Origin of the sequence: Lampropedia hyalina DSM 16112, from assembly GCF_900129055.1 — a bacterium.
In the GTDB taxonomy this organism is placed as follows: Bacteria; Pseudomonadota; Gammaproteobacteria; order Burkholderiales; family Burkholderiaceae_C; genus Lampropedia; species Lampropedia hyalina.
Map to the genome: position 1 here is coordinate 1 of NZ_FQUZ01000010.1, position 90,450 is coordinate 90,450.

The following is a 90,450-nucleotide window of genomic DNA, read 5'->3' on the forward strand; positions in this document are numbered from 1 at the left end:
GCTCCTGCTTAACTTGCCTGAGCTCGCGCCGTAATGCGGTCAATTCTTGGCGCTCAGCGGTGCTCAACGGTGCATCTGAAGACGTATCGCCGGTTTCATCAATTTGACTCTGGCGAACCCAGGTGCCAATGCTGGTGGCGTGGCATCCAAACTCTCGGGCAAGTTCAGCATGTGTGCGACCTGCTTTGGCCAGCTCAACAATTTGACTGCGAAACTCAGGTGGATACTGCGGGCGTTTTGAAGACATGATGGACTCCTTCTTTGAGAAATATAAGGTGTCCGGTCAATGGGGGGAACTTCACACTGCAATTCTCCTTCCCTTCGCCGGCATGACCCGGATCAGGTTCAAAGGGTTACGGTAACCACGGCAGTCACCGAATCTCAGCCTCGACAGGCTCCCCCAGGAACAGGGGAGATTCTACCGACAGCCGCGCCTGCGCTGGCTATCCCAGGCTGGCAGTGAGTTCTTGCGCCCAGTGTTGGGCCAGCGCGGCATCCTGCGCCTCGACCATGACACGCAGCACGGGCTCGGTGCCGCTGGGGCGCACCAGTACCCGACCCTGCTGGCCCAGCGCGGCCTCGGCCTGGCGGATTTTTTGCTGGAAAACAGTGTTCGATCGCCAATCGGGTTTGCCTTGCAGGCGCACATTAATCATCGTCTGGGGATACAGCTCCAAACCCGACAGGGCCTTGCCAAGGCTGGTGTTCTCGCGCACCACCATTTGCAGCACTTGCAAGGCACTGATGATGCCATCACCCGTGGTATGGCGGTCCAATGCCAGCAAGTGCCCGGAGCTTTCGCCTCCGAGTTGCCAGCCGCGCTGCTCCAGTGCTTCGAGCACATGGCGATCCCCCACTTTGGCACGCACCAATTCCACCCCCAGATCGGCAAAGGCACGCTCCACGGCGAAATTGGTCATCAGCGTTCCGACGACACCGGGAACCGGCAAACCGCTGTTGAGGCGTTCCCTGGCCATGAGGTACAGCAGTTCGTCGCCATTGAACAGCCTGCCGCTGCCATCGACCATTTGCAGGCGATCGGCATCGCCATCCAAGGCAATGCCATAGTCGGCATGCTGCGCGATCACTGCGTCGATCAGGGCCTGAGGATGGGTGGCTCCACAATCTCGATTGATGTTCAGCCCATCGGGCTCGCATCCGATGGAGATAACTTCCGCACCCAGTTCATGGAACACGCGGGGAGCAACCTGGTAGGCGGCACCATGGGCCGCATCGATCACCAGTTTGATGCCCTTGAGGCTGAGCGCGTGTGGGAACGTGCTCTTGCAGAACTCAATGTAACGGCCTGCTGCATCATTGAGGCGTTGGGCCTTGCCCAGTTGGTCGGATGCCACCCAGACACAGTCCTGTGCCAATCGCTGCTCGACTTGGGCTTCCCAGCCATCGGACAATTTGCTGCCGTTGGCACTGAAGAATTTGATGCCGTTGTCGTCGAACGGATTGTGGCTGGCACTGATGACCACCCCCAGACTGGCACGCAATGCCCGTGTCAGGTATGCCACAGCAGGCGTGGGCACCGGCCCCAGCAGCACCACGTTCACTCCCGCTGAGTTGAAGCCAGACTCCAGTGCACTCTCCAGCATATAACCCGAAATGCGGGTGTCCTTGCCAATCAGCACGGTAGGGCTGGCATCCTGCTCTTTCAACAACCGCCCGACGGCATGGCCCAGACGCAATACAAAGTCGGGGGTGATGGGAGGGATGCCAACGGTGCCGCGAATGCCGTCTGTGCCGAAATACTGGTTTGCCATGGGGTTTCAAAATATCGAAAGTCATAGAAGGCAGGCAGCCATGCAGGGGCTGTTGCCGTTTGGAGGGCATGATGGTAACGGATTGTTCCGTACAACCACCACACCCAAAAATGCTAGCAAGAATCTGGTGCCTGCACGGCCTGCCAGACCCTGAGCGCATCGCGTGTCGCCGCCACATCATGCACGCGCACAATCGTGGCCCCTTTCTGCACGGCCAGCAATGCGGCCGTAATGCTGGCCGGCATTCTGGCATTCACCTCCCGCCCGGTCACGGCTCCCAGGGATGATTTGCGCGACCAGCCTGCCAATACGGCATGGCCCAATTCCAGCAGATCGTCCTGCTGGGCCAATAATTGAAAGTTCTGGGCCACGGTCTTGCCAAAGCCAATGCCAGGGTCGAGCACGATGCGGTCGCTGGCAATCCGGGCCTGCTGCAAGCGCGAGGCCTGCGCATGCAGGAACTGCTTCACAGCCTGCGGCACATCACCCTGCATGGGGGCTATCTGCATGGTTTGGGGATCGTTGTGCATGTGCATCAGGCACACACCACAGGAGGCATGACGGGCCACACTCTCCAGCGCGCCCGGCTGGCGCAAGGCCCAGATGTCGTTGATGATGTCAGCCCCTGCATCCAGCACCTGCCGCATCACTTCGGGCTTGTAGGTATCCACCGACAGCGGGACATTCAGCTTCACAGCCTCCTTCACCAGAGGCAACACACGGCGCAATTCTTCTTCCAGTGTCACCGCTGGGCTGCCTGGACGGGTGGACTCCCCGCCGATGTCGAGAATGTCTGCACCCTCCTGGAGCAGTTTCTCGCAATGCTGCATGGCCAGCGGCAAGGTGGCATGGTGCGAGCCATCCGAGAAAGAGTCTGGAGTGACATTGACAATGCCCATGATGCGCGGATGTGACAGATCAATCCGAAAGCGGCTGGTTTGCCAGAAGGATGAGAGAGATGCGGTCATGTGTGGGATCGAATGGAAAACGACATAAAAAAACGGGACATATGCCCCGTTTTTTTATCTTCAGAGAAAAAGACCTTCAGACACTTTCTCAGGCTGCGCTGGGCGAAGGGCTGGAAGCCACACTGTTCGCTCCGCCTCCGGCACTGCCGCCGCTGCCACCATCGGCTGGCGGATTGCGTGGTGCCCATCCCTTGGGAGGTTTGGGTTCACGACCTGCCATGATGTCATCGAGTTGCTCAATCTCGATGGTTTCCCACTCCAGCAAAGCCTTGGCCATGGCGTGCATCTTGTCCTTGTTTTCCTCGATGAGGCGGCGTGCCAAGGCGTATTGCTCATCAATGATGCGGCGCACCTCCACATCGACTTTCTGCATGGTGGCTTCGCTGACGTTGGTGGTCTTGGTGACGGAACGTCCCAGGAACACCTCACCTTCGTTTTCGGCATAGACCATCGGCCCCAGCTCCTGCGACATGCCGTAGCGCGTGACCATGTCACGAGCCAATTGGGTGGCCTTGTTGAAATCGTCCGATGCGCCCGTAGTCATCTGGTTCATGAACACTTCTTCGGCAATGCGTCCGCCAAACAGCATGGCAATGCGGTTCAATGCCCATTCCTTGTCGTAACCATAGCGGTCTTTTTCCGGCAGGGTGAAGGTGACACCCAAGGCACGTCCACGCGGCACGATGGTGACCTTGTGCACCGGGTCGGACTTGGGCAACAGGCGACCAATGAGGGCATGACCTGCCTCGTGGTAGGCGGTGTTCTTGAGTTCTTCCGGGTCCATGACTGCGGAGCGGCGTTCCGGGCCCATGAAAATCTTGTCCTTGGCGGCCTCGAAATCGCGCATTTCCACTACGCGGGCATTGCGCCGTGCCGCCATCAGCGCGGCTTCGTTGCACAAGTTGGCCAGATCGGCCCCCGACATGCCGGGAGTGCCACGGGCAATCACATTGGCATTCACGTCCGGGCCTACGGGAATCTTGCGCATGTGCACGTTCAGAATCTGCTCACGCCCCTTCACATCCGGCAGCGATACATAAACCTGACGGTCAAAGCGACCAGGGCGCAACAACGCGGCATCCAGAATATCGGGACGGTTGGTGGCCGCGACCACGATCACGCCCAGGTTGGTCTCGAAGCCATCCATCTCGACCAGCATCTGGTTGAGGGTCTGCTCGCGCTCATCGTTGCCGCCACCCAGGCCTGCACCACGCTGGCGACCCACGGCATCGATTTCGTCGATGAAGATGATACAGGGCGCATTTTTCTTGGCGTTCTCGAACATGTCACGCACGCGTGCAGCACCCACACCCACAAACATTTCCACGAAGTCAGAGCCGGAAATGCTGAAGAATGGCACCTTGGCCTCGCCAGCAATTGACTTGGCCAGCAAGGTCTTGCCGGTTCCGGGCGGGCCGACCAACAGCAGGCCACGCGGAATGCGTCCACCCAGACGCTGGAATCTCTGTGGGTCTTTCAGAAATTCCACGACTTCCTTGACTTCTTCCTTGGCCTCATCGGCTCCAGCCACATCGGCAAAGGTCACAGAGTTGTTGCTTTCATCCAGCATCCGCGCCTTGCTCTTGCCAAAGCTGAACGCGCCGCCTTTGCCGCCGCCCTGCATCTGGCGCATGAAGTACACCCAGACGGCCACGATCAGCAGAATCGGGGCCATGCTGATGAGCAACTGGCGCAGCAGCGAAGCTTCCTTGATCGGCTCGACGCTGAATTCCACGTTGTTGTTCAGCATGTCATTGACCAGATCGCGGTCATAGAAGGTCGCAGTGGTGCGCAGCCGCTGGTTGTCTGCCGTCACAGCCTGGATTTCACCCCCTGTCACGCTTTCGGCCAGAACCGCACTTTTAATATTGCCGGCCTGGACGGCACGAACGAATTCGGTATAGGAAACTTCCTTGGCACCAGCGTTGCGTCCAGTATCGAACTGGTTGAACACGGTGTACAAGACAGCGACGAAGACCAGCCACATCGCGACTTTGGAAATCCATTGATTATTCAAGCGAACGCTCCCAATTTAGAAGAATGTCTCCAACGCCAGCCAACCCCATGTGGCATTTCTGAAAAACATTTGAGGCATATTTTATTCTTTTCAAGGGCAAATGGTGATTTTCGGGGTCATTGCCAAGGGATTGGGCCATATGCCCCGAGCCGGGTTCAGGCGCGAAACATTCAGGGATGGCGCAGCTTCTGCCCGATCAGGAAGACTTCTGCCGAACGGTCGCGGGATGCTTTGGGCTTGTAGGGCTTGCTGTGGACAAACGTATCGCGGAATTTTCGCACCAGATTATCGTAGCCTGCCCCATGGAACACCTTGGCCACCATGCTGCCGTCCGGACGCAGGTGGTGCTGGGCAAAGTCCAGTGCCAGCTCAATCAGGTTTTCCACCCGCGCGGCATCTGCCGAGGCAATGCCACTGAGGTTGGGGGCCATGTCGGAGACGACCACATCCACGGCACGGCCCGCCAAAGTGGCCTGCAATGCCTGCAAGATGGCTTCATCCTGAAAGTCGCCCTGGATGAAATGCACGCCATCGATGGGAGCCATTTCGAGCAGATCCACGCCGACAATCAGGCCTTTAGCCTCACCGCTGCCCTGCCCGCTTTTTTGCTTGCGCCGCAGGTACTGACTCCATGCACCGGGGGCGCAACCCAGATCCACCACCACATCGTGCGGCCCGATGAGGCGCAGGGTTTCGTCGATTTCCTTGAGCTTGTACACGGCACGCGCACGGTAGCCTTCCTTTTGTGCCAGTTGCACCCAGGGATCGTTCACATGGTCATTGAGCCAAGCCTTATTGACCTTCTTGCTTTTGGTGTTGATTTTCATGAAAAAATGAATAATGACATCTTCACGGACTGAGAAAACAACCAAGTGCCAGCTTGGCCTCCCTCAAGCCATGGGAAAACAGGATAATACGCGCCTATGGCACAAATCCCACTCACTCCCGCGCAACGGCGCGAACTGCGCGCGCAGGCGCACCATCTCCACCCTGTCGTCATGATTGGCGCGGGTGGCTTGACATCGGCCATCGAACGCGAGGTCGATCATGCACTCTCGGCACATGGACTCATCAAGATCCGCGTCTTCAGCGATGATCGCGGCCAGCGTGAGGACATTCTGCAACGTCTGACCGACACACTCCACGCCGCCGCTGTACAGCACATCGGCAAACTGCTGGTGGTGTGGCGCAAACCTGCCGTCAAGGCCGCTGGCGAAAAGGCCGAAGGAGCCGGTCGCGGCCCGGCAGAATTCAAGGTCGTGAAAAACAGCAAGGTCGCGGGCCAGAAACCCGAAGTGAAGTTTCTGCGCGTGCTGGGCAACCAGCGGCTGACAGCCGGTGGCATAGTCAAAAAAGCCAAACCCCGTCAGGCATCACTGAAAAAACGTTCGCTCGACTGAAGCTCGCTAAAACCAACCGCACATTCGTTCCCGCCCCTGTGAGAAAGCAACCACTGTGACCGACGCTTCGCAACGTTTTGTACTGTGCATGAAGTGGGGAACCAAGTACGGCCCCGAATATGTGAACCGCCTCTACGCCATGAGCAGGCGGCATTTGCAAGGAGCCTTCCGGTTCATCTGCCTGACCGATGACACCCAGGGCGTGCGTCCCGAAGTCGAATGTTTCCCTATTCCCGAACTGGATTGGCAACGTTACCCGGACCAACCCGACCGGGCTTGGAAGAAGCTAGCGACATTCTCCCCTGACCTGTCGGAAAAATACGGCCTGCACGGCACGGCCCTGTTTCTGGACCTGGATGTGGTGGTGGTCGGCTCCCTGGATGACTTCTTCACCCAGCCGGGGGCGTTCCGCATCATCCACGATTACGCCCGCCCCTGGAAGAAACGCCGCATCACTGGCAATTCTTCGGTGTACCGCTACGAAATCGGGGCGCACACCGATGTGATTGCCTATTTTCAGCAGAACGTGGCGCAGGTGCAAAAACAGTTTCGCAACGAACAGGCCTACCTTTCCGACTTCCTGCACCGGCAAGGCAAACTGGCTTACTGGCCGCAAGCATGGTGCCCCAGTTTCAAATACCACGGCATTCCGACATGGCCGCGCAATTACTGGGAACCGCCTTTTGTGCCCACTAATGCCAGAGTGGTGATTTTCCATGGCGAATGCAACCCGCCCGATGCACTGGCAGGCAAGCGCAACCGGCGATTCCGCTACATTCGCCCGGCCCAGTGGATTGCCCAGCACTGGCACGAGTGAGTCGCCGCTGAGCAGGTTCAAGGTTTGGTGCGAAACACCAGATAGCGCGCCAATGCGTAATTCACCACCAGGCCCAGAATGCTGCCGGCAGCCACCCCCCACAAAGGCACCCATGTGCCCTGCCAGGAGGCAATCACCATCGAATAGGCTGCGTAGTTCACCAGTCCTCCCGCCATCATGGAAAACAGGTACTGCATGTATTCCTGCCATATGGATGGCCTGCGTAGCCTGCATCCGTTCGCAGTCGCAAAAGTGAATCTGCGGTTGAGGGCCCAGGTAAAGCTGGCAGCAGCCAGAAACGACAACACGCGTGCGCCATACCAGCCGACTGCCCCGGAGAACGCATAGAGCACCGCCGCATCCACGACAAACCCCAGTGCCCCCACCAGCCCAAAACGCAGCAGGGTTGAACGCCGTATTTTCTCTCCCAGCGTCAAGACCCTGCCATGCTGATTCTTGCTGGCAGACTCAGGGCACATTGCTGCCGTCCTTGCCCAGCTCGAAGGCAGGTGTGGCAAGGTAAGCCAGATGTTTGGCCTCCTGCCGCCCTATCGTTACCGTGTGCAATACCGTGCCGCACACCAAGGACAGCATGGCAGACAGCATCAAGCCCAGCGAAAGAATGGCCGTCGGAAACCTGGGCACCAGCCCAGTCTCGATAAATGTCAGCAGCAGTGGAATGCTAAATGCCACGGAACACAAGGCGAGCAACAGGCTGATGATGCTGAAAAACGCGAGGGGTCGCTCGCTGATGAACAGCTTGGAAATGGTCTTGAGAATACGCCACCCATCCCGATAGGTGGAGAGTTTGCTGACCGATCCTTCTGGCCGTGCCCGGTAGTGGATATCGACTTCAGCCGTCGGCATGCGCAGCTCCAGCGCGTGAACCGTCAATTCGGTTTCAATTTCAAACTCGCGCGCCATGGCAGGAAACGACTTCACATACCGCCGCGAGAACACCCGATAGCCGGAGAGCATATCGTTGAAACGTCCCGTGAAAAGCCAGCTCACGAAGCCGGTCAAAGCCGCATTGCCCCAGCGATGGCCGCGCCGGTATGTGGCATCGTGGCCATCGTCCTGTCGGCACCCCACCACCATGTCCAGCCGCTGGGCCAGCAGCAGGTTGATGTGCTGGCGAATGTTGGAGACATCATAGGTTGCATCGCCATCGACCATGACATACACGTCTGCCTCAATGTCTGCAAACATGCGCCGCACCACATTGCCCTTGCCCTTGCGGGCCACATGCACCACGCAAGCCCCTGCGGCGCGCGCCACCGCAGCGGTTCCATCGGTGGAATTGTTGTCGAAAACATACACACGGGCTTCAGGCAGTGCCTGGGCGAACTCTTCCAGAACAGCACCAATGGCCGCCGCTTCGTTGAAGCACGGCAAGACCACCGCCACCGTGGCCTGGACGGAATTATTCTGAATATTCATTTTTGTCGTCTCTCCATAAACGATATGCTGTGTCGCCATTATCTTCGGCCACTTTTTCAAAATACTTCCAGAAATCAGGACTCGTCTCCATCTCTTCAACCTTGGCCTTGCTCAGGGCCAGAATATCGAAATCGTACTGCATCAACTTTCGATGCAACTCCTGCATCGGCAAATAGATAAAATCCCGATAACGCCATGGACCAAAATGATCACCATATACAGGCTTTGGCCCATAGAAAATTCCACCCTCTAGGCCCACCTGATAAACCTTCTCCCCAGGAAAATCCAACTTCAACTTCAGCAACAGCCCAAATCCCATCGCGCGCTGATAAATATAGACATGCCGCTCTTGCACCGTGACAGGCACAGCGGCAAATGTCCTGTATGTAATCGGCCAAGCATGCACCATGAATCCCAATGCAGTCACCGCCAACAATGGCGCAGCCATACGATGGGATTCATGCCATATTGAATACACTGCATTTTTCCACTTCGACGACAAGACAAAAGAGCCGGCATAATACAGAGCAAGTGCCGCAAGAACAGCCAGTACCGGATACTGCGGCAACAGATAACGATCATAGTGTGAAGTCACCAGCCATACCAGCACGGCATAGATGCTCAAAAGCATCAACCAGCGCACCGCCTTGTCGCGCCATGCAGCGGGAAAAAACAGCAACAACAATCCAGCCCACAACACCTTGGGTGGCCAGTTCCTGGCATTTTTCAAATCAAACAACTGATAGTCATAATCGCCCTGATTCCAGTCAAAGTAACCAAAAACTCCACCTGCCAAGGGATTCACAGGATTGCCCGTGAGCAATCCATTGCGAAGATACCAAAAAATACAGGGTAGCAGAAAGACCAATACAATCTTCATCCATACCACAATCCGACGCTCATACCACAGCACGGTCACCATGAAGAATGGCAGATAAGTGAATGCCTGGTACTTGGTTCCTGCCGCCAGCCCCATGAAAAATGCGGCAACCCCTAGCCAAGGAGATTGAACTTTCTTGTCCTCTTCTCGAATCCATATCATCAAGGAAATCGAGCTGGCAAATATGAATAGTGCGGCGCCTAAATCGATATAGGAAGTCTGGAAAAGCCATTGACTGACTGACACCCAAATGGCAGTTGCCAGCACAGCTGGCAATATGCCAAATTTTTTTTCAACCAATCTAAAAATAAATATCGCAATCAGCCAGCCAGCCAAGGCATGCAGCATATTGGCATTCAGCTCACTGCCTACCGCCATTCCTGCCACATAAAGCAGGTTGAAATTATATGGAAAATATGGATAGCGCAACCATTCATTGATCGTTATTTTCTCTGCCTGCACCCACTCCCGAACATGCGGCAGATGGTACATCAAATCATCCCAATGAACAGGTGGGTAAAGAGGCAATGCCAGTGTAGGAGCCACCAAAGCAAGGAACAACACACCAACCAACAGACAATACCATATATTTCTTGATTTTTTTTGCTTGATCTGGCTTACTGTTTTTTCATAAAAATCAATTGATGCAATAACCAATCCTATTATTAACACAATCTGAACTGCACTTCGATTCAAAAATCCAGACAGTCCGAGAACCTGCAAGGCGATAATCACCACCCCCATTCCAAGCACGATGCGCAACACAGCCTGCAATACGGCATCTGATAAAACTGGAACCCTGAGTCCAGCATTCGCAACTTTTCCATATCCATAAAATGAAGCAACAAAAACAAAAAGCGTAAAGTACTGCTCAAAAATAAAACTGATTTTGGCAAACATAGATTGACTTTGCAAACAGACACACTGTTTTTACGGATTTTTCCCCATGCTGTTTTCTTCCGGGCCACCCATCGGCCCCATGGCTTTCACCCAACAGAATTCATGCTGCAAAAAGCACTGACTTTACCATTTGTATCTTCATCTGGATGACAAGCAGCCGAAATTTTGCATCCAAAAAAAATGTCCACCGAAGTGGACATGAAAACACCTTGCTCAAAAAATGTACAGGAAGCGACCTCTGCGGGCCTTTTCGATTGGCTGGTTTACTTGGCCGCCCAGACCGTGCCGCTGGGGTTGGCAACCGGAACACCGACAGCGTTGCCGTATTCCGTCCAGGAACCATCGTAGTTGATGACCTCATAGCCCAGAATTTTGTTCAATGCAAACCAGGTGTGGCTGGAGCGTTCGCCAATGCGGCAGTAGGTGATGATGGGTTTGGAGCCATCCAGCCCCACGGCACCATAGACTTTCTTCAGGTCTTCAGCCGACTTGAAGGTACCATCGGGATTGACGGCCTGCCCCCAGGGCACGTTCACGGCTCCGGGAATGTGCCCGGCCCGCACCGCCAGTTCAATCACCCCGGAAGGCGCGAAAATCTTGCCGGAAAACTCATCGGGAGAGCGAATATCCAGCAGCTTGGCCTCGCTCTTGCCTTCGGCTACGGCGAGTGCATCGCCCAGACGGGCACGCAGATTCTCATTGACCTTGGAGACCGTGTATTGGGTCTTGCCGTATTCCGGTACGCGGTTGTTCAGTGGCCGGTTTTCGGCTTCCCATTTGACACGGCCCCCATCGAGCAGCTTCACATTCTGGACGTTGTAGATGTCGAATACCCAGGCTCCCCAGGCCGCAAACCAGTTGTTGGTGTCGCCATAAAGCACCACGGTGGTGTTGTCATCCACGCCCGCCGTGGAAAGCAGTTTCTCGAAATTTTCCTTGCTGACGATGTCCCGGCGCACCGTATCGTTCAGGTCGGTGTGCCAGGAAAAATTGACGGCTCCCGGAATATGCCCACGCTCATAGACACCCGGATTGACACTGACCTCAATCACGCGGATGTTCTTCTGGTTCAGGTTGTCGGCCAGCCATTCGGTGGACACCAGTGCTCCATCTGGAACAGCGGTCGCGGCCATGGCCACTGTGGCCCACACGGTGCCCACGCCCACCACGCTCGTGCGTACCAGTGCGCGAATGGTTGCTGGAGAAAAAATAGGTTTTTTTGTCGCTGTGGTCATGAGACTGCCCCGTACCGATAAGAAGGTGTTCCAGAACGGCTGTTTTCTCGAAAGAACTGCCATGCTTGTGCTCTTGCATTGCGGGCATCGCTGCTGTGCAGTGCATGGTTGGGGACTATAAGCACAATTCATTAATATTTTAAATAATATATTTTTATTTTTTCATATCAAATTAAGTATTACCACCCACCATAGGGCATGGATGGGTGGTTGGGTAGCCGCAGAAGGGTCAATGCGTCAGAGTTTGACGCGCACCGTATAGTCCAGTTGGGTGCTTCCATTGGCAGGAACGCGGATTTCCCACTGCGCCAGGTTGGCGGTGGGCTTGGTGGAAGGATGGCTTTCCTTGAGGATGCTCCAGCTTCCCGGCACCGGCTCGACGACGTTCACGCTCACTGGCTGATCCTTGGCGTTGCGCAGGTCAATGGTGAAGGAAGCCTCGTATTCATTCTTGCTGATGCGCCGGGTATTGGTGTGCTTCCAGTTGCCATTGACATCGAAGGCATTGCCCAGCCGCAGGCGCACGTCATCGTTGCGGGCAGTGTGGTCGATGCGGTCTTCTCCCACAAACAGGCTGCGTTGGCTGGAATCGTCCTTGTACACCCGCACCACACCCTTGGGCAGCGGCACGCCCAGCTCGCCACCGCTGTTCTTGAATTGCAGGAAGACGCTGACCTTGCGCTCATCCCCTTTTTCGGGCAGGCTCAGATTGTCGTTGTGCAGCAGGCTCTGGTACCAGTGCTGCGCCCCTTGCAGGCGGTACTCCTTGTCCACCGGTACCTTGCTGGCATGGAGCAAGGCTACCTGTTTGGTCTGGTTGTTGCGCAAATCGGTGGGGCGACCCAGGGTGTAGAGGTGGTACTCGAACAGTTCTTCCTGCGCCATCGGGGCTGGAGCGGCCGCCATGGCAACCGACTCCATGGCCCTGAAGCGTTGGCGATTGTCCATTTCCGCCACGCGATTCACATCGCCGGCCACCAGTTGCAGGCGGGCATTGTCGTAGCTTGCACCACTTTGGTTGGTGAGTGTCACCCATCCCGCCAAGTCCAGGGTTTTCTCATCGGGCGCGAGAGTGGCCACATAATCGGCCTTCCATGACAGGCCGCCCGTCAGATAGGAAAGGTCTGCCAGACGCTTGCCTGCCTGTGGGGCATGCACATCCACCACGAGCGTGGGGCGATCGCGCAGATTGCGCGGCAGCGCACCATAGACGATGCGGGCATGCTCCGGCAGACCGGCTTCGACCCGGTCGGCATACTGCAATACCGGCTCCTGGTTGTTGGCCAGCACGGTGGCGGTTTCGCGGGTTTCCGCGCCAGTCTGGGGGTTGCGCGTCAGGATGGTCACGCTCTGGCCCACATGTTTGTCCAGCAGTGCCTGTGGGGAAAGCAGATCAAAATCGAAATTCTGTTCCAGCAGGCTCAGGGCACCACCGGAAAGACTGCGCAAGCTGGCGGTTTCGGGGCGAATCTGCGCCGAGACTTCCCGCAGGGCCACCCGGTTCAACCCCTGTTGCAGCTCCAGTTCGCGCTCTTCGCGCACCAGTGCCAGCGATTCGTTGTAGATGGTCACGGATACCGCGCGACGCTGTTCGGCGGTGCTGGTGGTTTCCGCTGGTGCCGCTGTGGCCGCCACACTGGCGGTCAGGGCCGCTGCGGCCCACGCCAGGGCCGAGGCATGGTGGCGTGCAGGAGAAGAATCAGAGGAAGGTGCGGACATTCAAAACTCCTTGTAGTGGTCAATCAACCCTGGTCATAGAGGCTGGCGCACCGATTTGGTTCAACACCCGACGGACATCGGCTTGCCCATTGCGGCAAACCGATGCCATCCTGAAGATCAGTCCACCAGAATCCGCAGCATCCGGCGCAATGGCTCGGCAGCTCCCCACAGCAGTTGGTCGCCGATGGTGAATGCACCCAGATATTCCGGCCCCATCGCCAGCTTTCGGATGCGCCCAACCGGGATATTCATGGTGCCGGTCACGGCCACCGGGGTGAGCTGCTCAATGGTGGCTTCCTTGGTGTTGGGAACGACCTTGGCCCATTCGTTGTCGGCGGCGATCATGCCTTCGATCTCATCCAGCGGCACATCCTTCTTGAGCTTGAAGGTCAGTGCCTGGCTGTGGCAGCGCATGGCTCCGACGCGCACACAGAAACCATCGACCGGGATGGCAGTGGTGCCGAAGCCTTCGCCCTGCCCCAGAATCTTGTTGGTTTCGGCCATGCCTTTCCATTCCTCGCGGCTGACACCATTGCCCAGATCGGAATCGATCCAGGGAATCAGCGAGCCACCCAGCGGCACGAGGAAGTTGGCGGTTTCCTGGGCGGACAAGCTGCGTTGCCTGGCGATGACCTGGCGATCGATTTCCAGAATCGCGCTTTTCGGGTCGTCCAGCAGGGCCTTGACCTCGGCGTAGAGCGTGCCGTACTGGGTCAGCAGTTCGCGCATGTGCTGCGCACCACCACCAGACGCTGCCTGATAGGTCTGGGTGCTCATCCATTCGACCAGCCCGGCCTTGTAGAGTGCGCCCACGCCCATCAGCATACAACTGACCGTACAGTTGCCGCCCACCCAGGTGTTGCCACCGTGGGCCAAGGCGTTCTGAATGACTGGCAGATTGACGGGGTCGAGCACGATCACGGCATCTTTTTCCATGCGCAGCGACGAAGCGGCATCGATCCAGTGCCCCTTCCAGCCTGCGGCGCGCAGTTGCGGATAGACCTGCTTGGTGTAGTCGCCACCCTGTGCGGTGATGATGATCTCGCACTGGCGCAGTGCCTCGATATCGTAGGCATCCTTCAGGACGGTTTCATTCTTCGCATAGGCAGGAGCCTGGCCGCCCGCATTGGAGGTGGAGAAGAATACGGGTTCGATGACGTCGAAGTCGCCTTCGGCGGCCATGCGGTCGAGCAGCACGGAACCAACCATGCCGCGCCAGCCTACGAGTCCTGTGAGTTTTGTCATTTGGGATATGCCCTTTTGAAGTGGAGAAAGTTGCGGAATCTGCGAAACTTTTCCTGCCCCGGCTCGTCTGGCCGGTTTTTCAGGGCACGACGATCCGAGAGCAGGTCAGCTCTTAATCGTCTTGGTGGTGTTGATGGACGCACCCGAGGACCTCCGGCGGCCATCATCGGCCACAGAGCAGGCGGGAAGGAAGGGGGCGTGGATCAACATAACGGTTGGCAAGTATAGCGATTTTGCGCCCTGCTGCACAGGGGGCAGGCGAATTTTCGGGATAACCCGGCATGGCCGTGGCTCTCGCCCTCCCAGATGCCCTGCCCCCCGGATAGCAGGGTAAAATCGGCATCGTATCCGGCCAGCGTGGAGACACCTTTTCACCTCTGGCCTCGCCTGTCTGTCAATCCCCCCTGCACTACCTTGGCAGGGTGTGAAAGTACCCCACCGATGGCCGCTACCCCATCCAATCAAGAAGTCTTCATTCTGGGCAAAACCCAGGAAGGCAAAACATTTCGCCCCAGCGACTGGTCCGAACGTCTGGCGGGTGTCATGAGCAGCTTTCGGCCTGGCGGCAGCGGGGGCCACCGATTGGGAGCGCATCTGTCCTATTCGCCCTGGTGCGTGCCCACGGTGATCGATGGAGTGAAATGCGTGGTGGTCAATACAGCCCTGCGCGAACACGAGCCAATGGCCTGGGCCTTCGTGATGGACTTCGCCAGAGACAACCACCTGCAAACCGTGGAAGCCTGCCTGATTCCCGACCCCCCCCCCGCAAGGGCTTGACATGTTCCCCGTGCCCTGCGCTGAAACCCTCACACTCCCTGCATCAGCGCGCCCGCATGGCCTGTGGGTGATCGTGCTGTGCGCCCAGTGGTGCGGGGTGTGCCGGGACTATGAGCCAATGTTCTGGCAACTGTCGGCGCAGTTTCCCGGCGTGCATTTCGCCTGGCTGGATGTGGAAGACGATGCCGTTTCTGCCGCACTGGGCGATCAGGAGGTGGAAACTTTCCCGACTGTGGCGGCCGGTTTCGCCGGTTCTCCAGAGCCAGACTCTGTCTTGTTCCAGGGCGCGGTGATGCCGCAAATCGGCATTCTGAAACGCATGATTCAGGACTGGCTGGAGATGCCAGCCCCTGCGCCCCACTCGCCTGCATGTTCCCACGCTGCCGCCGTGTGGCCAGATTTGCTGGCTCTGGCGCAACAGGCCGACGACTCGCCATTCTGACGCACGGTTGCGCGCTTGCGGCAGTGCCTTGAGGGTATTTCTTTTTGCAAGGAGTGCAATCGCCATGATGTCCGGCTGGGTGGTGCTGATTTCTTTGCTGTATGCGGCTATGCTGTTTGCCGTGGCCTGGGTGGGTGATCGCACGTCCATTTATCGCAAGACTCCCTGGCTGCGCACTGTGCTGTACAGCCTTGCCCTGGCCGTGTATTGCACCTCGTGGACGTTTTACGGCGCGGTGGGCACGGCGGCGCGGTATGGCCTGGGCTACCTGCCGATTTACCTGGGGCCGCTGCTGCTGATGCTGCTGATGCTGCTGGGCTGGCGCATGTTGCAGCGGCTGGCAGTGGTGGCGCGGGCGCAGAGCACAGTGTCGATTGCCGACTTCATCGGCTCGCGCTTTGGCCGCTCGCAACGGCTGGCGGCCTGGGTGTCGCTGATCGCATTGGTCGCCGCCGTGCCCTATCTGGCATTGCAGTACAAGGCGGTGGCCATCAGCCTGGAGATTCTGACCGGCACGGCCACCAGCGCGCATGCCATTCACGACCCGGCCCTGTATGTGGCCGCCATCATGGCCCTGTTTGCCATTCTGTTCGGCACGCGCCAGGTGGATGCCACCGAGCACCGCCCCGGTCTGATGCTGGCCGTGGCGTTTGAATCGGTCATCAAGCTGCTGGCCCTGGTGGCGGTGGGGCTGTTTGCCATGCACTGGCTGGGCCAGCAGGGAGTGAACTGGGTGCAGGCATCGGCCACCCTCATCCAGCAGGCCCCACCGGTGGGGTTTGCCGGGCAGACCGTGCTGGCCTTTGTGGCGATGGTCTGCCTGCCACGGCAGTTCCATGTGGCGATTGTGGAATGCGTCGATGTGGCTGACATCCCGCGCTCACGCTGGTGGTTCGGCGGTTATCTGGTGGTCGTCAGTGCCATGGTCTTGCCGATTGCCGCTGCCGGGCTGGCCCTGTTCGGCCTGCAAGGCCAGTTCGTTCCCGACAGCTTTGTGCTGGCCTTGCCGCTCTCGCAGAACCAGCAGTGGCTGGCTTTGCTGGCCTATATTGGCGGGTTCTCGGCGGCCACCGGCATGGTGATCGTGGTGAGCGTGGCTTTGTCCAACATGGTCAGCAACGACCTGGTCATGCCCCTGCTGTTGCGCCGCACGGCACTGCGCCACGACGCGCCCGGACACAGCATGGGCAGCCGCATCGACAGCCTGGGCAATATGGCCTCCACGGTGCTCTGGGTGCGGCGTGTGGCGATTGTGCTGCTGGCCCTGCTGGCCTACAGCTATTCACGCAACATGGAGTCGAGCACGGAACTGGCCGCGCTGGGGCTGATGTCTTTTGTTGCGGTGGCGCAGTTCGCCCCCGCGCTGCTGGCCGGACTGTACTGGCGCGGCGTCAGCCGCAAGGGCGTGGAGGCCGGGCTGCTGGCAGGCTTTGCCATCTGGGCCTACACCCTGCTGCTGCCCGAGCTGGCTGCGGCGGGCATCATCGGTGGCGACTGGGTACAGCGTGGGCTGTTCGGGCAGGCATGGCTGCATCCGCACGCGCTGCTGGGGTTGCAAGGCATGGACCGCCTCAGCCACGGCACGTTCTGGTCGCTGCTGGTGAACGTCATGACCGTGCTGCTGGTGTCCATCGTGCGTCCCCCCGGCCTGTCCGAACAGTTGCAGGCCGATGCGTTCCTCAACCCTTCGGCACAACGCCATGCCACGCCCCATGCACCGCCACTGCCCAGCCACCTGCGCGTGGGCGATCTGGAGGCACTGGCTGGCCGCATCATTGGCGAGCGCACCGCCCGCAAGGCCTTTGTGGCCCAGGCGCAGAGCGAGCAGCAGCCATTCCGGCCCGATGCGCGCGCCAACGGCTCCTGGATGCACTTCACCGAACTGCTGCTGGCAGGAGCCGTGGGGGCGGCATCGGCGCGGCTGGTGCTCACCCGCGCCCTGCAAGGCTCCGGCATGGAACTCTCGGCAGTGATGGAGGTGCTGGACAAGGCCGGCCCCGAGCTGCGCTTCAACCGCGAAATCCTGCTGGCCACCCTGGAAAACATGGATCAGGCCGTCAGCGTGGTCGATGCCGACATGCGGCTGGTGGCCTGGAATCCGCGCTACCAGCAACTGTTCCAGTATCCAGCGGGCATGCTGTATGTGGGTCGGGCCGTGGAAGAGTTGATTCGCTACAACCTCGAAAGCGGCCATATCAGCCCGCACATGGCCCCCACCGGCACCGATACGGATGCCAACCCAGCCAACGCCAACCCGCCCCAGCCCGCCGATGTACAGCAGGAAGTCACCAAGCGCATCGCTTTCATGAAGGCCGGCTCCGCCTATGTGTACGAGCGCAGCCTGCCCGATGGCCAGGTCATCCAGTTGCGTGGCCACCCCCTGCCCGGTGGCGGTTACGTCACCAGCTACAGCGACATCACCGCCTTTCGCCGCGCCGAACAGGAACTGCGCGACATCAACGAAACCCTGGAGCAGCGCGTGGCCGAACGCACCGCCGAGGCCGAACTGGCGCACGAATCGCGCACACGCTTTCTCACCGCCATCAGCCACGACGTATTGCAACCCGTCCATGCCGCGCGGCTTTTTGCCTCTGCCCTGTGCGAAAGCCAGCACCCTGCCGAAATGCAGCATCTGGCCGCACGGGTCGATGCCGCACTGCGCTCTGCCGAAGAACTGCTGGATGGCATTCTGGACATCTCGCGCCTCAATACCGGCGTGCTCAAGCCCCAGATCAGCACATTCGACATTGCCCCGCTGCTCGCCCAACTCCACCAGCAATACACGCCGATGGCCGAGAAACGCGGTCTGGTCATCCGCCTGCACAACCACAGTGTCGGCGTGCGCAGCGATCCCACGCTGTTGCGCCGCGTGCTGCAAAACTTTCTGGCCAATGCCCTGCGCTACACCCGCAGAGGCCGCATCGTGCTGGCCGCACGGCCACGCGGCAACCAGTTGCTGCTGCAAGTCTGGGACACCGGCTCTGGCATTCCCCCCGACCACCTGCGCCAGATATACGACGAATTCCACCGCTACGAGCAGGACTTCGACTGGGACGGGCGCGGCCTGGGGCTGGGCCTGTCCATCTGCCAGCGCATTGCCCTGCTGCTCGAACACCCCCTCGTCGCCCACTCGCGCGTCGGCCACGGCAGCGTCTTTGCCATCAGCGTGCCCATTGCCGCACTCGCCTGCGCCACAACGCCCGACAGCCCGGAACTGCCTGTGGCCATGCCGACAGCCCCCAGTTCCGGCCCCTCCGTGCTGCAAGGGCTGCGGGTGCTCTGCCTCGACAACGACCCCGACATCCTTGCAGGCATGCAGGCCCTGTTGCCGCGCTGGGGCGTGGAACTGCTGTGCGCCAGCACCGTCGATGGCGCATTGCAGAGCATGGCACGCCAGCCCACCGTGGTGCTGACCGACTACCACCTGCACGACCGCCTCAGCGGCTTGCAGGCCCTGCAACTGCTGCGCCAACAGCACCCGCACATTGCCACCGCCCTGCTCACCGCCGATGGCAGCGACAGCCTGCGCGAAGAAGCCCAGGCGCAAGGCTGCAAAGTGCTCACCAAACCCCTCAAGCCCGCCTCGCTGCGCGCCTTCCTGACCTCGGTGGCCACGGCGCAAACGCGGATAATGCCACCATGACAGCAAAACACCGAATCATTGTGGGATTGAGCGGCGGCGTGGATTCCGCCGTCACCGCCTGGCTGCTGAAACAGGCCGGGCACGAAGTCGTCGGCATCTTCATGAAAAACTGGGAAGACGACGATGAAAGCGAATACTGCTCCAGCCGCCAGGACTTTCTGGATGCCGCCGCCGTGGCCGATGTCATCGGCATCGACATGGAACACGTCAATTTTGCGGCGGAATACAAAGACCGCGTCTTCGCCGACTTCCTGCGCGAATACCAGGCCGGGCGCACCCCCAACCCCGACGTGCTGTGCAATGCCGAAATCAAGTTCAAATCCTTCCTCGACCACGCCATGCGGCTGGGCGCGGAACGCATCGCCACCGGCCACTACGCCCGCGTGCGCCACGATGCCGCCAGCGGCCTGCACCAGCTCCTCAAAGGCATCGACCCCGCCAAGGACCAGAGCTACTTCCTGCACCGCCTGACCCAGGTGCAACTGGCCAGAACCTGCTTCCCCGTGGGCGAACTGCACAAAACCGAAGTGCGGCGCATTGCCGCCGACATCGGCCTGCCCAACGCCCGCAAGAAAGACTCCACCGGCATCTGCTTCATCGGCGAACGCCCGTTCCGCGAATTCCTCCACCAGTACATCGCCCACCGCCCCGGAGCCATCGTGGACGAGCGCGGACGCACCATCGGGCAGCACATTGGCCTGTCGTTCTACACCCTTGGGCAACGCCAGGGGCTGGGCATTGGCGGCATCAAGGAAAAAGGCGCGCAGCGCGGCGGTGGCGAGCACCAGCCCTGGTTCGTTGCCCGCAAAGACCTGGAGCACAACACCCTGCACGTCGTGCAAGGCCACGACCACGCCGCACTGCTCTCGCGTCAGGTCATCGCCGGCCAGGCAAGCTGGATTGCCGGACAGCCCCCGGCCCCCGGCGCACATGCCGCCAAGACCCGCTACCGCCAGGCCGATGCCCCCTGCCAGTTGCTCCCAGGCACCGCAGCACCAGCCACCCCATCCGCCCCCTTCCGGCTGGATTTCAGCGCGCAGGCACAATGGGCCGTCACCCCCGGTCAGTCCGCCGTACTCTACGACGGCGACGTGTGCCTGGGTGGTGGCATCATTGAGGCGGCGTTGCCCTGAAAACACGCTGCCCCCTGCGCTTGCCCGCCTCCCACAGCATAGGATAGGTATCTACACATCTTTGGACGACCAGCAAACACCCCGTTTCCTTGCTCGATCCACTGCTGTCCGGAATGTTTGGGCAGGCGTGTGGATGCTGCTATTTCAACTGTCTTTTCATCCCAAACTGCCGTCATTCCGGCGTAGGCCGGAATCCAGTGACGACATTGAAACAAACACTGATATTGCCCAATGGCACAAGGGGTTACTGGATTCCGGCCTACGCCGGAATGACGGTGTGGGGTAAGTGGATGAAGTGCAGAAATTGGAGTCGGTTTTCATAGGAAATACCGAAAATCCAGATGTTGCAACGGTTTGCAGGGAGTACTCCCATTTATTCCGGACAGCAGTGGGCCTGCGCCGGAATGACGGGAATGACCGACTTGCGTAGATACCCATGCTCCCGCAGAAGACCATGAACCAGCCACATAGCCGCATGGGCTTAAAATTGATACCCTCGCAATCCCTGACTTGGACGCCAGCATGCTCGCTCAAAGAACCATCAAGACCCTGACCCGTGCCGTCGGCGTGGGGCTGCACAGCGGCCAGCGTGTGGAACTGACCCTGCGCCCGGCGGCGGAGAACACTGGCATCGTGTTCCGCCGCATCGACCTGCCCGAGCCGGTCGATATTCCCGTGGCCGCAGAAACCGTGGTCGATACCCGCATGGCCTCCACCCTGGGACGCGACGGAGCCAAGGTCTCCACCATCGAGCACATCATGTCCGCCTGTGCCGGGCTGGGCATCGACAACCTCCACATCGACATCACCGCCGAGGAAATCCCCATTCTCGACGGCTCTGCCGCCTCCTTCGTCTATCTGCTGCAAAACGCTGGCATTGCCGTGCAGGCCGCACCCAAGCAATTCGTGCGCGTCAAGAAGCCCGTGGAAGTGCGCGAAAACGACGGCAAGCAGGAGAAATGGGCACGGCTCGTGCCCTACCACGGCTTCAAGCTGCAATTCCAGATCGACTTTCGCCACCCCGCCGTCGATTCCACCGGCCAGACCGTGGAATTCGACATGGGCACCGACAACTACAGCCGCGACATCGCCCGCGCCCGCACCTTCGGCTTCACCAAGGACGTGGAAATGATGCGCTCCCTGGGCCTGGCACGCGGCGGCGGCTTCGACAACGCCATCGTGCTGGACGACTACAAAGTGCTCAACGCCGACGGCCTGCGCTACGAAGACGAATTCGCCAAACACAAAATCCTTGATGCCATTGGCGACCTCTACATCCTCGGCAAACCCCTGCTGGCCGCCTACAGTGCCTACCGCTCCGGCCACGGCATGAACAACCTGCTACTGCGCGAATTGCTCCGGCATCCCGAAGCCTGGGAAGTCGTCTCCTTCGACGACGAAAAAGCCGCCCCGCAAGGCTTTGGCCGCCTGGCCACCATCTGGTAATCGCCGCCATGACGGCCTCGGCCCTGCCCCCCTTCGCCCTGCTCCAGCCGGGCGAAGCCTTCCCCGCCTACGCAAGCGTCAGCGAGGAATTCGGCCCGCTGGCCATCGGCGGCGACCTGAGCACCCGCACCCTGCAAGCCGCCTACCGGCAGGGCATCTTCCCGTGGTATTCCACCCCGCCGATCCTCTGGTGGTCGCCCGATCCGCGCATGATCCTGCCGGTGGACGCATTTCGCCTGCACCGCAGCCTGCGCAAGACCGTGGCACGGTTCCGGCTCCAGGCGCGCTGTGAAATCCGCATCGACACCGCCTTTGCGCAAGTGCTGCACCACTGCGCCCATGTGCCCCGCGCCGGACAGGACGGCACCTGGATTCGCCCCGAAATGCAGGCCGCCTACCGCCGCTTCCACGAAGCCGGGCACGCGCACAGCGTGGAAACCTGGGTCGATGGTGAACTCACCGGCGGCCTCTACTTCATCCACATCGGCCAGGCCGTTTTCGGCGAATCCATGTTCGCGCTGCGCCCCGATGCCTCCAAGATCGCCCTCGCCGCGCTGGTGGCCTTGTGCCGCAAGCACGGCATAGAATGGATAGACTGCCAGCAGAACACTGCACATCTGGCCTCGCTGGGCGGGCGGGAAATTCCCCGTGCGCAATTCCTCGAAAGACTGCAACAGACCCGCGACCTGCCCAGCCCCGCGTGGACATTCCACCCTGCCGACTGGCAATATCTGCTGGATACCCAATGAGGCCCGACATGAAACACCGCATGGTTGCCATCATTCTGGCGTGTACGTCCCTCGGTGCGGTGGCGCAGGTTCACAAGTGCATCAATGCGCAGGGAAAAATCACCTACAGCAACCAGGACTGCCCGGCAAGCACCAAGGAAATCGTGCAAGTGCAGCAAGCCCAAGCCCAGACGAATGCGCAACGTAGGCAAACCGAACAGGCCAATGTGCGCAGACAACAGCAGCAGATAGCCGAAAACCAGCGCAAGACTGCCGAGCGCAGCCAGATGGCCCAGCAGGCCACCCGCCGCACCTCCTACGGCCACAGCACCAAGGACATCAACCAGTGCGAAAAATGGCAACGGGAAGAAAAAATTGTGCGCAACCTCGTCAAACCCGAACCCGGACGGCTGCAACGCGCCATCCAGATGGTGGATCGGTACTGCTAGGGCGTCGTATCAATGCCAAAGGCAGTCTGCACGGCCCCCCCCTCACCTTCACAGTTCACACCGAACCAAAACAAAAAAAGCCACCAATCGGTGGCTTTTTTGAGTCATTTTATTGCAATGTTCGACTTGGCGGAGCGGACGGGACTCGAACCCGCGACCCCCGGCGTGACAGGCCGGTATTCTAACCAACTGAACTACCGCTCCTGGTAGCGACTGAATTTGCCTTGGACAAACCCAGCGTTTTTGGCGACCCTACGGGGATTCGAACCCCGGTACCCACCGTGAAAGGGTGGTGTCCTAGGCCTCTAGACGATAGGGTCAAAACCTTGGACTTTTTCGATACTGGGCTGGCTTTTTGTTTTCAAAATCAGCCCTGTGCGTCGAGAAGGCGAGATTCTAGCATCAGGAAAATACGGCTTTCAGAAAAATTTCAAAAAATTCTGAAATTTTTTATCCCCCTTTGTTGCGCATCCAGTCGGCGGTCTGCATGAAGCTGCGGGTCAGGCGTTCGCGCAGGGCATCGGGCACGTTGATCTCCTGCATGGCCTGGTTCATGCAGATGACCCATTCATCGCGTTCGCGGATGCCGATGGCAAATGGCAGGTGGCGCATGCGCAGGCGTGGGTGGCCGTAGCGTTGCACATAGTAGTCCGGCCCGCCCAGCCAGCCGCACAGGAACAGGAACAGCTTTTCGCGGGCCTCGTCCAGCGAAGGGCCGTGGGTGGCACGCAAGGCGGCGTAGGTCGGCTCCAGTTCCATGAGGTCGTAGAAGCGTTCCACCAGTTCGCGCACCCGCGCCTCGCCTCCCAGCCATTCGAAGGGGGTATCGAATGGCGGTTTTTCCTCGATTTGCATGGATGGCAGTCGCTGGTTCAGCGGGCGTTTTGCAGTGCGGCCACAACGGCATCGCCCATCTGGGCAGTGCCGACGCGGGTGGTGCCTTCGCTGTAGATGTCGCCGGTGCGCAGGCCCTGTGCCAGCACGGTCTGCACGGCCTGTTCGATGCGGTCGGCGGCTTCGGCCTGGTTGAGGGAGTAGCGCAGCATCATGGCGGCAGAGAGGATGGTGGCCAGCGGGTTGGCAATGCCTTGGCCTGCAATGTCCGGGGCACTGCCGTGGCTGGGTTCGTACAGGCCCTGGCTCCTGGCGTTCAGGCTGGCCGATGGCAGCATGCCGATGGAGCCGGTGAGCATGGCGGCTTCGTCGCTGAGGATGTCGCCGAACATGTTGCCGGTGACGACCACGTCGAGGTTCTTGGGGGCCTTGACGAGCTGCATGGCGGCGTTGTCCACATACATGTGTTCCAGCGTGACATCCTGGTATTGCTGGTGGACTTCGGTGACCACGTCGCGCCAGAACTGGAAGGTTTCCAGCACGTTGGCTTTATCGACGCTGGTGACTTTGTTCTTGCGCTTGCGGGCGGCCTGGAAGGCAGTGTGGGCAATGCGTTCGATTTCGGGGCGGGAGTAGCGCATGGTGTCGAAGGCTTCTTCCGCGCCGGGGAAGTGGCCATCGGTGGCGGTGCGGCGGCCACGCGGTTGGCCAAAGTAGATGTCGCCGGTGAGTTCGCGGATGATGAGCAGGTCGAGACCGGCCACGAGTTCAGGCTTGAGGCTGGAGGCGTGGGTCAGTTGCTCGTAGCAGATGGCCGGGCGCAGGTTGGCGAACAGTCCGAGTTCCTTGCGCAGGCCGAGGATGGCCTGTTCGGGGCGCAGGTGGCGTTCCAGGTTGTCGTACTGGAAGTCGCCGACTGCGCCGAACAGGATGGCATCGGCCTCCTTGGCCAGCTTGAGGGTGGATTCGGGCAGCGGATGGCCCTGTTCCTTGTAGGCGGTTCCGCCCACGGAGGCGGTTTCCAGTTCCAGCGACAGGTCGAGCACGTTCAGTACCTTGACGGCTTCGGCAATGATTTCGTGACCGATACCGTCACCGGGAAGAACTGCGATTTTCATGTTGTAACTTTCAGAGCAAGGGAAATGGGAGGAAACCGGTTGGGTGGAGGCAGGCCATCCAGACCGGTCAGAGGATGAAGGTATTGGCGATGAACAGGCCGGTGACAATGGAAATGGGGATGGTGGCATGCCCTACCCAGGCCTCACGGCGCAGGACGCGCCATGGTTTTCGGGTTCTCCACATCCACAGCAGCATCAGCACCGCATGGCTGCACAAACAGGTCAAAAAGATGACGATGCCTTCACGCATGGGAGAGTGGGGCTTTCAGTTGGCGACCTTGTCCACGCGCAGGGTGTGTGCGAGCCAGGGCTTGGTGGCCAGGCGTTCGGCTTCGTAGGCCTTGATCTTGTCGGCATGGCGCAGGGTCAGGCCGATGTCATCGAAGCCGTTGAGCAGGCAGTATTTGCGAAATGGCACGACATCGAATGGCAGTTCTTCGCCTTGCGGGCGGATGATGACCTGGCGTTCGAGGTCGATGGTGAGTTCGTAGCCGGGGAAGGCATAGACATCATCGAACAACTGGCTGACCACGGATTCGGGCTGGACGATGGGCAGCAGGCCGTTCTTGAAGCTGTTGTTGAAGAAGATGTCGGCATAGCTGGGCGCGATGATGGCGCGAAAGCCGTACTGGTCGAGTGCCCAGGGGGCGTGTTCGCGGCTGGAGCCACAGCCGAAGTTCTGGCGCGTGAGCAGGATGGACGCGCCTTTGTAGCGCGGCTGGTTCAGCACGAAGTCCGGGTTGGGCTTGCGTTCGGATTCGGGCACACCCGGCTGGCCGGGCTGGTCGAGGTAACGCCATTCATCGAACAGGTTGGGACCGAAGCCGGTCTTGCGGATGGACTTGAGGAACTGCTTGGGGATGATGGCATCGGTATCGACGTTCTCGCGGTCCAGCGGTGCGACGAGTCCCTGGTGGATGGTGAATTTCTGCATGGTGTTAGGTATTCCGGGGCTTTCACTTGGCGGCGCGCTCGATGGCTCCACCCGCTTTCTGTACGTCCTTGCCGACACCCTGCACGGTGTTGCAGCCACTGACGGCCAGGGCAGCCAGCGCGAGTGCGACGGCAGAAACGACGGAGGTGAGGTGTTTTTTCATGGCGGTTCTCCAGAAATGAAATCGTGGGGGAAGTCGTGAATGGGAATGGGGTTCAGGCGAAGCGGCGAATGTCCACAAAGTGGCCGTGGACGGCAGCCGCAGCGGCCATTGCGGGGCTGACCAGGTGGGTGCGTCCACCCGCGCCCTGGCGGCCTTCAAAGTTGCGGTTGCTGGTGGAGGCGCAACGCTCGCCCGGCTCCAGCCGGTCGGCGTTCATGGCCAGGCACATGGAGCAGCCGGGTTCGCGCCATTCAAAGCCCGCGGCCTTGAAAATCTGGTCCAGCCCTTCGCGCTCGGCCTGTTCCTTGACGATGCCGGAGCCGGGCACGACCATCGCCAGCTTGATGTTGCGGGCCACTTTCTGGCCCAGCTTCTGCACCACGGCAGCGGCTTCGCGCATGTCTTCGATGCGGCTGTTGGTGCAGGAGCCGATGAAGACCTTGTCCACATAGATGTCGTCCAGGGGCTTGCCCGGCTCCAGGTTCATGTAGGTCAGGGCACGCTCGATGGCACTGCGCTTGACGGCATCCTTTTCCTTGTCGGGATCGGGCACGCGGGCATCCACGCCCAGCACCATTTCAGGGGAGGTGCCCCAGGTGACCTGCGGCACGATTTGCGAGCCATCGAGTTCCACGACCTTGTCGAAATGCGCATCCGGGTCGGAATGCAGCGTGCGCCAGTACGCCACCGCCTGCTCCCACTCCAATCCTTTCGGGGCGAGGGGACGGCCCTTGACGTATTCGATGGTTTTTTCGTCCACGGCCACCAGCCCGGCGCGCGCACCCGCTTCGATGGCCATGTTGCACACGGTCATGCGGCCTTCGATGGACATGTCCCGGAACACCGAACCCGCAAATTCGATGGTGTAGCCCGTGCCACCTGCGGTGCCGATCTTGCCGATGATGGCCAGCACCACATCCTTGGGTGTCACGCCCGGAGCCACCTTGCCATCCACCTTGATAAGCATGTTCTTGGCTTTTTTGGCCAGCAGGGTCTGGGTGGTCATGACGTGCTCGACTTCGCTGGTGCCGATGCCATGCGCCAGTGCGCCAAACGCGCCGTGGGTGGAGGTGTGCGAATCGCCACAGACCACGGTCATGCCCGGCAGCGTCGCGCCGTTTTCCGGCCCCATGACGTGGACGATGCCCTGCCCCTTGGACATGAATGGAAAGAAGGCCGCCGCGCCGAATTCGTTGATGTTCTTGTTCAGCGTGGTGATCTGTTCCTTGCTGATGGGGTCGGCAATGCCGTCGTAGCCCAGTTCCCAGCCGGTGGTGGGGGTGTTGTGGTCGGCGGTGGCCACGATGGAGCTGACGCGCCAGACCTTGCGCCCGGACTGGCGGATGCCCTCGAACGCCTGCGGGCTGGTGACTTCATGCACCAGATGGCGATCAATGTAGAGGATGGACGTGCCGTCTTCCTCGGTGTGGATGACGTGTTCGTCGAAAATTTTATCGTAGAGGGTTTTTGCCATGGGGAGACTCGCTGTTGTTATATCAATCGAAAAGGCCAATGCGCCTGGCGGTTGCGGGGTGGGTCATGGCCACCACTGGGAAATGATGGGAAAGGCAGGGCTGGCCGTCATGTGCCGCAATCCTGCCGGAATTTCAAGCGTTTCCACCGTTTTTCTCGCACTGTGATGGGGTGAATTTTACTGCTGTACCGCCGGATTGGCACATTCCTTCAGGTGGGCGACCAGTAGCCGGGTGGTGGGTGGCAGGGCATCGAAATCGCGGGCAATGATGCGCGACTGCCGCAGTGCCCATGTGTCTTGCAGCGGCACGGCATGCAGTCGGCCCAGTGGCTGCATGAGGCCGAAGGCTCGGTGGGGCATGAGGCCGATGCCCAGGCCGTTGTCGATCATGCGGCACATGGTGTCCAGACCACTGACCTGCATGCGCTGGCGCAGCACGGCCCCGGCACTGGCGGCGGCCTGCCGCATCAGAAAACCGATGCTGCTGGCACTGTGCAAGCCCACGAAATCGAAGGCCAGAGCCTGTGCGAATGCAATGCTGGACAAACCGGCCAGCCCGTGCCCGCGCGGCACGACCAGCACCAGTTGGTCGCGGTGGTAGGCGTGGCTTTGCAAAGTGGGGGGAATGTGCGCCCCGCTGTAGCAAATGCCCAGGTCCACCGCGCCTTCCTGCACGGCCCCGAGCACTTCGGAGCTGAGATGCTCCTGCACATCGAGCTTGATGTTGGGATGCAGCCGCGCAAAGCTGCCCAGGTCTTCGGGCAGGAACTGCACGATGGCCGAGAGATTGGCGCAGATGCGCACATGGCCACGCACCCCGCTGTCGTACTCCAGGATGTCGGTTTGCAGCCGCTCCACTTCCAGCAGGATGCGCCGTGCATGGTGCAGCAGCCCTTCCCCGGCCGCAGTGGGAGCCACGCCCCGGCTGTGCCGGTGCAGCAGGGGCGTGCCCATTTCGCGCTCCAGATCGGCCAGCCGCTTGCTCACCGCCGAGGCCGCAATGTGCTCACGCTCTGCGGCACGGCCAATGCTGCCCGCCTCGCACACAGCCACGAAAAGCTGCAAGGAAGCCAGGCTGAGGTTGCGGGCCGAAATGCGGTGGGCGGTGTCGGTCATGGTGGCAGGGGCAGAAATGAAGGCGGTGGCAATGGGGTCTGGAAAAGCGGTGGAAGACTTCTTCAAAAAGAAACTGTGGCTGATTTTCTCGCAAATTCTGCCTCCAGCCATCGTATTTCACGATGGCTACCACAGGAATTGGCGGATGCTGCCACCCTGCCCTGACGGTCTGGATCGGCTTTGGCAGATACTCTCAAGCCATTGATATTCAAAATAAATATCACCATATCCGATGGGATTTTCGGCAAATTCACCACAGAAAAACCGTATTTGTAACAGCGTCAATTCTGTAAATATAAAAATAATACTGACTTTCATTAAAATTGCGCCTTTCATTTTTCAACCATCCACCATGGAGTTGCCTGACATGGCCGCCATACACCCTTCCCAGCCATTCCATCGCCACCTGCTGGCCTTTGCAGCGGTTTCTGCCCTTGGCGGCATGGCCATGCCCGCGCTGGCACAGAACGCCGACAGCAGCGAAGATTCCGCCCAGCAACTGGAAGAAGTCACCGTCACGGCCACTGCCGAAGAACAACTGCGCCAGGCCGTGGGTGTATCCACCATCACCCAGGAAGACATCGAACGCCGCCCGCCTGCCAATGACCTGTCGGAGCTGATCCGCACCATGCCGGGCGTGAACCTCTCCGGTGCCAGCTCCACCGGCGCATTCGGCAACCAACGGCAGATCGACCTGCGCGGCATGGGGCCGGAAAACACCCTGATCCTGATCGACGGCAAGCCCGTGCAATCGCGCAACGGCTCCATGATGCGCCGCACCGGCGAGCGCAACACCCGTGGCGACAGCAACTGGGTGCCTGCCAGCGCAGTGGAGCGCATCGAAGTGCTGCGCGGCCCGGCAGCGGCCCGCTATGGCTCGGGCGCGGCAGGCGGCGTGGTCAATATCATCACCAAGCGGCCCACCGATACCCTCAGTGGTGAAGTCACCGCCTACTACCGCACGCCGCAGTCGGACAACGAAGGCGACAGCCGCCGTCTGGGCTTCAATCTGGCTGGGCCGCTGGCCGACAATCTGTCGTTCCGCCTCTACGGCAACGTGGCCAAGACCGAACGCGACGACCCCACCATCAACGAAGGCCAGGGAACCCAGGCCGCACCGGCTGCTGGCCGCGAAGGCGTACGCAACCGCGACCTGAACGCCCTGCTGCGCTGGGACCTCACCCCCGCACAGGTGCTGGAACTGGAAGCGGGCATCAGCCGCCAGGGCAACCTCTACACCGGCGAACGCTTCGTGGGCGGCAGCCTCACGGCCATCCAGCAGGAAATGGTCGATTCCGCTGCCGAAACCAACCGCACGCTGCGCCGTACCGCATCGGTGACGCACCGGGGCAACTGGGGCAGTCTGGGCAGTTCCCGCCTGATCTTCCAGTACGAAGACAACAACCGCCGCTACCTGAACGAAGGCGCGGCCGGCAGTGGCGAAGGTAACTTCACGAACCCGCTGACCTGGCGCGAGTCGGAACTGAAGAATTACTTTGTCAATGGCGAGCTGTACACCCCGTTGCGCCTGGGCGGACTCGATCACATGCTGACCACCGGCGTGGAGTTCCGTCAGGAAAAGATCAATGACCCTGGCTCACAGAACGTCAATCCACCCGCAGGCTTCACCACCGGCGGCACCGGCAAGGCCGAAGGCGACACCTGGGCACTGTACCTGGAAGACAATATTGCCGTGACCGACGCACTGATGCTGACCCCCGGTGTACGGCTGGATCATCACGACAACTTCGGCAGCAACTGGAGCCCCAGCCTGAACGCCACCTACCAGCTCAGCAATGAATGGTCGGTCAATGCTGGGGCAGCGCGTGCCTTCAAGGCACCGAACATCTACCAGTCCAACCCCGAATACTGGTACACGACGATGGGCAATGGCTACCCGATCGGCATCAGCGGCCCCTGCTATATTCAGGGCAACCCCGACCTGAAGCCCGAAACCAGCATCAACAAGGAAATCGGCGTAGCCTGGAACAATCATCAGGGCTGGGATGCCAGCCTGGCGTTCTTCGACAACGATTACAAGAACAAGATCGTGGCCGACATGCCCAATGGCATGCCAGTGGACTACAACACATTCCGCTACTTCCAGTGGTTCAACGCGGGCAAGGCCAAGGTGCGTGGTCTGGAAGGCAGCCTGAATGTGCCGATTCTGGGGCCATCAGGCAATACGCTCAAACTGTTCAACAACCTGACGGTGATGGATCAGAACAAGAACAAGGATACCGGACAGCCCCTGTCCATCATCCCCAAGTTCACGCTCAACAGCACCCTGGACTGGCGCATCAACGAGCAATTCAGCACCCAGCTCACCGCCACCCTGTACGGCAAGCAGGACCCACGCACGCTGGGTTCGCGAGGTCAGGACCTGACCGCCGAAGGGCGCGGCTCCTACGCGCTGTTTGGCCTGCGCGCCAACTGGAACATCACCAAGAACCTGCGGGCAGGCTTCGGTGTGGAAAACCTGGGCGACAAACGCCTGTACCGCACAGCCAATGCCGAAGGAGCCGGTGCCGCCACCTACAATGAACCGGGCCGTGCCTACTACCTGACGCTTACCGGTTCGTTCTAAGAACCTGTTTACGATTTCATGGCGATGCCGTACCAGCAGCACCGTCATTCCGGGCTTGACCCGGAATCCAGTGACGACGTATCCAAAGAACACCTGGCTTCTCAATGGGATGCCTTGCTACTGGATTCCCGCTTTCGCGGGAATGACGGGTACTTTTCTTGACTGAACAGCATCGGGAAGAAATCGTAAACACGTTCTAAGAAGGTTTGCCCCCACAAGCCACCGACGGAAGCTATCCCCTGCCGTCGGTGGCTTTTTGCCATTTCAACAGCCCACGCCAGCCTTTTTTCGCCCGCTTTTGCCCCATGACCGACCGCCACGATGCCCATGGCTACATCACCGATGTGGCCTACCCCGCCCACTTCCACCGCGAGATCATGCCCGTCTGGCTGGTCTGCACCTTGCAGGCTCTGGGGCGGCACATGCCCGATCTGCGCCAGCCCTTCACCTGGCTGGAACTGGGTTGTGGAATGGGCCTGAGCACGCTGGTTGCGGCGGCCTGTCATCCGCAAGGCCGTTTCATCGGCGTGGACTTCAGTGCGCGCGAAATCGACACCGCCCGGCAACTGGCCCAACAGGCCGGGCTGCACAACGTGGAGTTTGTCTGCGAGAGCCTGAGCGAAACTGCGGCCCACGCGCTGGGCACAGGCACCCCGGATTGCGATTTCATCGTCACCCACGGCGTGTACTCGTGGATCAGCGAAGCCGACCGGCAGGCCATTGACCGCTGCATCGAACAACGCCTGCGCCCGGGTGGCATTGCCTATGTGGCCTATATGAGCCACCCCGGCTCGGCCTCGTTTGCGGCCGCACAGAAACTCATGCGCATGGCCAGCCAGCACCTGCCGGGCGACAGTGCCAGCCGGGCACGCTCCAGCATGAACCTGTTGCAGCATCTGGCCCGCAACGGCGCGGGCTACTTCATCGAACACCCGGCCATCCAACGGGAGATGGAACGCGCCGACCAGATGGACGATGCCTACATGGCCCACGAATTCCTCAACGCAGAGTGGCACTCACTGCACGTCTCCGACGTGATGGCGCGTTTCGCGGCGGCAGGTTGCGAGTACGCGGGCAGTGCCACGCTGCTGGACAACATCGATGCCATCTCCATCCCCGCCCAGATGCAACCCGTGCTGGCGCAGATGCAGCGGCAGGGAGCCGATGCAGCGGCCCTGGAAACCACCCGCGACATTGCCCGCAACCAGAACCAGCGGCGCGACCTGTACCAGAAAACCGCCCCGCACGGCAACCGGCTCGGCCCCGATGCGCACCGCTGTGCCCTGCTGGCACAGCAGGTTATGCGCTTGCCCGCCGCATCCGCTGCCGACGCGCTTTCGGCACCCAGCGAACTGGTGCTGCAAACGCGCATCGGCCCCGTTGCCGTGCCGATGCCCCAACTCACGCCACTGTTGCAGGCCCTGCGGCAAGGCCCGTGCCACTACGCCGATCTGGCCCGCCTGCCCGCCTACGCCCGCAATCCTGGCTTCATCAGCCAGTTGCTGCAAGTGTTGGTCTGGAATGGCTGGCTGCACTTCATGCCGCCTCCCTTTCCCGTGGCTTCGGCCAGTGCGCAGACCTTGCAAGCCGTCCTGGCGCAAGCCGGATTTGGGCAATGGCAGCTTCTGCCCGAAGCAGGCACCGCCATCGAAAAAATGAAAAAAATGCCCGGCCAGAACACCTGACCGGGCATGTGTGGAGAGTGCGAACCGGCTCAGCCCGCGCGACGCTGGCCTGCCAGACGGCGCACCACCGTGGTCAGGCTGTCGATCTCGTCAAACGTGTTGTAGAACGCCAGCGACGGGCGCACGGCCGTTTCCACGCCGAAGCGGCGCAGAATTGGCTGGGCGCAATGGTGGCCGGTGCGCACGGCAATGCCCTCGGCATTGAGTGCCTTGCCCACTTCATCGGTGCTGTAGCCCGCGAGGGTGAACGAGAGCACACTGGCCTTGCCGGGCACGGTGCCGATCAGGCGCAGACCGGGAATCGCTCCCAGTTGCTCCATGCCGTAATCCACCAGTGCGTGCTCGTAGCGGCTGATGTTCTCGATACCCAGCCGCTCGACGTATTCCAGCGCAGCCCCCAGACCCACGGCATCGGCAATATTGCCCGTGCCCGCCTCGAAGGTGTTGGGCAGGGGCTGGAACACGGTTTTCTCGAAGGTGACATCGGCAATCATGTTGCCACCACCCTGCCAGGGCGGTGTGTCTTCCAGCACGGCCCGCTTGCCCCAGAGTACGCCAATGCCCGTGGGGCCGAAAATCTTGTGCCCGGAGAACACGAAGAAATCGGCACCCAGTTCCTGTACGTCCACGGGGGTGTGGGCAATCGACTGCGCACCATCGACCACGGTGGTAATGCCGTGGCGTTTGGCGATCTCGACGATTTCCTTGACCGGAACCACCGTGCCCAGCACGTTGGAGACGTGCGCCACCGACACAATTTTCGTGCGGTCGTTGATGAGCTTGCGGTACTCGTCCAGCCGCACCTGCCCCTGGTCGTCCACTGGAATGACCCGCAGCTTCGCGCCCTTGGCCTGCGCCAGTTGCTGCCACGGCACGATGTTGGCATGGTGCTCCAGGTGCGAGACGATGATCTCGTCGCCCTCGCCCACATGCTGGCCACCCCAGGCCTTGGCAATCAGGTTGATGGCCTCGGTGGTGCCACGCAGGAAGATGACTTCGCTCACGTCCGGCGCGTTGATGAAGCGGCGCACCACTTCGCGGGCGTGTTCGTAGGCATCGGTGGCGCGAGCGGCCAGTTCGTGGGCAGCGCGGTGGATGTTCGAGTTCTCATGCTCGTAGAAATACGAGATGCGCTCGATCACCTGGCGCGGCTTGTGCGTGGTGGCAGCGTTGTCCAGCCAGATCAGCGGCTTGCCATTGACGCGCTCTTGCAGGATCGGGAAGTCGCGCCGCACGGCATTCACGTCGAAGGCCGGATGGCGGCCCCGGTCGGCCTGCGGCACGGCGTGGGTACCATGCGGATGCGGCTTGGCCGGTGTGACATAGCCACTGGGCAACGTCACCGAATCGACGAAGTAGTACTGCGGCGTGGCCACTGCTGCGGGAGCATGTGCCGTCGCCGCACTGCCCGGCAGGTTGGGTGCCACCGTGGGCACAGGCTGTCCACCCGCGAGGGCGGCAATCGCTTGGCGGCTCAGGGCATCCAGTCCACTGGCATCGGCAGCATGGGCATCCGTGGCAGCACCGCCTGGTGACGGGTTGCCGTGCTGGTCGCCGCCGAAGTAGAACGGCGAGGCACCGGCAGCCGGATGCTGCGCACCAGCCGCTGCTGTGGCGGCATGGGCTTGTGGCACGCCATCGGTCAGCCCGGCCAGCCGTGGCTCATAGGCAGGCAATGTGGAGAATGCCTTGTCGGGCACGCCATTGCCGGCCTGTGCGTGGGGCACAGCCACCCCGGCACGGTTGCCCAGCGACAGCACCTGCGCATGCGAGGTCGGCGTGAAATTGCCGCCTGGTATCTGCCCCTGCGGAATCGGGGTGCCCGGCAGGTTCGGCGATGTACCAGCGGGGCTGGCCAGGGGCGATCCGGCAGGAGCCAGTTGGGTCTGGGGCTGCTGGCCAAACGGCAGCGCGTGGCTGGCCGTGGTCGCACTGGCGGGTGCGGAAAGCGGGGTTGCGCTGGCACCCCCACTGGCCGATTGCAGCCCTGCCGGTGCAGCAGCCTCTCCCGGCAAGGCACGGAAGAACGCCGTTGCCAACTGTGCGAGCACAGCCGGATCGAACGGTGTCTCCGGTGCCTGCGGGAGCGCGGCGGCATCGGCAGGGCCTGCCGCGCCTGCTCCGGCGGGTTGGGAGGTGATGATCGAAGTCAAGACACTTCCTCCCGATTACTTGTAGGTGTCCAGCGCGGAATAGTCGTGGTACTTGTTGATTTCCACATCGTCGAGCACGGCCAGTGCATCGGGGGTGAGCACGGCCAGCGAGCAGTACAGGGAGATCAGGTAGGACGCAATCGCGTGGTTGTTGATGCCCATGAAACGCACCGACAGGCCGGGGCTTTGCTCACCGGGCAGGCCGGGCTGGAACAGGCCCACCACGCCCTGGCGGCGGTCGCCCACGCGCAGCAGCAGAATCTTGGACTTGCCATCGGCCACTGGCACCTTGTTGGAAGGAATCAGTGGAATGCCGCGCCAGGTGATGAACTGCGAGCCGAACAGGCTGACGGTGGGCGGCGGCGTGCCACGGCGGGTGGCTTCACGGCCAAAGGCCGCAATGGCCAGCGGGTGTGCCAGGAAGAATGCGGGCTCCTTCCAGACCTTGGTGAGCAGTTCGTCCAGATCGTCGGGCGTGGGCGCGCCGGTGAGCGGAAAGATGCGCTGCTCTTCCGACACCTGGGCCAGCAGGCCGTAGTCGGGGTTGTTGATGAGTTCGCTTTCCTGGTTTTCCTTGATGGTCTCGATGGTCAGGCGCAACTGTTCCTTGATCTGGTCGTGCGGGCTGCTGTAGAGATCGGAAATGCGGGTGTGCACGTCCAGCACGGTGGAGACGGCATTCAGGAAATACTCGCGGGGCTTCTCGTCGTAATCGACGAAGGTGCGCGGGAGCTGGAACTCGTCTTCCTTGGCGGTGCAGGTGACCTTGATGTTCTCTGGGTTCTTGACCTGATTGACGCGGTAGATACCGGCTTCCACAGGCACCCATTGCAGCAGATGGGTCAGCCAGCGGGGGCTGATGGTGGCCAGCTGCGGGGCAGTCTTGGTGGCATTGGCTAGTTGTCTTGCGGCATTGTCGCCAAGGGCGGTGGTTCCACCAACGGTTGCGGTCATAACGAAAACTCCCTATTCTGAAGATTGAGGATCAGATGAAAAAACCGTGCGCATTGCCCAATCAATGCAGGCTGCGCACACTGCAAAAACAGCCGACAGTTTCCAGTCACAGGGGCTTTCCCTCAACCGGCTATCACCATCAATATATGCCGCAAAGAAATATGTTTATTCAATATCGTTATATATAAACACCATAAAGCTCACATACCGCATGAAGACGATTCGGCAAATGGACTTCGGCGGCGTTTCTCAATCGCTTCGCAATGAGCGAAAACCTCGGTGACGCTGGCATTGAAGGCCAGTGCCAGTTTCTCCACCGTGACCACGGAAGGCACGACCCGGCCGCGTTCAATCTCCCCGATGTACGAGCGATTCAGGCCCGAATGTCCGGCCAGCTCCTCCTGCGACCAGCCCTGGCGTTCGCGCAACTGGCGCACGGTGATGCCGAAGTTCTCGACCAGTGTGCTGGAAAAGACCACTCCTGTATTCATGGCTTGTCCCTTTGCAGGCTGGCCTGCGACACGCTGGCCCCTGGCGGAATGCTTTCGGTGACCCAGACATTGCCACCAATCTGCGCGCCCTTGCCCAGCGTGACCCGCCCCAGAATCGTCGCCCCAGCGTAGATCACCACATCGTCCTCCACCACTGGATGGCGCGGCTGCCCTTTGAGCAGATTGCCTGCCTCGTCCCTGGCAAAGCGGCGCGCGCCCAGCGTCACCGCCTGGTAGATGCGCACGTTGTGGCCGATTTCGGCGGTTTCGCCAATCACCACCCCCGTGCCGTGGTCGATGAAGAAACCCGAGCCGATCTGTGCCCCCGGATGAATGTCGATACCGGTCTGACTGTGCGCCAGTTCGGAGATCATGCGTGCCAGCAGACGCAAGCCCTGCCGGTACAGCACATGGGCAATGCGGTGGTGAATCATGGCCAGAATGCCAGGATAGGAAAGCAGGATTTCGTCCACACCCAGCGCGGCCGGATCGCCCCGATAGGCTGCCAGCACATCGCTGTCGAGCAGGCGGCGAATGGTGGGCAATTCGCGCACCAGGGTCTGCACCGCCGCTTCAGCCTGCGAGCGAAGCTGTGCCCCATCGCGCTGACCATGCAGGCGGGCATTGAAGTTCAACTCCAGCGTGGCCTGCTGCACCAGAGCCTGCAATGCAGCGTTGAGCGTATAGCCCACATAGTAGTCTTCGTTCTCGTGGCGCAGGTCTGTCGGCCCCAGGCGCATCGGAAACAACGCACCCTTGAGCTGTTCCACGATATGCTGTACCGCATCGATGGACGGCAATTCGCGTGCAGCCGGATCCTTGACCCGCTGCTGCGACTCACGCCATTCATCCCGCACCTGGTGCAGTGCCTGCACCACCTCACTCACATCAAACTGGGCCAATTGATTTCTCCGCAGGGCAATCGTTATTTTTCTGGACAGAAGGAAGGCTCAGGGGGCGAATCAGTCCTGCACCCAGGGCAGACCACGGAAACGCCAGCCATCGGCATGACCGCGCTGCCCCGTGGCATCGATCTCGCCCTCGAATCCTTCCAGCACATTGAAGACGTGGGTGAAGCCTGCCTGGGTAGCGGCCTGGGCAGCCGAGACCGACCGCTTGCCCGAGCGGCACAACAGCAGGGCCACGGCTTCCTTGCCACCGCGCGAGGCCAGCTTGGCTTCCAGCTCGCGCACGAAACGGGGGTTGCGCGTCAGTGCCGTGCCAGTGGCCCATGGCACATGGACATTGCCGGGCACCTGCCCGACAAACTTGAGTTCTTCCGCAGAACGCACATCCACCAGAGCCGCCTCGCCGCTCTGGAGCAAGTCCCACGCCTGCTGGGGCGTGACACTGCCTGCATAGCCCAGTTGGGCGGCGATGGATTTTTCCAGTTCTTCCCGCAGAATTTCTGGAATGCTGATTTCTGCAATGTCGTCGGCCATCTCGATTTCCTTTCTTGTTGGTCTTGCATGGTGTCTAAAGCCGACAATTTAGTTTTTTTTCAGTCAAACCACAAAGAATAAAAAGATTTTTCAATATACAGAAAAGTAATTTTTGTGTAGGACAGGTCATCCACCAGATTCGCCATCGCGCAAACCTTCCTTAATGCAAGCAAACCCTTGCGAAGCAGTCCACAAAGCCCCCGCAATGGCTGGTTCAAGACGAGCGTCATACAATGGAACCTGCACCGACCGCCCACAAGGAGACAAGGTTGGTGCAATGGACTTTTTACCTATTTTCCCCAGGGCCACAGCCCGACACCAGTCGCATTCAATACCATGCCTGACAACAGCACCCCGATTCAAAAAAGCGTTTTGCTGCGCGAAGCAGCCCTGGAATACCACGAGAAACCCAAGCCGGGCAAGATAGGGGTAATGGCAACCAAGCAGCTCATCAACCAGCATGATCTGTCGCTGGCCTACTCGCCCGGCGTGGCCGCGCCCTGCGAGGAAATCCAGAAAGATCCCGCCAACGCGGCCCGTTACACCAGCCGCGCCAATCTGGTGGGTGTCATCAGCAACGGCACTGCCGTGCTGGGTCTGGGCAACATCGGCGCACTGGCCAGCAAGCCTGTCATGGAAGGCAAGGCGGTGCTGTTCAAGAAGTTCTCCGGCATCGATGTATTCGACATCGAAATCGACGAGCTGGACCCCGACAAGCTGATCGACATCATCGCCTCGCTGGAGCCGACCTTCGGCGGTATCAACCTCGAAGACATCAAGGCCCCCGAGTGCTTCTACATTGAGCGCGAGCTGCGCAAGCGCATGAAGATTCCGGTCTTCCACGACGACCAGCACGGCACGGCCATCGTGGTCGGTGCGGCGGTGCTGGGCGGCCTGAAAGTGGTGGGCAAGGACATCCGCGAAGTGAAGCTGGTGACATCCGGCGCGGGTGCGGCCGCGCTGGCCTGCCTGGGCCTGTTGCTCAAGCTGGGCCTGCCACGCGAGAACATCTGGGTCACGGACATCCACGGGCTGGTCTATGAAGGCCGCACCGAGCTGATGGACGAAACCAAGGCGGCCTTCGTCCAGAAAACCGAGCAACGCACCCTGGCCGAAGCCATCGACGGTGCAGACGTGTTCCTGGGACTGTCGGCAGGCGGCGTGCTCAAGCAGGACATGGTGGCCCGCATGGCCGCCAAGCCGCTGATTCTGGCACTGGCCAACCCCAGCCCGGAAATCAACCCCGACGATGTCAAGGCCGTGCGCGACGATGCCGTCATTGCCACCGGCCGCACCGACTACCCCAACCAGGTGAACAACGTCCTGTGCTTCCCCTACATCTTCCGGGGGGCACTGGACTGTGGCGCGACCGCCATCACCGACGAGATGGAAATCGCCGCCGTCAATGCCATCGTTGATCTGGCGCAGGCCGAGCAGAGCGAGGAAGTGGCACGCGCCTATGTGGGTGAAAAACTCAGCTTCGGGCCGGAATACGTCATTCCCAAGCCATTCGATCCGCGCCTGATGACCAATATCGCACCTGCGGTGGCACAGGCCGCACACGACAGCGGTGTGGCTCTGCGTCCCATCACCGACATGGATGCCTATCGCCAGAGCCTGCAAAACTTCGTCTATGCCTCCGGCACGATGATGAAGCCCATCATCCGCGCTGCCAAAAACTCCAGCAACAAGCGCATCGCCTATGCCGAAGGCGAGGAAGAGCGCATTCTGCGCGCCGCCCAGATCGTGGTGGACGACAAGATTGCACGCCCCACGCTGATTGGCCGCCCCTCCGTCATTGCCCAGCGCATCGAAAAATTCGGGCTGCGCCTCAAAGAGGACCGCGACTACGATGTCATCAACGTAGAGAAGGACGACCGCTATAACGACTTCTGGAAAACCTATTACCAGATGACGGCACGCAAGGGCGTGACCCAGCCGATTGCCAAGATCGAAATGCGCCGCCGCCTGGCCCTGATCGGCAGCATGCTGCTGCACAAAGGCTACGTCGATGGCCTGATTACCGGCACCTGGGGCCACAGCAACATGCACCTGCACTACATTGACCAGGTGATCGGCAAGAAACCCGGTGCCAAGACCTACGCGGCCATGAACGCGCTGATTCTGCCCGACCGGCAAATCTTCCTGGTCGATACCCACGTCAATTACGACCCCAGCGCAGAGCAACTGGCAGAAATCACCATCGCTGCCGCCGAAGAAGTGCAACGCTTCGGCATCCACCCGCGTGTGGCCCTGCTCTCGCATTCCAGCTTCGGCAGCAGCAACCAGCCCAGTGCCGTGAAAATGCGCGAAACACTGGAATTGCTGAAGATTCAAGCCCCTTGGCTGGACGTGGACGGCGAGATGCACGGCGATCTGGCCCTCGATGGCAATGCCCGCGCCACCTACCTGCCCGACTCTCCGCTGCAAGGCAATGCCAACCTGCTGGTACTGCCGAACATCGATGCGGCCAACATCGCCTACAACCTGCTGAAGGTGGCGGCAGGCAACAACATTGCCATCGGCCCCATCCTGCTCAATGCCGCCAAGCCCGTGCATGTGCTCACCCCCAGCACCACGGTGCGCCGCATCGTCAATATGACGGCCCTGGCGGTGGTGGATGCCAGCTCGCCGCGCTGAGAGCGACGACACGCGTATGCCTGCCTTCCAGCAGCCACCCGCTGCCCGCCCGCCGCGCCGCAACCAGCCCGTGACGCTGGAGCAGGCAGCGCATGAAGCCCCGATGCTGGCGCACCTGCTGCGGCAGGCCCAGCAATCACAGGCCATGCTGGCCCTGGTGCAGGCACTGGTTCCCCCCGGCCTGTTCCGCAGTCTGCGTGCCGGAGCAGTGGAAAATCAGCAATGGTGCCTGTTCGTGGCCAATGCCCCGGCGGCAGCCAAGCTGCGCCAGCTCACCCCGGCCCTGACAGCGCATCTGCGCACCAAGGGCTACGCCATTCAGGGCATTCGGGTGCTGGTGTCACCGGTACGGTAACGATGGCCGCCGCTTAGAACGTGTTTACGATCTCGGCGCGAGTGCTGTTGTGCCTCAAGAGGCGTAGCTGCAAGGCGAAAACCGCAGTCGGGCTGGTGGCCCGGCGAGGATTTTCAACGCCGCAGATGCGCCTCTTGAGGGGCAACCCACAGGGTATGGCGTAGCCATACAGCTGCGCGACGAGATCGTAAACACGTTCTTATGGAAGGTTGAACCACGCCCGCGCATCGGCGGTGTCGCGGGCAATGCCTTCGGTCAGGGCTTGCAGGCTGGGGTATTTCAGCTCATCGTGCAGTTTGTGCAGCAATTCCACGCGGATGACCTTGCCATAGCCGCCTTCGCGCCCCAGGTGGGCAGGCCAGTCCAGGCAGTGGGTCTCCAGCAGAACACGCCCGCCATTGACATCGTTCGGATCGAGTGATGGGCGGATGCCCAGATTCGCCACCCCCGGCAAGGGCTTGTCGTCCAGCCCATGCACCTGCACAACGAAGATGCCACTGGCAGCGGGCTTCCAGTGCTTGAAGTGCAGGTTCAGCGTGCGAAAGCCATCGCTGGCAGCCGTGCTGCTGGCCCCCAGTTGCCGCCCCAGCTTGCGCCCATGCAGCACATGGCCGCTGATGGCATAGGGCCTGCCCAGCAGTTCGGCGGCATCGGCCATGCGCCCTTCGCGCAGCGCGTGGCGCACCTCCGAACTGGACACACGCACCCCGTGAACCTCGTAGCTGTTCATGCGGGCCACGTCGAAGCCATGCTGGCGACCGAGCCGGTCCAGCAAGGCGTAATCGCCGCGCCGATCCTTGCCGAACAGAAAATCGTCGCCCACCAGCACATACCTGGCCTGCAAGGCCTGCACCAGCACACGCTCCACGAACGCCTCTGGCTCCAGTTGTGACAGTGCGCGGTTGAACGCCAGCATGACGGTCTGGTCGATCTGCGTCGTGCCCAGATCGGCCAGCTTGTCGCGCAGTGTGCCGATGCGTGCAGGGGCGATCTCGGGCCGGTTCAGCACCTTGGCGAAATAGTCGCGCGGGTGTGGCTCGAAGGTCAGGGCGCAACTGGTGATGCCACGGATGGCCGCCTCGTTGCGCAACAGGGCCAACATGGCCTGATGGCCCCGGTGCAGGCCGTCGAAGTTGCCGATGGTGACGGCACAGCCCTTGGCAATGCCGCTTTGGTGAATGCCGCGAAAAACTCTCATGGTGCTTCTTCGATCCGTTGGTTCAGGCAGGCTTGCGGGCTGTGATTACCACGCCCACTACCGGCTGGCCCCGTTCGGTTCGCAAGGGCTGCTCCAGCAGTTCAATCTGCACAAAACCTGCTGCTTCCAGCCAGGCTTGCAATGCGGTTTGGTGGTGCGCATAGCGGCCATTGGCTTGCAGCACATAGCCACGCTCTGCGCCAGCTTGCGCATCGGCCTTTTCGGTGGAGCCGATGAAAACCCCGCCAGCGGTCAGAATGCGCCCGGCATGGACAATGGCTTGGGCCAGATCACCCACATACGGAAATACATCCAGCGCGGTGATGATCTGGTACTGGTCGGACGGGGTATCGCGCAGTGCATCGAGCACATTCACCTGGTGCAGTTTGTCGTACACCCCGTGGCGCGCCGCCCTGTCCAGCATGGGGCGTGAAATATCCACCCCGACCACTGCGCCCTGCCAAGGCCCCAGGTACAGGCCCAGCAGACCCGTGCCACAACCCAGGTCAAGTAGATGCCCGTCCCTGGCAGGGAACAGGCTCCGCAGTTCTTCAGCCACCTGCTGGGGCAACTGGTAGCCCAGCACCCGCACCATGTGGATGTCGTAGCCTTCGGCCATGCCATCGAAGCGCAAGCGCAGCAGTTCGACGGGCTGCACCGGCGGAGTCTGCCCCTGGGTCCATTGCTCGTAATAGCGGTACACGGGATCGTCGGGCTGCTGTTGCAGCAGCACCTGCACATCGGCAGCGGCCTCTGTCGGGCGTTGGGCCTCGACCAGGGCCTCCAGGCGTGCCAGACGCGCCGGGGCATTCTGCGGCTCGCGTTCCAGCACCTGTGCCCACAGCACCAGAGCCTCATCCAGCCGCCCCACGGCAGCCAGATCGCGTGCCAGATAGTCCTGCAACAGCGTGTCGTTCGAGCGCAGTTGCAGGCCCTGCTGCAACCAGCGGATGGCACGCCCCAGATCGCCACTGCGGTGGGCAATATCCACCAGATTGAGCAGCACCGGCAATTGCGTCGGTGCCAACCGGAACACCTGATCGGCCTGCTCCAGGGCACGCGTGAAACGATTGCTGCGCGCCAGCAGCAAGGCCAGCTCCAGTTGCGCAGGCCACCATTGCGGTGCCAGCCGCGCTGCGTGCTCCAGTGCCTCGATGGCCTGATCGGTCTTGCCCGATTTCTCGGCCAGCACACCGCCCAGCATGAAGATGCGCGGATCGTTCGGATGGCTGCGCTGCGCCTGATTCAGCAACTGCGCCACTTCAGGCAGGGCATTGCGGCCCAGGGCCTGCTGGGCACGCGCCAGCAGCGCGGCCAGGGGATCGGTAGGGGTCTGGTTTGGGGTAGGCTTCATGAAAACTCGAACAAGGGCCACGGCACGCATTGGCAGGCAACGCACTGGCATTCGCGCCGTGGTGAAAAACAAGCCAGCCATTATGAAGGATGGCAGGCATGGGTGGCATCAGGCAAACAGGTAGCTGCAAATGGCCACAGCGGCCACCACTGCCACCACATCGGCCGTCAGTGCCGCCAGCAGCGTGTGGCGGATGCGCCGAATCTGCACGGCCCCGAAATACACGGCCAACACATAAAACGTGGTTTCGGTGGAGCCTTGAATGGTGGAGACCAGATAGCCCACATAGCTGTCGGGGCCAATCGTCGGGTCGTGGATGATGGCACTCATCACCCCATATGCCCCCGAGCCGGACAGAGGCCGCAGCAACGCCATCGGCAACGCCTCGGCAGGCAGTCCCAGCGGTGCGGTAAAAACCGCCAGAGCCTGCACGATGACATCCAGCGCGCCACTGGCACGCAACATGCCCACCGCCACCAGAATCGCCACCAGATACGGCATGATGCGCAGGGCCACCTGAAACCCGTCCTTGGCACCTTCCACGAACGCCTCGTACACGCGCACGCCCCGCGCCCAGCCGAACAGCAGAAACGACACCATCAGTCCCGGCACAATCCAGGGGGCAATGGCCCGCCCCCAGACAATGGTGGCAGGAATCGCCAGCAACAGGCCCAGCATGGCCAGCCAGCACACCCAGGCCGGATAGGCACGGTCATCTTCCAGCAGGGCCGCCGTCGGGCCAGCATCATCGGTTGCTGTGCCTGCCGCCGTGTCGCTCACCCACGGGCGTGCCATCGCCAACTCGTGCGCTGTGGCCTGCCCCACCGGGAAATACCGCTGCACCCACCACGCAGCCGCAATCGCGGCCAGCGTGGACACCACGGTGGCAAACAGCGTGGTCGGCAGAATGCCCGCAGGGTCTGCCGAACCAGCAGCCGCGCGGATGGCAATCACCTTCGCTGGCAACAGCGTCACGCCTGAGGTATTGATGGCCAGAAACATGGCCATCGCATTCGTGGCCGTACCGGGGCGCGGATTGAGCTTGTCCAGCTCCTGCATGGCACGAATGCCAAAGGGCGTGGCCGCATTGCCCAGCCCCAGCCCATTGGCCGACATGTTCAGAATCATCGCCCCCATGGCTGGGTGATTGGCAGGCACCTGCGGAAACAGCCGCACCATCAGCGGGCGAATCAGCCGGGCAATGATGACCAGCATCCCGCCTTCCTCGGCCACCTTCATCAACCCCAGGAACAGGGCAAGAACCCCCACCAGCCCGATGGCCAGCTCAATCGCACCGGTGGCCGATGCCACCATGCCGCTGGAGAGCAGCTCCATCGGGCCACTGCCCTGCGCCTCGGAAGGCACAAAATGCCACTGCTTCCAAGCCGCAGTGGCGAATGCGATCAGCACAATCGCCAGAAAAATGATGTTCATTGAACCCTCGATTCCACTCCAGGCACCGCCTGGGCTTGGTGTATCCGGCACCCTCTTTGCACGGGCTTAACAGGCCCTCTGCGAGGCTTTGACATGTTTTTGTCATGCGGGGCCATTATGCTGGCCGCGCCCTGGGTTTACCCAGGGCATTCACAGAAAAAGCCTTGCCAACCCTGGCGGCGTGCCACTGCGCTCACGCATGACGGGCACCCTCCCGGTTGGTGGAATTTTCACCCAGTATCTCCCAAGCAGAATTCACATGGACAAAGATTTCGCCCCCGCGATCAACGATGAACCGGACCTGGGTTCGCAAATCCGGCAACTCCAAGCAGACATCATGGATGATCTGGACGAGGAGCTGGAACTGGAGATGGACGATGCCAGGCTTGATGCCCTGGTCGGCAACGAAAACGCCTCGGCCACCGACATCTCGCGCCGTCGCTACTTCAGCGAACTGCTGCGCCTGCAAGGCGAGCTGGTGCGCCTGCAAGACTGGGTGGTTCACAAGAAGCTGAAAGTCGTGGTGCTGTTCGAGGGCCGCGATTCCGCCGGCAAGGGCGGAGCCATCAAGCGCATCACCCAACGGCTGAACCCGCGCGTCTGCCGCGTTGCCGCCCTGCCCGCGCCCAGCGAGCGCGAGCGCACCCAGTGGTACTTCCAGCGTTACACCGCCCACCTGCCAGCGGGCGGGGAGATGGTGCTGTTCGACCGCAGCTGGTACAACCGCGCCGGGGTCGAAAGGGTCATGGGTTTTTGCTCCGATGCCGAATACGAAGAGTTCTTTCGCAGCGTGGTGGAATTCGAGCGCATGCTGATCCGCTCGGGCATCGTGCTCATCAAATACTGGTTCTCCATCACCGACGAGGAGCAGAACAAGCGTTTCCTGATGCGCATCCACGATCCGCTCAAGCAATGGAAACTCTCGCCTATGGACCTGGAATCGCGCCGCCGCTGGGAAGACTACACCAAGGCCAAGGAAACCATGTTCGAGCGCACCCACCATGCCGACTCACCTTGGTGGGTCATCGAAGGCGACGACAAGAAAAGCGCGCGCCTGAACTGCATCGCCCACCTGCTCGACCAGATTCCGTATGGTGACGTGCCGCACGATCCTGTGCAACTGCCCCCGCGCGTGCACAATCCCGACTACATCCGCCACCCCGTGCCGGACACCATGAAAGTGCCACGCATTTATTGAGCGGTCACATCCGAAAGGGGCAGTGGCATTCAGAGGTGAGGGCCTGCCCCGTTCATGCAGGCCCATGTTGGCAGCGGCAACCGGTAAGCAGCCGGGTAAAATAGTCCGCTTTGTCCTCTTTACCGACACACTCGGCCACGCGCATGTCTGACAACGCCCCCAACACCTCCCCAGCCGTGCAGGATGCACCGGCCACCGACGAAAACCAGTTGATCGCCGAACGCCGCGACAAGCTGCGCGAGCTGCGCGAGCAGTCCGCCGCACGGCAGCAACCCGCCTTCCCCAACGACTTCAAGCCCCAGCACCGTGCCCAGAACCTGCACGACCGCCACGGTGCCGAAGACGGCGCGGCACTGGAGGCCCAGTCCCTAACCGTCTCGGTCGCCGGACGCATGATGCTCAAGCGCGTCATGGGCAAGGCCAGTTTTGCCACTGTGCAGGATGCCACAGGCCGCATCCAGCTCTACATTGGCCGCGATGCCGTGGGCGAAGACGTGTACTCCAGCTTCAAACGCTGGGACCTGGGCGACATCGTTGCCGCCGAAGGCAGCCTGTTCAAGACCAAGACCGGCGAACTCTCCATCAAGGTCGAAACCCTGCGGCTGCTCACCAAGAGCCTGCGCCCGTTGCCCGACAAATTCCACGGCATTGCCGACCAAGAACTCAAGTACCGCCAGCGTTACGTCGATCTCATCACCGACAGCGACACACGCGAACGCTTTGCCGCCCGCAGCAAGGCCATTTCCAGCGTGCGCCAGTTCATGGTCGAACACGAATTCCTTGAAGTCGAAACGCCCATGCTGCACCCCATTCCGGGCGGTGCCAACGCCAAGCCCTTCGTCACCCACCACAATGCCCTCGATCAGGACATGTACCTGCGTATTGCGCCGGAGCTGTACCTGAAGCGGCTGATCGTGGGCGGCTTCGAGCGCGTGTTCGAGATCAACCGCAGCTTCCGCAACGAAGGCATCTCGGTGCGCCACAACCCCGAATTCACCATGATGGAGTTCTACGCGGCCTACTGGAACTACCGCGACCTGATGGACTTCACCGAAGAGCTGCTGCGCCACGTCGCCAAGCAGGCCGTCGGCAACCTGCAACTGACCTACCAGGGGCAGGCAGTGGACCTGGCCCAGCCCTTTGCGCGCCTGACCATCCGCGAAGCCATCGTCGCCCACACCGATGCCGGGGAACACGTCGATGACCGCGACTGGCTCATCACATCCCTGCGCAAGCTGGGCCTGTCGGAAGCCAAGGATCGCCTGAGCACCCGCAGCCTGGCCTCGCTGCAAGTCCTGTACTTTGAGGAAGCCGTGGAAGAAAAGCTCTGGCAACCCACCTTCATCATGGAGCACCCCACCGAAATCTCGCCACTGGCGCGCGCCAACGATGAACGCCCCGAAGTCACCGAACGCTTCGAGCTGTACATCACCGGCCGCGAAATGGCCAATGGCTTCTCGGAACTCAACGATGCCGAAGACCAGGCCGAACGCTTCAACGCCCAGGTGGCCGCCAAGGACGGCGGCGACGACGAAGCCATGTTCTACGACCACGACTTCGTGCGCGCGCTGGAATACGGCATGCCGCCCACCGGCGGCTGTGGCGTGGGGCTGGACCGGCTGATGATGCTGCTCACCGACAGCCCCAGCATCCGCGATGTCATCCTGTTCCCGGCCCTGCGACGCGAAGCCGGCAAGAACGCCTGACCCCATTGCCACCATTCTTCCACGCACCAGAACCGCGCATGTTTCAAGCCCACCTGCCCGTCTGGGCACACGAATGGGTCACACCCTTGGTACTGACCTTGCAGATTGCCCTGATTATGGGCATCGCCTGGTTCATCAAACGCATGCTGGGCAAGCTGATCCAGCGGCTGGCCATGCAATACAGCCTGCCGGCCGACATGGTGGTTCCCATGCGCACCCTGGGCGGCTGGCTCATCATCGCGGTGGCGGCACTGATGGTGCTGCAACGCCTGGGTGTATCGGCTCCGGTGCTGTGGACGGCCCTGTCGGGCTTTGCCGCAATGGCGGCAGTGGCATTTTTTGCCGCCTGGAGCGTACTCTCCAACCTGTTTTGCTCGTTCCTGATATTCACGGCCACGCCCTTTCGCATCGGGGACACCCTGGAGATTCTGGATGCTGCCGACAAACCCGGCGTCAAGGGACGAGTGCTGGTCATTCACCTGCTCTACACCACGCTGGAAGACCTCAACGGCGAAGCCACCGAAGGCGCGCTGCTGCAAATTCCCAACAGCGCGTTCTTCCAGAAAACCATCCGCCGCTGGCAACCCGACGAAAACGACCGCAAGCACTACCACTGGCAGCGCAGGATTTAGCGCGGCCACATCCCCAGCAGAAAACCCACGCACCCGCTTCTTGACAGAAATGTGACCTTCTGACAACACCGGCGGGCACTCGTGGAAAATGGCGTGAAATTTGCTTATAACAATTTCGTGAATCCTTTAGACTGGTGTCCGCTACCTGCCCTGATCTTTGTGTGCCCGATGCCCTGACACTGGTTTCATGCCATGTTCCGGTTGCAGCCACGGCACATTCCTCCTGTCGGGATGGCGACTTTTTTTGACCTTCATCTTTACTGACCACCATGAAAAAAACAGCAATTCACCTGACCGCACTGGCCGCCCTGTTCACGGGCGTGGCCGCCCATGCCCAAAGCAGCGTGACCCTGTATGGCCGCGTGAACACCACGGTCGAATACGAGGATGTGGACGGCACCAGCGGCTCCACCACCGGCCTGAAAAGCTCCGGCTCCTTCATTGGCTTCAAGGGCACGGAAGACCTGGGCAACGGCCTGACCGCCAGCTTCGTGCTGGAGCGCGAAGTCGATGCCACCACCGGTGCCTCCACCGGTTTCGAGCGCGAAACCCATGTCGCCCTCAGCGGTGGCTTCGGTACCGTGAAGCTGGGCAACTACAACTCCACGGCCTACACCTACACCGCCGACTGGATCAGCCTGCACAACCACGATGTCGGCTCGTCTGCCGACAAACTGTTCGCCTACCCAGTCACCAACACCTCCAAGATCGGCTACCGCACCCCCTCGCTGGGCGGTCTGGTACTGGAAGTGGGCTATGGCTTCGAGGACAACCACGGCAATGACTCCCCCTATGATCTGAGTGCCACCTATCAGGCCGGCGCACTGGATCTGGGCTTTGGCTTTGCCAAGTGGAACGACTGGGAAGCCTACACGCTGCGCGCACTCTACACCACCGGCCCGTTCACCCTGGGCGGCTATGTGCAGTACGACGATGACAGCGAGATCAGCACCCGTTATGGCGACCGCTTCTCTGCCCGTCTGGCAGGTGCCTACACCGTGGGCAATTCCGAATTCCACCTGAACGTGGGCTGGGCCGACGACTACGAAAACCTCAGCGACAGTGCTGCCGTGCAATACACGCTGGCATACAACTACAACCTGAGCAAGCGCACCAAGCTGTACGGCTTCTACACCGGACTGGAAAGCGACAACGGTGCCGTATATGGCAATAACCCCGGCAAGGATAGCAGCACCATCGCTGTGGGTATCCGCCACCTGTTCTGATACCCGTCTCCTGCCAGCCCTGCAAGCCAGCGGCTGGCCATCAAAAAAACGCTGGCCCGTTACACGGTGCCAGCGTTTTTTTGTACTTCAACCACCGTCAGAGCCTGCCAGGGCGGCGGTTCGGTCGTGCCGTCGTTACTGCGGCCGGGGCCAGCAGTCCGCGCTTGCGATAGACGATTTCCAGCGGCAGCGTCACCAGGGGCGGAATGGCAGCCAGAATCGCCAGTACGGTGTGCCACAGCGACCAGCGCAACTGCGAAGCCGTCCAAACCGCCACCGCCACATAGACCAGAAAAGCCACTCCATGCAGGCGGCCAAACCACCACACCAGCACTTCAGTGGTACCGGTGCCGTATTTCAGGAACATGCCCAGCAGCAAGCCGGCCCAGGTCAAGGCCTCCACCAGAGCCACCACACTGAACAGCCGACCGATAGGAGATACGGGAGCCGGAGAAGAAAAAGGATTGGCCATGGCTTAGAACCTGTTCATGATCTTTTCATGGGGTACGCACGATGCCAAAACTGTTCCAATCAAGGCGCGCGGCGCAGCACAGACTGGGTGTCTGTGCAAGCCGTGCAACGCCGAGTGGGGCAGTTTTGGCATCGTGCCCTTTGGGTTGCCCCGTCAGGCAGGCCACTGCGGCGTTGCAAATCCTCGCCGGGCCACCAGCCCGACTGCGGTTTGCGCCTTGCATTGACCTGCCTGACGGGGCAACGTACCCCATGAAAAGATCATGAACAGGTTCTTACTGCTTTCCGGTGGAACCGTAACCACCTGCGCCGCGTTCGGAGGCCACAAACTCCTGCACGATGTTCAGGCTGGCCTGCACCACCGGCACGATGACAAGCTGGGCGATCCGATCCAGCGGTGCAATCTGCACGGTCTGGCTGCTGCGGTTCCAGGCACTGACCATCAGTTGTCCCTGATAGTCGCTGTCGATCAGCCCGACCAGATTGCCCAGCACCAGCCCCTGTTTGTGCCCCAGGCCCGAGCGCGGCAGAATCAGCGCAGCATAGCCGGGGTCTTCGAGGTGAATCGCCAGCCCGGTGGGAATCAGCTCGACCTGCCCCGGCTCCAGGGCCAGCGGCTGCTCCAGCATGGCCCGCAAGTCCAGGCCGGCACTGCCTGCCGTGGCGTATTGGGGGAGTTGCCCGTGCAGACGGGCATCGAGAATCTTGACATCGAGTTTCATGGTCTATCGGAAGGTTCGGCCCCGGTAGCCGGGGCGATGGCAGGGGAAGCACTGGCAGTGCCCCGGTTTTCAATCAGGCGGATGCGCATCTGGCTTTCGACCAACAGGGCTTCATTGCCGCTGCGCTGGGCGTATTGTGCCTGCAAGGCCAGCCACGCCAGCAAAGGCCGTCGCCACCCCTGTGCCGAAGCGGTGTCAATGGCGGTTTGCAGCAGGGTCTGCATGGCCGGGCCATCGGCGTTTTCCGGCATATTCTCGGCAGCACCGTAGCGGCGCAATGCCACGGCAGCAGCCAACAGGCGCGAAAGCGGCTCTTCCACCTTGGCCACTGCTGCCACGGCCTGTGGGAAGGCTGCCGGTGCGTCCGCCTCCAGCACCCGTGCCACACCTTGCTGGGCGGCAGGCAACAGCGGGGTTTGCAGCGTGGCCGATGGTGCGTACAGATAATCCGCATACGCCTGCTCGACCTGCCCTGCGACCGGGCGCAACACCTCGAAGCCGGTGCAATCCTGCCAGTCCAGACTGGCCACCTGCACGGCACACCGGCGCAACTCCAGTCGCGCCAGCCGGGCAGGATCGCCAGTGAGCGATACTTGCTCGCGTGCCTTGTTCCATTCGTGCTGCGCTTCAGAGGTGCGACCTGCCAGCCAGGCATTCTCAGCGGCTTGCAGCGCGGCATGGCTGTTGATCTGCCAGGCGGGCGTGGGCGGCTTGTGGCCACAGGCCAGCAACAGCAGCCCCGCCAGCAGGGGCAGTGCCATGCGGATGGCCGCAGTGCAAACAGTCATCGGCACTCCTTCAAGGCAGGGTGATTTCAGGGGTCTGGCCAAACGGCCAGCGGCTGTTGATTTGCCCCAGCAGGCCATCGACCTTGCGCAGGCTGCTCTGCACTTCCATGCGCAGCGCGTTCAGGTCGGTAGAGGTTTCGCTGAGGTTGCCACTGATGGTCTTGGCATCGTCGAGCACCCGGTTGATTTTCTCCAGGCTCTGGCGCGTGTCGCTGAGCAGGGCTTGCAGTTCCTGGGTGCTGGCCTGTGCATCGCGCACCAGCCCGCTGGCTCCGAACACCTGTTCATCGGCATGGCCTGCCATGCGGTTGAGCCGCCCCACCAAATGGTTGATGCCAGTCAGGGTCTGCCGCACTTGTGCGGCCTCCTCGCCATTGCCCAGCAGTGTGCGCAACAGGCCATCGCGGGCAGTGGTCTGCCCCAGTGTCGCGCCCAACTGGTTCAGGTGTGCGAGGCTTTGCGCCAGATCGGACTGGCCGGAGGTCAGTTGTCCCAGGTTGTCCAACACCACGCGGGTGGATGCCAGCAACTGGGGAATCTCTGCCGAAGCGTCGCCGTAGAGCACCGTGCGTTCGGCATTGTCGGGCAGCGGGGGATCGTCCCAGTCGCTGGTGTAGGCACGCAGGCTGGTGGCTCCCAGAATATTGCGCACCAGTGTGAACAGGCTGGATTCGCGCAGCCGGTGGGCGTTGCTCTCCGGAATGGCAATGTGGATGCGCACCGTACCATCGTCGGCCAGTTGAATCTGCTGCACCGAGCCAATCGGGAAGCCGGAAAACGTCAGGTCCATGCCAATGGAGATGCCGTCGGAATTGTCGGCGGTGAGGATCAGGCTCTGCTTGTCCTCGAATGCCCCGCGTGCGTACAGCAGGTAGAACCCCCCCCCCAGTGCCAGCACCAGCGTCAGTGCCATCAGCACCAGCGACTGCCAGTGCAGGCGGCGGTTGGGCTGGAGCAGCGGCAAGCCCAGCGACGACAGCGGGGCTGGGTCGGCATCAGGGGAAAGCGGGGGAGACTGCGGCGTGCTCATGCGGGAGGGCAGAGGGTTTCAGAAGTAGTGCAAGGCCAAGCATAACACCTCGATCAGCAACAGGATCGCCAGCATCCGCGCCAGCGTGGCCAGCTCGGTGTCGGAACGCAGGCCATAGCGGGTGTTGTAAATGCCCGAGGTCAGCGGAATCAGCCCCACCACAAAACCAAAGGAAAGCACCTTCAGGAAATAAATGATGCTGAAAGGCGCGGTCATGATGCGCCCGAATTCGTGCGTGAACAGCGACAGCCCGGCTGCCGTATAGCCATACACGCCCACATAAAGCGTGCCCATCGCCAGCACGCTGCCAAAGGCAGTGAACATGGTGCTGGCGTACAGGCTCATGAGCAGGCGCGGCAATAATTCGCTGCGCAACGGGTCGCCCCCGGCCTGGCGCACCCGCTGCAAATGCCGTGCGCGCCGCAGGCCGGCCAGCTCGGCCCCCATCGGAATGCCCATCTTGATGGCCACCACCAGGGCCGCTGCCAGCGGCAACAGTTCCAGCACCAGCACACGCTGCACCAGCGGCATGGTCAAACCCGCCAGCCCATAACCGGCCAGCGATTGCGCCACGATGCGCGTGAGCACCGACGAGGCCAGAGCCACCAGCAGCAAAAACAGCACCAGCGGCCATTTCAGCCGCACATAGACCCGCTGCGCCACGGTATTCCACAGACGCAGGCTGTAACTGGCCGGTGATGCCATCAGCAGCAGCGCGGCAGAGCCCACATACAGATTGTTCCACCACAGCAGCCACCACTCATGCAGGTGCTGCCAAAGCTTCTGCGGAGGCGGTGCAGCAGCGGCCATCCGCTGGCCCGGCTCTGGCTGGCGTTCAGACATGGCGGGGTCGCGCCGAAGGCACGGCGGTGTGGGCTGTGTCCATCTGGTCGGCCTGCTGGTGCAGGGTCTCGATCAGATGGCAGTGCGTGCCCTGGCCGTCGCACACTTGCAGCAGCCCCGCGAGCTTGTGCTCCAGCCCCTGCAACTCCAGCAGACGTTCGCGCACATGGTGCAGATGCCCGGCAATCGCATCGATGGCCAGCGCGCAGTCCTGCGGGCGGGATTCATCGAGTTGCAGGATGTGCGCGGTCTCCTCCAGCGACATATCCAGTGAGCGGCAAAGGCGAATCAGCCGCAAGGTATGAATATCCTGTGCCGTATAGTAACGATATTGGTTGTCGGCGCGCAGACTGGCCTGCAACAGCCCCTGGCTCTCGTAGTGGCGGATATTGGCCGCCGACACGCCCGACAGCCGTGCCGCCTCGCCAATGCGGTAGTGCCTGCCGCTATCAGGCGACACGCTCGAAGGGCGTACAGAAGTGCTCAATTTGCCGCGTCCATTCCAAAATGCAGAAGGGCCATAGCGTACCAAAATCCCGCATGGGTGAGGCCCATGCAAGACCATGCCACAGCCAAATTGTAAAAAATGTAAATCCACCCCCTACCCTGTCAACGCACAGGCACCTGACCACGTTGTGGATGGCATGTTTCATTCCAACGAAAGTGAATCCTCCATGACACACACCGCCATTCTGAGCATCTGGCCCGACGACGAACGCGATCGCAAGCGTTGAGCCATCGCTCCCTGATCCACCCTTGTATTGCATACCAGCCGACAACTGAAGCGGTTGGTATTTTTTTGCCTGCCGCAATCGCCCCCTCACTTGCGTACCGCCACATGCCGCCCATGCACACCAGCCTGATACGGCAACAGGCCCGCACCGGGAAAATGCCCTAGAATTTTTCCCTTTTTCACAGGGGATGGGCATGGGCCTGAAATTTTCCAAAGACCACACATGGGTGGACGACAGCAATGTGCAGGCGGCCACGGTGGGCATTACCGTCCATGCGCAAGAGACGCTGGGGGACGTGGTGTTCGTCGATCTGCCAGCGATTGGCCAGCGTTTCCAGCAAGGCGACGTGGTGGGCGTGGTGGAATCGGTCAAGGCCGCAGCCGATGTGCTGCTGCCGGTGGCCGGTGAAATTGTCGCCGTGAACGAAGCCCTGCGCGACGATCCCTCGCTGGCCAATACCGATCCGCTGGGAGCGGGCTGGTTCGTGCGCATTGCCATCAGCGCGCCCGAACAGCTCGATGGCTTGCTGCAAGCGCAGGCCTACAGCGACTTTTCGGCCAACGCCTGAACTTTCGCCTGTTCGGGCACGGATGCGCAATGCGCCTGCACCGTCTGGCGCAGAAAATCCCACACCAGTTTCATGCGGTCGAGGTGGCGGATTTCCGAAGGAATCGACATCCAGAAGGTACGCTGGAAAAATGCCTCGTCGGGCAATAGCACTTGCAGTTCCGGCAGGCCATCGGCCAGGAAGGCGGGCAGGATGCCCAGCCCATGTCCGGCGCGTACCGCCTGCACCTGGGCCTGGATGCTGGTGCTGCGCAAGGCAAAGCGTTCGGGCCGATAAAAGGATTCGAGAAACAGCAACTGCCGCGTGAACAGCATGTCGTCCACATAGCTGACGAAACCATGCCGCGCCAGATCGCTCTTGCACCGAATCGGCGGATGGCGGGACAGGTACGCGGTCGCGCCATACAGGCGCAAGCCGTAGTCGCACAGCTTGGTGACCACCACACTGCCGCGCGAAGGACGTTCCAGCGAGATGACGATATCCGCCTCGCGGCGCGACAGATGCACCAGCCGGGACAAGGCCAGCAAATCCACGGTCAGGCCCGGATGCTGTTGGGCAAGCTGTGCCAGCGGGGCCGCCAGCACATGCACGCCCAGCCCTTCGGGTGCCCCCACGCGCACCAGACCGGCAATGCCGCTGTGGCCAGCCAGTGACTGGTGCTCGATGGCACTGAAGGCCACTTCCATCGCCTGCGCCTGCGTCCACAGCAGCCGTCCGGCTTCGGTCAGTTGCTGGCCATGCCGGTCGCGGCTGAACAAGGCCGCTCCCATCTGCTTTTCCAGAGCCTGAATGCGGCGGCTGACGGTGGTGTGATCCACCTGGAGCTGGCGGGCCGCATTGACGAGCGTGCCTGCCCGTGCCAGCACCAGAAAAAACCGCAGATGATCCCAATCCATTCATCACTCCTTTGATTGCCCAACTTGCATTGCGCGGTATGGCACGCGCCAGGTTGTGCAATTTTGCACATCTATGCTGCACCTATACCTATTGTCATGGTGATTTTGCACAGATACGATGAACGCCGAATATCTGCTGTGTACACCCAAGTCATAAAAAGGAGACCCATCATGAATGCCACCACCGGACAGAACGCCATCCCCACCGTCAAGCTCTTGATCGGGGGCGAGTTCGTCGAATCCCAGACCACCGAATGGCGCGAGGTCATCAACCCCGCCACCCAGCAAGTGCTGGCGCGCGTGCCATTGGCCACGCAGGCGGAAATCGATGCCGCCGTGGCCAGTGCCAAGACGGCATTCAAGACCTGGAAGAAAACGCCCATCGGCACGCGCGCGCGCATCTTCCTGAAGCTGCAACAGCTCATCCGCGAAAACATGGCCGAACTGGCCGCACTGCTCACCGCCGAACAGGGCAAGACCCTGCCCGATGCCGAAGGCGATGTGTTCCGGGGGCTGGAAGTCGTGGAGCACGCCGCCAGTGTCGGCAACCTGCAACTGGGCGAGCTGGCCAACAACGTCGCCAACGGGGTGGATACCTATACGCTGCTGCAACCGCTGGGCGTGTGTGCGGGCATCACGCCCTTCAACTTCCCAGCCATGATTCCGCTGTGGATGTTCCCGATGGCCATTGCCACCGGCAACACCTTCGTACTCAAGCCATCCGAGCAAGACCCGCTGGTGACGATGCGCCTGGTGGAACTGGCCCTGGAGGCGGGCATCCCCCCCGGCGTGCTGAACGTGGTGCATGGCGGTGAAGCCACCGTGAACGCCATCTGCGACCATGCCGACATCAAGGCCATCTCCTTCGTTGGCTCCACCAAGGTGGGCACACATGTCTATAACCGCGCCTCGCTGGCGGGCAAGCGCGTGCAGTGCATGATGGGTGCGAAAAACCACGCCATCGTGCTGCCCGATGCCCACAAGGAGCAAACGCTCAACGCGATTGCCGGGGCAGCCTTCGGCGCGGCAGGCCAACGCTGCATGGCCCTGCCGGTGGTGGTGCTGGTGGGTGAGGCGCAACGCTGGATTCCCGAGTTGGTGGCAAAAGCCAAGACCCTGAAAATCAATGCAGGCACGGAACCGGGCACCGACGTGGGGCCGCTGATTTCGTGTGCCGCCCGCGAGCGGGTGGAAAGCCTGATCGAACGCGGCATTGCCGATGGCGCGACACTGGAACTTGATGGCCGCCAGCCCACCGTGCCAGGTTACGAGAGCGGCAACTTCGTCGGCCCCACCATCTTCTCCAACGTGAAGCCGGGCATGTCGATCTACGACATCGAGATTTTCGGGCCAGTGCTCAGCCTGGTGAATGCCGACTCCCTGGACGAGGCCATCGAATTCATCAACGCCAACCCCAACGGCAACGGCACGGCCATCTTCACGCAGTCGGGTGCGGCGGCACACCGCTTCCAGGAAGACATCGACATCGGTCAGGTCGGCATCAACGTACCGATTCCCGTGCCGGTGCCGCTGTTCTCGTTCAGTGGTTCGCGCGCCTCCAAGCTGGGCGATCTCGGCCCCTATGGCAAGCAAGTCATCCTGTTCTATACACAGACCAAGACCGTGACAGCGCGCTGGTTCGACGACCAGACCGCCGCCACCGGGCTGAATACCACGATCAGCCTGAAATAAGCGGCAACCAGCCACTGCCGCCAGAACGCGGGCAGGCCAACCACACCGCGCCTGCCTGCTTCTGTTGCCATCGGCGCACCACTGTCCACGCCAAGAGACAGCTGCCACAAAAACAGGAGACACACACCATGCACTTCGAGCCAAGCGAAGAACAGCTTGCCTTTGCAGACACGGCCCGCGCATTCGCACGCGAGGAATTCGCTCCCTTTGCCGCGCAGTGGGATGCAGAGGCCCATTTCCCGCGAGAGACCCTTGCCAAGGCCGGGGAGTTGGGTTTTTGCGGCCTGTACGCTCCCGAACGCATCGGCGGGCTGGCCCTGCCCCGCCTGGATGCCACCTTCGTATTCGAGGAGCTGGCCGCCATCGACCCCTCGACCACCGCATTCCTGACCATTCACAACATGGCCACCTGGATGCTGGGCACCTGGGGCACAGACGCTGTGCGGGCCGAATGGGGCCAGGCCCTGAGCAGCGGCCAGAAGCTGGCCTCCTACTGCCTGACCGAGCCGGGTGCAGGCTCCGATGCCGCCTCGCTCAAGACCCGCGCCGAGCGCGTGGGCGACGAGTACATCATCCACGGCAACAAGGCTTTCATCTCCGGTGCGGGAAGCACCGATGTGCTGGTGCTGATGGCCCGCACCGGTGCCGCCGGGGCAGACGGAATTTCTGCCTTCGTCGTCCCGGCCCATGCCCAGGGCATCAGCTATGGCAAGAAAGAACAGAAAATGGGCTGGAACAGCCAGCCCACCCGCACCATCAACTTCGATCAGGTGCGCATTCCCGCCCACAACCTGCTGGGCAGCGAGGGCGAAGGATTCAGGATCGCCATGAAGGGGCTGGATGGCGGACGCATCAACATTGCCACCTGCTCCGTGGGCGCGGCACAGGGCGCGCTGGCACAGGCGCAACGCCATATGCAGGAACGCGAGCAATTCGGCAGGCCCATTGCCGGTTTTCAGGCGTTGCAGTTCAAGCTGGCCGACATGGCCACCGAACTGGTGGCGGCACGGCAGATGGTGCGTCTGGCCGCCAGCAAGCTGGACCGGCAGGACCCCACGGCCACCACCTATTGCGCCATGGCCAAGCGGTTTGCCACCGATGCGGGCTTTGCCGTGTGCAACGAAGCCCTGCAACTGCATGGCGGCTATGGCTACATCCGCGACTACCCGCTCGAGCGGCTGCTGCGCGATGCGCGCGTACACCAGATTCTGGAAGGCACGAACGAGATCATGCGCGTCATCATTGCCCGTCGCATGTTGCAGGACGATGCCCCCGATGCCATCCGCTGAAACGGCATCGCACGCACCACCACAGCAATCACCCACACCACACAAGGAGACATCCACATGAAAATCGCATTCATCGGCCTGGGCAACATGGGCAGCGGCATGGCCTTGAACCTGCTGCGGGCAGGGCACGAAGTCCGGGGGTTCGATCTCTCGGAAGCCGCTCAGAAATTCCACGCCGATCAGGGCATTCACATTGCCACCAGTGCCGCCGAAGCCGCCGATGGCGCGCAGGTGGTCGTCACCATGCTGCCTGCCAGCACGCATGTACAGGCATTGCTGCTGGGCACGGCAGAGCACCCCGGCCTGCTGGAGCGTCTGCCGACGGGCACGCTGGTCATCGACAGCAGCACCATTGCCGCCGACACCGCCCGCACGGTGGGCAAGGCGGCGGCGGCACGGGGCATTGATTTTCTGGATGCGCCGGTCTCCGGCGGCACGGCGGGCGCCGCCGCCGGAACGCTGACCTTCATGATCGGCGGCACGGCAGAGGCACTGGAGCGTGCCCGCCCGCTGCTGGAGACCATGGGCAAGAACCTGTTCCATGCCGGTGCCAGCGGCGCAGGCCAGACCGCCAAAATCTGCAACAACATGCTGCTGGGCATCCTGATGATCGGCACCTCCGAAGCCCTGTCGCTGGGCATGGCCAACGGGCTGGATGCCAAGGTGCTCTCCGAGATCATGCGCCGCAGCTCCGGCGGCAACTGGGCACTGGAGGTCTACAACCCCGTGCCCGGCGTGCAGGAGGCCTCTGCCGCCACACGCGGCTACACCGGCGGTTTTGGCACCGACCTGATGCTCAAGGACCTGGGGCTGGCCCTGGAAAACGCCATCACCGCCAAGGCCGCCACCCCACTGGGCGCGCTGGCCCGCAGCCTGTACGCGGCCCACAGCCTGGGGGGACATGGTGGGCAGGATTTTTCCAGCATCATCGAGCTGTTGCAGAAATAAGCCAGGGCGTTTCTTCAGATTCTCTTCAGGGAGTGTGGCGACACTCCCTTTTTTTGTATCTGGAATCACCCGCATTCAGACTCCAAATGGCAGACAGGATTCAAGGTTTTTGCCATGAAATGCAGTTGAATAATAAGAATTACCATCTAATGCAGGGTTGCTACCATTGTCTGCCGTTCAAAACCCGTGAATTCGCTCGCCCGTTTCTTCATTCGCCGCCCGGTCGCCAGCATGATGCTGGCGATTGCCGTGATTCTGGCGGGCCTGCTGGCATGGCGCATGTTGCCGGTCGCGCCTCTGCCACAGGTGGATTTTCCATCCATCGAGGTCTCGGCCAGCCTGCCGGGGGCCAGCCCGGAGAGCATGGCCAGCACGGTGGCCGCGCCGCTGGAGCGCGCGCTGGGCAGCATTGCCGGGGTCACGCGCATCCGCTCCAGCAGCAACCAGGGTTCCACGCGGATTTCGCTGGATTTTGAACTCGACCGCAATCTCGACGATGCCGCCCGCGAGGTGCAGGCGGCCATCCATGCTGCACGCGGCCAGTTGCCTTCGGGCATGACGGGCAACCCAAGCTACCGCAAGGTCAATCCCTCGCAGGCTCCCATCATGGCACTGGCGTTGAGTTCGCCCAGCCTGCCGCCTTCGGTGCTGTACGACAACGCTTCCACGGTACTGGCCCAGAAGATCGCCCAGGTGATTGGCGTGGGTGAGGTGGCCATCGATGGCGCATCCCTGCCTGCCGTGCGGGTGCAGCTCGATGGCGCGGCCCTGACGCACCGGGGGCTGTCGATGGAAGACGTGCGCCGCGCCATCGGCAACGCCAATGCCTGGCGGCCGCTGGGGGTGCTGGAGCAGGCAGAGTTGCGCTGGCAGATCGGCCTGTCGGCAGCCATGCGCAGTGCCGAGGAATTCCGCCACCTGGTCATCCGCCACGAAGGCGGCACGATGGTGCGGCTGGGCGATGTCGCGCAGGTAGAGGATTCGGTGGAAAACCGCTACGCCAGCAGCTTCCACAACGAGCGCACGGCGGTGGTGCTGTCCATCAGCCGCAGGCCGGGGGCCAACATGGTGCAGACCATCGATGCCATTCACGCGCAGATGCCGCAACTGCGCGCCCTGCTGCCCGCCGACACCCAACTGACGGTGGTGATGGATCGATCCCCCGGCATTCGCGCCACGCTGGCCGAAGCGCAATGGACGCTGGTGCTGGCCTGCCTGCTGGTGGTGCTGGTGGTGTGGGCGTTCCTGGGCAGTGTGCGCACCGCGCTGATTCCTGCGCTGGCCCTGCCGGTGTCGCTGATCGGGGCGTTCACCGTCATGTGGTGGCAGGGCTTTTCGCTCAACAACCTCAGCCTGATGGCCCTGATCGTGGCCGCCGGGCTGGTGGTGGACGATGCCATCGTGGTGCTGGAGAACATTCAACGCCACATCGAACACTACCGGCAGATGGCGGTGGCAGGCAGTGCCGCGCGCACCCGCTTGGGCATCTGGCGGGCGGCACTGCGCGGTGCGGGCGAGGTGGGCTTCACGCTGCTGGCGATGAATGTCTCGCTGGTGGTGGTGTTCCTGTCGATTCTGTTCATGGGCGGGGTGATCGAGAAACTGTTCAGCGAGTTTTCCGTCACGCTGGTGGCGGCCATCGTCATCTCGTTGCTGGTGTCCGTATCGCTCACCCCGGCCCTGTGCGCCCACGCGCTGCAATCCACACCGCAGCGCGACGGGCTGGCCGGTCGGCTGGGGCAGGCAGTGCTGGCCGATCTGCAACTGGCCTATGCCCAGAGCCTGGGCTGGGCACTGCGCCACGGTGTGTTCATGTTGCTGCTGCTCGCTGGCGTGGTAGGGCTGACGGCATGGCTCTACACCAGCATTCCCAAGGGCATGCTGCCCACGCAGGACACCGGCCAGCTCAGCGGCTTCGTGCGCGGGGACGACGGCTTCTCCTTCCAGGTGATGCAGCCGAAGATCGAAACCTATCGCCAGTATGTGCTGCAAGACCCGGCGGTGGCGGATGTCACCGGCACCAGCGGCGGCTCCGGCGGCATCAGCAATGCGCGGCTCCAGATTCGCCTCAAGCCGCTGGAAGAGCGCGGTGCATCGGCCGCCGAAATCGCCGCCCGTCTGCGCAGCAACGCGCCACCCCAGCCCGGTGGCGTGCTGAACATGAACGTGGAGCAGGACATCCGCCTTGATGGCGGGCCGGGAGCCTTTGGACAGGGTGAGCAGCAACTGGTGTTGCGCTCCGACTCCACCGCGCTGCTCAAGCAATGGGCGCGGCCCGTGGGTGAGGCCATCGAGCAACTGCCGGAACTCGTGGATGTGCGCGTGCCCAACAGCGAGGATGCCCAGCAGGTGGAGCTGACCATCGACCGCGAAGCCGCCCAGCGGCTGGGCGTGACCATGAGCAGTGTGGCATCGGTGCTGAACAACTCGTTCTCGCAACGGCAAGTCGCCACGCTGTACGACGACCTGAACCAGTACCGCGTGGTGATGGAACTCTCGCCCGTCTTCGGCAACGACCCGACCGCACTGGCGCAGACGAACATCATCAACCAGGACGGCCAGCCCGTGCCGCTGTCATCGCTGGCGCACTGGGGCTATGGTCTGGCGCAGGACCGCGTACAGCACGACGACCAGTTCGCCTCCATCGGCATCGACTACGGACTGGCTCCGGGCATCACCCTGCCGCAGGCACAGGCGGCGATTGCGCAGAAGCTGGCGGACATTCACCTGCCCCCGACCATCTTCACCGGTGCGCGGCAGAACGACCCGAACAGCATCGAGGCCACGCTGCAACGCCAGCCCTGGCTGGTGCTGGGCGTGCTGGTGGCGGTGTATCTGGTGCTGGGCATGTTGTACGAAAACCTGCTGCATCCGCTGACGATTCTCTCCACCCTGCCCGCTGCCAGCGTCGGTGCCCTGCTGGCCCTGTCGCTGTCGCAGACCGAATTCAGCCTGATCGCACTGCTGGCCCTGTTCCTGCTGATCGGCATTGTCATGAAGAACGCCATCCTGCTGATCGACTTCGCACTGGATGCTCAGCGCAAACGCAAGCTCTCGCCCGAGGCCGCCATTGCCGAAGCCGCCAGCAAGCGGCTGCGCCCGATTCTGATGACCAATCTGGCCGCCCTGCTGGGCGCGGTGCCACTGGTGCTGGGCTTTGGCGAAGGCTCCGAAATGCGCCGCCCGCTGGGCATTGCCATCATCGGCGGGCTGGCCATCAGCCAGTTGCTCACGCTCTACACCACGCCGGTCGTGTACCTCTATCTGGAACGCCTGCGGCTGCGCTGGCATCGCCACCCACACCCCGCCCCTGCCGCCGCACCCGCTGCCCGTTGAGCCAAGCCCCATCGACTGACACCGCCCACCCTGCCATGCCCGTTTTGCTTCGCCCCCATTGGCCCCTGCGTCTTCCTGCCAGCCTGTGTCTGGTGTCACTCGCTGCCCTGCTGGCAGGCTGCGCCGCCACCGCCCCGCATCCTGCACCCCGGCTGGATTTGCCCACGGCCTTCGCGCACGAGCAGGGCTGGCTGGCCACCAGCGCGCTGGAGCAGGCCCCGCCCGACACACTACATGCACACTGGTGGCAGGTCTATGCCGACCCCGCGCTGGACGCATTGCTGCAACAGGTGACGCAAGACAATGCCACGCTGGAGCAGGCCAGTGCCCAATGGCGACAGGCCGAAGCCGCCGTGGCCGCTGCCCGTGCCAGCCGTTACCCGCAACTGGATGGCGATGCGTCGGCCAGCCGCTCCGGTGATTCCGACAGCCGCGCGCAAAGCCGCCTGGCCAGCACCCTGTCGATTGGCTGGCTGCCCGACCTCTGGGGCCGCACCGCGCTGCAAACCCAGGCCAGCGCGGCACAGGCGCAAGCCGCCGCCGCCAATCTGGCTGCCACCCAACTGGCCCTGCAACTCACGGCTGCCGAGCAGTACACCAGCCTGCGCCGTCTGGCCCTCGATGCACGGTTGCTGGAGCAGACACTGGCCGCCTACGCCCGCTCTCTGAGCCTGACGCAGAACCAGTACGATGCCGGTCTGGTGGCCCGTGCCGATGTGATTCAGGCGCAAATCCAGCACGAATCGGTCCGCAACCAGATGGCCACCAACCAGCAGCAACAGGCCCTGGCACGCAACGCACTGGCCCTGCTGGCAGGCACAACTGCAGCGCAATGGGGCTGGAAGCTGCCCGACGATGCACCGCTGCCCGAACCGCCCGCCATCCCCCGGCAACTGGTGGCCAGCCTGCTGCTGCAACGCCCGGACATTGCCGCCGCCAGCCAGAGCGTGGCCGCTGCCAATGCACGGCTGGGCGTGGCGCAAACCGCCTGGCTGCCCGATATTCGCCTCAACGCCAGCGCGGGCCTGCAAGGCAGTGGCTGGAGCCAGTTCATCGAATCGCCACTGCGCGTCTGGTCGCTGGGGCCGACACTGGCAGCCAGCCTGTTCGACGGTGGCAGTCGCCGCGCCGCCACCGCCCAGGCCCAGGCCGACTACGATGCCCAGGCCGCCGCGTGGCGCGCCGCCGTGCTGCAAGCCGTGCAGGAAGTGGAAGACGCACTGGCCTCCGCCCAGTGGCTGCACACCCGGCAGGCCCACCAGCAGCAGTTGCTGCAACTCTCGCGCGACAACCTGCGCGTGGTGCAGAACCAGTACGAGGCTGGCATGGTGAGCTACCTGGATGTGGTGACGGCCCAGAACCTCGCACTGACCAGCCAGCGCAGCGCGCTGGAATTGCAAGCCCAGCGTCTGCAAGCCAGCATGCAGTTGGTGGCGGCACTGGGTGGCGGCTGGCAGGGCCGTGCCGCCACCAGCACCGTGGCCCTCACCCCAGGCTCCTGATTCCCTCCCCCGCTTTTTTCCGCTCCTACCCGATACCATGCAGAACGCCGACCCCCGCCCCTCTTCTTCCTCCCCTCGCGGCACGTCCAGACGGTTGTGGACCTGGCTGCTCATCGTGCTGCTCTCGCTGGCCCTGCTGTGGTTCTTTCTGCTGCGCAACACCAAGCCGCCCACTCCGGCAGGCCCCAACCCCTGGTCGCTGCCGGTGGCGGTGCGGGTCGCGCCGGTGGAACAGGGAGCCTTCACCGTGCAGCTTCAGTCCATCGGCACGGTCACCCCCTTCAATGCCGTCACCGTGCGCAGCCGGGTGGCCGGAACCCTGCTGAAAGTGCATGTGCGCGAAGGGCAAACCGTACAGCAGGGCCAGTTGCTGGCCGAGATCGACCCCGAACCTTACCGCGTCGCGCTGGCGCAGGCCCAGGGCCAGCAGCAGCAGAACCGCGCCCAGCTCGCCAATGCCCGCAAGGAACTGGCCCGCTACCAGCGGCTGTTCCAGCAGGATTCCATTGCCCGTCTGGAGCTGGAACGCCAGCAGGCCCAGGTGCAGCAGCTCGAAGGTACGATCCAGGCCGACCAGGCCCAGGTGGACAACGCCCGGCTGCAACTCTCCTACACCCGCATCACTGCCCCGCTGGCGGGCCGCGTGGGCCTGCGGCGCGTGGATGCCGGCAACCTGATTGCCGCCAACGAGGCCGACGGCCTGTTCAGCATCGTGCAGACCCAGCCCGTCTCGGTGCTGTTCACCGCGCCGGAACCCCAGGTGGCCGCCGTGCGCCAGGCCCATGCCGCCGACGCTGCCGCCGTGGTGCAGGTATGGGACCGCGACAACCGCCAGTTGCTGGCCGAAGGTCGGCTGGACACGCTGGACAACCAGATCGACATAGCCACCGGCACCCTGCGCCTGAAGGCCCGCTTCGAGAACCAGGACGACACCCTGTTCCCCAACCAGTTCGTCAATGCCCGGCTGGCCCTGCACACGCTGGGCGATGCCCTGACCATTCCTGCCGATGCCGTGCAGTTCGGCTCGGACGGCACCTACGTTTACACCATCGCCGACGACAAGGCGCACAAGCGCGTGCTCACGCTCGGCCCCAGCAACAATGGCCGCACCGTGGTCATCGACGGGCTGGGAGCCGGAGAACAGGTGGTACTGGAGGGTATCGACCGCCTGCGTGAGGGCCGCGCCGTCACCATCGTCGGTGGCAATGCCACCCCGGCCCCGGCCGATGCGCCCACCGCTGCGAACCGCCAGCCATGAACCTCTCGCGCCCTTTCATCCTTCGCCCCGTCGCCACCGCGCTGCTGATGCTGGCAGTGTTGATTGCCGGGCTGCTGTCGTGGCGGCAGTTGCCGGTTTCCGCGCTGCCGCAGGTGGATTACCCGGTCATTCAGGTCTATACCTTCTACCCCGGAGCCAGCCCCGATGTCATGGCCCGCACCGTCACCGCGCCGCTGGAACGCAACCTGGGCCAGATTCCGGGCCTGCAACAAATGTCGTCCACCAGTTCCGGCGGGGCCTCGGTGCTGACCCTGCGCTTCGCACTGGAAGTCGATATGGGCGTGGCCGAACAGGAAGTGCAGGCGGCCATGAACACCGCCGCCAGCCTGCTGCCCAATGACCTGCCCGCCCCGCCCATCTACCGCAAGGTCAATCCGGCCGACACCCCCATCCTGACCCTGGCCATCAGTGCCCAATCCCTGCCACTGCCGCAACTGGCCGACATGGTGGAAACGCGCATGGCCCAGAAAATCTCCCGCATTGCGGGCGTGGGCATGGTCAGCGTGGCCGGGGGCCAGCGGCCTGCCGTGCGCGTGCAGGCCAATATGGGCGCGCTGGCCACCCACGGCCTCACGCTGGAAGACCTGCGCACCGCCATTGCCGCCGCCAACGTGAACCAGCCCAAGGGCAGTTTCGACGGCCCCACCCGCTCCACCATGCTGGATGCCAACGACCAGATCCGCGACCTGCCCGAATACCGCAACCTCATCGTGGCCTGGCGCGACGGCGCACCACTGCGGCTGGGCGACGTGGCCCGCGTGGACGATGGCGCGGAAGACCTGTTTCTCGCCGCCTGGGCCGGACTGGGTTGCCAGCAGGCCACCTCCGATGGCCCCTGCGCCGCCCAGCCCGCCATCCTGCTGAACATCCAGCGGCAACCGGGAGCCAACGTCATCGAAGTGGCCGACCGCGTCCATGCCATGCTGCCGGAACTGGCCGCCACCCTGCCCGCCAGCGTACAGGTGCAGGTGCTCACCGACCGCACCGAAAGCATCCGCGCCTCCATCCGGGGCGTGCAGAAAGAGATGCTGTTCGCCATCGCACTGGTGGTCATCGTCACCTTCGTGTTTCTGCGCACCCTGCCCGCCACCATCATCCCCAGCATTGCCGTGCCGCTCTCGCTGGTGGGCACCTTTGCCGTCATGGCCTGGCTGGGCTACTCGCTCAACAACCTCAGCTTGATGGCCCTGACGATTGCCACCGGCTTCGTGGTGGACGATGCCATCGTCATGCTGGAAAACATCGCCCGCCACCGCGAAATGGGCGAGCCACCGCTGCAAGCCGCCCTCAAGGGTGCGCAGGAAATCGGCTTCACGCTGGTCTCGCTCACCGTCTCGCTGGTGGCCGTGCTGATTCCGCTGCTGTTCATGGGCGACGTGGTGGGTCGGCTGTTCCACGAATTCGCCGTCACGCTGGCTGTTGCCACCACCCTCTCGCTGCTGGTCTCGCTCACCCTCACGCCGATGATGGCCACCTACATGCTCAAGCATGGCCAGACCAGCCCCGGCACAGGCCAGCACGACAGCCACCGGCAGGGCGACTGGCTCGACGGCACGCTGGATCGCTATGCCCGTGGCCTCGACTGGGTGCTGCGCCACCGCGTGCCCACCCTCTGCGTCATGCTCGCCACGCTGGTCGCCACCGCCCTGCTGTACCTGGTCGTGCCCAAGGGCTTCTTCCCGGTGCAGGACAGCGGGGTGCTGCAAGTCGTCACCGAAGCCCCGCAAAGCATTTCGTTTCAGGCGATGGGGCAACGCCAGCAGCAACTCGCCAGTGCCCTGCTGGACGATCCCGATGTCGCCAGCATCTCATCGTACATTGGCGTGGACGGCAACAACAGCACACTCAGCAGCGGGCGCATGCTGGTCAATCTGGTGCCGCACGGACAGCGCAGCAGCAGTGCCGCTGCCACCCAGCAACGCCTGCGCGACAAGGCCGCCAGCATGCAAGGCCTGACCGCCTGGTTCCAGCCCGTACAGGAACTGGGACTGGAAGACCGCATCAGCCGCACCCAGTACCAGTTCACCATCAGCACCCCGGAACGCGGCGAACTGCAACACTGGAACGATCGCCTGCTCGAACACCTGCGCCAGCAGCCCGCACTGCGCGACGTGGCCAGCAACCTCCAGAACAGCGGCCTGCAAGCCTGGCTGGAAATCGACCGCGATGCCGCCGCCCGGCTGGGCGTGAACGCGGGCGACATTGCCACCGCGCTGCAAAACGCCTTCGGTCAGCGGCAGATCAGCACCCTGTTCACCCACACCAGCCAGTACCGCGTCGTGCTGGAAGCCGACCTGCCCGCCGACGACGGCCTGGCCGCGCTCGCGCGCGTCCACGTCACCGCCGCGCTGGGCAGCGACGGCAGGCCTTCGTCCGTACCGCTGTCCGCCCTGGTCACCGTCAGCCAGCGGCAGGCTCCACTGGCCATCGAACACCTGGGGCAGTTCCCGGCCGCCACGCTGTCGTTCAACCTCGCGCCGGGATACTCGCTGGGCGAGGCCACCGCCGCCATTCAGGCCGCACCGGCTGCCATTGCCATGCCCGCTTCCGTGGAACTGCGCCTGCAAGGCGCGACCCAGGCGTTTCAGGCCTCGCTGGCCAATACCCTGTGGCTGATTCTGGCTGCCGTGCTCGTCATGTACCTGGTACTGGGCATGCTGTACGAAAGTGCCATCCACCCCGTCACCATCCTCTCCACCCTGCCCTCGGCCACCGTGGGAGCATTGCTGGCCCTGCTGCTCACCGGCAGGCCGCTGGACATGATTGCCATCATCGGCATCGTGCTGCTGATCGGGCTGGTGAAGAAGAACGGCATCATGATGGTCGATTTCGCCCTGGACGGCCAACGCCGCCTCGGGCTGGACCCGGTGGCAGCCATCCGCCGCGCCGCGCTGCTGCGCTTTCGCCCCATTCTCATGACCATCCTGGCCGCCCTGTTCGGAGCCATCCCGCTGATGCTGGCCACCGGCTCCGGGGCAGAACTGCGCCAGCCACTGGGCATCGTCATGGTCGGCGGCCTCATCATGAGCCAGTTGCTCACGCTGTTCACCACACCCGTGGTGTACCTCTATTTCGACCGGCTGGCAGAGCGTGGCAGACACACTGCGGCGGCGGGGTGAACCTGCCCACGCATCGAGGCGCGTGGGCGAACCGACTGCTGCGCCTCAACCCCTCAGCGCGGATTCAGCGTGGAAGGCTCCAGGTACGCCTGGAGCGAGTCGTCCAGTGCCTCCATCCACGGTGTGTGGTGTGGCACGGCCATGGTTCCGCTCAGCACCGATGGATAGACGCGGTCACGGTAGTTCATGATGTCGGCCTTCTTGTCCTTTTTCCATTGCAGGAAAATCCGGTTGATGGCATCGGTGTCCAGATCGGGGTAGTCGGTCCTGGCAATCAGCCGCCGGATGTAGTCGCCCTGGAAGGTGAAAGCCTGGGCATCGTTGCCGATTTCCAGCTCTTTCTCGCGCCATGCGGCATTTTCCTGCTTCATGACGGCGCGCTCGGGCAGCTTGATTCTGCCCAGCATCACATCCCGTGCGTACCATGCCTGGGCATCGAACATGTTGAAGCTGTACCAGAGGTCCTGCATGCCCAGGTACATCAGGCGCGGATTGGAGGTGAACACCACGCCCTCGTACAGGCCCAGCGGCCACAGCCGGTTGTCGGTGCGCAGGCGCAGGCTGTCGTCGAGGAACGGGAAGTGGTGCTTGTAGCCGGTGCACAGGATGATCGCATCGACCTGGGAGCGGCTGCCATCGGCAAAGAATGCCGTATGCCCCTGCACCGACTCCAGCAGGGGTTTTTCCTGCCAGCCCCTGGGCCACTGGTAGCCCATCGGGCGGGTGCGGTAACTGGTCGTGATGGACTTGGCCCCGTACTTGTAGCACTGTGAGCCAATGTCTTCGGCAGAATAACTGGAGCCGACCAGCAGCACATTCTTGCCCTTGAATTCCGAGGCATCACGGAAATCGTGCGCGTGCAGGATGCGCCCCGGAAAAGTCTCGAAACCCGGAAACTCGGGGGCATTCGGCGTGGAGAAATGGCCAGAGGCCACCACGACAAAATCGAAATGCTCGCTGTAGCAGCGTTCGTTCAGATAATCATTGACCATGACGGCAAACCGCTGGGTCTGCTGATTGAACGTGACGGATTTGACAGCGGTATCGAAGCGAATGGCATCGCGCACCCGCGCCTTCCTGACGCGCCCCTCGATATAGTCGAACAGCACTTCCCGGGGCGGATACGATGAAATGGGGCGGCCAAAATGCTCGTCAAACGTGTAATCGGCAAACTCCAGGCATTCCTTGGGGCCATTCGACCAGAGATAACGGTACATGCTGCCATGCACCGGCTCACCATTTTCATCCACGCCAGTGCGCCATGTGTAATTCCACATGCCACCCCAATCGGACTGTTTTTCAAAACAGACGATTTCGGGAAATGATTCCGGGGGAATGGACGAACGAATGGCCGCAAAGGCGCGAAGCTGCGCCAGCCCACTGGGGCCGGCTCCAATGATGGCAATACGGATTTTTTGGGACATGAAACTCTCCTGTTGAAATTCAGCAAACGTGAGCAAGCGATCCCTGCTGCCGTGAGGGCATGGGATGCAAGACGGGGGGTTTGGGAATGTCAGGAGAGCGAGGGAGGCACGTGCCGGTAGCGTGCAGCAGCCACCCAGAGATTGCTGACCCGGTGGATCAGGCGGCCGAGAGAGGCAGGACGTGTGGCATGCAATGCCACGCCCGCAAAGAGGGAGAATGAAAGAGAAACGGGACTGTGAAAACGGGGACTTGGTACGGGCATGCGATAGAGGCTCCTTTCCATGAATGGGGGTTTTTGCGTTTTGAATGCGTAAACCGAAAGTTGCACGATTATAGGGATTTTTGCCAGCAATTACCCCCAACACCCAATATGCCCCATGGCGGGATTGCCATCGCCACCATTTCTGCCTGCCCAATCCGGTCGAAATACCCGATGCCATGCCATGACGACGCGCCTTCTGCGTGGCTTTGCGGTATGGCATAAACCCCCTCTACAATAAGCAGGCTTCAATTCCTTGACAGAATTGCGATCCGGCGTTATCCGGCAGGCTTGCAGGCAGGCACACGAACAAGAATGATGGAATCCAATACCGACCCACAGTCACCTTCTCCACTCGCTCACCGCGCACTGGACAATCTACGCAAGCGACTCCTGGACCTGACCTCACGCAACCGCCTGATCCACTTTCAGCACCGCAACAACAGCAGCCTGCGCATCGTCGATGAACTGCCCAATCAACTGGTGGAACAACTGCTGTCGGAGCAGGAAATGCGCTTTCAGGCCATTCCCGAGCCTTCCGAAGAAGAGCTGATTGCCGCCGGTTTCTGCCAGCGCGACGATGCCACACAACCACCGCGTCCGCTGCGCCCGCCGCCATCCGCACAGGAATGGGCGCGCTACCTCAATCTGGCGTGCAGCTACGAGATGCCCAGCCTCGCAGACCCATACTCGCGCCGCCATGCCGACCACAGCATGCGCGCCCTGCTCTTTGCGTATGAGCTGGAAGCACGGCTCAAAAGCCTGCAACAACTGGCCGAATCGGCCGTGCAGGAAATGGGCGCGAACATCCTGTATCTGGCACTGGGCTTTCTGGAATGGTTCGAGTCGGCGCATTCCGACGTGCCGCGCCATGCTCCGCTGTTCCTGGTGCCGGTGCGCCTGCGCCGTGGAAGGCTGAACCCGGCCACGCGCATGTACGAGTACACGCTGGCCTATTCCGGCGAGGACATCATTGCCAACCTCTCGCTGCGCGAGAAACTGCGCACCGACTTTGCCATGGCCCTGCCGGAGCTGGATGCCGCCACCGCCCCCGAAGACTACTTTGCCAGCGTCACCGCCCTGATTGGCGAACGCCAGCCACGCTGGCAGGTGCGCCGCCATGTCTCGCTGGTGCTGCTGAACTTCAGCAAGCAACTGATGTACCTCGACCTCGACCCGCAACGCTGGCCGGCCAATGCCAGCCTGGTGGAGCACCCGGTGGTCTCGCAGTTTCTGGCGGGCGGCAATGCCGATGGTGCCGACGACGAGGCTGCCGCGTCCGACGGCACGGGCAGTGGCTTCCAGAGCGAATACGGCATCGACAACGTGGCCGATGTCCACCACCGCTATCCGCTGATCGACGATGCCGACAGCTCCCAGCACAGTGCCCTGATGGATGCCGTGGACGGCAAGAACCTCGTCATCGAAGGGCCGCCGGGCACGGGCAAATCGCAGACCATCACCAACCTGATTGCTGCTGCCATGGCGCAAGGCAAGAAAGTGCTGTTCGTGGCCGAGAAACTCGCCGCGCTGGAAGTGGTGCGCCGCCGCCTCGACCGCGCCGGGCTGGGGGATTTCTGCCTGGAGCTGCACAGCCACACCTCGCAGAAACGCCAGGTGCTCGATGCCGTGCAGCAACGCCTGCAACAGCACGGCCAGTACCGCAGCCCGGCGACCATTGAGGTAGAAATCGCCCGTTACGAGGAACACAAGAACGCACTCCAACGCCATGCCCAGCGGCTCAACAGCCCGTGGAAGCACACCGGCCTGAGTGCGCACGACATCTTCATGGCGGCCACCCGCCACCGTCAGGAATGCCCCGTCCCCCCCGAGACCCTGCACCCCGAAGGCTACGACGGCCACCGCTACGACCCCGCCACGCTGCGCCGCCACCGCGATCAGGCCGGGAACTATGGCAAGGTTTACCAGACCGTGGCCCAGCAACTGGGCGAAGCCATGCAGTTGCAGGAACACCCGTGGTACGGCGTGCGCAACGGCGACCTGCAAATCTTCGACAGCCAGCGTGTGCGCCAGAGCCTGGAGCAATGGCAGCACAGCCTGCAAACCCTGTACGCCGAATGCAGCGCGCTGCACCAGCGGTTGCAGCCCCCCGGCGGCCAGCCGGATGCCGCATCCGCAGAGCCTCTGGCCAACACGCTGGAGGCCACCCACGGCCTGCACACCGCGCTGCACCAGCTCCCCGCGCTGGCGGGCGACGAACTGCTGGATCGGTTGCCGCTGCTGCACGGCGAAGAGCTGCTGCGGCTGCAACGATCACTCACGTTGCTGGAAGACATCCAGTCCCGCTTTGCCGCACTTGCTCCGGTGGTGGGTGCGGCCATCCTGCAAGACCTCTCTGCCGTCTCGCCCATGCTCGAAGGCCGCGCCGCGCTGCAAGGCATGGTCGGCGAAGACGTGGAACTGGGTCGGCTGGGCAGTGCCGTACACCGGCTGGGCCAACTCGAAGAACGCCTCGCGCCCTTGCAGGAGCCGTTACAGGGCCTGCAAGACAGCCTGGGCGCGGCAGCCAGCCCACACCTGGGCCTGCATCAGGCCGGATTGCAGGAATTCCAGACTGCCATCGAACTGATCGCCAGCCTGCCCGCAGCCCACTGGAAGCACCGCGACCCCTGCTTCGACAACGACGAACTCGACAGCCTGCTGCCGCGTCTGGAGGGCGAACTGCGGCAGGCGTGGCAACTGCGCGAGACCCTGCAAACCCGCTTCGCGCTGGAACTCGTGCCCGATGCCACCGCCGTCCGCCAGCTTGCCAGCACCCTGGCCGCCGGTGGCCTGCTGCGCTGGCTGCAAAGCGGCTGGCGGGCCGCCCGCCAGCAACTGCGCAGTTACGCGGCCACACCGCAAATCACGCTGGCCGAGCTGCAAGCGCACCTGGCCGAGCTGGCCGACTTCAGCGAACAACGGCAGCGATTGCGCCAGCACAACCCCTACGCCCAGGCACTGGGCACGCACTGGCAGGGGCTGGAGACCGACATCGACACGCTGCAATCGCTGCGCCACTGGTATCGGCGCGTGCGCCAGCACTACGGGCTGGGGTTTGGCAAGAAAGTGGCACTGGGCGAGGCCATCGTGCAACTGCCTGCCAGCATGGCGCAAGCCGTGCGTTCCCTGGCCGACCGCCAGATACCCGCCCAACTCGATGGCCTGATGGACGAATTGCACCAGTTGCAAGCCATCTTCGCTCCCAGCCCACGCCTGCACGACCCGCACAGCCCGCTCATCGGCCCCGAAGGGCTGCTGGCCGCGCTGCGCCACGACATCCGCCAGGCCATTGAGCAATGCGGCCCTCTGGCCACTGATACCAGCCTTCCGCTGGCCGAACTGGCGCGGCGCATCGAACGGCTGGGGCTGCTGCAACAGCGCGTGGAGCTGTGGCACAAAGCGGTCCAGGCACGCCCGCTGCTGGCACAACGCCTGAACCTGCGCATCGGCCTGGGAGCCGACAACCAGGCAGGCATCACCGCCCTGCGCCACACCCTTGCATTGGCGCAAGCCCTGCACCATCCGGCGCAGGCCACCACCGCGCCACAGCAAGCCGTGCTGGCGCACCTCTGCGCCCAGCCACAGGCCCAGACCTTTGCCGCCCTCGCCGCCCATGCCCAACAGCTGGGAGCGGCTCTGGCCACCGAGCAGCAGCAGGCCGAAGCATTCGCCCAGGCCGTGCAACTCGATGCCCGCGCCTGGCGTGTGCAATGCGGCGACCAGCTACCCGCGCTGCTGGCACGCAACCAGCGCGCCCTCGACCACGGCAAAGCCTTGCAGGACTGGCTGGCCTATGTGCGCGAACGCGACCAGCTCGACCGGCTGGGACTGGGCCGACTGGCCGACAGCGTGGAGCAGCACCAGTTGGACGTGGCACACATCGTCCCCGCCTGCCAGGCGGGCATTTTCGACTTGCTGGCACGCGAAATCCTGCGCGAAGACCCGGAACTGGGCCGCTTCTCCGGCCACTCGCAAGAAGCCTTGCAGCAACGCTTCCGCGAATACGACAACCGGCTCAAGCAGTTGCAGTGCGAGCAGATCGCCTGGCAGATCGACCAGAACCCCGTGCCGGCGGGCAACCAGTCTGCCCGCGTGGCCGAACGCAGCGAACGCGCCCTGCTGGAGCTGGAATGCGCCAAGAAAACCCGCCACATTCCGATTCGCCAGCTCATCGACCGTGCGGGCAACGCCCTCACCGCCCTCAAACCCTGCTTCATGATGGGGCCGATGGCCGTGGCGCAGTACCTCACGCCCGGCAAGATCGACTTCGATCTGGTCGTCATGGATGAAGCCTCGCAGATCAAGCCACAGGATGCGCTGGGAGCCATTGCCAGAGGCCGCCAACTGGTGGTGGTGGGCGACCCCAAGCAACTGCCGCCCACCAGCTTCTTCGACCGCCTCAGCGACGACGAACCCGAAGACGAGGAAAACGGCATCACCGCGCTGGAAGAATCGGAAAGCATCCTCGATGCCACGCTGCCCATCTTCCCGGCCCGCCGCCTGCGCTGGCACTACCGCTCCCAGCACGAAAGCCTGATTGCCTTCTCCAACCAGGCGTTCTACAACGACAACCTCATCCTGTTCCCGTCGCCGCACCAGCGCGATGCCAACTACGGCATCCACTTCACCCGCGTGCCCGACGGCTGCTTCCAGAGCCGCCGCAACCTGGCGGAAGCGCGCACCATTGCCCATGCCGTGCAGCAGCACCTGATGCAGCGTCCCCATGAAAGCCTGGGCGTGGTCGCCATGAACACCCAGCAACGCCAGCACATCGAACACGCCATCGACATGCTGGCCCGGGACGACGCGCTGTTGCGCGACCGGCTGGAGCACGACGCCAACCAGCACGAGGGCCTGTTCATCAAGAACCTGGAAAACGTGCAGGGCGATGAACGCGACGTCATCTTCATCTCCATGACCTACGGCCCGCAGGAACCCGGTGGCCGCGTGCCGCAACGCTTTGGCCCCATTAATGCCGACGTGGGCTGGCGGCGGCTCAACGTGCTGTTCACCCGCTCGCGCAAACGCATGCAGATTTTCAGCTCGATGGGGTCACACGACATTGTCATCGGCCCGCAAAGCAAGCTGGGCGTGCAGGCACTGCGGGACTTCCTGGCCTTCTGCGAAACCGGCATCCTGCACCAGACCCGCCACGCCAGTGGCCGCGCCCCGGACAGCGATTTCGAGATTGCCGTCATGCGTGCCCTGCGCGAAGAAGGCTTTGAATGCGTGCCGCAAGTGGGCGTGACCGGCTTCTTCATCGATCTGGCCGTCATCGACCCCGACAATCCCGGCCACTACCTCATGGGCATCGAATGCGACGGCGCGACCTACCACTCCGCCAAGTCCGTGCGCGACCGCGACCGCCTGCGCCAGACCATCCTGGAGCGGCTGGGCTGGCGCATCCGCCGCATATGGTCCACCGACTGGTTCAAGAACCCGCAAGGCACCCTCGCGCCCATCATCCGGGAACTGCACAGCCTGCGCACGGCCCTGCCGTCCCGATAATTCAGGTTCATTCAAATGAACGGCACAAAAAAACCTCCGCAATGGAGGTTTTTTTCTCAGCCAGAGGCAACAGGTGCAATTACACCGATGCGGCTTCGGCCTTCTTCAGGATCACATACAGCTCATCCTTGAGAGCCAGTTTTTCCTTTTTCTTGGCCTCGATCTCCAGTTGGCTGCCTGGCAGAATGCCGCTTTCCATGTTCTGGATTTCATGGTCGAGTTGGTTGTGTTTCTCGAAAATGCGCTGGAAGCGGGCATCTTCGGTCTTGAGGCGGGAAATCAGATCACGGTATTCTGGAAACATGCTTGCTCCTTGATGTAAAAAACTGCGTCAGATGCAACCTTGGCATCCATGTCTGCATTATCCACCGGAATGACGACTTCCATCTTTGTCCCAGCGCAAAGCCAGCCCATAGAATCCCACGCGCCATGCCATCCGACTGTTCCCCTGCACACCACCAGCCTTTCCCATCCATACCGGTCATACCGGAGCTTTCGCCCACAGCGGCGCATCTGCTGATGCAACTGGAAGTACTGGCCGAACAGGCACCCAATGGCATCTATGCCTGCGTGTACGCCCGGCGCGAACATGGCATCCGCTCTGCCCGCCTGAACCAACGGGTGCTGGCCGTGGTGCTGCACGGCTGCAAGCACCTGCGTGGCAACGGCTTCGACATGCACCGCCAGCGCGGGCAGGTATTCGTCATCACACGCGCCACCCAGTGCGATGCCTTCAACTGGCCCGCACCGGAATCGGGCCTGTACCTGACGCTGATGCTGCCGCTGTGCGACGAAGTGCTGGCCGCTGCACGCCTGCTGCGCATGCAGCCCGCCACCCCGCAGGGAGCTGCCATCGTGGGCGTGAGCCTGGACGACCTGCATCAGGAACTGAATGCCTGGGTCGATGGCATGCACCGGGGGGATGCCACGAGTGCCCGCCTGGCACTGACCGCGCTGGTGCTGCGCCTGTGCACACTGGGGCACACCCAGGTGCTGGCTCCCGCGCCACCCACTCTGGCCGATGCCATTCGAGAGCAGGTCAGCACCCAGCCCGAACGGAACTGGCGTTCCGCCGACTTCGAGGCCGCGCTGGCCTTGAGCGGGGCCACACTGCGCCGTCGCCTGTCTGCCGAAAACACCACGCTGAGCGACACCATCACCGAAGCGCGGCTGACCCACGCCATGCAGTTGCTCTACACCACACGCTGGCCGATCAAGACCGTTGCCGCGCGATCGGGCTACCGCTCTGTGAGCAGCTTCAGCCAGCGATTCAGGCAACGCTACGGGCTGGAGCCTGCCGCCATTGGCAATGCGGGCATGGCCAGCGACGCGACCGATTGAACGGCCCGCGCCACAAAATGAGCGTTGGCGCACCGCCTGCGCTGGCATCATGGCATCTTCTGCGGCACCTCGCCGTCCACTCCACCCCCTCCAGGAGATTCCATGAAAAACCTTGTTCCCTTGCAACGCCTCGCACTGGCAGCACTGACGGCCACCGCCTGCCTGCATCCCCTCGCTGCACAAGCGCAAAACCATGCCCAGGTACCCGGCTACTACCACCAGTCGGTTGGCGAGGTGCGTGTCACGGCTTTGTTTGATGGCATCGTGCCACTGGGGCGCGAGTTGCTCGTGGGGGCGGAGCCAGCGCAAGTGGATGCGCTGCTGAAAAGCCGCTTCGTGCCCGAAACCGCGCAAGGCGTGCAGACGGCCGTGAACGCCTATCTGGTCGAGCACGCCGGTCAGACGATTCTGGTGGATGCCGGTGCAGCCCAGTGCTTCGGCCCCGGTCTGGGCCAGATTGCCAGCAACCTGCAACGCGCCGGTTATGCGCCCGAGCGCGTCGATGCCGTGTTGCTCACCCATGCCCATCCGGATCACCTCTGCGGCCTGACCGATGCCGATGGCAAGGCGGTGTTCAGCAAGGCCACGGTCTGGCTGTCACAGCAGGATGCGGATGTATGGCTCAGCGAGAAGGCCGAGGCGCAAGCCCCAGAGGCCATGCGCAGTACCTTCCAGGTGGCGCGCCGGACTCTCGCGCCGTATCAGGCCCAGCAGCGGCTGCGGCTCTTCGGTGCCGACACCCCGCTGCCCGCAGGCTTTGCCGCCACAGCCACGCCCGGCCATACTCCCGGCCACACGTCGTTCCGGCTGGATGCGGGCGCAGGGCAAACGCTGTTCATCTGGGGTGACGTGGTGCATTTCCACGCCGTGCAGTTTGCCCAGCCCAAGGTGGCCGTCGAGTTCGACTGGGACAAGCCACAGGCGATTGCATCCCGACAGAACGTGCTGCGCCATGCCGCCAGCCAGGGCTGGTGGGTGGCCGGTGCACACCTGCCATTCCCCGGCATCGGGCATGTGGCCCAGCGCGGCGAGGGCTATGAGTGGATTCCGACGGAATTCCTGCCAGCTCCATGATGACACGCCCTACGACCGCTGCCGGGCGCAGTGTTCCATGCCCTGCTCCAGGGCAGAGTAGATGGCCGGGTTCAGACTTTGCGCCACATTGAAACGCAGAAAATGCTGCGCCGTCTGTGACAGGCTGAAGCTGTTGCCGGGAGCCAGCACCATCTGGTGCTGTTGCAGCGCGTATTGCGACAGCCGCCCGGCATCGAGCGCGCCCGGCAGTTCGCACCACAGGAACATGCCGCTGCGTGGCCGGTGCCATGGGCGAATGCCCAGGGCTTGCAGCCGCTCCATCGTCTGCCCCATTGCGTCGGCCAGGCGGCTGCGCAAACCGTTCATGTGCCGCTGGTAGGAGCCACTGCCCAGCAGCGTATGCAGCAGTTCCGCAGAGAAATGACCGGACTCGAAGGCCGTGGCCAGCTTCAGATCGACGAGTGGGCCAATCCACTCAGGGCGTGTGGCAATGTGCCCGACCCGAACCGAGGCCGACAGCGTCTTGGAAAAGCTTCCGACGTAGATGACGCGCTGCAAGCCATCCAGCGCGGCCAGGCGCGGGGCCGGGTGGTGCTCGAAATCGGCAAACACATCGTCCTCGATGATGGTGAGGTTGTGCTGCTGGGCCAGCACCAGCACCTGGTGCGCCACCTCCGGGCTGAGGCTGGCTCCGGTAGGGTTGTGCAGCGCGGCATTCGTGATGTACAGGCGCGGGCGATGCGCTGCCAGCACCGTGCGCATGGCCTGTACGTCCGGCCCTTGGGGGGTGTAGGGCACGCTGACGGTCTGGGCGCGGTGTGCGCGCAACATGGCCTGGAAGCTGAAGTAGCACGGGTCATCGACCAGCACCGTATCGCCCGGCTCCAGCAGAAAGCGGCACAGCAAATCCACGGCCTGCGTGCCCGACTCGGTCAGCATCAACTGCGCGGCGGGCACATGCAGGCCGCGCTCGCCCAGCCGGTGCGACAGCATCTGGCGCAGAGCCGGTGCACCCTGCGGTGTGCCATAGCCCGTCAGCGGAGCCAGCGGGCGGCGCGAGAGCGTGCGCAAGGCGCGGCGAATGTCCTGCTCGGGCATCCAGGTCTCGGGCAGCCAGCCACAGCCGGGCTTGAGGCTGGCGGCATCGGCCAGCAGGGACTGGCGCGTCACCCACACCGGGTCACTGCCGGGGTCGAGGCCGGGGGCCGTCTCGGCCACGCTGAAGGGCGTGAGCTGCGTGCCCACATAAAAGCCCGAGCCGGGGCGCGATTCGATCACCCCTTCGGCCACCAGCCGGGCATAGGCATCCACCACGGTGGAGCGCGACACCTCCAGCGTCTGCGCCAGCGTGCGAATGGACGGCAGCCGCTTGCCCGCGCACAGGTTGCGGCTTTCCACGCGCTCCTGCACATGGCGCATCACCATGGCCACGCGCGTGGGAGCCGGGCTGGCGGGGACGCAAAGGGAGTCGGCTGAGGCAGTCATCGGGCAGGGTCAGGGCAGATTCGGGACATTAAAAATACGACCGTACTGAAAAACTACCAGTACAGTTCGTGCAGATCGTACCGAAAGTGTACCTTTTGCATCGGGTCGCACCTGCCTACCATCGGGCTTTTTTCAAGGAACCTTGCATGACCGCACCCACCGAACCCACCACCCGCGACACCTTCCGCCTCAAGACCGGCCTGGCCGAAATGCTCAAGGGCGGTGTCATCATGGATGTCTGTACCGTCGAACAGGCCCGCATTGCCGAAGCCGCCGGAGCCTGTGCCGTCATGGCCCTGGAGCGTGTGCCCGCGCAGATTCGCGCCCAGGGTGGCGTGGCCCGCATGGCCAACCCGCGCCTGATTCAGGACATCATGGCCACGGTGAACATCCCGGTCATGGCCAAGGCCCGCATCGGCCACTTTGTCGAAGCCCAGGTGCTGGCGCATCTGGGTGTGGACTTCATCGACGAGAGCGAAGTGCTCACGCCCGCCGACGAAGTCCACCACATCGACAAGCACGCCTTCACCATTCCATTCGTCTGTGGCGCGCGCAACCTGGGCGAAGCCCTGCGCCGCATTGCCGAAGGCGCGGCCATGATTCGCACCAAGGGCGAGGCCGGCACCGGCGACGTGGTACATGCCGTCAAGCACATGCGCCAGATCATGGCCGACATCCGCGCACTGGCCAGCCTGCGCGACGATGAACTCTACGTCGCCGCCCGCGACCACCGCGTGCCGCTGGAGCTGGTGCGCCAGGTGGCTCGCGAAGGCCAGTTGCCCGTGCCCAATTTTTCGGCAGGCGGCATTGCCACCCCCGCCGATGCCGCGCTGATGCGCCAGTTGGGAGCACAGGCCATCTTCGTTGGCTCCGGCATCTTCATGAACAATGGCCAGGACTACGCCACGCCCACCGAAGCCGAGCAGCGCGCCCGCGCCATCGTGCAGGCCTGCACCCATTACGACAACCCGGCCATCGTCGCCGAATGCAGTGCCCAGTGCCTGGGAGCCATGCACGGGCTGGCCGTGGCCTCGCTGGCACCGGACGCACTGCTGCAATCGCGGGGAGACTGACCATGCCACGCCCCCACCTGATCGGTGTGCTGGCTGTGCAGGGCGCGTATGCCGCGCACCAGCGCGTGCTCGAAGGCATGGGCGCGGCCACCCGCACCGTGCGCCAGTCACACGAATTGCAGGGGCTGGACGCGCTGGTGCTGCCCGGCGGTGAATCCAGCACCCTGCTGCACTTTCTGCAACAGGACGGCTTCTGGCCTGCACTCGCCCACTTTGCCGCCCACCGTCCCTGCCTGGGAACCTGCGCCGGACTGATTCTGCTGGCGCAAACCGTCCAGCCCGCCCAGCCCAGCCTGGGGCTGCTGGACGTGACCGTGCAACGCAACGCCTATGGCCGCCAGCGCGAATCGCGCATCCGCCACGCGCCATCGGTGCTGCCCGGCGCACCGCTGGAGATGGTCTTCATCCGCGCCCCGCGCATCGTCCACTGCGGCCCAGCCGTGCAAGTGCTGGCCTACAGCGACAGCGACCCCGTGCTGGTACGCCAGGGCCACACCATCGGCTGCACGTTCCACCCCGAACTCAGCGGCGACACCCGCATCCACCAGTTGCTGCTGGATGCCTGCGAACCGAGGGGATGAACCGGGGCGGCAAAAGGAAATGTCTTGCTACCATAGGCCATGCAAGACATAGACCCTTCCGACCTCAAAACCATCCTGCATTCCAAACGCGCCAACATCTACTACCTGGAGCACTGCCGGGTGCTGGTGCATGGCGGGCGGGTGCAATACGTCACCGATGCAGGCAAACGCTCCCTGTACTGGAACATCCCGATTGCCAACACCACCAGCATCCTGCTGGGCACCGGAACTTCCCTCACCCAGGCCGCCATGCGCGAACTGGCCAAGGCCGGGGTGCTGGTGGGCTTCTGCGGCGGAGGCGGCACACCACTGTTCTCTGCCAATGAAGTGGATGTGGAAGTCGCCTGGCTGAGTCCGCAAAGCGAATACCGCCCCACCGAATACCTGCAAGCCTGGGTGCGGTTCTGGTTCGACGACGAACTGCGGCTGATCGCCGCCAAGGCCCTGCAAACCGCACGGGTGCAACGCCTGAGAAGCGAATGGCAGCAGCGCGGCCTGCGCGAAGCCGGCTTCAGCCCCGATGCCACGCAACTGAATCATCTGCTGGATCAAACCCTGCACCAGATTGCACTGGCCGAAGGCACCATTGCCCTGCTCACCGAAGAGGCACGGCTGACCAAGGCCCTGTTCCGGCTGGCGGTGCAAACCGTGGGCTATGGCGACTTCACCCGCGCCAAGCGTGGCAGCGGCACCGACCCGGCCAACCGCTTCCTAGACCACGGCAACTACCTCGCCTACGGACTGGGGGCAACCGCCACCTGGGTGCTGGGTCTGCCCCACGGGCTGGCCGTGCTGCACGGCAAGACGCGGCGTGGCGGACTGGTGTTCGACGTGGCCGATCTGGTCAAGGATGCCAGCATCCTGCCGCAGGCCTTTCTGTCGGCCATGCGCGGTGACGACGAGCAGCAATTCCGCCGCAACTGCATCGAAGTGCTCACGCGCAGTGCATCGCTGGATTTCATGATCGACACCGTCAAGGACATTGCCATCCAGACCGCGCGGCAAGCCCAGCTCCCCCAGGAGGGCACAGCATGAGACTTTCTAGCGTTACAATCCAGTTCGACAAAGCCCAGCTCCCCCAGGAGGGCACAGCATGAACATCCTGCTGATCTCCCAGTGCCACAAAAACGCTCTCACCGAAACCCGCCGCATCCTCGACCAGTTTGCCGAACGGCGCGGCGAACGCACCTGGCAAACCGCCATCACGCAAGCCGGGCTGGATACCCTGCGCAAGCTGCTGCGCCAGAGCGCGCGCAAGAACACCGCTGTGGCCTGCCACTGGATTCGCGGCAAGGACCACAGCGAACTGCTGTGGATCGTCGGCGATGCCCGCCAGTTCAACGCCGAAGGGGCCGTGCCGACCCACACCACCGCCCGCAACGTCCTGCGTGCCGACGATGAAAACACCTGGCACAGCCTGCGCACCATCCAGTCGCTCACCGCACTGGCCGCCTTGATGCACGATCTGGGCAAGGCCAGCGACGCATTCCAGGCGCGTCTGGCGGGCAAGCTGCAAGAGAAAAACCTCTACCGGCACGAATGGACGTCCGTGCGGCTGTTTCAGGCATTCGTCGCCAGCAGTGGCGACAGCAGCAGCGACCAGGCATGGCTGCAACAGTTGGCCACCTGCGCAGAACTGACCCAGCCTGACGCATGGGAGCAACAGCACTGGCGCGGTGCGCATCTGCTGTGTGATGGCCTGAACCCTGCCATTTCCAGAGCGCACAACCCCTTGCATGTGCTGCCGCCCCTGGCACAGGCCGTAGCCTGGCTGATCCTCGCGCACCACCGTTTGCCTGCCGTGCCCTACAGTGCCAGCGAGGTCAGGGGCGCGGATGCCAGGCTTTGGCACGGGCGGATATTCCCTATCGGCCAAGGCGATCTTGCGGGCTTGCTGGGCCGCATCAACGCCGAATGGAACGAGCCATGTGCAGAGCGTGACACGCGCAAGCTCAAGCCCTACTGGGCGTTCCGGCACGGCCTGCCCGTCACCTCGCAAGCATGGCGCAAACGGGTGGCACGCGTGGCCGGCAGCCTGCTGCAAACCTGCGCACCCTCGCCCACACCAGCCACCGCACCTGCGGCCCCGCTGCAAGACGGCTACATCATGCACATGGCGCGCCTGAGCCTGATGCTGGGCGATCATTACTATTCCAGCCTGACAGCAGCCGCGCAGCGCGTGAAGGGCGATGAAAACCATCCGCTGTTTGCCAACACCGACCGCACAACGGGCAAGCAGCTCCAGCGGCTGGACGAACACCTGCTGGGGGTCGAGTCCCACGCCAGCCAGATCGTGCACACCCTGCCCAGCCTGAGCCGACAACTCGCCCACCTCCAAGGCCACAAACGCCTGAAAATGCGCAGCAGCCTGGCACAGTTTCGCTGGCAGGACAAGGCCGCAGACCTGGCTGCCAGTGTGCGCCAGCACAGCCTGGAGCACGGCGCGTTCATCGTCAATATGGCTTCCACCGGCTGCGGCAAAACGCTGGCCAATGCCCGCATCATGAATGCCCTGGCCGAACCCGCGCGGGGCATGCGCTGTGCCTTCGCCATTGGTCTGCGCACCCTCACACTGCAAACCGGGCGCAGTTTTCAGCACGACCTGGGGCTGGGCGAAGACGCGCTGGCCATTCAGGTCGGCGGCATGGCCAGCCGCGAGCTGTTCGAGCATTACGAAAGCCTGCACGAACAGTCAGGCTCCGCGTCGCGGCAGGAACTGCTGGACGAAACCACCCACGTCGTCTTTGAAGGCAACGACCAGCACCCGGTGCTGCACCACCTGGGCCACGACTCCGGCGCGCGCAAACTGCTGGCCGCCCCGCTGCTGGTGTGCACCGTCGATCACCTCACCCCCGCCACCGAAAGCCTGCGCGGGGGCCACCAGATTGCCCCCATGCTGCGGCTGATGACCGGCGATCTGGTGCTGGACGAACCCGACGACTTCGACCTGGACGACCTGCCCGCCCTCACCCGCCTGGTGCACTGGGCTGGGCTGCTCGGCTCGCGCGTGCTGCTCTCATCCGCAACCCTGCCGCCTGCCCTGGTGCAAGGCCTGTTCATGGCCTATCTGGCCGGGCGACGCCTGTTCCAGCAAAACCGGGGGCCACGCCCCAACGAACAACCCCGCATCTGCTGCCTGTGGGTGGATGAATTTGCGCAAAGCCATGCCGAATGTGGCGACGCAGCCCACTTTGCCGCCCAACACCAGCCATTTGCCACGCAACGCGCCGCCAAACTCGCCCAGCAGCCCCTGCGCCGCCGTGCCCAACTGCTGGCCCTGCCCCCGGCATGGGAGGGCACACTGAACCAGGCACAACGCCGCAAGCAGTTGGCCCAGATGCTGTGCAATGCCGCCCTCGCACTGCACCCCCGGAACCACAGCATCGACCCGCACAGCGGCAAACGCATCAGCTTCGGGCTGATTCGCATGGCCAACATCGCGCCGTTGTTCGACGTGGCACTGGGCTTGTTCCAGCATGGCATACCGGCAGGCACACGCATTCACCTGTGTGTCTATCACTCGCAATTCCCGCTGTTCGTGCGTTCGGCCATTGAACATCAGCTCGACACTACGCTGAACCGCCGCCAGGAAAATGCCGTATTCGATCTGCCCGACATCCGCCAGGCCATAGCGGCACACCCGGAACCCGATCAACTGTTCATCGTGCTGGGCAGTCCCGTCACCGAAGTGGGCCGCGACCACGATTACGACTGGGCGGTGGTGGAGCCATCATCCATGCGCTCGCTCATCCAGCTCGCGGGCCGTGTATTGCGCCATCGCAGCGAAAAAACCATCACCTATCCGAACCTGCTGGTATGCGACCACAACCTGCGGCACTTCGAGCAACGCAACGGCATCGCCTACTGCAAGCCCGGCTTTGAAAGCAAGGACTTCACGCTTGAATCGCACCATCTGAAGGATTTGCTAAGCCACCTGCTGAACCAGCAGCAAATGTCCATCGATGCCCGCCCGCGCATCGTGGCGCGCCCCGCCGAACTGTGCCAACCACACCACAATATGGTCGATCTGGAACATGCACGCATGCAGTGGCAGATGCTTCCTGCCACACAGGTACGACTCAACGCCAACAGCATCTGGCAACACGAGCACCTGCACCTGACCGGCGCATTGTCACAGACCCAGCCCTTTCGCCACGACACCCAACGGGACGTGGAAGTCGTGCTGTTGCCCACAGAAGACGAAGACGACTACCGCCTCTGCCGCGTGAGCCAGGGCGAGAAAAAGTGGCAACGCGACTACGACGAATGGGAAGGCAAGAATGCGCGCATTCCCGAGGAAGGCGTCTCCCACCCGCAAATCAGCCAATGGGGACAGGTGGACTTCATGGCCGCCATGCACGCCCAGGCCGAAGCAATGGGGCTGCCACTGGATCAATTCGCCAAGAGGTTCACGGTTGCGCGCCTGACAATGAACGAGAATAACAATCAAGGGTGGTCCTGGCATCCCTGGTTGGGATTCACCAGAAAAGATTAGCCAAATCAGCGACCACCGCACCGCCAGAAAGGAGATGGCTTTTTCATGGAACAACACCCCGACTCAGGCCGAACGCAGCGCGTACGCGCAGCGATACAGGCATTTCTGCAAGAGCGTCTGCAAGACAAGCTCGACAAACTGAAAGACAACGAGGAAGGCGATCTCAAACGCAGCGAGTGGATCGCGCAGTTTCAGCCCGCAGCGTGGCTGGCAGATGCAGCACGGCGCGCCTCACAAATTCAGGCCGTCACCCATTCGCTCAAACCCATTCACCCCGATGCCAGAGGAACCAACCTCTACAAAAAACCGACCGAGCTGGCACACCATGCGCCACTGGTGGGCAGTCATCTTCTGCGCGAGCATTTCTCCAGCGACGTGGTAGGCAACGCCGCCGCCCTAGATGTCTACAAGCTCCTGAAATTGCAGGTCGATGGCAAGAGCCTGCTGGAATGGCTGCTGGCAGGTGACGCATCAGCCGTACAGGCATTGAGCGATGACCCCGAAACTGCGCAGCAATGGCAAGCCGCATTCGTCGGCTTGACCCAGCCGCGCGATGGAGCCATTGCCAGCCACCAGCGAGCCAAGCAGTTGTACTGGTTGATAGGCAACGACCCCACCGACAATGCCCAATACCATCTGCTGGCCCCGCTGTATGCCACCTCATTGGCACACAGCGTGTACACCACGTTGCAGGAGGATCGGTTTGGCGACGACAACAAGGCAGCACGCACGGCCCGCAAAAAAGGCGAATCGCACGAAGGTGTGCTGCGCGAATATCCCGACCTCGCGGTGCAGAAGCTGGGCGGCACCAAGCCACAGAATATTTCCCAGCTCAACAGCGAACGCGGCGGCAGCAACTACCTGCTGGCATCCCTGCCGCCCCAGTGGCAATCACGAGCGATGCGCCAGCCTTGGGGTATTGCTTCAGTGTTCGACCACATGCTGATGGCCCGCGAAGGCGTGCGCCCGACTCTGGCGGCATTCCTGCAATTTCTCAAAAGCAATCCACCTACCAACGCGGATACGCGCAACCGCGTGGATGCCTACGTCAGCAGCCTGATCGATGAACTGGTGACATTGGCGGGGGAACTGCAAAGGGGCTGGCCCGATGGCTGGACGGCGGACAGCCGTTGCAAACTGGTGCAAGCAGAACAACTCTGGCTGGACCCGCGCCGTGCCGAAACCGATGAAACCTTCCGCACGGAATGGCTGGCAATGGACTGGCCCGCGCAAATCGGCCACCGCTTCGGCAACTGGCTGAACACGCAACTCGAAGGGCAATTGCGGGTCGGCGACGCTGAACTGCGCGAATGGAAAAAAGAACTGCTGCTGGACGAAAGCGACGATGGCTGGGCACAAAGCCTGCACCGCCTGCGCAGCAGCCAGGATGCGCCGCAATACATCCCCGCACGGCAAGGAGTCGTGGCATGAACACAGAACCGGCACAAGAGGCCCAGGGCCTTCTCATCATCCCGCACCTGCGCATCCAGAATGCCAACGCCCTCTCCAGTCCCATGACGCATGGCTTCCCGGCCATGACTGCATGGCTGGGCCTGATGTGGGCACTCAAGCGCAAGCTGGCCGAAGCCCAGATTCCGCTGGCACTGGAAAAAATTGGCATCATCTGCCACTGGCATGAGGAACAGGTGCAGGATGGCTACGTCAAAACCTTCCGACTCACCCGCAACCCGGTGGGCAAGGACGGCAGCACCGCCGCCATTGTGGAAGAAGGCCGCATTCACCTCGACGTTACGCTCATATTCCAGGTGCATGGTGGCGATGCAGGCAACGAAAACAACCCCGTCTTTCAGGACGACGCACAACGCCGCGCCTTGGCCTGGACCATACGCGACATCGTCAGCACCATGCGCATTGCCGGCGGAACCGTCTTGTCCAACCGTCCTACCCCCGGCCAGTTCATCACCCCCAGTCTGCTGGCCGTTCCTGAAACAGCAGACGAACGCGAAAAACAGTTCCGCCACCTGCGCCGCCGCTGGCTCCCCGGCTTCGCACTGGTCAGTCGGGACGACCTACTGCAACAGCGCGTACAGCAATTGCAGGAGCAAGATCGCAATGCCAACGCGCTGGATGCCTGGCTGGATTTGTCGCGCTTCAACTACCGCAGCCACACCGACACCCAGGGAAAAACCACCTGGAAACACGACCGCCCCGCCGGATCAGGCTGGATTGTCCCCATCCCGGTGGGCTATGGCGCACTCTCCGAAGCATACAAAGCAGGCCAAGTCGCCAACGCGCGCGACCAGATCACGCCATTTCGCTTCGTCGAAAGCCTGTACTCCATCGGGCAATGGGTCAGCCCGCATCGACTGAACACGCTGCGCGATCTGCTCTGGTACGCCAGCAGCCAGCCCGCCCAGGGACTCTACCGCTGCTGCAACGACTACAAGCCTCCAGCCTCCGTGAACCACGGCCCCATGTCCGACTCCCCATTGGAGCCTGCGCACAATGATGCACCCATCGATGCCTCGCTCTCATACCTGACAATTCCTGCCCTGAACCCCATTGCCGACTGAAAAGGAAACCACTATGTCTTTGAAAACCGCCTCCGTCCTCGCCTTTGAACGCAAGCTCGACCCCTCCGACGCCCTCTTCCATGCAGGCCAATGGCAAGACCAGGCCAATGCCCACCGCTGGCCACCCATTGCCATCCGCGAAAAATCCGTGCGCGGCACCATCTCCAACCGCCTCAAGACCAAAGAGCAGGACCCAGCCAAGCTCGACGCGGCCATTCAAAACCCCAATCTGCAAACCGTGGACGTTGCCGCCCTCCCCGCCGATGCCGACACCCTGCGGGTGCAATTCACCCTGCGCGTACTGCCCGGAACCGGAAAACCCTCCGCCTGCAACAACGCCGACTACCAGAACAAACTGGCACAAACCGTACAAACCTATGTGCAGTCCCACGGCTTCGGTGAACTGGCGCAACGCTACGCCCACAACCTGGTCAATGGCCGCTTCCTCTGGCGCAACCGCATCGGCGCAGAACAAATCCAGATCACCGTGGCACGCCTCGAACAAGGCCAGCCCACCCAAAGCTGGACGTTTGACGCACTGCAATGGAGCCTGCGCCACTTCCAGGCCGCCGATGCCCAGCCAACCGACCGTGACGCACTGGCCGCACTGATTGCCCAGGGTCTGGCAGGCAGCCAGCATGTGCTGTTGCAGATTACCGCCCTGGTGCGCGTGGGTGCTGGGCAGGAAGTCTTCCCATCACAGGAGTTGATTCTGGATCGCGGACGCGGCACCAAAAGTAAAACCCTCTATGCTGTGAACGATGTGGCCGCCATCCACTCGCAAAAAATCGGCAACGCCATTCGCAGCATCGACGACTGGTACGAAGGCGCAGCCGAATTCGGCCCCATTGCCGTCGAACCCTATGGCTCCGTCACCACCCAGGGCAAAGCCTACCGCCAGCCCAAGCAAAAAAAGGACTTCTACACCCTGCTGGACCACTGGGTTCTGGAAGACGAGCAACCCGCGCTGGAGCAACAGCACTTCGTCATCGCCACCCTGATCCGGGGCGGCGTATTCGGCGAGGCAGGAAACTGATGGTGATGGCATGAGTACACACCACATCGACCTGCGGCTGCTGCCCGATCCGGAATTCAGCCACACCCACCTGCTGGGCGCACTCCATGCCAAACTGCACCGCGCTCTGGTGCAGTTGCAGGCCAGCGACATCGGCATAAGCTTTCCGCAATACTGCCTCGATCCTCGCAGCCTCGGCAGCCTTGTGCGACTGCACGGCAGCGAAGCCAGCCTGCAAAGACTGATGGCCACCGACTGGCTCAAAGGCATGCGCGACCACCTGGACACCTCGGCTATTACCGCCATTCCACCCCAGGTGCAATACCGCAGCATCCAGCGTCGCCAATTCAAGACCAGTGCCGAACGCCTGCGCCGCCGCCGCATGCAGCGCAAAAGCGAAACTGCACCACAGGCCGAGGCCGCCATCCCCGACAGCATGGAACGCCAACCCGACTTGCCGTTCGTCCACCTGCGCAGCCAAAGCACCGGCCAGAACTTCCACCTGTTCGTAGCCTTGGGGCCCCTCGAATCAGAACCGGGCTACACACCGAGCACCTTCAACAGCTACGGCCTGGCCAGCACCCCACAAGACACCATCCCGTGGTTCTGACCCTTTTTCTGAAAAGAAAAATTGGATCCGATCAATCAACGACTTACGAGTCACTTGATTTTTTTGGTCCATCTTCAGAAAAAGTCAAAAGTTCTTTAAAAATCAAAACACTAAAAAGATTACAATCTTGTTCACTGCCGAATAGGCAGCTTAGAAAGTCTTCG

At 62.3% G+C, this 90,450-nt stretch carries 72 protein-coding genes, 2 tRNA genes and 1 riboswitch; of the genes, 36 read left to right on the forward strand and 38 right to left on the reverse strand.

Going from position 1 to position 90,450, the window contains the following annotated elements; all coding sequences use genetic code 11:
- The 5 genes from BUE21_RS14430 to BUE21_RS05500 form a co-directional block, all read right to left on the reverse strand.
- Window positions 1-247: transposase (locus BUE21_RS14430; protein ID WP_073355541.1), on the reverse strand; the 247-nt coding region annotated here is incomplete at its 3' end.
- A 52-nt stretch (window positions 248-299) separates the two neighbouring features.
- Window positions 300-412, reverse strand: a riboswitch (TPP riboswitch).
- Window positions 413-443: 31 nt separating this feature from the next.
- Window positions 444-1,772, reverse strand: coding sequence for a phosphoglucosamine mutase (glmM, locus tag BUE21_RS05485; RefSeq protein ID WP_073355542.1), 1,329 nt, complete (start codon window positions 1,770-1,772; stop codon window positions 444-446).
- Between the two features lie 113 nt (window positions 1,773-1,885).
- Complete coding sequence (folP, locus tag BUE21_RS05490) at window positions 1,886-2,740, reverse strand: dihydropteroate synthase (RefSeq protein ID WP_073355543.1); 855 nt, start codon at window positions 2,738-2,740, stop codon at window positions 1,886-1,888.
- 88 nt (window positions 2,741-2,828) lie between these two features.
- Window positions 2,829-4,757, reverse strand: a complete 1,929-nt coding sequence (ftsH, locus tag BUE21_RS05495) for an ATP-dependent zinc metalloprotease FtsH (RefSeq protein WP_073355545.1) — start codon at window positions 4,755-4,757, stop codon at window positions 2,829-2,831.
- 170 nt (window positions 4,758-4,927) lie between these two features.
- Window positions 4,928-5,584, reverse strand: coding sequence for an RlmE family RNA methyltransferase (locus tag BUE21_RS05500; protein WP_073355547.1), 657 nt, complete (start codon window positions 5,582-5,584; stop codon window positions 4,928-4,930).
- Between the two features lie 96 nt (window positions 5,585-5,680).
- On the opposite strand from BUE21_RS05500, the gene BUE21_RS05505 reads away from it, so the two are divergent.
- A complete protein-coding gene (locus BUE21_RS05505) occupies window positions 5,681-6,157 on the forward strand; it encodes a YhbY family RNA-binding protein (RefSeq protein ID WP_073355549.1) in 477 nt (158 codons plus the stop codon).
- A gap of 88 nt (window positions 6,158-6,245) precedes the next feature.
- Window positions 6,246-6,974, forward strand: coding sequence for a glycosyltransferase (locus BUE21_RS05510; RefSeq protein WP_234971062.1), 729 nt, complete (start codon window positions 6,246-6,248; stop codon window positions 6,972-6,974).
- Between the two features lie 17 nt (window positions 6,975-6,991).
- On the opposite strand, the gene BUE21_RS05515 is transcribed toward BUE21_RS05510, so the two are convergent.
- The 6 genes from BUE21_RS05515 to asd all read right to left on the reverse strand — a co-directional run bounded on the left by BUE21_RS05515 (window position 6,992) and on the right by asd (window position 14,393).
- Complete coding sequence (locus BUE21_RS05515; protein ID WP_084522914.1) at window positions 6,992-7,453, reverse strand: GtrA family protein; 462 nt, start codon at window positions 7,451-7,453, stop codon at window positions 6,992-6,994.
- A complete protein-coding gene (locus BUE21_RS05520) occupies window positions 7,443-8,414 on the reverse strand; it encodes a glycosyltransferase family 2 protein (protein WP_073355553.1) in 972 nt (323 codons plus the stop codon). The genes BUE21_RS05515 and BUE21_RS05520 overlap by 11 nt, the downstream gene beginning before the upstream one ends.
- Window positions 8,398-10,194: a glycosyltransferase family 39 protein gene (locus BUE21_RS05525; RefSeq protein WP_084522916.1), complete on the reverse strand. Its 1,797-nt coding sequence runs from the start codon at window positions 10,192-10,194 to the stop codon at window positions 8,398-8,400. Before BUE21_RS05525 ends, BUE21_RS05520 begins: the two co-directional genes overlap by 17 nt.
- 263 nt (window positions 10,195-10,457) lie before the next feature.
- Window positions 10,458-11,429: a sulfurtransferase gene (locus tag BUE21_RS05530; protein ID WP_073355556.1), complete on the reverse strand. Its 972-nt coding sequence runs from the start codon at window positions 11,427-11,429 to the stop codon at window positions 10,458-10,460.
- 237 nt (window positions 11,430-11,666) lie between these two features.
- Complete coding sequence (locus BUE21_RS05535; protein WP_073355559.1) at window positions 11,667-13,148, reverse strand: DUF4139 domain-containing protein; 1,482 nt, start codon at window positions 13,146-13,148, stop codon at window positions 11,667-11,669.
- 117 nt (window positions 13,149-13,265) lie between these two features.
- Entirely contained in the window at window positions 13,266-14,393 is a 1,128-nt protein-coding gene (gene asd, locus BUE21_RS05540) for an aspartate-semialdehyde dehydrogenase (protein WP_073355563.1), read from the reverse strand.
- A 441-nt stretch (window positions 14,394-14,834) separates the two neighbouring features.
- Between asd and BUE21_RS05545 the strand changes: the two genes are divergently transcribed.
- The 7 genes from BUE21_RS05545 (at window position 14,835) to BUE21_RS05575 (ending at window position 23,011) form a co-directional block, all read left to right on the forward strand.
- Window positions 14,835-15,170 (forward strand): DUF3579 domain-containing protein, encoded by a 336-nt coding sequence (locus tag BUE21_RS05545; RefSeq protein WP_073355564.1) that lies wholly within the window; start codon window positions 14,835-14,837, stop codon window positions 15,168-15,170.
- A 1-nt stretch (window position 15,171) separates the two neighbouring features.
- Complete coding sequence (locus tag BUE21_RS05550; protein ID WP_073355567.1) at window positions 15,172-15,612, forward strand: thioredoxin family protein; 441 nt, start codon at window positions 15,172-15,174, stop codon at window positions 15,610-15,612.
- 64 nt (window positions 15,613-15,676) lie between these two features.
- Complete coding sequence (locus tag BUE21_RS05555) at window positions 15,677-19,255, forward strand: PAS domain-containing hybrid sensor histidine kinase/response regulator (protein WP_073355569.1); 3,579 nt, start codon at window positions 15,677-15,679, stop codon at window positions 19,253-19,255.
- A complete protein-coding gene (mnmA, locus tag BUE21_RS05560; protein ID WP_073355572.1) occupies window positions 19,252-20,388 on the forward strand; it encodes a tRNA 2-thiouridine(34) synthase MnmA in 1,137 nt (378 codons plus the stop codon). The genes BUE21_RS05555 and mnmA overlap by 4 nt, the downstream gene beginning before the upstream one ends.
- Before the next feature lie 522 nt (window positions 20,389-20,910).
- On the forward strand, window positions 20,911-21,834 hold the full coding sequence (lpxC, locus tag BUE21_RS05565; RefSeq protein ID WP_073355698.1) for a UDP-3-O-acyl-N-acetylglucosamine deacetylase: 924 nt from the start codon (window positions 20,911-20,913) through the stop codon (window positions 21,832-21,834).
- Between the two features lie 8 nt (window positions 21,835-21,842).
- Complete coding sequence (aat, locus tag BUE21_RS05570) at window positions 21,843-22,583, forward strand: leucyl/phenylalanyl-tRNA--protein transferase (RefSeq protein ID WP_073355574.1); 741 nt, start codon at window positions 21,843-21,845, stop codon at window positions 22,581-22,583.
- 8 nt (window positions 22,584-22,591) lie between these two features.
- Window positions 22,592-23,011: a DUF4124 domain-containing protein gene (locus BUE21_RS05575; protein WP_143164433.1), complete on the forward strand. Its 420-nt coding sequence runs from the start codon at window positions 22,592-22,594 to the stop codon at window positions 23,009-23,011.
- Between the two features lie 127 nt (window positions 23,012-23,138).
- Here the strand turns inward: BUE21_RS05575 and BUE21_RS05580 are convergent.
- The 9 genes from BUE21_RS05580 to BUE21_RS05615 form a co-directional block, all read right to left on the reverse strand.
- A tRNA-Asp gene (locus tag BUE21_RS05580) sits at window positions 23,139-23,215 on the reverse strand.
- Between the two features lie 40 nt (window positions 23,216-23,255).
- A tRNA-Glu gene (locus BUE21_RS05585) sits at window positions 23,256-23,331 on the reverse strand.
- A 130-nt stretch (window positions 23,332-23,461) separates the two neighbouring features.
- Entirely contained in the window at window positions 23,462-23,866 is a 405-nt protein-coding gene (locus tag BUE21_RS05590; RefSeq protein WP_073355578.1) for a group II truncated hemoglobin, read from the reverse strand.
- Between the two features lie 17 nt (window positions 23,867-23,883).
- Window positions 23,884-24,963 carry a 3-isopropylmalate dehydrogenase gene (gene leuB / locus BUE21_RS05595; RefSeq protein ID WP_073355580.1) on the reverse strand — a complete coding sequence of 360 codons (1,080 nt, stop codon included), beginning with the start codon at window positions 24,961-24,963 and terminating at the stop codon, window positions 23,884-23,886.
- A 67-nt stretch (window positions 24,964-25,030) separates the two neighbouring features.
- Entirely contained in the window at window positions 25,031-25,213 is a 183-nt protein-coding gene (locus BUE21_RS14435) for a hypothetical protein (RefSeq protein WP_143164434.1), read from the reverse strand.
- 15 nt (window positions 25,214-25,228) lie between these two features.
- Window positions 25,229-25,897, reverse strand: coding sequence for a 3-isopropylmalate dehydratase small subunit (leuD, locus tag BUE21_RS05600; protein WP_073355582.1), 669 nt, complete (start codon window positions 25,895-25,897; stop codon window positions 25,229-25,231).
- A gap of 22 nt (window positions 25,898-25,919) precedes the next feature.
- The gene (locus BUE21_RS05605; protein WP_073355584.1) at window positions 25,920-26,060 is read right to left on the reverse strand and encodes an entericidin A/B family lipoprotein; all 141 of its coding nucleotides are present in this window, start codon (window positions 26,058-26,060) and stop codon (window positions 25,920-25,922) included.
- A gap of 52 nt (window positions 26,061-26,112) precedes the next feature.
- A complete protein-coding gene (gene leuC / locus BUE21_RS05610) occupies window positions 26,113-27,534 on the reverse strand; it encodes a 3-isopropylmalate dehydratase large subunit (RefSeq protein ID WP_073355587.1) in 1,422 nt (473 codons plus the stop codon).
- A 177-nt stretch (window positions 27,535-27,711) separates the two neighbouring features.
- Complete coding sequence (locus BUE21_RS05615; RefSeq protein ID WP_073355700.1) at window positions 27,712-28,650, reverse strand: LysR family transcriptional regulator; 939 nt, start codon at window positions 28,648-28,650, stop codon at window positions 27,712-27,714.
- Window positions 28,651-29,002: 352 nt separating this feature from the next.
- Between BUE21_RS05615 and BUE21_RS05620 the strand changes: the two genes are divergently transcribed.
- Window positions 29,003-31,237: a FepA family TonB-dependent siderophore receptor gene (locus tag BUE21_RS05620; protein WP_200796693.1), complete on the forward strand. Its 2,235-nt coding sequence runs from the start codon at window positions 29,003-29,005 to the stop codon at window positions 31,235-31,237.
- Between the two features lie 305 nt (window positions 31,238-31,542).
- The gene (locus tag BUE21_RS05625) at window positions 31,543-32,922 is read left to right on the forward strand and encodes a class I SAM-dependent methyltransferase (protein WP_073355592.1); all 1,380 of its coding nucleotides are present in this window, start codon (window positions 31,543-31,545) and stop codon (window positions 32,920-32,922) included.
- Window positions 32,923-32,951: 29 nt separating this feature from the next.
- Here the strand turns inward: BUE21_RS05625 and BUE21_RS05630 are convergent, their stop codons facing one another.
- The 5 genes from BUE21_RS05630 to BUE21_RS05650 all read right to left on the reverse strand — a co-directional run bounded on the left by BUE21_RS05630 (window position 32,952) and on the right by BUE21_RS05650 (window position 37,962).
- Window positions 32,952-35,066 carry a family 2A encapsulin nanocompartment cargo protein cysteine desulfurase gene (locus BUE21_RS05630; RefSeq protein WP_234971063.1) on the reverse strand — a complete coding sequence of 705 codons (2,115 nt, stop codon included), beginning with the start codon at window positions 35,064-35,066 and terminating at the stop codon, window positions 32,952-32,954.
- Between the two features lie 24 nt (window positions 35,067-35,090).
- Window positions 35,091-36,029, reverse strand: a complete 939-nt coding sequence (locus BUE21_RS05635) for a family 2A encapsulin nanocompartment shell protein (RefSeq protein WP_073355595.1) — start codon at window positions 36,027-36,029, stop codon at window positions 35,091-35,093.
- Between the two features lie 200 nt (window positions 36,030-36,229).
- The gene (locus BUE21_RS05640) at window positions 36,230-36,520 is read right to left on the reverse strand and encodes a helix-turn-helix domain-containing protein (protein WP_073355598.1); all 291 of its coding nucleotides are present in this window, start codon (window positions 36,518-36,520) and stop codon (window positions 36,230-36,232) included.
- On the reverse strand, window positions 36,517-37,422 hold the full coding sequence (epsC, locus tag BUE21_RS05645) for a serine O-acetyltransferase EpsC (RefSeq protein WP_073355601.1): 906 nt from the start codon (window positions 37,420-37,422) through the stop codon (window positions 36,517-36,519). Before epsC ends, BUE21_RS05640 begins: the two co-directional genes overlap by 4 nt.
- Before the next feature lie 60 nt (window positions 37,423-37,482).
- Window positions 37,483-37,962: a rhodanese-like domain-containing protein gene (locus tag BUE21_RS05650; protein WP_073355603.1), complete on the reverse strand. Its 480-nt coding sequence runs from the start codon at window positions 37,960-37,962 to the stop codon at window positions 37,483-37,485.
- A gap of 336 nt (window positions 37,963-38,298) precedes the next feature.
- On the opposite strand from BUE21_RS05650, the gene BUE21_RS05655 reads away from it, so the two are divergent.
- Together BUE21_RS05655 and BUE21_RS05660 are read left to right on the forward strand one after the other, a co-directional pair.
- On the forward strand, window positions 38,299-40,602 hold the full coding sequence (locus tag BUE21_RS05655) for an NADP-dependent malic enzyme (RefSeq protein WP_073355606.1): 2,304 nt from the start codon (window positions 38,299-38,301) through the stop codon (window positions 40,600-40,602).
- Window positions 40,583-40,957 carry a DciA family protein gene (locus tag BUE21_RS05660; RefSeq protein ID WP_084522920.1) on the forward strand — a complete coding sequence of 125 codons (375 nt, stop codon included), beginning with the start codon at window positions 40,583-40,585 and terminating at the stop codon, window positions 40,955-40,957. Before BUE21_RS05655 ends, BUE21_RS05660 begins: the two co-directional genes overlap by 20 nt.
- 199 nt (window positions 40,958-41,156) lie before the next feature.
- Here the strand turns inward: BUE21_RS05660 and BUE21_RS05665 are convergent, their stop codons facing one another.
- The 3 genes from BUE21_RS05665 to BUE21_RS05675 all read right to left on the reverse strand — a co-directional run bounded on the left by BUE21_RS05665 (window position 41,157) and on the right by BUE21_RS05675 (window position 44,943).
- Complete coding sequence (locus BUE21_RS05665) at window positions 41,157-42,155, reverse strand: bifunctional riboflavin kinase/FAD synthetase (RefSeq protein ID WP_073355610.1); 999 nt, start codon at window positions 42,153-42,155, stop codon at window positions 41,157-41,159.
- A gap of 22 nt (window positions 42,156-42,177) precedes the next feature.
- Window positions 42,178-43,509 (reverse strand): tetratricopeptide repeat protein, encoded by a 1,332-nt coding sequence (locus BUE21_RS05670; protein ID WP_159435809.1) that lies wholly within the window; start codon window positions 43,507-43,509, stop codon window positions 42,178-42,180.
- 108 nt (window positions 43,510-43,617) lie between these two features.
- A complete protein-coding gene (locus tag BUE21_RS05675; RefSeq protein WP_073355617.1) occupies window positions 43,618-44,943 on the reverse strand; it encodes a nucleoside recognition domain-containing protein in 1,326 nt (441 codons plus the stop codon).
- A gap of 337 nt (window positions 44,944-45,280) precedes the next feature.
- On the opposite strand from BUE21_RS05675, the gene ppk2 reads away from it, so the two are divergent.
- The 4 genes from ppk2 (at window position 45,281) to BUE21_RS05695 (ending at window position 49,705) form a co-directional block, all read left to right on the forward strand.
- Window positions 45,281-46,141 carry a polyphosphate kinase 2 gene (gene ppk2 / locus BUE21_RS05680; RefSeq protein WP_407656054.1) on the forward strand — a complete coding sequence of 287 codons (861 nt, stop codon included), beginning with the start codon at window positions 45,281-45,283 and terminating at the stop codon, window positions 46,139-46,141.
- 143 nt (window positions 46,142-46,284) lie between these two features.
- On the forward strand, window positions 46,285-47,847 hold the full coding sequence (lysS, locus tag BUE21_RS05685; RefSeq protein WP_073355622.1) for a lysine--tRNA ligase: 1,563 nt from the start codon (window positions 46,285-46,287) through the stop codon (window positions 47,845-47,847).
- A 38-nt stretch (window positions 47,848-47,885) separates the two neighbouring features.
- Window positions 47,886-48,479 carry a mechanosensitive ion channel family protein gene (locus BUE21_RS05690; protein WP_073355625.1) on the forward strand — a complete coding sequence of 198 codons (594 nt, stop codon included), beginning with the start codon at window positions 47,886-47,888 and terminating at the stop codon, window positions 48,477-48,479.
- Between the two features lie 269 nt (window positions 48,480-48,748).
- Window positions 48,749-49,705, forward strand: coding sequence for a porin (locus BUE21_RS05695; RefSeq protein WP_073355628.1), 957 nt, complete (start codon window positions 48,749-48,751; stop codon window positions 49,703-49,705).
- Between the two features lie 97 nt (window positions 49,706-49,802).
- Here the strand turns inward: BUE21_RS05695 and BUE21_RS05700 are convergent, their stop codons facing one another.
- The 6 genes from BUE21_RS05700 to BUE21_RS05725 all read right to left on the reverse strand — a co-directional run bounded on the left by BUE21_RS05700 (window position 49,803) and on the right by BUE21_RS05725 (window position 54,046).
- Window positions 49,803-50,177 carry a DUF3817 domain-containing protein gene (locus BUE21_RS05700; RefSeq protein WP_073355631.1) on the reverse strand — a complete coding sequence of 125 codons (375 nt, stop codon included), beginning with the start codon at window positions 50,175-50,177 and terminating at the stop codon, window positions 49,803-49,805.
- Window positions 50,178-50,451: 274 nt separating this feature from the next.
- Complete coding sequence (gene dut, locus BUE21_RS05705) at window positions 50,452-50,898, reverse strand: dUTP diphosphatase (RefSeq protein WP_073355635.1); 447 nt, start codon at window positions 50,896-50,898, stop codon at window positions 50,452-50,454.
- Complete coding sequence (locus BUE21_RS05710; RefSeq protein ID WP_073355637.1) at window positions 50,895-51,686, reverse strand: hypothetical protein; 792 nt, start codon at window positions 51,684-51,686, stop codon at window positions 50,895-50,897. Before BUE21_RS05710 ends, dut begins: the two co-directional genes overlap by 4 nt.
- A 10-nt stretch (window positions 51,687-51,696) precedes the next feature.
- Window positions 51,697-52,716, reverse strand: a complete 1,020-nt coding sequence (locus tag BUE21_RS05715) for an MlaD family protein (protein WP_073355639.1) — start codon at window positions 52,714-52,716, stop codon at window positions 51,697-51,699.
- A gap of 18 nt (window positions 52,717-52,734) precedes the next feature.
- Window positions 52,735-53,559, reverse strand: coding sequence for an ABC transporter permease (locus tag BUE21_RS05720; protein WP_084522925.1), 825 nt, complete (start codon window positions 53,557-53,559; stop codon window positions 52,735-52,737).
- Window positions 53,552-54,046, reverse strand: coding sequence for a MerR family transcriptional regulator (locus BUE21_RS05725; protein WP_234971060.1), 495 nt, complete (start codon window positions 54,044-54,046; stop codon window positions 53,552-53,554). Before BUE21_RS05725 ends, BUE21_RS05720 begins: the two co-directional genes overlap by 8 nt.
- Window positions 54,047-54,486: 440 nt before the next feature.
- Between BUE21_RS05725 and gcvH the strand changes: the two genes are divergently transcribed.
- Window positions 54,487-54,861 carry a glycine cleavage system protein GcvH gene (gcvH, locus tag BUE21_RS05730; protein WP_073355704.1) on the forward strand — a complete coding sequence of 125 codons (375 nt, stop codon included), beginning with the start codon at window positions 54,487-54,489 and terminating at the stop codon, window positions 54,859-54,861.
- On the opposite strand, the gene BUE21_RS05735 is transcribed toward gcvH, so the two are convergent.
- Complete coding sequence (locus BUE21_RS05735) at window positions 54,834-55,757, reverse strand: LysR family transcriptional regulator (RefSeq protein ID WP_073355645.1); 924 nt, start codon at window positions 55,755-55,757, stop codon at window positions 54,834-54,836. The genes gcvH and BUE21_RS05735 overlap by 28 nt on opposite strands.
- A gap of 171 nt (window positions 55,758-55,928) precedes the next feature.
- On the opposite strand from BUE21_RS05735, the gene BUE21_RS05740 reads away from it, so the two are divergent.
- The 7 genes from BUE21_RS05740 (at window position 55,929) to BUE21_RS05770 (ending at window position 68,922) form a co-directional block, all read left to right on the forward strand.
- Window positions 55,929-57,449, forward strand: coding sequence for a CoA-acylating methylmalonate-semialdehyde dehydrogenase (locus tag BUE21_RS05740; protein ID WP_073355647.1), 1,521 nt, complete (start codon window positions 55,929-55,931; stop codon window positions 57,447-57,449).
- 128 nt (window positions 57,450-57,577) lie between these two features.
- A complete protein-coding gene (locus tag BUE21_RS05745; RefSeq protein WP_073355648.1) occupies window positions 57,578-58,738 on the forward strand; it encodes an acyl-CoA dehydrogenase family protein in 1,161 nt (386 codons plus the stop codon).
- Between the two features lie 57 nt (window positions 58,739-58,795).
- Complete coding sequence (gene mmsB / locus BUE21_RS05750) at window positions 58,796-59,686, forward strand: 3-hydroxyisobutyrate dehydrogenase (protein ID WP_073355649.1); 891 nt, start codon at window positions 58,796-58,798, stop codon at window positions 59,684-59,686.
- Between the two features lie 186 nt (window positions 59,687-59,872).
- A complete protein-coding gene (locus BUE21_RS05755; RefSeq protein WP_073355651.1) occupies window positions 59,873-63,022 on the forward strand; it encodes an efflux RND transporter permease subunit in 3,150 nt (1,049 codons plus the stop codon).
- A 35-nt stretch (window positions 63,023-63,057) separates the two neighbouring features.
- Entirely contained in the window at window positions 63,058-64,524 is a 1,467-nt protein-coding gene (locus BUE21_RS05760; protein WP_073355653.1) for an efflux transporter outer membrane subunit, read from the forward strand.
- 37 nt (window positions 64,525-64,561) lie between these two features.
- Entirely contained in the window at window positions 64,562-65,782 is a 1,221-nt protein-coding gene (locus BUE21_RS05765) for an MdtA/MuxA family multidrug efflux RND transporter periplasmic adaptor subunit (RefSeq protein ID WP_073355655.1), read from the forward strand.
- The gene (locus tag BUE21_RS05770; RefSeq protein ID WP_073355657.1) at window positions 65,779-68,922 is read left to right on the forward strand and encodes an efflux RND transporter permease subunit; all 3,144 of its coding nucleotides are present in this window, start codon (window positions 65,779-65,781) and stop codon (window positions 68,920-68,922) included. Before BUE21_RS05765 ends, BUE21_RS05770 begins: the two co-directional genes overlap by 4 nt.
- Before the next feature lie 53 nt (window positions 68,923-68,975).
- Here BUE21_RS05770 and BUE21_RS05775 read toward each other — a convergent pair whose 3' ends face one another.
- Window positions 68,976-70,346, reverse strand: coding sequence for an NAD(P)-binding domain-containing protein (locus BUE21_RS05775; RefSeq protein WP_073355659.1), 1,371 nt, complete (start codon window positions 70,344-70,346; stop codon window positions 68,976-68,978).
- Window positions 70,347-70,924: 578 nt separating this feature from the next.
- On the opposite strand from BUE21_RS05775, the gene hhe reads away from it, so the two are divergent.
- Entirely contained in the window at window positions 70,925-76,117 is a 5,193-nt protein-coding gene (gene hhe, locus BUE21_RS05780; protein ID WP_234971061.1) for a DUF4011 domain-containing anti-phage protein Hhe, read from the forward strand.
- A gap of 79 nt (window positions 76,118-76,196) precedes the next feature.
- Here hhe and BUE21_RS05785 read toward each other — a convergent pair whose 3' ends face one another.
- Window positions 76,197-76,421, reverse strand: coding sequence for an HP1242/YdcH family protein (locus tag BUE21_RS05785; RefSeq protein ID WP_073355665.1), 225 nt, complete (start codon window positions 76,419-76,421; stop codon window positions 76,197-76,199).
- Between the two features lie 125 nt (window positions 76,422-76,546).
- On the opposite strand from BUE21_RS05785, the gene BUE21_RS05790 reads away from it, so the two are divergent.
- Both BUE21_RS05790 and BUE21_RS05795 read left to right on the forward strand, forming a co-directional pair.
- The gene (locus tag BUE21_RS05790) at window positions 76,547-77,458 is read left to right on the forward strand and encodes a helix-turn-helix transcriptional regulator (RefSeq protein WP_084522929.1); all 912 of its coding nucleotides are present in this window, start codon (window positions 76,547-76,549) and stop codon (window positions 77,456-77,458) included.
- Between the two features lie 102 nt (window positions 77,459-77,560).
- Complete coding sequence (locus BUE21_RS05795; protein WP_073355672.1) at window positions 77,561-78,532, forward strand: MBL fold metallo-hydrolase; 972 nt, start codon at window positions 77,561-77,563, stop codon at window positions 78,530-78,532.
- A gap of 9 nt (window positions 78,533-78,541) precedes the next feature.
- On the opposite strand, the gene BUE21_RS05800 is transcribed toward BUE21_RS05795, so the two are convergent.
- Complete coding sequence (locus BUE21_RS05800; protein WP_073355674.1) at window positions 78,542-79,978, reverse strand: aminotransferase-like domain-containing protein; 1,437 nt, start codon at window positions 79,976-79,978, stop codon at window positions 78,542-78,544.
- A 146-nt stretch (window positions 79,979-80,124) separates the two neighbouring features.
- Here BUE21_RS05800 and pdxS point away from each other — a divergent pair, with 146 nt between their 5' ends.
- From pdxS to cas6f, 8 genes are read left to right on the forward strand one after another with little or no spacing between them, the layout of a single operon-like run.
- On the forward strand, window positions 80,125-81,051 hold the full coding sequence (pdxS, locus tag BUE21_RS05805) for a pyridoxal 5'-phosphate synthase lyase subunit PdxS (RefSeq protein WP_073355677.1): 927 nt from the start codon (window positions 80,125-80,127) through the stop codon (window positions 81,049-81,051).
- A 2-nt stretch (window positions 81,052-81,053) separates the two neighbouring features.
- Window positions 81,054-81,632, forward strand: coding sequence for a pyridoxal 5'-phosphate synthase glutaminase subunit PdxT (gene pdxT / locus BUE21_RS05810; RefSeq protein ID WP_073355680.1), 579 nt, complete (start codon window positions 81,054-81,056; stop codon window positions 81,630-81,632).
- A 39-nt stretch (window positions 81,633-81,671) separates the two neighbouring features.
- On the forward strand, window positions 81,672-82,667 hold the full coding sequence (cas1f, locus tag BUE21_RS05815; RefSeq protein ID WP_073355683.1) for a type I-F CRISPR-associated endonuclease Cas1f: 996 nt from the start codon (window positions 81,672-81,674) through the stop codon (window positions 82,665-82,667).
- A gap of 58 nt (window positions 82,668-82,725) precedes the next feature.
- Window positions 82,726-86,127 (forward strand): type I-F CRISPR-associated helicase Cas3f, encoded by a 3,402-nt coding sequence (gene cas3f, locus BUE21_RS05820; RefSeq protein WP_073355684.1) that lies wholly within the window; start codon window positions 82,726-82,728, stop codon window positions 86,125-86,127.
- Between the two features lie 45 nt (window positions 86,128-86,172).
- Window positions 86,173-87,558: a type I-F CRISPR-associated protein Csy1 gene (csy1, locus tag BUE21_RS05825; protein WP_073355685.1), complete on the forward strand. Its 1,386-nt coding sequence runs from the start codon at window positions 86,173-86,175 to the stop codon at window positions 87,556-87,558.
- Complete coding sequence (gene csy2 / locus BUE21_RS05830) at window positions 87,555-88,661, forward strand: type I-F CRISPR-associated protein Csy2 (RefSeq protein ID WP_073355687.1); 1,107 nt, start codon at window positions 87,555-87,557, stop codon at window positions 88,659-88,661. The genes csy1 and csy2 overlap by 4 nt, the downstream gene beginning before the upstream one ends.
- A 13-nt stretch (window positions 88,662-88,674) precedes the next feature.
- Complete coding sequence (gene csy3, locus BUE21_RS05835) at window positions 88,675-89,697, forward strand: type I-F CRISPR-associated protein Csy3 (protein WP_073355689.1); 1,023 nt, start codon at window positions 88,675-88,677, stop codon at window positions 89,695-89,697.
- Between the two features lie 10 nt (window positions 89,698-89,707).
- Window positions 89,708-90,286, forward strand: coding sequence for a type I-F CRISPR-associated endoribonuclease Cas6/Csy4 (gene cas6f, locus BUE21_RS05840; RefSeq protein WP_073355692.1), 579 nt, complete (start codon window positions 89,708-89,710; stop codon window positions 90,284-90,286).
- The last annotated feature ends 164 nt before the right edge of the window (window positions 90,287-90,450 follow it).

What these genes read in the sequence shown, in the direction of transcription:
- glmM (WP_073355542.1), bottom strand. Translation starts at nt 1,772, where the DNA reads ATGGCAAACCAGTATTTCGGCACAGACGGCATTCGCGGCACCGTTGGC.
- folP (WP_073355543.1), bottom strand. Translation starts at nt 2,740, where the DNA reads ATGACCGCATCTCTCTCATCCTTCTGGCAAACCAGCCGCTTTCGGATT.
- BUE21_RS05500 (WP_073355547.1), bottom strand. Translation starts at nt 5,584, where the DNA reads ATGAAAATCAACACCAAAAGCAAGAAGGTCAATAAGGCTTGGCTCAAT.
- BUE21_RS05505 (WP_073355549.1), top strand. Translation starts at nt 5,681, where the DNA reads ATGGCACAAATCCCACTCACTCCCGCGCAACGGCGCGAACTGCGCGCG.
- BUE21_RS05510 (WP_234971062.1), top strand. Translation starts at nt 6,246, where the DNA reads ATGAAGTGGGGAACCAAGTACGGCCCCGAATATGTGAACCGCCTCTAC.
- BUE21_RS05515 (WP_084522914.1), bottom strand. Translation starts at nt 7,453, where the DNA reads ATGTGCCCTGAGTCTGCCAGCAAGAATCAGCATGGCAGGGTCTTGACG.
- BUE21_RS05520 (WP_073355553.1), bottom strand. Translation starts at nt 8,414, where the DNA reads ATGAATATTCAGAATAATTCCGTCCAGGCCACGGTGGCGGTGGTCTTG.
- BUE21_RS05525 (WP_084522916.1), bottom strand. Translation starts at nt 10,194, where the DNA reads ATGTTTGCCAAAATCAGTTTTATTTTTGAGCAGTACTTTACGCTTTTT.
- BUE21_RS05530 (WP_073355556.1), bottom strand. Translation starts at nt 11,429, where the DNA reads ATGACCACAGCGACAAAAAAACCTATTTTTTCTCCAGCAACCATTCGC.
- BUE21_RS05535 (WP_073355559.1), bottom strand. Translation starts at nt 13,148, where the DNA reads ATGTCCGCACCTTCCTCTGATTCTTCTCCTGCACGCCACCATGCCTCG.
- asd (WP_073355563.1), bottom strand. Translation starts at nt 14,393, where the DNA reads ATGACAAAACTCACAGGACTCGTAGGCTGGCGCGGCATGGTTGGTTCC.
- BUE21_RS05545 (WP_073355564.1), top strand. Translation starts at nt 14,835, where the DNA reads ATGGCCGCTACCCCATCCAATCAAGAAGTCTTCATTCTGGGCAAAACC.
- BUE21_RS05550 (WP_073355567.1), top strand. Translation starts at nt 15,172, where the DNA reads ATGTTCCCCGTGCCCTGCGCTGAAACCCTCACACTCCCTGCATCAGCG.
- BUE21_RS05555 (WP_073355569.1), top strand. Translation starts at nt 15,677, where the DNA reads ATGATGTCCGGCTGGGTGGTGCTGATTTCTTTGCTGTATGCGGCTATG.
- mnmA (WP_073355572.1), top strand. Translation starts at nt 19,252, where the DNA reads ATGACAGCAAAACACCGAATCATTGTGGGATTGAGCGGCGGCGTGGAT.
- lpxC (WP_073355698.1), top strand. Translation starts at nt 20,911, where the DNA reads ATGCTCGCTCAAAGAACCATCAAGACCCTGACCCGTGCCGTCGGCGTG.
- aat (WP_073355574.1), top strand. Translation starts at nt 21,843, where the DNA reads ATGACGGCCTCGGCCCTGCCCCCCTTCGCCCTGCTCCAGCCGGGCGAA.
- BUE21_RS05575 (WP_143164433.1), top strand. Translation starts at nt 22,592, where the DNA reads ATGAAACACCGCATGGTTGCCATCATTCTGGCGTGTACGTCCCTCGGT.
- BUE21_RS05590 (WP_073355578.1), bottom strand. Translation starts at nt 23,866, where the DNA reads ATGCAAATCGAGGAAAAACCGCCATTCGATACCCCCTTCGAATGGCTG.
- leuB (WP_073355580.1), bottom strand. Translation starts at nt 24,963, where the DNA reads ATGAAAATCGCAGTTCTTCCCGGTGACGGTATCGGTCACGAAATCATT.
- BUE21_RS14435 (WP_143164434.1), bottom strand. Translation starts at nt 25,213, where the DNA reads ATGCGTGAAGGCATCGTCATCTTTTTGACCTGTTTGTGCAGCCATGCG.
- leuD (WP_073355582.1), bottom strand. Translation starts at nt 25,897, where the DNA reads ATGCAGAAATTCACCATCCACCAGGGACTCGTCGCACCGCTGGACCGC.
- BUE21_RS05605 (WP_073355584.1), bottom strand. Translation starts at nt 26,060, where the DNA reads ATGAAAAAACACCTCACCTCCGTCGTTTCTGCCGTCGCACTCGCGCTG.
- leuC (WP_073355587.1), bottom strand. Translation starts at nt 27,534, where the DNA reads ATGGCAAAAACCCTCTACGATAAAATTTTCGACGAACACGTCATCCAC.
- BUE21_RS05615 (WP_073355700.1), bottom strand. Translation starts at nt 28,650, where the DNA reads ATGACCGACACCGCCCACCGCATTTCGGCCCGCAACCTCAGCCTGGCT.
- BUE21_RS05620 (WP_200796693.1), top strand. Translation starts at nt 29,003, where the DNA reads ATGGAGTTGCCTGACATGGCCGCCATACACCCTTCCCAGCCATTCCAT.
- BUE21_RS05625 (WP_073355592.1), top strand. Translation starts at nt 31,543, where the DNA reads ATGACCGACCGCCACGATGCCCATGGCTACATCACCGATGTGGCCTAC.
- BUE21_RS05635 (WP_073355595.1), bottom strand. Translation starts at nt 36,029, where the DNA reads ATGACCGCAACCGTTGGTGGAACCACCGCCCTTGGCGACAATGCCGCA.
- BUE21_RS05640 (WP_073355598.1), bottom strand. Translation starts at nt 36,520, where the DNA reads ATGAATACAGGAGTGGTCTTTTCCAGCACACTGGTCGAGAACTTCGGC.
- BUE21_RS05650 (WP_073355603.1), bottom strand. Translation starts at nt 37,962, where the DNA reads ATGGCCGACGACATTGCAGAAATCAGCATTCCAGAAATTCTGCGGGAA.
- BUE21_RS05655 (WP_073355606.1), top strand. Translation starts at nt 38,299, where the DNA reads ATGCCTGACAACAGCACCCCGATTCAAAAAAGCGTTTTGCTGCGCGAA.
- BUE21_RS05660 (WP_084522920.1), top strand. Translation starts at nt 40,583, where the DNA reads ATGCCAGCTCGCCGCGCTGAGAGCGACGACACGCGTATGCCTGCCTTC.
- BUE21_RS05665 (WP_073355610.1), bottom strand. Translation starts at nt 42,155, where the DNA reads ATGAGAGTTTTTCGCGGCATTCACCAAAGCGGCATTGCCAAGGGCTGT.
- BUE21_RS05670 (WP_159435809.1), bottom strand. Translation starts at nt 43,509, where the DNA reads ATGAAGCCTACCCCAAACCAGACCCCTACCGATCCCCTGGCCGCGCTG.
- BUE21_RS05675 (WP_073355617.1), bottom strand. Translation starts at nt 44,943, where the DNA reads ATGAACATCATTTTTCTGGCGATTGTGCTGATCGCATTCGCCACTGCG.
- ppk2 (WP_407656054.1), top strand. Translation starts at nt 45,281, where the DNA reads ATGGATGATCTGGACGAGGAGCTGGAACTGGAGATGGACGATGCCAGG.
- lysS (WP_073355622.1), top strand. Translation starts at nt 46,285, where the DNA reads ATGTCTGACAACGCCCCCAACACCTCCCCAGCCGTGCAGGATGCACCG.
- BUE21_RS05690 (WP_073355625.1), top strand. Translation starts at nt 47,886, where the DNA reads ATGTTTCAAGCCCACCTGCCCGTCTGGGCACACGAATGGGTCACACCC.
- BUE21_RS05695 (WP_073355628.1), top strand. Translation starts at nt 48,749, where the DNA reads ATGAAAAAAACAGCAATTCACCTGACCGCACTGGCCGCCCTGTTCACG.
- BUE21_RS05700 (WP_073355631.1), bottom strand. Translation starts at nt 50,177, where the DNA reads ATGGCCAATCCTTTTTCTTCTCCGGCTCCCGTATCTCCTATCGGTCGG.
- dut (WP_073355635.1), bottom strand. Translation starts at nt 50,898, where the DNA reads ATGAAACTCGATGTCAAGATTCTCGATGCCCGTCTGCACGGGCAACTC.
- BUE21_RS05710 (WP_073355637.1), bottom strand. Translation starts at nt 51,686, where the DNA reads ATGACTGTTTGCACTGCGGCCATCCGCATGGCACTGCCCCTGCTGGCG.
- BUE21_RS05715 (WP_073355639.1), bottom strand. Translation starts at nt 52,716, where the DNA reads ATGAGCACGCCGCAGTCTCCCCCGCTTTCCCCTGATGCCGACCCAGCC.
- BUE21_RS05720 (WP_084522925.1), bottom strand. Translation starts at nt 53,559, where the DNA reads ATGTCTGAACGCCAGCCAGAGCCGGGCCAGCGGATGGCCGCTGCTGCA.
- gcvH (WP_073355704.1), top strand. Translation starts at nt 54,487, where the DNA reads ATGGGCCTGAAATTTTCCAAAGACCACACATGGGTGGACGACAGCAAT.
- BUE21_RS05735 (WP_073355645.1), bottom strand. Translation starts at nt 55,757, where the DNA reads ATGGATTGGGATCATCTGCGGTTTTTTCTGGTGCTGGCACGGGCAGGC.
- BUE21_RS05740 (WP_073355647.1), top strand. Translation starts at nt 55,929, where the DNA reads ATGAATGCCACCACCGGACAGAACGCCATCCCCACCGTCAAGCTCTTG.
- BUE21_RS05745 (WP_073355648.1), top strand. Translation starts at nt 57,578, where the DNA reads ATGCACTTCGAGCCAAGCGAAGAACAGCTTGCCTTTGCAGACACGGCC.
- mmsB (WP_073355649.1), top strand. Translation starts at nt 58,796, where the DNA reads ATGAAAATCGCATTCATCGGCCTGGGCAACATGGGCAGCGGCATGGCC.
- BUE21_RS05760 (WP_073355653.1), top strand. Translation starts at nt 63,058, where the DNA reads ATGCCCGTTTTGCTTCGCCCCCATTGGCCCCTGCGTCTTCCTGCCAGC.
- BUE21_RS05765 (WP_073355655.1), top strand. Translation starts at nt 64,562, where the DNA reads ATGCAGAACGCCGACCCCCGCCCCTCTTCTTCCTCCCCTCGCGGCACG.
- BUE21_RS05770 (WP_073355657.1), top strand. Translation starts at nt 65,779, where the DNA reads ATGAACCTCTCGCGCCCTTTCATCCTTCGCCCCGTCGCCACCGCGCTG.
- BUE21_RS05775 (WP_073355659.1), bottom strand. Translation starts at nt 70,346, where the DNA reads ATGTCCCAAAAAATCCGTATTGCCATCATTGGAGCCGGCCCCAGTGGG.
- hhe (WP_234971061.1), top strand. Translation starts at nt 70,925, where the DNA reads ATGGAATCCAATACCGACCCACAGTCACCTTCTCCACTCGCTCACCGC.
- BUE21_RS05785 (WP_073355665.1), bottom strand. Translation starts at nt 76,421, where the DNA reads ATGTTTCCAGAATACCGTGATCTGATTTCCCGCCTCAAGACCGAAGAT.
- BUE21_RS05790 (WP_084522929.1), top strand. Translation starts at nt 76,547, where the DNA reads ATGCCATCCGACTGTTCCCCTGCACACCACCAGCCTTTCCCATCCATA.
- BUE21_RS05795 (WP_073355672.1), top strand. Translation starts at nt 77,561, where the DNA reads ATGAAAAACCTTGTTCCCTTGCAACGCCTCGCACTGGCAGCACTGACG.
- BUE21_RS05800 (WP_073355674.1), bottom strand. Translation starts at nt 79,978, where the DNA reads ATGACTGCCTCAGCCGACTCCCTTTGCGTCCCCGCCAGCCCGGCTCCC.
- pdxS (WP_073355677.1), top strand. Translation starts at nt 80,125, where the DNA reads ATGACCGCACCCACCGAACCCACCACCCGCGACACCTTCCGCCTCAAG.
- pdxT (WP_073355680.1), top strand. Translation starts at nt 81,054, where the DNA reads ATGCCACGCCCCCACCTGATCGGTGTGCTGGCTGTGCAGGGCGCGTAT.
- cas1f (WP_073355683.1), top strand. Translation starts at nt 81,672, where the DNA reads ATGCAAGACATAGACCCTTCCGACCTCAAAACCATCCTGCATTCCAAA.
- cas3f (WP_073355684.1), top strand. Translation starts at nt 82,726, where the DNA reads ATGAACATCCTGCTGATCTCCCAGTGCCACAAAAACGCTCTCACCGAA.
- csy1 (WP_073355685.1), top strand. Translation starts at nt 86,173, where the DNA reads ATGGAACAACACCCCGACTCAGGCCGAACGCAGCGCGTACGCGCAGCG.
- csy2 (WP_073355687.1), top strand. Translation starts at nt 87,555, where the DNA reads ATGAACACAGAACCGGCACAAGAGGCCCAGGGCCTTCTCATCATCCCG.
- csy3 (WP_073355689.1), top strand. Translation starts at nt 88,675, where the DNA reads ATGTCTTTGAAAACCGCCTCCGTCCTCGCCTTTGAACGCAAGCTCGAC.
- cas6f (WP_073355692.1), top strand. Translation starts at nt 89,708, where the DNA reads ATGAGTACACACCACATCGACCTGCGGCTGCTGCCCGATCCGGAATTC.